At 72.7% G+C, this 84,849-nt stretch carries 72 protein-coding genes and 3 tRNA genes (1 of these 75 cut by a window edge); 39 read left to right on the plus strand and 36 right to left on the minus strand.

From position 1 onward, the window contains the following. On the minus strand, positions 1–3,228 hold the 5' portion of the coding sequence (locus ABZZ04_RS20455) for an ABC transporter ATP-binding protein (RefSeq protein WP_356933620.1). It extends 522 nt beyond the left edge of the window; only the first 3,228 of its 3,750 coding nucleotides appear in the window; the start codon lies at positions 3,226–3,228; its stop codon lies beyond the left edge, outside the window. A 201-nt stretch (positions 3,229–3,429) separates the two neighbouring features. After that, the gene (locus tag ABZZ04_RS20460) at positions 3,430–4,401 is read right to left on the minus strand and encodes a serine hydrolase (protein WP_356933621.1); all 972 of its coding nucleotides are present in this window, start codon (positions 4,399–4,401) and stop codon (positions 3,430–3,432) included. A gap of 171 nt (positions 4,402–4,572) precedes the next feature. Here ABZZ04_RS20460 and ABZZ04_RS20465 point away from each other — a divergent pair, with 171 nt between their 5' ends. Continuing rightward, a complete protein-coding gene (locus ABZZ04_RS20465; protein ID WP_356933622.1) occupies positions 4,573–4,947 on the plus strand; it encodes a hypothetical protein in 375 nt (124 codons plus the stop codon). A 156-nt stretch (positions 4,948–5,103) separates the two neighbouring features. Here ABZZ04_RS20465 and ABZZ04_RS20470 read toward each other — a convergent pair whose 3' ends face one another. Then, positions 5,104–6,795, minus strand: a complete 1,692-nt coding sequence (locus ABZZ04_RS20470; protein WP_356933623.1) for a thiamine pyrophosphate-binding protein — start codon at positions 6,793–6,795, stop codon at positions 5,104–5,106. After that, positions 6,792–7,760: an agmatinase gene (gene speB / locus ABZZ04_RS20475; RefSeq protein WP_356933624.1), complete on the minus strand. Its 969-nt coding sequence runs from the start codon at positions 7,758–7,760 to the stop codon at positions 6,792–6,794. The genes ABZZ04_RS20470 and speB overlap by 4 nt, the downstream gene beginning before the upstream one ends. A gap of 141 nt (positions 7,761–7,901) precedes the next feature. On the opposite strand from speB, the gene ABZZ04_RS20480 reads away from it, so the two are divergent. Further along, positions 7,902–9,359, plus strand: a complete 1,458-nt coding sequence (locus ABZZ04_RS20480; protein ID WP_356933625.1) for a PucR family transcriptional regulator — start codon at positions 7,902–7,904, stop codon at positions 9,357–9,359. Positions 9,360–9,414: 55 nt separating this feature from the next. On the opposite strand, the gene ABZZ04_RS20485 is transcribed toward ABZZ04_RS20480, so the two are convergent. The 4 genes from ABZZ04_RS20485 to ABZZ04_RS20500 all read right to left on the minus strand — a co-directional run bounded on the left by ABZZ04_RS20485 (position 9,415) and on the right by ABZZ04_RS20500 (position 14,498). Continuing rightward, positions 9,415–10,605: a lanthionine synthetase LanC family protein gene (locus tag ABZZ04_RS20485; protein WP_356933626.1), complete on the minus strand. Its 1,191-nt coding sequence runs from the start codon at positions 10,603–10,605 to the stop codon at positions 9,415–9,417. 89 nt (positions 10,606–10,694) lie between these two features. Then, positions 10,695–10,844, minus strand: coding sequence for a hypothetical protein (locus tag ABZZ04_RS20490; protein ID WP_356933627.1), 150 nt, complete (start codon positions 10,842–10,844; stop codon positions 10,695–10,697). Continuing rightward, positions 10,817–13,549, minus strand: coding sequence for a lantibiotic dehydratase (locus ABZZ04_RS20495; protein WP_356933628.1), 2,733 nt, complete (start codon positions 13,547–13,549; stop codon positions 10,817–10,819). The genes ABZZ04_RS20490 and ABZZ04_RS20495 overlap by 28 nt, the downstream gene beginning before the upstream one ends. A 115-nt stretch (positions 13,550–13,664) precedes the next feature. Then, positions 13,665–14,498 carry a thiopeptide-type bacteriocin biosynthesis protein gene (locus ABZZ04_RS20500; protein ID WP_356933629.1) on the minus strand — a complete coding sequence of 278 codons (834 nt, stop codon included), beginning with the start codon at positions 14,496–14,498 and terminating at the stop codon, positions 13,665–13,667. A gap of 677 nt (positions 14,499–15,175) precedes the next feature. Between ABZZ04_RS20500 and ABZZ04_RS20505 the strand changes: the two genes are divergently transcribed. The 4 genes from ABZZ04_RS20505 to ABZZ04_RS20520 all read left to right on the plus strand — a co-directional run bounded on the left by ABZZ04_RS20505 (position 15,176) and on the right by ABZZ04_RS20520 (position 19,072). Beyond that, on the plus strand, positions 15,176–15,607 hold the full coding sequence (locus tag ABZZ04_RS20505; protein ID WP_356933630.1) for a peptidase inhibitor family I36 protein: 432 nt from the start codon (positions 15,176–15,178) through the stop codon (positions 15,605–15,607). A 225-nt stretch (positions 15,608–15,832) separates the two neighbouring features. Further along, entirely contained in the window at positions 15,833–16,990 is a 1,158-nt protein-coding gene (locus ABZZ04_RS20510) for an acyl-CoA dehydrogenase family protein (protein ID WP_356933631.1), read from the plus strand. A gap of 19 nt (positions 16,991–17,009) precedes the next feature. After that, complete coding sequence (locus ABZZ04_RS20515) at positions 17,010–17,924, plus strand: acyl-CoA thioesterase II (RefSeq protein WP_356933632.1); 915 nt, start codon at positions 17,010–17,012, stop codon at positions 17,922–17,924. A gap of 155 nt (positions 17,925–18,079) precedes the next feature. Beyond that, entirely contained in the window at positions 18,080–19,072 is a 993-nt protein-coding gene (locus ABZZ04_RS20520; protein ID WP_356933687.1) for a cation diffusion facilitator family transporter, read from the plus strand. A gap of 12 nt (positions 19,073–19,084) precedes the next feature. Here ABZZ04_RS20520 and ABZZ04_RS20525 read toward each other — a convergent pair whose 3' ends face one another. From ABZZ04_RS20525 to ABZZ04_RS20555, 7 genes are all read right to left on the minus strand, one after another. Then, positions 19,085–20,716 (minus strand): NACHT domain-containing protein, encoded by a 1,632-nt coding sequence (locus ABZZ04_RS20525; RefSeq protein ID WP_356933633.1) that lies wholly within the window; start codon positions 20,714–20,716, stop codon positions 19,085–19,087. A 129-nt stretch (positions 20,717–20,845) separates the two neighbouring features. Continuing rightward, positions 20,846–21,631 (minus strand): phosphatase, encoded by a 786-nt coding sequence (locus tag ABZZ04_RS20530; protein ID WP_356933634.1) that lies wholly within the window; start codon positions 21,629–21,631, stop codon positions 20,846–20,848. Between the two features lie 92 nt (positions 21,632–21,723). Next, a complete protein-coding gene (locus ABZZ04_RS20535) occupies positions 21,724–23,277 on the minus strand; it encodes a DUF6056 family protein (RefSeq protein ID WP_356933635.1) in 1,554 nt (517 codons plus the stop codon). Further along, positions 23,274–24,320 carry a glycosyltransferase family 2 protein gene (locus tag ABZZ04_RS20540; protein WP_356933636.1) on the minus strand — a complete coding sequence of 349 codons (1,047 nt, stop codon included), beginning with the start codon at positions 24,318–24,320 and terminating at the stop codon, positions 23,274–23,276. The genes ABZZ04_RS20535 and ABZZ04_RS20540 overlap by 4 nt, the downstream gene beginning before the upstream one ends. 143 nt (positions 24,321–24,463) lie before the next feature. Continuing rightward, complete coding sequence (locus ABZZ04_RS20545; protein WP_356933637.1) at positions 24,464–25,075, minus strand: DUF4303 domain-containing protein; 612 nt, start codon at positions 25,073–25,075, stop codon at positions 24,464–24,466. 198 nt (positions 25,076–25,273) lie between these two features. Beyond that, on the minus strand, positions 25,274–25,882 hold the full coding sequence (locus tag ABZZ04_RS20550; RefSeq protein WP_356933638.1) for a TetR/AcrR family transcriptional regulator: 609 nt from the start codon (positions 25,880–25,882) through the stop codon (positions 25,274–25,276). A 99-nt stretch (positions 25,883–25,981) separates the two neighbouring features. Then, positions 25,982–27,328, minus strand: coding sequence for a DUF418 domain-containing protein (locus ABZZ04_RS20555; RefSeq protein ID WP_356933639.1), 1,347 nt, complete (start codon positions 27,326–27,328; stop codon positions 25,982–25,984). A gap of 232 nt (positions 27,329–27,560) precedes the next feature. Between ABZZ04_RS20555 and ABZZ04_RS20560 the strand changes: the two genes are divergently transcribed. From ABZZ04_RS20560 to ABZZ04_RS20575, 4 genes are read left to right on the plus strand one after another with little or no spacing between them, the layout of a single operon-like run. Continuing rightward, positions 27,561–29,168 (plus strand): carboxyl transferase domain-containing protein, encoded by a 1,608-nt coding sequence (locus ABZZ04_RS20560; protein ID WP_356933640.1) that lies wholly within the window; start codon positions 27,561–27,563, stop codon positions 29,166–29,168. A gap of 13 nt (positions 29,169–29,181) precedes the next feature. After that, the gene (locus ABZZ04_RS20565) at positions 29,182–31,281 is read left to right on the plus strand and encodes an acetyl-CoA carboxylase biotin carboxylase subunit (RefSeq protein WP_356933688.1); all 2,100 of its coding nucleotides are present in this window, start codon (positions 29,182–29,184) and stop codon (positions 31,279–31,281) included. Continuing rightward, the gene (locus ABZZ04_RS20570; RefSeq protein WP_356933641.1) at positions 31,278–32,219 is read left to right on the plus strand and encodes a hydroxymethylglutaryl-CoA lyase; all 942 of its coding nucleotides are present in this window, start codon (positions 31,278–31,280) and stop codon (positions 32,217–32,219) included. Before ABZZ04_RS20565 ends, ABZZ04_RS20570 begins: the two co-directional genes overlap by 4 nt. Before the next feature lie 30 nt (positions 32,220–32,249). After that, entirely contained in the window at positions 32,250–33,419 is a 1,170-nt protein-coding gene (locus tag ABZZ04_RS20575; RefSeq protein WP_356933642.1) for an acyl-CoA dehydrogenase family protein, read from the plus strand. A gap of 75 nt (positions 33,420–33,494) precedes the next feature. Here ABZZ04_RS20575 and ABZZ04_RS20580 read toward each other — a convergent pair whose 3' ends face one another. Further along, positions 33,495–33,695 carry a hypothetical protein gene (locus ABZZ04_RS20580; protein WP_356933643.1) on the minus strand — a complete coding sequence of 67 codons (201 nt, stop codon included), beginning with the start codon at positions 33,693–33,695 and terminating at the stop codon, positions 33,495–33,497. Between the two features lie 141 nt (positions 33,696–33,836). Further along, positions 33,837–34,616 (minus strand): GntR family transcriptional regulator, encoded by a 780-nt coding sequence (locus ABZZ04_RS20585; RefSeq protein ID WP_356933644.1) that lies wholly within the window; start codon positions 34,614–34,616, stop codon positions 33,837–33,839. A gap of 57 nt (positions 34,617–34,673) precedes the next feature. On the opposite strand from ABZZ04_RS20585, the gene ABZZ04_RS20590 reads away from it, so the two are divergent. Then, positions 34,674–35,111 (plus strand): NUDIX domain-containing protein, encoded by a 438-nt coding sequence (locus tag ABZZ04_RS20590; protein WP_356933645.1) that lies wholly within the window; start codon positions 34,674–34,676, stop codon positions 35,109–35,111. A gap of 106 nt (positions 35,112–35,217) precedes the next feature. Beyond that, positions 35,218–35,835 carry a YdcF family protein gene (locus tag ABZZ04_RS20595; RefSeq protein ID WP_356933689.1) on the plus strand — a complete coding sequence of 206 codons (618 nt, stop codon included), beginning with the start codon at positions 35,218–35,220 and terminating at the stop codon, positions 35,833–35,835. On the opposite strand, the gene ABZZ04_RS20600 is transcribed toward ABZZ04_RS20595, so the two are convergent. Further along, positions 35,829–36,614, minus strand: a complete 786-nt coding sequence (locus ABZZ04_RS20600; RefSeq protein WP_356933646.1) for a hypothetical protein — start codon at positions 36,612–36,614, stop codon at positions 35,829–35,831. The two genes, ABZZ04_RS20595 and ABZZ04_RS20600, sit on opposite strands and share 7 nt — an antisense overlap. 128 nt (positions 36,615–36,742) lie before the next feature. Further along, the gene (locus ABZZ04_RS20605) at positions 36,743–38,185 is read right to left on the minus strand and encodes an MFS transporter (RefSeq protein WP_356933647.1); all 1,443 of its coding nucleotides are present in this window, start codon (positions 38,183–38,185) and stop codon (positions 36,743–36,745) included. 157 nt (positions 38,186–38,342) lie between these two features. On the opposite strand from ABZZ04_RS20605, the gene ABZZ04_RS20610 reads away from it, so the two are divergent. The 3 genes from ABZZ04_RS20610 (at position 38,343) to ABZZ04_RS20620 (ending at position 39,894) form a co-directional block, all read left to right on the plus strand. After that, positions 38,343–38,798 carry a MarR family transcriptional regulator gene (locus ABZZ04_RS20610; protein WP_356933648.1) on the plus strand — a complete coding sequence of 152 codons (456 nt, stop codon included), beginning with the start codon at positions 38,343–38,345 and terminating at the stop codon, positions 38,796–38,798. 98 nt (positions 38,799–38,896) lie between these two features. Continuing rightward, entirely contained in the window at positions 38,897–39,538 is a 642-nt protein-coding gene (locus ABZZ04_RS20615) for a GNAT family protein (RefSeq protein WP_356933649.1), read from the plus strand. Next, a complete protein-coding gene (locus ABZZ04_RS20620; protein ID WP_356933650.1) occupies positions 39,535–39,894 on the plus strand; it encodes a hypothetical protein in 360 nt (119 codons plus the stop codon). Before ABZZ04_RS20615 ends, ABZZ04_RS20620 begins: the two co-directional genes overlap by 4 nt. Before the next feature lie 67 nt (positions 39,895–39,961). Here ABZZ04_RS20620 and ABZZ04_RS20625 read toward each other — a convergent pair whose 3' ends face one another. Further along, positions 39,962–41,593, minus strand: a complete 1,632-nt coding sequence (locus ABZZ04_RS20625; protein ID WP_356933651.1) for a beta-N-acetylhexosaminidase — start codon at positions 41,591–41,593, stop codon at positions 39,962–39,964. A gap of 145 nt (positions 41,594–41,738) precedes the next feature. On the opposite strand from ABZZ04_RS20625, the gene ABZZ04_RS20630 reads away from it, so the two are divergent. The 3 genes from ABZZ04_RS20630 (at position 41,739) to glmS (ending at position 45,132) form a co-directional block, all read left to right on the plus strand. After that, positions 41,739–42,716: a DUF4429 domain-containing protein gene (locus ABZZ04_RS20630; protein WP_356933652.1), complete on the plus strand. Its 978-nt coding sequence runs from the start codon at positions 41,739–41,741 to the stop codon at positions 42,714–42,716. A gap of 205 nt (positions 42,717–42,921) precedes the next feature. Continuing rightward, entirely contained in the window at positions 42,922–43,197 is a 276-nt protein-coding gene (locus ABZZ04_RS20635) for a hypothetical protein (RefSeq protein WP_072489218.1), read from the plus strand. A 105-nt stretch (positions 43,198–43,302) separates the two neighbouring features. Next, positions 43,303–45,132 (plus strand): glutamine--fructose-6-phosphate transaminase (isomerizing), encoded by a 1,830-nt coding sequence (gene glmS, locus ABZZ04_RS20640; RefSeq protein WP_356933653.1) that lies wholly within the window; start codon positions 43,303–43,305, stop codon positions 45,130–45,132. A 579-nt stretch (positions 45,133–45,711) separates the two neighbouring features. Here the strand turns inward: glmS and ABZZ04_RS20645 are convergent. Further along, on the minus strand, positions 45,712–46,233 hold the full coding sequence (locus ABZZ04_RS20645; protein ID WP_148835546.1) for a universal stress protein: 522 nt from the start codon (positions 46,231–46,233) through the stop codon (positions 45,712–45,714). 962 nt (positions 46,234–47,195) lie between these two features. Between ABZZ04_RS20645 and ABZZ04_RS20650 the strand changes: the two genes are divergently transcribed. The 3 genes from ABZZ04_RS20650 to ABZZ04_RS20660 all read left to right on the plus strand — a co-directional run bounded on the left by ABZZ04_RS20650 (position 47,196) and on the right by ABZZ04_RS20660 (position 49,242). After that, positions 47,196–48,431 carry a helix-turn-helix domain-containing protein gene (locus tag ABZZ04_RS20650; RefSeq protein WP_356933654.1) on the plus strand — a complete coding sequence of 412 codons (1,236 nt, stop codon included), beginning with the start codon at positions 47,196–47,198 and terminating at the stop codon, positions 48,429–48,431. 9 nt (positions 48,432–48,440) lie between these two features. Then, positions 48,441–49,043 carry an oligoribonuclease gene (orn, locus tag ABZZ04_RS20655; protein ID WP_356933655.1) on the plus strand — a complete coding sequence of 201 codons (603 nt, stop codon included), beginning with the start codon at positions 48,441–48,443 and terminating at the stop codon, positions 49,041–49,043. Between the two features lie 126 nt (positions 49,044–49,169). Beyond that, a tRNA-His gene (locus tag ABZZ04_RS20660) sits at positions 49,170–49,242 on the plus strand. A 91-nt stretch (positions 49,243–49,333) separates the two neighbouring features. Here the strand turns inward: ABZZ04_RS20660 and ABZZ04_RS20665 are convergent. The 9 genes from ABZZ04_RS20665 to ABZZ04_RS20705 form a co-directional block, all read right to left on the minus strand. Further along, entirely contained in the window at positions 49,334–50,365 is a 1,032-nt protein-coding gene (locus ABZZ04_RS20665; protein ID WP_356933656.1) for a LacI family DNA-binding transcriptional regulator, read from the minus strand. Positions 50,366–50,514: 149 nt separating this feature from the next. Next, positions 50,515–51,987, minus strand: a complete 1,473-nt coding sequence (locus tag ABZZ04_RS20670; RefSeq protein WP_356933657.1) for a GH1 family beta-glucosidase — start codon at positions 51,985–51,987, stop codon at positions 50,515–50,517. Positions 51,988–52,146: 159 nt separating this feature from the next. Then, positions 52,147–53,082, minus strand: a complete 936-nt coding sequence (locus ABZZ04_RS20675) for a carbohydrate ABC transporter permease (RefSeq protein WP_356933690.1) — start codon at positions 53,080–53,082, stop codon at positions 52,147–52,149. A 20-nt stretch (positions 53,083–53,102) separates the two neighbouring features. Continuing rightward, positions 53,103–54,101: a sugar ABC transporter permease gene (locus ABZZ04_RS20680; protein ID WP_356933658.1), complete on the minus strand. Its 999-nt coding sequence runs from the start codon at positions 54,099–54,101 to the stop codon at positions 53,103–53,105. A 175-nt stretch (positions 54,102–54,276) separates the two neighbouring features. Further along, entirely contained in the window at positions 54,277–55,608 is a 1,332-nt protein-coding gene (locus ABZZ04_RS20685; protein ID WP_356933659.1) for an extracellular solute-binding protein, read from the minus strand. 786 nt (positions 55,609–56,394) lie between these two features. Next, positions 56,395–57,912, minus strand: coding sequence for a HAMP domain-containing sensor histidine kinase (locus ABZZ04_RS20690; RefSeq protein WP_356933660.1), 1,518 nt, complete (start codon positions 57,910–57,912; stop codon positions 56,395–56,397). Beyond that, entirely contained in the window at positions 57,909–58,622 is a 714-nt protein-coding gene (locus tag ABZZ04_RS20695; protein ID WP_356933661.1) for a response regulator transcription factor, read from the minus strand. Before ABZZ04_RS20695 ends, ABZZ04_RS20690 begins: the two co-directional genes overlap by 4 nt. Positions 58,623–58,706: 84 nt before the next feature. Then, a complete protein-coding gene (locus tag ABZZ04_RS20700; protein ID WP_356933662.1) occupies positions 58,707–59,642 on the minus strand; it encodes a fused MFS/spermidine synthase in 936 nt (311 codons plus the stop codon). A gap of 153 nt (positions 59,643–59,795) precedes the next feature. After that, positions 59,796–60,239, minus strand: a complete 444-nt coding sequence (locus ABZZ04_RS20705) for a hypothetical protein (protein WP_356933663.1) — start codon at positions 60,237–60,239, stop codon at positions 59,796–59,798. 254 nt (positions 60,240–60,493) lie between these two features. Between ABZZ04_RS20705 and ABZZ04_RS20710 the strand changes: the two genes are divergently transcribed. Next, positions 60,494–61,849 carry a tetratricopeptide repeat protein gene (locus tag ABZZ04_RS20710; RefSeq protein WP_356933664.1) on the plus strand — a complete coding sequence of 452 codons (1,356 nt, stop codon included), beginning with the start codon at positions 60,494–60,496 and terminating at the stop codon, positions 61,847–61,849. A gap of 68 nt (positions 61,850–61,917) precedes the next feature. Here ABZZ04_RS20710 and ABZZ04_RS20715 read toward each other — a convergent pair whose 3' ends face one another. After that, on the minus strand, positions 61,918–62,514 hold the full coding sequence (locus ABZZ04_RS20715) for a histidine phosphatase family protein (RefSeq protein WP_356933665.1): 597 nt from the start codon (positions 62,512–62,514) through the stop codon (positions 61,918–61,920). Between the two features lie 243 nt (positions 62,515–62,757). Between ABZZ04_RS20715 and ABZZ04_RS20720 the strand changes: the two genes are divergently transcribed. The 8 genes from ABZZ04_RS20720 (at position 62,758) to ABZZ04_RS20755 (ending at position 69,963) form a co-directional block, all read left to right on the plus strand. After that, the gene (locus ABZZ04_RS20720) at positions 62,758–63,750 is read left to right on the plus strand and encodes a phosphatase PAP2 family protein (protein WP_356933666.1); all 993 of its coding nucleotides are present in this window, start codon (positions 62,758–62,760) and stop codon (positions 63,748–63,750) included. After that, positions 63,674–64,822, plus strand: coding sequence for a hypothetical protein (locus ABZZ04_RS20725; protein ID WP_356933667.1), 1,149 nt, complete (start codon positions 63,674–63,676; stop codon positions 64,820–64,822). Before ABZZ04_RS20720 ends, ABZZ04_RS20725 begins: the two co-directional genes overlap by 77 nt. Continuing rightward, entirely contained in the window at positions 64,813–66,423 is a 1,611-nt protein-coding gene (locus tag ABZZ04_RS20730; RefSeq protein ID WP_356933668.1) for a hypothetical protein, read from the plus strand. Before ABZZ04_RS20725 ends, ABZZ04_RS20730 begins: the two co-directional genes overlap by 10 nt. Next, entirely contained in the window at positions 66,420–67,754 is a 1,335-nt protein-coding gene (locus tag ABZZ04_RS20735; RefSeq protein WP_356933669.1) for an AAA domain-containing protein, read from the plus strand. The genes ABZZ04_RS20730 and ABZZ04_RS20735 overlap by 4 nt, the downstream gene beginning before the upstream one ends. Before the next feature lie 168 nt (positions 67,755–67,922). Continuing rightward, positions 67,923–68,537: a CatB-related O-acetyltransferase gene (locus ABZZ04_RS20740; RefSeq protein WP_356933691.1), complete on the plus strand. Its 615-nt coding sequence runs from the start codon at positions 67,923–67,925 to the stop codon at positions 68,535–68,537. A gap of 134 nt (positions 68,538–68,671) precedes the next feature. Further along, entirely contained in the window at positions 68,672–69,013 is a 342-nt protein-coding gene (locus ABZZ04_RS20745; protein ID WP_356933670.1) for a hypothetical protein, read from the plus strand. Between the two features lie 130 nt (positions 69,014–69,143). Beyond that, positions 69,144–69,899, plus strand: a complete 756-nt coding sequence (locus tag ABZZ04_RS20750) for a hypothetical protein (protein WP_356933671.1) — start codon at positions 69,144–69,146, stop codon at positions 69,897–69,899. Next, positions 69,890–69,963 (plus strand) — tRNA-Lys (locus ABZZ04_RS20755). The genes ABZZ04_RS20750 and ABZZ04_RS20755 overlap by 10 nt, the downstream gene beginning before the upstream one ends. Positions 69,964–70,057: 94 nt before the next feature. Here the strand turns inward: ABZZ04_RS20755 and ABZZ04_RS20760 are convergent. After that, complete coding sequence (locus tag ABZZ04_RS20760) at positions 70,058–71,272, minus strand: M6 family metalloprotease domain-containing protein (RefSeq protein WP_356933672.1); 1,215 nt, start codon at positions 71,270–71,272, stop codon at positions 70,058–70,060. A 411-nt stretch (positions 71,273–71,683) separates the two neighbouring features. Here ABZZ04_RS20760 and ABZZ04_RS20765 point away from each other — a divergent pair, with 411 nt between their 5' ends. Then, the gene (locus ABZZ04_RS20765; protein ID WP_356933673.1) at positions 71,684–73,627 is read left to right on the plus strand and encodes an EAL domain-containing protein; all 1,944 of its coding nucleotides are present in this window, start codon (positions 71,684–71,686) and stop codon (positions 73,625–73,627) included. 29 nt (positions 73,628–73,656) lie between these two features. On the opposite strand, the gene ABZZ04_RS20770 is transcribed toward ABZZ04_RS20765, so the two are convergent. Further along, entirely contained in the window at positions 73,657–74,757 is a 1,101-nt protein-coding gene (locus ABZZ04_RS20770) for an LLM class flavin-dependent oxidoreductase (RefSeq protein ID WP_356933674.1), read from the minus strand. Positions 74,758–74,980: 223 nt separating this feature from the next. Beyond that, complete coding sequence (locus tag ABZZ04_RS20775; RefSeq protein WP_356933692.1) at positions 74,981–75,718, minus strand: decarboxylase; 738 nt, start codon at positions 75,716–75,718, stop codon at positions 74,981–74,983. A gap of 280 nt (positions 75,719–75,998) precedes the next feature. Between ABZZ04_RS20775 and ABZZ04_RS20780 the strand changes: the two genes are divergently transcribed. The 8 genes from ABZZ04_RS20780 to ABZZ04_RS20815 all read left to right on the plus strand — a co-directional run bounded on the left by ABZZ04_RS20780 (position 75,999) and on the right by ABZZ04_RS20815 (position 83,079). Beyond that, entirely contained in the window at positions 75,999–76,958 is a 960-nt protein-coding gene (locus tag ABZZ04_RS20780; RefSeq protein WP_356933675.1) for a D-2-hydroxyacid dehydrogenase, read from the plus strand. Between the two features lie 254 nt (positions 76,959–77,212). After that, a complete protein-coding gene (ehuB, locus tag ABZZ04_RS20785) occupies positions 77,213–78,115 on the plus strand; it encodes an ectoine/hydroxyectoine ABC transporter substrate-binding protein EhuB (RefSeq protein ID WP_356933676.1) in 903 nt (300 codons plus the stop codon). Between the two features lie 19 nt (positions 78,116–78,134). After that, positions 78,135–78,875 carry an ectoine/hydroxyectoine ABC transporter permease subunit EhuC gene (ehuC, locus tag ABZZ04_RS20790; RefSeq protein WP_356933677.1) on the plus strand — a complete coding sequence of 247 codons (741 nt, stop codon included), beginning with the start codon at positions 78,135–78,137 and terminating at the stop codon, positions 78,873–78,875. Beyond that, on the plus strand, positions 78,872–79,513 hold the full coding sequence (gene ehuD / locus ABZZ04_RS20795) for an ectoine/hydroxyectoine ABC transporter permease subunit EhuD (RefSeq protein WP_356933678.1): 642 nt from the start codon (positions 78,872–78,874) through the stop codon (positions 79,511–79,513). Before ehuC ends, ehuD begins: the two co-directional genes overlap by 4 nt. Continuing rightward, on the plus strand, positions 79,503–80,345 hold the full coding sequence (ehuA, locus tag ABZZ04_RS20800; RefSeq protein WP_356933679.1) for an ectoine/hydroxyectoine ABC transporter ATP-binding protein EhuA: 843 nt from the start codon (positions 79,503–79,505) through the stop codon (positions 80,343–80,345). Before ehuD ends, ehuA begins: the two co-directional genes overlap by 11 nt. A 166-nt stretch (positions 80,346–80,511) precedes the next feature. After that, a complete protein-coding gene (locus tag ABZZ04_RS20805) occupies positions 80,512–81,270 on the plus strand; it encodes an IclR family transcriptional regulator C-terminal domain-containing protein (RefSeq protein WP_356933693.1) in 759 nt (252 codons plus the stop codon). Between the two features lie 87 nt (positions 81,271–81,357). Then, positions 81,358–81,431 (plus strand) — tRNA-Lys (locus tag ABZZ04_RS20810). A gap of 130 nt (positions 81,432–81,561) precedes the next feature. After that, positions 81,562–83,079, plus strand: a complete 1,518-nt coding sequence (locus tag ABZZ04_RS20815) for an MFS transporter (RefSeq protein ID WP_356933680.1) — start codon at positions 81,562–81,564, stop codon at positions 83,077–83,079. Between the two features lie 110 nt (positions 83,080–83,189). Here the strand turns inward: ABZZ04_RS20815 and ABZZ04_RS20820 are convergent, their stop codons facing one another. Both ABZZ04_RS20820 and ABZZ04_RS20825 read right to left on the minus strand, forming a co-directional pair. Next, the gene (locus tag ABZZ04_RS20820; protein WP_356933681.1) at positions 83,190–83,780 is read right to left on the minus strand and encodes a lytic polysaccharide monooxygenase auxiliary activity family 9 protein; all 591 of its coding nucleotides are present in this window, start codon (positions 83,778–83,780) and stop codon (positions 83,190–83,192) included. Between the two features lie 159 nt (positions 83,781–83,939). Next, on the minus strand, positions 83,940–84,849 hold a 910-nt coding region (locus tag ABZZ04_RS20825; protein ID WP_356933682.1), incomplete at its 5' end, for an SPFH domain-containing protein.

The following is an 84,849-nucleotide window of genomic DNA, read 5'->3' on the forward strand; positions in this document are numbered from 1 at the left end:
CCCGGTGAGGTCGAGGCGGCGCAGATCGGTGCCGTCCGCGGTGACCCGGCCGCCCGTGGGGTCGTAGAACCGGGCGACGAGCTTGACGAGGGTGGACTTGCCCGCGCCGGTCTCGCCCACGAACGCGACCGTCTGCCCGGCCGGTATCCGCAGGTCGACGCCGGTGAGCGCCTCCTCGGCACCGTCGCCGCCCCCGTATCCGAAGGACACGTTCTCGAAGACGATCTCGCCGCGCAGCGACGGCACCTCCAGCGGTTCGTCGGCGGTGTCGGTGGAGGTCGGCTCCCGCAGCAGTTCCTGGATGCGGCCCAGCGAGACGGTGGCCTGCTGGTAGCCGTCGAAGACCTGGGACAGCTGCTGCACGGGGGCGAAGAACAGGTCGATGTAAAGCAGGTACGCGACCAGCGCGCCGGTGGTGAGGGTGCCGTTGTCGACCCGGCCCGCGCCGACGATCAGGACGGCCGCGGCGGCCACCGAGGACAGCAGCTGCACGAACGGGAAGTAGACCGAGATCAGCCACTGGCCGCGGACCCGGGCCTCGCGGTAGTGGTCGCTGCGCTCCGCGAACCGCTCCGCGCCGTCGTGCTCGCGGCGGAACGCCTGCACGATCCGCAGACCGGAGACGGACTCCTGGAGGTCGGCGTTGACCACACTGATGCGTTCCCGGGCCAGCTCGTACGCCTTGACGCTCCTGCGGCGGAAGAAGAACGTGCCGACGATCAGCACCGGCAGCGTCGCGAAGACCACGAGGGCCAGCTGCACGTCCAGGACCAGCAGCGCGACCATGATGCCGAAGAAGGTGACGACGGAGACGAAGGCCGTGACCAGGCCGGTCTGCAGGAACGTGGACAGCGCGTCCACGTCCGTCGTCATCCGGGTCATGATCCGGCCGGTCAGCTCGCGCTCGTAGTAGTCCAGGCCGAGCCGCTGGAGCTGCGCGAAGATCTTCAGCCGCAGCGAGTACAGCACCCGCTCGCCGGTGCGGCCGGTCATCCGGGTCTCGCCGATCTGAGCGGCCCACTGCACGAGGACGACCACCAGGGCCAGCGCGGACGCCGCCCAGACCGCTCCGAGCGCGAGCTGCGAGACGCCCTGGTCGATGCCGTGCCGGATCAGCACCGGCAGCAGCAGCCCGGCGCCCGCGTCGGCCGCGACCAGCAGCAGGCTCACCAGCAGCGGCAGCCCGAAGCCGCGCAGCAGCCTGCGCAGCCCGTAGGAGTCCTCGGGGCGCACGGCCCGCGCCTCGTCGATGTCGGGCGTGTCCGTGGCGGGCGGCAGCGCCTCGACCTGGGCGAGCAGCTCGGGGGTGGCGGGCATGCCGGCGGCGTCGGTGTCGCGCGGCTCCTCCTTGCGGACCCACAGGCGGGGGCTGATGCCGCGCTCGGCGTCGAACTCGGCGTCCAGCTCCTCCTGGAGTGCGCGGTCGTCCTCGGGGGCGGCCTCGACGGCCCGCGGCTGGTGTCCGGGCGAGGTGCCGCCCAGCTCGTCCGGGTCGGTGAGCAGTCGCCGGTAGAGCGCGGAGCGGCGCTCCAGCTCCTCGTGCGTGCCGATGTCGGCGAGCCGGCCGTGTTCCAGGACGGCGATCCGGTCGGCGAGGCCCAGGGTGGAGCGGCGGTGGGCGATCAGCAGCGTGGTCCGCCCGGCCATCACCTGGCGCAGCGCCTCGTGGATCTCGTGCTCGACGCGGGCGTCGACGGCGGAGGTGGCGTCGTCGAGGAGGAGCAGCCGGGGGTCGGCGAGGATGGCGCGGGCGAGCGCGACGCGCTGGCGCTGGCCGCCGGAGAGGGTGAGCCCGTGCTCGCCGACCTTGGTGTCGTAGCCCTCGGGGAGCTCCGCGATGAACCGGTCGGCCTGGGCGGCGCGGGCCGCCTCCTCGATCTGTTCCTGAGTGGCGTCCGGGAAGCCGTAGGCGATGTTGGCGCGGACGGTGTCGGAGAACAGGAAGCTGTCCTCCGGTACGAGGCCGATGGCGGCGCGCAGCGAGGACTGGGTCAGCTCGCGGACGTCGTGACCGCCGACCAGGACGGCGCCGTGCGTCACGTCGTAGAAGCGGGGCAGCAGCAGCGAGACGGTGGACTTCCCGCTGCCGGACGCGCCGACGACGGCGACGGTCTCGCCGGGCTCGATGGTCAGCGAGAACCCGTCGAGGACGGGGCGCTCGTGGTCGTAGCCGAACCGTACGTCGTCGAATTCGACGCTCGCGGGGGCGTCGGCCGGGAGCTCCTTGGTGCCGTCCTTCATGGTCGGCTCGGTGTCGATCAGCTCCAGGACGCGTTCGACGCCGGCCCGGGCCTGCTGTCCGACGGTGAGCACCATGGCGAGCATCCGGACCGGGCCGACGAGCTGGGCGAGGTAGGTGGAGAACGCGACGAACGTGCCGAGGGTGATCTCGCCCCGGGTGGCGAGCCAGCCGCCGAGGGCCAGCATCGCGACCTGGCCGAGCGCGGGGACGGCCTGGAGGGCTGGGGTGTAGCGGGAATTCAGCCGGATCGTCCGCAGGCGTCCGGCGAACAGCTTCCGGCCGACCTCGCGCAGCTTGCCGGTCTCCTGCTCCTCCTGCCCGAACCCCTTGACGACCCGGACCCCGGAGACGGCCCCGTCGACCACTCCGGCGACGGCCGCGGCCTGCCCCTGGGCGTACCAGGTGGCGGGGAAGAGCCGGTTGCGGGAGCGGCGGGCTATGTACCAGAGGGCGGGGGCGACGGCTATCGCCACCAGGGTCAGCAGCGGGGAGAGCCACGCCATGACGACCAGGGATATGAGGAAGAGCAGGATGTTCCCGATGGTCATCGGGAGCATGAACAGGAGTCCCTGGATCAGCTGGAGGTCGCTGGTGGCGCGCCCGACGACCTGCCCGGTGGACAGCTCGTCCTGCCGTTTCCCGTCGAGCCGGGTGATCGTTCCGTACATCTCGGTGCGCAGGTCGTGCTGCACGTCGAGGGCGAGCCGGCCGCCGTAGTAGCGGCGGATGTACGTGAGGACGTACACGACCACGGCGGAGGCGATGAGGAGGCCGGTCCAGAGGGCGAGGGAGCGGGTGCTGTCGACGACGACGTCGTCGATGATCACCTTGGTGATCAGCGGGACGAGGGCCATCACCGCCATGCCGGCGAGCGACGAGCCGAGCGCCAGCAGCACATTGAGCCGGTAGCGCCACGCGTAGCCGCACAGCCGCCGGGCCCAGCCCGGGGCCCGGGCCACGCCCTCCGTGTCCGCTGCGTCCGTCACCGGTACCTCCCCGTTCGGCCTGCTCTACCGGAAGGCACCAACGCGGTGGGCTGTGGATTTCATCCCGCTGTTACAAACCCGGGGCCAGAGATGCAGAAGGGTCGTACGACGGTCCTGGGACCGTCGTACGACCCTTCCACGGACGGTGCGGTTCCGCATCCGGGCCGTATTCGGACCGGACACGGGGCCGCGCCGTTGCCGCTACGGCTGCGGCGTCGCGGTGAGCATGCGCACCGCCGGGGCCTCCGGCACCGCGGGCACGGCTTCCTGCGGGGCCGCGGGCGGGGCGACGGTCGTGGTCGTCCTCGCGGCGACGGCCGGGTTGAGGTCCTTGTGCACGGCGCGGGCGACGGCCTGGATGGTGTTGATGCCGTCGTTCATCGTCTTGTTGTCCTGGGTGAGGACGGTGATCGCGTAGTCGTGCCCCTTGCCGGTGAAGGCGCCGATGCTGTGCACCCGCCAGCCGTGGGTGGCGCGCGGCAGCCAGCCGTTCTTGACCTGGACGGTCGCCCCGGACGGCGCCCCGGCGGGGGTGCCCCAGCGCTGCGAGGAGACGACCTTCTTCATCAGCCCCAGCTCGTAGGCCCGCGAGTTGTCGCTCAGCACCGAGTTCTTCACGGTCAGCAGGTGCAGCAGCCGCAGCTCGTCCTGGGCGGTGATCTGGGTGAGTCCCCAGTAGCCGCCGGAGCCGGGCACGGTGTTCTTCATCCCGGCGGCCTTGAGGAACGCCTTGATCTTGGTCACGCCGAGCTGCTTCCACAGGCTGGTGGTCGCATTGTTGTCGGACTTGGTGATCATGGCGGTGGCGAGGCCGGCCTCGCGCTGGGTGAGGTAGCGGTTGTGCTTCTTGTTGTCCCAGAGCAACGTCGCCAGCACGGTCGCCTTCACGACGCTGGCCGAGTCGTACTTCGTCGTCGCCCGCAGGGTGCAGTCGGTCTTGGTCTTCCGGTCGTAGAGCGCCACCGCCGTGGTCGACTTCCGCCCCTTGAGGGCGTCGGTGATGTCCTTCGACAGCTTGGCGGCGAGCCCGGCCTTGCCGGACGTGCAGCTCACGGCCGGTGTCGCGGCCGAGGCCGGTGCCGCGCCGAGCGCCACCGGCACGAGCACGCCCGTGGCGAGCGCGACGCAGAGCGTGGCCCTGGCGCGACGGGATATGCAGGGCTGTTCTTTCATGCGGCTGGTCCCCCATGAGTGGATCGGTACCGGTGCGCCCCCGGCGCACCCGTGAGTAACGACTCACGACGGACCGGAAAGTTGCGCACCGCGGGCTGTGGGGTTCGTCGCCCGCCGCGCGGGTATCGGTCACCGGGTACGACCCGTCGCCCTGATCGAATCGAGGGAACCTTGACGAGCGCCCAGCCGGTCCGGCACGCCGAGGCATACCGCTGCGGCCGGCTCTTCGCGGCGGTCGCGGCCCTGCAACGGCTCGCGCAGAACGAACACCATGCGCTGGGGCAGCAGGGGGCCGCGGAGAGGGCCGCCGCACGGCCGGAACCCGTTCTGCGCGAGCCCCTGCGGGAGGTCGTCCAGTACCTGGTGCAGGCCCGGATCCGTGGCCGGGGAGCGGCGGCGGACCCGGTCTTCCGGTCGCTGGCCGACTTCCTGCCGCCGGCGAGGGCCGTGCCCACCAGCCTCCGTCCCGACGAGCGGGAGGACTTCCACCGCGGCCGCGAGGAGCAGGCGGCGCTCATCGCGAAGGAGCACCTGTCCGTGAAGTGAGCCCGGGAAGCGGGCCCGTGAGGTGAGCCCGGGAACGGCCCCGCCCGCGCCCCGGGAACGGGTGCGCGGGCGGGACACGGGCCCTCCACGGGTACGTCACTGCGTCACAGGGGCGCCACGGCGTCGCGCAGGGGCGTCACCGGACACGTCACGGCGTCACAGGTGCGTCGGCTCGAACATCCTCAGCAGGGCCGGGAGCACCACCACCGACGGGCCGGGCTCCGCGAGGGCCTTCGCCAGGTCGGCGGTGAGCCCCTCGGGCGTCGTGCGAACCGCAGGCACGCCGAACGACTCGGCGAGGGCGACGAAGTCGGGGCGGGTGAGCTCCGTGGCCCCGGCCGCGGTCGCGCCGAAGGCGTCCGTCATGTACTCGCGCAGGATGCCGTAGCCGCCGTCGTCCACGATCAGCCAGGTCACCGGGAGGTCGTACTGGCGGGCCGTGGCGAGTTCCGCGATCGAGTACATCGCGCCGCCGTCGCCGGAGACGGCGAGGACCGGCCTCGTGCGGTCGGCGACCGCGGCGCCGAGTGCGGCCGGGAAGCCGTAGCCGAGCCCGCCCGCGCCCTGGGCCGAGTGCATCGTGTTCGGGTGGCGGGCGTCGAAGGCGGACCAGGCCCAGTAGGCGAGGATCGTCATGTCCCAGAAGCTGGGGGACGTGTCGGGCAGCGCCTCGCGGACCGAGGCGACGAGCCGCTGTTCCAGGGTGAGTTCCTGGGCGGCGATCCTGTCCCGCACCGCGTCGAGCACCGCCCGTACCCGCTCCGGTGCCGACGGGTCCGTGCGGCGGCCGACCGCTTCGAGGAGGTCGGCCAGGGCCCCGCGGGCGTCGGCGTGGATGCCGAGCGCGGGGTGGTTGGACTCCAGCTTCCCGGCGTCCGCCTCGATCTGGATCATCCGGCCGCGCGGGCGGAACGTGTGGTAGTTCGAGGAGAGTTCGCCCAGTCCCGAGCCGACGACCAGCAGGACGTCGGCGGACTCCAGGAAGTCCGTCGTGTAACGGTCCTCCAGCCAGGACTGGAGCGAGAGCGGGTGCTCCCACGGGAAGGCGCCCTTGCCGCCGAAGGTGGTGACGACGGGGGCGTCGATCCGCTCGGCGAGCGCCAGCAGCTTGCCGGACGCGTCGGACCGCACGACTCCGCCGCCCGCGATGATCGCCGGGCGCTCGGCGCGCGACAGCAGGTCGGCGGCCACGGCGATCAGTTCGGGGCGGGCCTGCGGTTCGCGCGGGGTGGCGTCCATCGCCGTGACGACGGGCAGGGAGGTCCCGGCCAGGAGCACGTCCTGCGGGATCTCCACCCAGACCGGTCCGTGCGGGGCGGTCAGCGCGGACTCCCAGGCGGCGGCGATCGCCGACGGGATCTGGGAGGCCGCCCGGACGGTGTGCACCGACTTCACGACGTCGCGGAACGACGCCTTCTGGTCCCGCAGTTCGTGCAGGTAGCCGTGGCGTCCGCCGCCCAGGCCCGCGACCGGGACCTGGCTGGAGATCGCCAGTACCGGGGCGGAGGCGGCGGCCGCCTCCTGGAGCGCGGCGAGCGAGGTGAGGGCGCCGGGCCCGGTGGAGAGCAGCAGCGGTGCGACCTCCCCGGTGATCCGGCCGTACGCGTCGGCGGCGAAGCCCGCGTTGTTCTCGACGCGCAGCCCGACGTACGTCAGGGACGAGCGGCGCAGTGCGTCGAACACGCCGAGCGCGTGCTGGCCGGGCAGACCGAAGACGGTGGTCGCGCCGAGGCCCTGGAGGGTCTCGACGACGAGGTCGCCGCCGTTGCGCCCGGCCGGGGGGTTCAGCGCGGCCGCGAGCTGCCCCGGGGTGAGCCGGGGCCGCTCGTCGTGGTGGTCGTGACTCACTTGGCGCGGGTTTCCGCGATCTGCCGGGACATGATCGTGGTCAGCTCGTACGCGGTGTGGGAGGCGGCGACGGAGGTGATCTCCGCGTGGTCGTACGCGGGGGCGACCTCGACCAGGTCGGCGGAGACCAGGTTGCAGGAGGACAGGCCGCGGACGATCTCCAGGAGCTCGCGGGAGGTCAGGCCGCCGGCCTCGGGGGTGCCGGTGCCGGGCGCGTGCGCCGGGTCAAGCACGTCGATGTCGATGGAGATGTACAGCGGCCGGTCGCCGATGCGCTGGCGCAGCTGGTCGGCGACCTCGTCGACGCCGCGTCGCATGACGTCGGCGGAGGTGACGATGCCGAAGCCCATCTTCGCGTCGTCGTCCAGGTCCTGCTTGCCGTAGAGCGGGCCGCGGGTGCCGACGTGGGAGAGCGCGGAGGTGTCGAGGATGCCCTCCTCGACGGCCCGGCGGAACGGGGTGCCGTGGGTGTACTCGGCGCCGAAGTAGGTGTCCCAGGTGTCGAGGTGGGCGTCGAAGTGGAGCAGCGCGACCGGGCCGTGCTTCTTGGCGACGGAACGCAGCAGCGGCAGCGCGATGGTGTGGTCGCCGCCGAGCGTCATCAGGCGGGCGCCGGTGGCCAGGAGGTCGTCGGCGGCGGCCTCGACCGTCTCGACGGCCTCGTTGATGTTGAACGGGTTCGCGGCGATGTCCCCGGCGTCGGCGACCTGCGCGAGCGCGAACGGGGAGGCGTCCTGCGCCGGGTTGTACGGGCGCAGGAGGCGCGAGGCCTCACGGATCGCGTTGCCGCCGAAGCGGGCGCCGGGGCGGTAGGAGACACCGGTGTCGAAGGGCACGCCGACGACGGCGACGTCGGCGGCGGGGACCTCGTCGAGGCGGGGCAGCCGGGCGAACGTCGCGGGTCCGGCGTACCGCGGGACGCGGGAGGAGTCGATGGGGCCGCGCGGCGTTTCGCTGCTGCTCATGTGGGTGCCTTTCCCGTGGTGGTGCGTGCCTCGTGGTGGTGCGTGGTGACGCGGTGCGTACTGAAGACGGTAGGTGGCCCGCACACGGCACTGAAGTGTACTTTTCATCCATACCCGAAGCCGTCGATGGATGGATCGTCCATGGAAGCCCCGGTCGCGCTGCCCCCGCCGCCCACTCCCCCGGTGTCGCTCACCGCGCTGCTAGCCCGCGAGGAGCTGGGGCTGCGCCGCATCGCGGGGCCCGACGAGGCCGAGCTGCTGTGGGTGCACACCTCGGAGATGGCCGACCCGTACCCGTATCTGCTCGGCGGTGAGCTGGTGCTGAGCGCCGGGGTGCTGCTCGGGGACCCGGACGGGTACGTGGCCCGGCTGGTGGAGGCGGGGGCGGCGGCGCTCGGTTTCGGGGTGACGCCGGTGTACGACACGGTGCCGGGGGCGCTGGTCGAGGCGTGCGACCGGCACGGTCTGCCGCTGGTGGAGGTGCCGCCCGGGACACCGTTCACGGCGATCGCACGGGCGGTGTGGCGGCTGATGGCCGAGGCCCGGCACCGGGAGCTGCGCCGGGTGACGCACGCCCAGCAGGCCCTGGCGACGGCGGCGGCCCGGCCCGACCCGGTCCCCGCGGTGCTGCACCAGCTGACGGTGCGGCTGGGCGGCCGGGCGGTGCTGCTCGCCGCGGACGGCGAGGAGCTGCACGCCTCGGGCCGCCGCCCCGCCCCGGACGTCGGTGCGGCGCTGGCCAGGCTGGCCCGGGTGGTCTCCGCCGGGTCGCGCCCCGCCCCGTCGTCCGCCACCGACACGCTGCGCGACACCCATCTGTCCGCGTACGCGCTGGGCGGCGGTCAGGGTCTGGTCCTGGAGTTGGCGACGGACCGGCGGGAGCCTGGCGACCACACGATCGCCGGGGTCGCGGTCGTGCTGCTCTCGTTGCTGGCCGCCCCGCACCAGGGCGCCGACGCGGCGGGCCGGTCGGCCGCCCTCGTACGGCTGCTGCTGGGCGCGGACCCGCAGGACGTCGGCCCGCTGCTCGGCGGCGCGGAGCAGTGGACGGTGGTGCACGCTCGGCGCAGCGGGGACGGCCCGGTCGACCCGCTCACCGCCGGTGCGCTGGGCGCCGCCCTGGGCTCGGCCCTGGTCGACGCGGGCCGGGGCGGGGACGCGGTGCGGGTGCTGGTGCCCGGCGACGACCGGATCGTGCCGCAGCCCGGCTGGACCCTCGGCGCCTCCGCCCCCGCCCCCGTCACCGCCCTGGGCCTCGCCGACGGCCAGGCGGCCCGCGCCCTGGGCCGCGCCGTGGCCACCCGCACCCCGCTGGCCCACCACCACAGCGGCGCCGGTACGGGCCTGGCCGCCCTGATCCCTCCCGACCGGGCCGAGGCCCACGCCCGCGTCCTCCTGGCCCCGCTCACCGAGCCCCTGGCCGAGACCCTGCGCTGCTGGCTGAGCCTCCACGGCAACTGGGACCGCACGGCCACGGCCCTGCGGATCCACCGCAACACGGTCCGCCAGCGCATCACCCGCTGCGCGGCCCTGCTGGACATGGACCTGGACGACATGGACGTACGGACGGAGCTGTGGTTCGCGCTGCGACAGCGCTGACCCGGCCACCGGGTGCCGGTGGCCGGGGGCGGGGTGCGGGCGGACCGGGCGGGCCTCAGCGCAGGCCGAGGCAGGGCAGCCAGTCGCGCGAGGTGCCGTGGGTGGCGGTGAGCAGGGCGGCGAGTGCGCCGGGGGCGCCGTCGAGGAGGGCGGTCGGGGGGCGGGTGGCGGCGAGGGCGTCCGGCAGTCGGGCGTTCAGGTGCTCGGTGAGGCGGGCGGCGAGCGGGGCGGCGGCCGGCAGCCGGGCCCGGTGGTGGAAGGCGTCCGCCACGGCCAGTACGCCCGCCGCGCCGTGGCAGAGCCCGAGCCGGTCGGTCAGCGGGGCGCCGTAGAGGTGGAAGTCCATGTCGTACTGCTCGGCGAGGGTGGTGAAGGCGGCCGCCGCCCAGTCGGCCGTCGTCCGGTCGCCCAGTGCGTCGGCCGCGTCCCAGAGCGCCCAGGTGATGCCGGGGGCGCCGTAGCACCATGCCTGGCGGGGCTGGGGTCCGGTGGGCGGCGGGCCGTCGAGGCCGGCCCCGTCCCAGCTGCGGACGGACCTGGCGTCGTCGAAGGACTGCCGGACCAGCCAGTGGGTGGTGCGGCGCAGGGCGTCCGTCAGCCGGGGGTGCGGCCCGGTGCGGCGGATCGCGGCGGTGAGCGCGGTGGCGAGTCCGGCCACGCCGTGCCCCATCCCGGTGTTGATCCGGCCCTGGAGCCAGCCCAGGTGGGGATGGCCGGCGTACTGGCCGATGCGCAGCCGGCGCAGCTCGTCGTGGTCGCACAGCATCGCCAAGTGGGCTGCGAACGGCATGAGTCGGCGGTTCGCCGGCTCGGGTTCCCCGACGCAGAGGGCAAGCAGGGTGCCGGACGGCCCGCCGATGAGGTCGTAGTCGGGCAGGCCGACGTCCACCGTGCGCCAGGGGCGCGCGGCGGCCCCGTCCAGGAGGTGGTCGCGCAGCCGGTCGGCGGCGCGGTGCAGCGGCGGGTGGACGCGGGCGGCCATCCGCAGGCCGACGAGCGTGCCGGCCAGGCCGCCGTCGTACAGGCCGTTGTGGGAGGGGCCTCGGCCGACGGTCCGGGCCCAGGCCGCCACCGCGCGCCGGGCGCTCGCAGCGGCACCCGCCTCGTGGGTCTCCTGGACCAGTGCGGCCAGTACGGGAATGCCGGGGTCGGACGTCGTGTGCGGGCCCCGGGCGAAGTCGTCGAGGAACCGGACGGCGATGTCGAGGGCGGCTCGGCGGGGCGGGGCCTGGTTACCTGGATGCATCGGAGCTCCTCGTCGGGGAGCCGCCCGGACCGGTCCGGGCGGCTCCGTTCATCTCAACGACGGACACGGGGTGTCCGGGTGGGGGGCCGTCAGCAGTTGATGGCGGATCCGCAGAGGGTCGAGGCACAGATGATGATGGTGCACGCCAGGCTGTCGGCAGCCTCCACGGCGGGCAGGTCGGTGCCGGTGATCCGCTCGTCCAGCTCGTCGATCAGGGTGTCGAGGTCGGTGAGTTCCATGATGGGCATGGTGCTTCCTCCTGTTTCCTTTGTGATCCCTGTTGGGTGTTGGCCGCCCCGGCAGCCGCCGCACCGGGTGCGGACGGGCCGGGGACGTCATGGGCGAGGGCGGCGGCCGGGGCCGCCAGCTCCTGCGGGGTCCGGTCGAAGGGGAGCCTGAGCAGCAGACCGGCGGCCACCGGTTCGCCCCGGTGCAGCGCGTCGCGCAGCACCGGGCCCCGCGGTCCGGCCTCCGGGCCGGGCAGCATCTCCTCCAGGACCAGTTCGTCACCGGGTGCGGCGCAGATCCGCTCGATGACGTTGAGCGCGGTCAGCGCGTCGAGGTCGGCCGGTACCGGCTTGTCCCCGAACGCCGGCCGTACGAAGACGAAGCGCGGCAGACCGGCGGTGCGCCGGAGCGAGGCGAGGGCCCGCACCCGGTCGAATCCGTCGTCCTCCCGCCGCCACAGCAGGGCCCGCGGCACCCGCCAGGTGGCCGGGCAGACCACCAGGTCCCGGCCGGCCGTCACTCTCGGCGCGCGGGTGACGGCGGCACCGGCGGGGAAGGCCGCGGCGAGCCCGTCCAGGCAGAGCACGGTGCCCGCCCAGGGGTGCCCGGCGGCGAGCAGCAGCCGCGCCAGCCGGTCGTAGGGCGGCATCGGGTTGCGGGTGGCGTGGTAGACGGGCACCACGCGCACACCGTCCGCCTCGGCGACGATCCGGCGGCCCGAGCGCCGCAGGGTGATGCGGTCCAGCGGCAGGTAGCGCTGTTCGGGCCCGCCGGGCGCGAAGTACGCGGCCGGGTTGGGGTCGCCCGTCCACCAGCGGGTGAGGACGGGCCGCCGGACGGTGTTCGCGGCGTGGCCGGTGACCGACGGCACCAGCAGTTCGACGAACCGCACCCCCGATCGCCGCTCCACCCCGGCCAGGAAGTCCCGGTAGGCGTCGACGGTGTCGTGGCCGCCGTGCAGGGCCCGCAGCGCCTCGGCGAACCGGGCGTCGATGATCCCGGCGGGCGAGGCCGTCTCCAGCACCGCGAGCGGCCCCGGCCCGGACATCGGGCGCAGCAGACAGTCCAGCGGCCAGGGCGGCACCGCGTCCTCGGCCGACGGCGCCCCGAGGGCGTCCAGCAGCGCGTCGTCCACGTCCACCTGCGGTGCGTCGGAGCGGGCGGCGAGGTGGGCGAGGAGCCGGGCGTATCCGGATGCCGGGTCGTGCGCCGGGTGCCAGCCCGGGTGGCGGCGCCGGCCGGGTCCGGGGGACGGCCGCTCGTCCGGCGCCAGGACCTCGGCCAGGAGTTCGCCGACCGGGCGCGGGCGCCCGTCCAGCCGCTCGGTGCCCGGCACGGGGGGTGGTGCGTCGGAGCCGGTCTCCCGGTCGGCCAGGCGCAGCGCGGCCAGGCGGTGGGCGGTCCGCAGGGCGCGCTGGACCCGGGCGGCGGCCGGGCCCGGCACGTGGGCGCTCAGACCGCGGTGCGAGTCGAGGAACCAGCTGCCCGGCCCGTGCTCCGCGGGCCGGTCCGATCCGGCAGACCCGTACTCCGTCTCCGTACATCGGTCCGCGTCGCCGGGTCCGTGCTCGGGCTCCTCGGGATGGTGCTCGGGGCGGTCCTCGGGGCGGGGCAGTTCGCCTGTCTCGGCGACCCGGGCGGCCGGGGACCAGGGGGTGTGGTGGCGGCGCGGGGCCTCGCAGAGCTGGAGCACGCCCAGCCCCATGAGGTGGGTGAGGAAGCCGCGCAGTACGGCGGGGTCGGCGGCCGGCAGTTCGCTCTCCAGTTCCGCGAGGGTGCGCGGTCCGTCGGCGAACAGCGTGAGGAGCCGGTCGAGCAGTGCGGTGCGCCGGAGGGCGGTCTGCCGCAGCCGTCCGGGGTGGTCCGGGTCGATCGCGTAGCAGCGCAGCGTGCCGCCCGCTCCGTCGCCGCCGCCCTCGGTGAGGTGCAGCGGGGCGGGGGCGAGTGCGGTCGCCGGGTCGGCGGTGCGCAGGTCCCGGCCGCCGGTCCGGGTACGTACCGTGTGGACGTTCTCCACGACGGCGGCGGCCAGTCCGGCGAGCTCGGCGCCCGGGGTGAGGAGCCGGTCGCCCGCCCCGTCCGCCGTCGGGCCGCCGACCGGGACCGGGGCGACCTGCCCCACCCAGCCGCGCGGTGTGGTCTTCACGGCCGCCCGTCCCAGCGCCCGCCACAGGTAGGCGGAACGCTTGCGCAGCCGTTTCCCGCTCCACGACTCCCCCGCGGCCAGCCGGGCGGTCACCTCCGCCACCAGCCCGGGGCTCGCGGTGTCCAGGAACTCCCGCAGGACCGGGCCCTCGGACACCAGCGACCAGCCGAGCGCAGCCACCCGCTCGTGCTCCTCGGCGATCTCCCGTTCCAGCGCCGCCCGGGCCCCGCGGACCGGACCGGCGGCATCGCACAGCTCCGTCGCCTCGCGGACCAGTTCCCCGGGTGCGGCGGTCAGCGCCGTCAGCAGGTCGCGGTCCGCCGGGGTCGGCGCCGAGCCCGCGTGCAGCCTTCGCCGCAGGGCGAGTACGGCGCGGCGCTCGGTGTCCGTCAGGCGCGGGTCGGGAACGACACCGCTCAGCTCCTCGGCCAGCCGCCGGGCGCGCCCGGCCTGCCGCTCGACGGCGTCGGCGTGCTCGACGACCCGGCCGAACAGCCCGGACCCGCCCGCGGCCGTCCACATCGAGCAGGGGATTCCGGACGCGCGTACCAGCGCGGTGGCGCCCAGCAACGTTCCTTCGGCCGCGTCGGGACGGGCGGGGGCCGGGACAGGGGCGGGTCGGGGGGTGGAGCCGGAAGCGGATCCGGAAGTGGGTCCGGGAGTGACGGCGCGGAGTCCGGTCATGTCAGTCCACCGCCCCGTCGTCGAACAGGGCCTCGGTGAGCAGGCTCTGGCGGGCGAGCGACAGCCGGCCCCGGTTCCAGTGGAAGATCACGGCGTGGGCGGCGGCGCGGCGCGGTCCGCGTACCGCTTCGCCGGACTCGAAGTAGCCGGTGCGCCAGTGGTCCGCCGCTCGGCGCACCGCCGCCCCGTGCTGCTCCTGCCATGCGCGCCAGGCGTCGGGCAGCCCGTCGGACCACTGCGCCCGGGGCCGCTCCCAGTGGGCGCGGATGCCGTGGGCGGCCCGGCGGAGCGCGTCGTCCCGGAGACCGCCGGGGAAGCTGCGCCCGGTGTCCGTGCGCACCGCCTCCCAGACGCCCCGGTGTTCCCAGCCCACGATGTGCAGGCCGTCGAAGAGTTCGCGGAGCAGGACGAGGGAGAGCCTCCAGTCGGCCACGGTGTGTCCCTCGCCGTCCGCGCGCCGGGCGTGCCGGTCGAGCCAGGCCAGCGAGTCCGCCGTGAACACCTCGTGCACCCCCGGCATGGCGGCGGGGCCGCCGAAGAGGTAGGACTCCGGCTCGTACACCGCACACACCGGCGGGGCCGCCAGCACGTCGAACTCCCTGATCCGGTCGAGGAGTTCGGCCCTCAGCGGGACGACACCGGCCGATCCGGGCGCCTGGAACCGAACGCGCAGGCCCGGCGGCTTGTGCATGAAGAAGAACGCCTGCGCGAGGCCCGCGTCGAGGAGTCCGCGCGCCGTGCCGGCGAGCCGCTCGTACAGGCGCGGCCACGAGCGCGGCTGCGGGGTCAGGTTCACCTGTACCCAGCTCGCCTCCGGGTGTTCCACCCCCAGCATGAGACCTCCGTGTGTCGTGGTTCCGGGCGTCACGGCCCCGGATGTTGCGGTTCCGGGCGTCGTGATCCCGGGCGTCGTGGTTCTGGATGGCGCTGTTCCGGCCCTGCGGGGTGTCTCGGGGGTCGCCGGACGGGTTCGCGGAGTCGGTGCCGCGACCTCGTTCGGGTGTCGGGAGAAGCCCTGTTTCGTCCTGTGTCGTCCGCGGGTCCACGGGGTGTGTCGCAACGCCCGGGACCCGAGCCGTTCGTCGGCCGGACCTGATGCGCCGGGACCGCCCGGCCGGAACCGGATGCCTTCCCCGCCGTTCCCGTCCGTTCCCCTCTGCTCCGGACCGATCAGGTCCGTCGACAAGTCAATTCCCGCGTCAACACCGGCCGAAAGATATATCGCAATTAGTCGGATTATGGACGGGTGTGCGCTTGGCGTGACCCATGTGCCGGGAGCGCGGAAACCCGCGCCGTCGCACAGCCCGCAGGGCGAGCGGGAGCGAAGGGAACGAGCCACGCCCGCCCCTCCCCCGCAGCAAGCGTTCACGCCGGTGCGCGAAGGAGTGCCGCGATCTTCGCGGAGGGCTTCGAGCGCCCCCGTTTCCGCCTGTCTGTGCAGGTCAAGGGCGTGCCACGCTGACCGGGACCAGGGCGCGGGACCCTGACCGCCGTCAGAAGGAGAGCTCCGTCATGAACCGCTTCACCACGCTCGCCGCCGCCTCCCTCGCCCTGGCCCTGGGGCTGGCCACCGGGCCCGCCGCGGCCGGGGCCGGGGCCACCGGCGACGCCGCCGCGGTGCGCGGCACCGTGGCGAGCGACACCGCCCGAAGCGCCGAGGCCAGGGCTTCCTTCAGCTGCAGCCCCGGGTACTTCTGCATCTACAGCGACTGGAACGGGGGCGGCACCCGCTGCCAGTGGTCGGACAAGCAGCGGGCGAACACCGCCGACGACTGCTCGTTCATCCAGCGGGGCCAGAACGTCCGCTCCGTGTGGAACGCGACCGGGCACCGCGTGCAGTACTACACCCGGACCAACTACAACTCCCGGGTCGGCTCCACCCCCGCCGGCAGCGGCGGCAACCTCCAGGGCAACTACCAGATCCGCTCCTTCAAACCCCAGTAGCACCGAGGAACGGGAGGGGGCGAGGGTCCTTCCCGGCCGGCGGCCGGGGAGGACTTCCGCACGTCCGGGGCCGGGCGTGCCGCGCATCACCCTGGACAGCCTCCGTGACTGCCGGGTAACTTTTGAACGTATCTGAGCAAGCGCTTAGCCAGGCCGGTCGAGGCGGACCGCACCCGACCCCGGCCGAAGGCGGCCGCCGACCGAAGCTGATCAAGGAGGCACCCCGTGCGCCGTACGGTATTCGACGAGGACCACGAGGCGTTCCGGGAGACCATACGCGCCTTCATCGAGGCGGAGGTCGTCCCTCACTACGACGAGTGGTTCCAGCAGGGCATCGTGCCGCGCGAGTTCTACTCCAAGCTCGCCGACCTCGGTCTGTTCGGCATCAACGTCCCCGAGGAGTTCGGCGGCGCCGGCCTGGACACCCACAAGTTCGAGGCCATCCAGTACGAGGAGACCGCCCGCGCGGGCATCAACTTCGGCGGCTCCGGCGTGCACGTCCTGCTCGCCCTGCCGTACATCAAGATGCTCGCCGACGAGGAGCAGAAGAAGCGCTACCTGCCGAAGTTCGTCTCCGGCGAGGAGATGTGGGCCCTCGCGATGACCGAGCCGGGCACCGGCTCGGACCTCGCGGGCATGAAGACCACCGCCAAGCTCTCCGACGACGGCACGCACTACGTGCTCAACGGTTCCAAGACCTTCATCACGGGCGGCGTCCACGCCGACCGCGTCATCGTCTGCGCCCGCACCTCGGCGCCGACCGCCGAGGACCGTCGTTTCGGCATCTCCCTGTTCGCCGTGGACACCAAGTCCGAGGGCTACTCCCTGGGCCGCAAGCTCGACAAGCTCGGCCTGCGCACGTCCGACACCGCAGAGCTGGCGTTCGTCGACGTGAAGGTGCCCGCCGCGGACCTGCTCGGCGAGGAGAACAAGGGCTTCCACTACCTCGGCCAGAACCTGCCGTCCGAGCGCTGGGGCATCGCCTACGGCGCGTACGCGCAGGCCAAGGCCGCGATCCGGTTCGCCCAGGAGTACGTCCAGGAGCGCACCGTCTTCGGCAAGACCGTCGCGTCCTTCCAGAACACCAAGTTCGAGCTGGCCGCCTGCCAGGCCGAGGTGGACGCCGCCGAGGCCGTCGCCGACCGCGCCCTGGAGGCCCTGGACGCGGGCGAGCTGACCGCGGCCGAGGCCGCGTCCGCGAAGCTGTTCTGCACCGAGGTCGCGCACCGTGTCATCGACCGCTGCCTCCAGCTGCACGGCGGCTACGGCTACATGAACGAGTACCCGATCGCCCGCCTCTACGCGGACAACCGGGTCAACCGCATCTACGGCGGCACCAACGAAGTCATGAAGTCGATCATCGCCAAGTCCATGGGCCTGTGAGAACGGCTGCGTTCCTCCCATGAGCTCAGCACTGGATTCCCTGCTCGATCTGCTCGACCTGGAGCAGATCGAGCGGGACATCTTCCGGGGCACGAGCCGTTCGGCGCTCGTCCCCCGGGTCTTCGGCGGCCAGGTCGCGGCCCAGGCCCTGGTCGCCGCGGGCCGCACCGTCCCCGCCCGGACCCCGGGGGCGCCCGGCGCCGCCCCGGCCGGGGAGGTCCCGTCCGCCCACTCCCTGCATTCGTACTTCCTGCGGGCCGGTGATCCGGGCGCGCCGATCGTCTACAGCGTCGACCGCATCCGCGACGGCCGCTCCTTCACCACCCGCCGGGTCGTCGCCGTCCAGCACGGGCAGCCGATCTTCCACCTCTCGGCGTCCTTCCAGACGTACGAGGAGGGTCTGGAGCACCAGGCGGACATGCCGTCCGCACCGGACCCGGAGACGCTGCCCACGACGGCGCAGCTGCTGCCCCGGTACGCGGACCGCTTCAGCGACCCGACGGTCGTGGACCGGCTGATCGAGGCGCGGGCCGCGGTCGATCTGCGGTACGTGGACGCCCCGCCCTTCGGCACGGTCGGCGAACCGCGCGAGCCGCGCTCCCAGGTGTGGTTCCGCACCAACGGCAAGCTCGCGGACGATCCGCTGCTGCACGTCTGCATGGCGACGTACGTCTCCGACATGACGCTGCTCGACTCGGTGCTCCTCGCACACGGGCGCGGGGGCTGGGCGGTCGGCGACGTGGTCGGGGCGAGCCTGGACCACGCGATGTGGTTCCACCGGCCCTTCCGGGCCGACGAATGGCTGCTGTACGACCAGGAGTCGCCGTCCGCGTACGGCGGGCGCGGGCTCGGCCAGGCCCGGATCTACACACAGGACGGCCGGCTGGCGATCACCGTCATCCAGGAGGGCGTGGTCCGCGTCCCCCGGGTCTGACCCGGCTCCGTCCCCGGGTCGGGTCCGGTCCGGTTCGCTTCCCCGTGCCCAGCGGCCGTGCCCAGCGGCCGTGCCCGGCGGCCGTGCCGGGCGGGCCCGACAGGCCGGGAACCGCCAATTCGGACATACTCCCCACCATGAGTGAGGAGCCCCGGATGGACCCGAAGACCGCCGACGGCGCCACGAAGTCCGGTGGCGGGGAGTCCGCGTTCACGGTCGTCGTCGCGGCGGTCGCCAACCTCGGCATCGCCGTGGCGAAGGCCGTCGCCGGGCTGATCAGCGGATCGAGCGCGATGCTCTCCGAGGCGGCGCACTCGGTCGCCGACACGGTCACCGAACTGATGCTGCTCACCGCGCTGAGGCGCAGCGGGAAACCCGCCGACGAGGAGCACCCGCTGGGCTACGGCCCCGAGCGCTACATCTGGGCGATGCTCGCCTCCGTCGCCACGTTCGTCGGCGGTGCGGTCTTCTCCGTCTACGACGGCGTCCACACCCTGGTGAGGGGCGAGGAGCTCGGCGATCCGCTCGTCTCGTACATCGTGCTCGGCGTCGCCTTCCTGCTGGAGGGCTACTCGCTGCGCACCGGGCTGCGGCAGGTGCGGGGCGAGGCGGCGCGGCTGGGGGCGCCCGTCGGCCGCTACCTCCGCCGCACCCCCGACACCGCCGTCAAGGCCGTGGTGATGGAGGACTCGGCCGCACTGGTGGGTCTGCTGCTCGCCGCGGGCGGCCTGCTCGGCGGGCAGCTGACCGGCTCCGGGGTCTGGGACGGCATCGCGTCCGTCCTGATCGGCCTGCTGCTGGTGTACGTCGCCTGGGTGCTGGGCCGGTCCAACGCCCAGCTGCTGATCGGCCGTCCCGTGACGCGGGCGATGCGCGCGGGCATCCGCGAGGAGCTGCTCTCCGTCCCGCACATCATCGACGTGCTGGAACTCACCACGCTCATCCAGGGCCCGGCCGAGATCCTGATCGCCGCGAAGATCGACTTCCGGGACGCGTCGACCGCGGAGCAGATCGAGTGGGCCTGCGAGGAGGCGGAGGAGCAGCTCCGGGAACGCTATCCGTCGGTGCGCCGGGTCTACCTGGACCCGACGCCGGGTCTGAGACAGCGGGGACGCGGGCCGGGCGGGGCGGGCGGGACCGGCGCCTGATCAGGATCGGGATCAGGCCGGCGACTGCTCCAGGGCCCGCAGTTCCTCGGCGGACATGTTCTCCCCCCGTGCCGCGAGGTGGTCCTGGATGGTCTTGTGCAGGAAGGCGTAGCCGTCCCCCGCCCTGCGCATGATCGCCCGGTCGGTCGCGTAGTCGAGGAAGTCCCGCCGGAGGTGGCTCGCCAGCACCGACTTCATGAACGGGAGGGACGTTCCGAAACTCACCCAGGCCGAGTAGAGCCGGTTCGGCCTGCTGGCGGGGTTCCCGGCCTCGTACCCGCTCAGCCCCCGCATGAACCGGAACATCGGGTACATCCCCGACGGCGCCAGCTGTCTGAGCACGTCGTCCGGGGCCTGGAGGAGCATGCTGGAGAAGTCGTCCGCGTAGTACACCGTCGAGTGGACCTGGTTCAGGTCCCGGGCGAGCCGCAGCAGGTCGGCCCGCACCCGGCCGGCGGGGCGTTCGGAGGCGACCGGACGGCCCTGGAGGGTCCGGTCGCGGTGGATCATGCGCTCGATGTAGGCGTCGAAGATGCGGCCCCTGCGCTCCTCCGTGTCGCCGGGTGCCGTTACCTCGTCCTCCGCCACGCCCTCGTAGGCGAAGACGGCGACGCCCAGCATGAGCGGTGTGGTCAGCAGCCGGGCCAGCACCGGATCGGCGGCCGCGGCGGCCGCCAGTCCGCGCAGCCGTTCGCCCCCGCCGTTGAGCAGGGCGTGCACGGCCGCGACCTCCAGGGGCCGCACCCGGACCGCGCCGCTGACGGTGAGCCGCTCTCCCAGTTCGTCGTAGTCGGTCGAGCGGCACGAGACGGCGATCGGGCAGTGCGGGTACTGCTCGGCGGAGAGCAGTCCGTTGATCGCCCGGACGCAGTCGACGCGCAGCCGCGGGGCGACCTCGTCGAGCCCGTCCAGGACCAGGGCGATGCCGTTGTCCCGCAGCAGCGCGAGGCCGGCCTTCCGGGGGAGGCGGTACCGGCTGTGCAGTTCGTCCAGGATCCAGCTCACGAACGGTTCGCCGTGCCAGTCCGTCAGCAGCAGGACGGCCGGGACGGGGGCGTCGTCGTCCCGTTCGGCCGCCTCGGCCAGCTTCTCGGCCAGTTCGAGCATCCGCGAGGTCTTGCCCGCGCCCGGGGCGCCCAGGACGAGGAGCTGCGCCTGGTGGCGGTCGAAGACCTCGCCGATCCGGGTGCCCGCGGCCAGCGGCACCCCGCCCTCCGGGCCGCCGGTGGTGAGCCGGGGCGGACCCCAGGGGTCGTGCACGGCCTCCCGGTGCTCGGCGAGACCCAGCTCGATCCGTACGGAGCGTTCCCAGGCCCGGTCCGCGTCGTCCGTCCAGCGCCTGCGCACGACGTGCAGCAGGGCGGCGCGCGCCCTGGCCCGCTCGTCGGCACCGAGTTCGGGTTCCGCGTCCTTCTGCACGCGGCCCTGCAGATGCACGATGTAGAGGAGCAGGCCCACCAGGACGAAGGCGACGGACGCGCCCACGACGAGCGTCTTGCGGTCGTCGCCCGCGAAGCCCTTGTAGATGTCGGGCAGCAGCCCGGCCCCGAGCTCCTGGAGGATGAAGAGGGCCAGCAGGATGAGCAGCCCGACGAGAACCGACCTCGGCCCGTCCCCGCGGGACCGCTGCCCCGGTGTGAACATGCGCCCCCCACGACACTGGACATTCGTGGCGCAGATTAGCAATTGCGCGGGCGGGACGTGGAGTTGTGGCCCCCGGGCCGCGGAACCGGCCCGGAGCGGACGCGGGCCGGCGCCCCGGACCGATCGGGATCAGCCCGGGAGCAGCCCCGCCGCGCCCAGCAGGTAGTCCGTCATCGGGTCGTAGAACCGCGGGTCCATCACGTGGTCGTCCAGCGGGACGACGACCTGGAGCGTGCCTTCCGCCTCGCCGAGGAACAGTGCCGGGTCGTTGCAGTCCGCGTACCCCACCGCGTCCAGGCCGCGCTGTCCCGCGCAGCCCGCCCAGCCGTGGTCGGCGACCACCAGGTCCGGCAGCGGGCGGCCCTCCCGCTCCATGCCGTCCAGGATGGCGGCCATCGGGGCGGGCGAGTGCGTGTGCCAGAGCGTCGCACCGCGCTCCTGCACGGCGACGTCCGCGAACTGGAAGACCATGCCCTCGTCGGCGATCAGCCCCGACGGGATCCGTACGATCTCGCATCCGGCGGCCCGCAGCGCCGCCGCGGTCTGCCGGTGCACGTCGAGGAGCCCGCCCGGGTGCCCGGTCGCGAACAGCACCCGCTCCGAGTCCGCCGCCGCCTTCCGCAGCCGTGCCGCCATCCGCTCCAGGGCGTCCACCGTCAGCTCCGGGTCGATGGTGTCCTGCCCGAACCGGTGCTCCGGGTCGTCGTTGACCCCGCAGCGCTCGGCCATCACCGCCAGCACGTCCTGCTCGTCGCGCCACCGGTCCCCGAGCTCCAGACCCAGCCAGTAGTGGCGGTCGCCGTTGGCGAGCTTGCGGTAGTGGGAGAGGTTGTTGTCGCGCGGGGTGGCGACGTCTCCGGCGATACGCGTACGGACGAGGTGTTCGACGAGGGCGGCACGGCTGGGTATCGGCATGAACCCATTGTGCCGTCAGGTGTGCGCAGTGTGCCGGATGTCTTGCACGACGGAGGTACCGGAACGGTCACGCAGGTCGCGCCGGGTCCGTTTCAGGGAAGCCGCGTGGTGTACGTGACCTCGTCCAGGTGGTAGTACCGGGCGACGCACCGGGCCGGCCACACCCGTCGGCCGTGCCCGCCGAACGGCTCCAGCATCCCGCCCACCGGCACCGGCGCGTACGGCAGCACCCGGGCGCCCCGCGCCGCCCGGTCCCTCAGCCACCGGTCCTGGTGGTCCCAGTCGCGGGCGCGCACCGACATCTCCGTCTCCAGCCGGAGCAGCGGACCGGCCAGGCCCGCGCAGGCCAGGACGCACACGGCGGCGGCGACGGCCGCCACGACCGTACGGAGCACCGGGCGGCGGGCCCGTGGCGCCACCGGTACCGCCGGCGGTCCCACCGCCCGGCCCAGCAGGACGCCGACACCGGTCAGCAGCAGCACGTACAGCAGGAGGAAGTCGCCCCAGACGCGCGAGGCGGTCACCACGTCCGCGCCGAAGACGGGGCGGGTCACGACGACGCAGAGGTAACCGGAGACCAGGAACGCGAGGAGGCCGGCCGGCGCCAGGAGGAAGGGGCGCCGACGGGACGACCGGCCCGCCGGCTCGGACGTCGTCCCGTCCACCGGCCGGTCTCCCCCGCGCGCCGACAGGCCGAGCAGTACGCCGACGGCGACCGCTCCCAGGTACGGCCAGGTCGTGAGGACCGTGCCCAGGATCTCCCCGAAGGCCCGCAGCGCCGCACCCAGCGCCTCCGGGTCGAGCATGGAGCCGGTGTCGGCGCCGAAGCGTGCGCGCCGGGCGCGTGCGCCGGGTGAGAGGTACAGGACGGCCGTCCCGGTCGCGAGCCCGGCGAGGGCGACCGCGCACCAGGACCGGACACGGGTCCGGCCGGGGCCGGGAGGCGTCCGCAGCCCGGTCAGCAGGACGGTGCCGAGCACGACGCACGCGACGACCGTCGTCTCCTCCGACAGCGTGCCGATGAACACCCCCGCCACGAGGGCGGTGGCCGACGCGAGGGCGTGCCCCCGGCGGGTGCGGGCGCGCAGCAGGGGAATCACGGCGGCGCAGGCCAGCACCGGTGCGAGGGTGTGCGAGACGGAGTTGGCGGGCCAGTAGAACGTCTTGTACGTGTCCGGCGTGGCGAGCAGGAAGGCCGCCGTCGCCGTCGCGGCCACGAGCGGCACGGTCCCGCGCGGTGCGGTCAGCCCCGCCCGGCCGAGCGCGGCGGCGGTCAGCGCCCACAGGACGCCGAGCACGACCGCCCCGCTGACCAGGGGGAACCACTGATGCCCCGGGACGCCGAACGCGCCGTACCCGACGACCAGCAGCGCGTTGGCGACGCGTCCGTTGTCGTGCAGGTAGAACTTGGCGAGCATCCCGAGGGCGCCCTCGTCCCGCACGACCGGGAGGAAGCACCAGTCGTCGGCGCCCGGCCGGACCAGCCTCCCGAACCAGAAGGCGGCGCCGAGCAGCGCGAACGGGAACAGGGCGAGGACCGCCGCCCCCGGCACCGCCCGCCGCCGCGCGGGACGCGGACGGCCGCCCGCGCCGCCCCCGCCCGTCCCCTCTTCCGCGTACGGGCCCGCGTCGGTGTCCGTGCTCATGCGCGTCGGCGCCCTTCGTACACCGGGACGGCGGGCAGCGCGCCGGGCGGGGCACCGGGCAGCGCGCCGGGCGGGGCATCGGGCAGGCCGCCGGGCGGGCGCACGGCCCGGTCCGGGCTTTCGCTCGTCTCCCGCACCACGTAATGCGGCCGGCGTTTCGCCTCGGAATAGATGCGTCCCACGTATTCGCCGATGACGCCCAGTGTGGCGAGCTGAATTCCGCCGAGCGCGACGACGGCGGTCAGCAGGGTCGTGTAGCCGGGGACGGCGACACCGTGCAGGGCGACGTCCGTGATGATCCACAGCGCGTATCCCAGGGCCGCCAGCGCGAGGGCGAGACCGGCGTGGATGGCCAGGCGCAGGGGACGGCTGTTGAAGGAGACCAGCCCGTCGATCCCGTAATTGAGCAGATGCCTGCCGGCCCATTTCGAACTCCCCGCCGCTCGGCGGACGTTCCGGTAGGTGAAGGACGCGGTGTCGAATCCGATCCAGGAGAAGATCCCCTTGGAGAACCGGTCGGTCTCGGGCAGGGCGAGCACCGCGTCCACGGCCTTGCGCGACAGCAGCCTGAAGTCGCCCTCGCCGTCGACGACTTCGACGTCCATGCAGCGGCCCATGACCCGATAGCAGACGGCACCGAGGAATGTGCGCAGGGCGCCCTCGCCGGCACGGTCCCGGCGCGCGACGACCTGGTCGTATCCGCGTTTCCGCAACTCCAGCATGCGGGGCAGCAGTTCGGGCGGGTGCTGGAGGTCGGCGTCCATCAGGACGACGGCCTCGCCCCGGGACATCCGCAGTCCGGCGAGCATGGCGGCCTCCTTGCCGAAGTTGCGGCTGAAGGAGACGTAGCGGACCCGCCGGTCCTCGGCGGCGAACGAATTGATCCGGGCCCCGGTCCGGTCGCCGCTGCCGTCGTCGACGTAACAGATCTCGAAGGTGCGCCGTATCGGTTCGAGCACGGCGAGCAGCGCACGGTGGAACGCCTCGATCACCTCGTCCTCGTCGAAACAGGGGACGACGACCGAAACCTGACATGTTTTCATGTGAATTCCCCATCAGGCGTGGGCGAGACAACTCGAACCATATGCCCGTGGATCTTCGCGACACCCCGACCGGAGGGGGCACGGCGGAGAAAAGGGGAAGGAATTCAGCCGACCTCTTCGGATTTCCTTACTAATTCATGCTTTCAAGGCGTGGCCGACGGTGTTCCCCCGCCTCGGACAGGGTCGATCTGCAGGAACTCGCGGAACTCCGCCGTGCCGGCCCGATCGTTCAGCGCGGCGTTCCACTGCGCGATGTCGCCTTCCGGGACGTCGGCGTCGAGGGGGAGGAAGACCCGGACGGCGTTCGGCCACTGCTCGAAGAACCCACGGGCGACCGAGTCCGTCAACGCCTGTGAGATCGAGTCCCACACCGTCCTCCGGAATTCGCGGAGGTCCGGCACCGCGACGGGGCCGGTGCCCGAACCGGTGAGGCGTCGCTTTGCCCGTTCCGCCTCGGCGCGGATCGGCTCCAGCGGGTCGTCGATCCCCTCGACCCCGACGATGCCCATGTCCCACTCGCCGAGGTGCCATTTCGCGTCGATGGCGAACTCCGGTTCCCCGGCGGTCATTTCGTCGAGATGCTGCCGCGAGTGCGCGAAGGCGACGATCGACGTGGCGTCGGCGTCGGTCGCGATGCCGACGCCGACCACGTCGTCCGCCGGCAACTGTCCCGCGACCGCCGCGACGGCCCGTTCGAGCGCCGGTCCGAGGCGATCGGACCAGTCGCGCGCCCACGCGCAGAACTCAAGATCCATGCTCCATTGTCGACACTCTCCGCGCGGATGTCACCGACGTCGACGACCGTTCACGGGTTCTCGGCCGCGTTGCCGGAACACCGGAGCATCCGAATGCGTCCAGCATGCGAATGCCCTCCGCCTTGCGATGCGCCACCGTCTCGCGGTGCACCGCATCTGACGCCGCGCGCCGATCCACCGGGGATCACGGCACAGCCGTCAGGCGCGTACCGCCGCCGCCTCGAAGGCGCCGCGCGCCAGCCGGTGCAGCAGTGCCGCCGTGTCCGCGCGGTCCGGCCGGGCGTCGGGGCGGCCCAGGTGCGGGGTCGAGTTCAGCAGGCCGAAGACGGCGTGGACGGCGGCGCGGGCCTCGTGCTCGGGCAGGTCCGGGTAGAGGTCGCGGACCACTTCCACCCACACCTCGACGTACTGGCGCTGGAGCTGGCGGACCCGCTTGCGGTCGGCGTCCCGCAGCCGGTCCAGCTCCCGGTCGTGGAGGGTGATCAGGGGACGGTCGTCGAGGGCGAAGTCGATGTGGCCCGCGATGAGCGCGTCGAGCAGGGCCCGCGGGGAGCCGTCCCCGCCGGCCGCGTCCTCCGACACCCGCAGCCGCCCACCGGCCAGCAGCCGTTCGCTGATGCCGACCAGCAGCTCGGCGAGCATCGCGTCCTTGCCGGGGAAGTGGCGGTAGAGACCGGGGCCGCTGATGCCGACGGCCGCGCCTATCTCGTCGACACCGACGCCGTGGAAGCCGCGCTCGGCAAAGAGGCGGGCCGCCTCCTTGAGGATCTGCTCGCGGCGGGTGGGGGCGTCCGTCCTGGTGGTCATGGATTCGATTCTAGACAGTCGGGTTAGCGAACGTTAACCGGAGCGCGACGCATCCGCCTCCGCGCTCCGGCCCACGCTCCGGCCCGGCCCTCGCCCCACTCAGCGCCCCTCGGTCACCCCCGGCGCCCCAGGTGTCCCAGACACCTCTGGCACCTCTGGCACCTCTGACATCCCCGGCCCCCCAGCCGCCCCGGTCGCTCCCGCCGCCTTCGCGGGCCGCCCCCACAGCGTCACCGCGCGCAGCAGCCACTCCACGGGCCCGAGCCGGTGCCGGCGCATCAGCCACCGGCTCAGCACGAGCTGGCAGGCGTACAGCACGAGCCCGCCGCCGACCGCCGCCGCCGCGCCCGTGCGGCCGTACAGCCCGAGCCCGTACCCGGAGAAGACCAGGGCCATGACGAGGGACTGGGTCAGGTAGTTGGTCAGCGCCATCCGCCCGGCGGGCGCGAGGACCCGGGCCACCGCGGTGCCGCCCGGCGTGCCGAACCACAGCAGCAGCCCGGTGGCGTACGCGGCCGAGAGCGCCGGGGCCGTGACGACGCCGACCGCCAGCCCCAGCACCGTCCAGCGCTCGGGCAGCGGCCCCACCACGCACGCCGCGGAGAGGGCCGCCCCGGGAAGCCCGACGACGAGGCCGACGAGGCAGATGCGGCGCAGCCTCGCCCGGTCGGCGAGCACCGCCGCGCCGAGCCACTGCCGCCGCCCGGCCACGAACCCCAGGAGGAAGGCCGCGACGACGAACCCGCCCATCAGCAGGGCCGCCGCCAGGGTGTCGGGCAGGGCCTTGAGATTGGCGCCGACGACCTCGGTGAAGCCGCCCCGGTAGGCGGCGGTCAGCTCGGCCTGCTCCGCGGCGGCCCCGTCCGGGCCCTCCGGGCCGAGCAGGGCGGCCACCAGCCCGAGCAGCAGCAGGAACCCGCCTGCGACGCCGTACACACACAGCGCCGCGCGCCGGACACCGTCGAGCCCGGCGTTCCGGGCGGCCAGCAGGATCGGGCCGAGCAGGGCGTACGTCATCAGGATGTCGCCGATGTACAGCAGCACCGCGTGCGCGAGGCCGAGCACGAACAGCCCGGCCAGCCGCCGCGACATCCGGGGCACGAAGCGGGCGTCGGCGCGGGCGGCCGAGTCCATCTGGAGCGTGAAGCTGTACCCGAAGAGGAAGGAGAAGAGCAGATAGAACTTCGACTGGGCGAGCAGGACGACCAGCCATTGCACCGCCCCGTCGGCCGCGTGCACGTTCACGAGTCCTCTGGAGTCCGGCGGCCCGGCGGTGGTCAGGAGGTTCACGACCAGGATTCCCGCGAGCGCGAACCCGCGCAGGGCGTCCACTTCGAGGATGCGCGACCTCCCGGCCGGGCCCTGCCCCGGAACGGCCCCCGCCCACCGCGCCTGCACCCGTATCCCCGCCTGTGCCTGATGTGGCTGCTGCGACTGCTGCGTCATCCGTCGTTTCCCCCACCCGATCGGCCGCGGGCCGTCGCGTCGTTCCCCCGTCCCCGGCCGCACCGGCCGGGCCCGCTCCGGGTCGGGGAGCGGCGCGGCCATTATCGCGGCCCCGCCGCGGGCGCCGGGCGGCCGGGCGGGAGCCCTGGACAAGGCTGTTAGCGCTCGTTAACCTTGGAACGGACGTTAACGGTCACTAACTACTGCGGTACGGGCAAGGGGGCTCGACACGATGCAGCAGGCACCGGTGCTGACGAGCGCGGCCGATCCCGCCTCCGAGGCCTGGCAGGCCAACGAGGCGGCACATCACGCGCTCGCCGACGAGCTGCGGTCGCGGCTCGCCGCGGCCAGGCTGGGCGGGGGTGAGAGGTCCCGCGCCCGGCACGTGGCGCGCGGCAAGCTGCTGCCCAGGGACCGGGTGGACACCCTGCTCGACCCGGGTTCCCCGTTCCTGGAGCTGGCCCCGCTGGCCGCCGAGGGGCTGTACGGGGGCGCCGCGCCGGCGGCCGGGGTGATCGCGGGCATCGGCCGGGTCAGCGGCCGGGAGTGCGTGATCGTCGCCAACGACGCGACCGTCAAGGGCGGCACGTACTACCCGATGACGGTGAAGAAGCACCTGCGCGCCCAGGAAGTGGCGCTGGAGAATCGTCTCCCCTGCCTGTACCTCGTGGACTCGGGCGGCGCGTTCCTGCCGATGCAGGACGAGGTCTTCCCCGACCGGGAGCACTTCGGCCGGATCTTCTACAACCAGGCCCGGATGTCGGGGGCCGGCATCCCTCAGATCGCCGCGGTCATGGGCTCGTGCACGGCCGGCGGGGCGTACGTCCCCGCGATGAGCGACGAGGCCGTGATCGTCCGGAACCAGGGCACGATCTTCCTGGGCGGGCCGCCGCTGGTGAAGGCCGCGACCGGCGAGGTCGTGACGGCCGAGGAACTGGGCGGCGGCGAGGTCCACTCCCGTACGTCGGGGGTGACCGACCACCTCGCGGAGGACGACGCGCACGCGCTGCGCATCGTGCGGAACATCGTGGCGACCCTGCCGGACCGGGGCGCGCTGCCGTGGTCCGTGCGGCCCGTCGAGGAGCCGAAGGTCGATCCCGCGGGGCTGTACGGCGCCGTCCCGGTCGACTCGCGCACCCCGTACGACGTGCGCGAGGTGATCGCCCGGGTCGTGGACGGCTCGCGGTTCGCCGAGTTCAAGGCCGAGTACGGGACGACGCTGATCACCGGCTTCGCCCACATCCACGGCCACCCGGTGGGGATCGTCGCCAACAACGGCATCCTGTTCGCCGAGTCCGCCCAGAAGGGCGCCCACTTCATCGAGCTGTGCGACCAGCGCGGCATCCCGCTGGTCTTCCTGCAGAACATCTCCGGCTTCATGGTGGGCCGGGACTACGAGGCGGGCGGCATCGCCAAGCACGGCGCCAAGATGGTCACGGCGGTCGCCTGCACCCGCGTGCCGAAGCTGACCGTCGTGGTCGGCGGTTCGTACGGCGCGGGCAACTACTCCATGTGCGGCCGGGCCTACTCCCCCCGCTTCCTGTGGATGTGGCCCAACGCGAAGATCTCCGTCATGGGCGGCGAGCAGGCCGCGTCCGTCCTCGCGACGGTCAAGCGCGACCAGTTGGGCGACGACTGGAGCGCGGCGGACGAGGAGGCGTTCAAGGCCCCGATCCGCGAGCAGTACGAGACCCAGGGCAACGCGTACTACGCCACGGCCCGGCTCTGGGACGACGGTGTGATCGACCCGATGGAGACCCGGCAGGTGCTGGGACTCGCCCTGACCGCGTGTGCCAACGCCCCGCTGGGTGAACCCGGCTTCGGCGTCTTCCGGATGTGAGGAACAGATGACGATGTTCGACACCGTTCTCGTCGCCAACCGCGGCGAGATCGCGGTACGTGTCATCCGCACGCTGCGGGAGCTCGGCATCCGTTCGGTCGCCGTCTTCAGCGACGCGGACGCGGACGCCCGGCACGTCCGGGAGGCCGACACGGCGGTACGGATCGGGCCCGCGCCCGCCGCCATGAGCTATCTGAGCGTGCCCGCGCTCCTGGACGCGGCCCGCCGCACCGGCGCGCAGGCGATCCACCCCGGTTACGGATTCCTCGCCGAGAACGCCGACTTCGCGCGGTCGTGCGCCGAGGCGGGGCTGGTCTTCATCGGCCCGTCCGCCGACGCCATCTCGCTGATGGGCGACAAGATCCGGGCCAAGGAGACGGTCTCGGCGGCCGGGGTCCCGGTCGTGCCCGGCTCCTCCGGGAGCGGGCTCACCGACGGGCAACTGGGCGCGGCGGCCCGGGAGATCGGGATGCCGGTGCTGCTGAAGCCCTCGGCGGGCGGCGGCGGCAAGGGCATGCGGCTGGTGCGCGACGAGGCGCTGATCGCGGACGAGATCGCGGCGGCCCGGCGCGAGGCACGGGCCTCGTTCGGCGACGACACACTGCTCGTGGAGCGGTGGATCGACGGGCCCCGGCACATCGAGATCCAGGTGCTGGCCGACACCCACGGCAACGTGATCCACCTCGGCGAGCGCGAGTGCTCGCTCCAGCGCCGCCACCAGAAGATCATCGAGGAGGCGCCGTCCGTCCTGCTCGACGAGGAGACCCGGGCGGCGATGGGCGAGGCGGCCGTCCAGGCTGCCCGCAGCTGCGGCTACGTCGGCGCGGGCACGGTGGAGTTCATCGTCCCGGGCGACGACCCCGCCTCGTACTGCTTCATGGAGATGAACACCCGCCTCCAGGTCGAGCACCCGGTCACCGAGCTGATCACCGGCCTGGACCTGGTGGAGTGGCAGCTGCGGGTCGCGGCGGGCGAGCCGCTGCCCTTCACCCAGCGGGACATCGCGCTCACCGGTCACGCGGTCGAGGCCCGGATCTGCGCGGAGGACCCGTCCCGCGGCTTCCTGCCCTCCGGCGGCGCGGTGCTCGCGCTGCACGAGCCGCAGGGCGACGGCGTGCGGACGGACTCCGGGCTCGGCGCGGGCGGCGAGGTCGGCAGCCTGTACGACCCGATGCTGTCGAAGGTCATCGCGTACGGCCCCGACCGGGCCGCCGCGCTGCGACGGCTGCGGGCGGCGCTCGCGGACACGGTGATCCTCGGCGTCCCGACGAACGCCGGGTTCCTGCGCCGGCTGCTCGCCCACCCGGCGGTGGCGGCGGGCGAACTGGACACCGGCCTGGTGGAGCGCGAGGTGGCCGGCCTGGTGCCGGAGGGCGTGCCCGAGGAGGTGTACGCGGCGGCGGCGCTGCTGCACCGGTCCGCGGCGGCGCCCGGCGCCTCCCCCGCAGGTGACACCACCGGCTGGGTCGACCCGTTCTCGGTGGCGAGCGGCTGGCGGCTGGGCGGCACCCCGGCCCGTACGGTGCTCGACTTCCGCATCCCGGGCCACGACCCGGTGCAGGTCTCGCTGCGCGGCTGCCCGGCGGGCACGGAGCTGACGTTCGGCCATGTCGGCGAGAGCGCGCCGCCGGAGCCCGCGACTGGTGCCTGCGGGCCGCTGGCCCCGATGCCCGGCGGCCGGGAGACGGCCAGGGTCGTCGAGCTGTCCCCGCACCGCCTCGTCATCGAACTCGCCGGTGTCACCCACGCGTTCACCCATGCCGCGTCCCCGGACGGGGTCTGGCTGGGCCGCGACGGCGACAGCTGGCACGTGCAGGACCACGACCCGGTGGCGGCGTCGCTGGCCGGTGCCGCCCGCTCCGGCGCGGACACCCTCGCCGCGCCCATGCCGGGCACCGTGACCGTCGTGAAGGTGGCGGTCGGGGACGAGGTCGTGGCCGGTCAGAGCCTGCTCGTGGTGGAGGCGATGAAGATGGAGCACGTCATCTCCGCCCCGCACGCCGGGACCGTGACCGAACTGGACGTCACCGCGGGCACCACGGTCGCCATGGACCAGGTCCTGGCCGTGGTGACCCCCGCCGAGTCCGCCGAAGCCCCCGAGGAGCAGGCATGACGACGCCCCGCACCCTGCCCATGACCGTGCCGGCCCCGGATCTGCCCGCCCGGGTCCGCATCCACGAGGTCGGCGCCCGCGACGGGCTGCAGAACGAGAAGTCCGTCGTACCGACCGAGGTGAAGGCGGAGTTCATCCACCGCCTGGCCGCGTCGGGGCTGACCACCGTCGAGGCGACCAGCTTCGTGCACCCCAAGTGGGTGCCCCAACTGGCCGACGCCGAGGACCTGTTCCCCCGCCTGGCGGACCTCGACGGCGTGGCCCTGCCGGTCCTCGTGCCGAACGAGCGCGGGCTGGACCGGGCGCTGGCGCTCGGCGCCCGCCGGATCGCCGTGTTCGGTTCGGCGACCGAGACCTTCGCGGCCCGCAACCTCAACCGCACGGTCGACGAGTCGCTGGCGATGTTCGAGCCGGTCGTCGCCCGCGCCAAGGCCGACGACGTGCACGTCCGCGGCTATCTGTCGATGTGCTTCGGCGACCCGTGGGAGGGCCCCGTCCCGGTCCCCCAGGTCGTGCGGGTCGCCAGGGCGCTGATGGACCTCGGCTGCGACGAGCTCTCCCTCGGCGACACCATCGGCGTCGCCACGCCCGGCCACGTACAGGCCCTGCTCACCGCGCTGAACGAGGAGGGCGTGCCCACCGACACCATCGGCGTGCACTTCCACGACACGTACGGGCAGGCCCTCTCCAACACCCTCGCCGCGCTCCGGCACGGGGTGACCACCGTGGACGCCTCCGCGGGCGGTCTCGGCGGCTGCCCGTACGCGAAGAGCGCGACCGGGAACCTCGCCACCGAGGACCTCGTGTGGATGCTCCAGGGCCTCGGCATCGAAACCGGGGTCGATCTCGACTCGCTCACCGCCACCAGCGTGTGGCTCGCCGACCAACTGGGCCGACCCAGCCCGTCCCGTACCGTCCGCGCGCTCTCGGTGCGATAGACACCCGTCCCACAAGGAGTGACCCCTGCCATGTCCCTGGACCACCGGCTGACCGCCGAACACGAGGAACTGCGGCGCACCGTCGAGGAGTTCGCGCACGACGTCGTCGCCCCGAAGATCGGCGACTTCTACGAGCGGCACGAGTTCCCGTACGAGATCGTGCGGGAGATGGGGCGGATGGGCCTGTTCGGGCTGCCGTTCCCCGAGGAGTACGGCGGCATGGGCGGCGACTACCTCGCCCTCGGGATCGCCCTGGAGGAGCTGGCCCGGGTCGACTCGTCCGTGGCGATCACCCTGGAGGCCGGGGTCTCGCTCGGCGCGATGCCGGTCTACCGCTTCGGCACCGAGGAGCAGAAGCAGCGGTGGCTGCCGAAGCTCTGCTCCGGCGAGGCGCTCGGCGCGTTCGGCCTGACCGAGCCGGACGGCGGCTCGGACGCGGGCGGCAGCCGGACGACGGCGGTGCGCGACGAGGCCACCGGCGAGTGGGTGATCAACGGCTCCAAGTGCTTCATCACCAACTCCGGCACGGACATCACGGAGCTGGTCACGGTCACGGCGGTGACCGGCCGCAAGGAGAACGGCGCGCCGCTCATCTCCTCCATCATCGTGCCGTCCGGCACCCCCGGCTTCACCGTCGCGGCCCCCTACTCCAAGGTCGGCTGGAACGCCTCGGACACCCGCGAACTGTCCTTCACCGACGTCCGCGTCCCGCTGGAGAACCTGCTCGGCGAGGAGGGCCGCGGCTACGCCCAGTTCCTGCGCATCCTGGACGAGGGCCGGATCGCCATCTCCGCCCTGTCCACGGGCCTGGCCCAGGGCTGTGTCGACGAGTCGGTGAAGTACGCCGCCGAGCGCCACGCGTTCGGCAGGCCGATCGGCTCCAACCAGGCGATCCAGTTCAAGATCGCGGACATGGAGATGCGCGCCCACATGGCCCGCATCGGCTGGCGCGACGCGGCGTCGCGCATGCTGGCGGGCGAGCCCTTCAAGAAGGAGGCCGCGATCGCCAAGCTGTACTCCTCGACGGTGGCGGTGGACAACGCCCGCGAGGCGACCCAGATCCACGGCGGCTACGGCTTCATGAACGAGTACCCGGTGGCCAGGATGTGGCGCGACTCCAAGATCCTGGAGATCGGCGAGGGCACGAGCGAGGTCCAGCGCATGCTGATCGCCCGCGAACTGGGCCTTCCTCCGGCCTGACGCACGACAGCACGAAGGGGCGGGTCTCTCCGGAGGCCCGCCCCTTCCGTATGCCCGCACCTTCCGCCACGGGCCTCACGCCCCGTCCTCCGGAGCCACGTAGTCCGGGCACAGCGAGTGCCCGCACTCGCACGGCGGCCACCGGAGCGCGGCCCCGGGCACGAGATCCGCACCGTCCGCGCCGGGATCGCCCTTCGGGACGATGAGAACGCCGTCGACGCCGGATACTCCCGTCAGCCGGGACAGGTTCTGCCGTGCCTTGCTGTTGCCTGTCATTCCGCGACCCCTTTCGATTCGCCCCACCGGAAGACCAACTCATTCACTCATGTACATGAGTTGACTCACCAGGATGCCCAACTCCTATAAATGAGTCAACCCGCATCCCCTCCCCCGCTGCAGCGTCCGTCCGTGTGGTCGTCAGTCCTCAGCCGAGATGCGGTAGTCGAGTACGAACTGATCAGCGGCCATGACCGTGTCGCACACCTCGACGACGCGTCCCGACTCCACCCGGGCGCTGCGTGTGAGGTGCAGGACCGGCGCCCCCGGACTGAGGCTCAGCGCCACGGCCTCCTGCTTGGTGGCCAGGCGTGCGCGGACCGTCTCCGTGAACTCCGCCAGCACGTGCCCGTGTTCCTCCAGCCGCGCGTAGATTCCGCCACCGCCCGGATTCTCCGCGAACAGTTCCGGAATGTCCTTCGCGACGTCCCACGGCAGATAGGAAGTCGCCTCTTCCGTGGGTGTGCCATCACTGAAGTACAGTCGGCGGCGCGCGAGAACCTGGCTGCCCGGAGCCGTACCCAGCCGTTCCGCGATGTCGCCGGGCACCTCGGTCGGTCCGACGTAGAGGACCCGCACGGTCGGAGCCTTCCCCGCGTGCTCGGCCTCCGCGAGGTACGCCGCCTTCCCCGCCCTGCGATGCGAACGACGGAACCGGTCCGAGGACTTGCGAAGCACCGGAGGCCGGCTCTTCACGAAAGAGCCCTTGCCGTGATGCGTGTCGATCAGGCCCATCGGCCTCAGCTCCGCGACCGCCCTGCGGACCGTTCCCTGCGAGACCGCGTAGCGGGCCATCAGCACCGATTCACTGGGCACCTTCTCCCCCGGCCTCAGCACACCCGCCCTGATCTGTTGCGCCAGATCTTCGGCGATCTGCAGATACCGAGGCTTGCCGGAGTCCCCGGGAACCATGGTCGCCATGTCGTTCTGCCCCTCCTATGCTCCTGTACATAAGCACGCCTCCCCGGAAGGTTACGCATGTCGCTCCACTCGGTCTCCGTGGCCGGTATCACCGTCCGCGAGGACGGCCGCGTCCTGGTCATCCGCCGGGCGGACAACGGAGCCTGGGAAGCACCGGGCGGGGTGCTGGAACTCGACGAACGGCCGGAGGACGGCGTCTGCCGTGAAGTGCTGGAGGAGACCGGCGTCAAGGTTCGCCCCGTGCGGCTGAGCGGTGTCTACAAGAACATGGACCGCGGCATCATCGCCCTGGTGTTCCTGTGCCGTCCGATCGGAGGCGAGGAGCAGACCTCGCCCGAGTCGGCCGAGGTGCGTTGGTTCACCCGCGAAGAGGTCCGGGCCCGGATGCTGGAGGCGTACTCGGTACGGGTTCTCGACGCTCTCGAATCCGGCTCCGATTCCGTCGACTCCGATTCCGTACCTGTACGCGCACACGACGGACACCGATTGGTGTAGGTCACCAAAGAACGGACGCGAGGCTACGTTGAGGCGACAGCAGCCGGCCCCCGCAGCATCCACCCAGGCATGGGCCGACGCCCGGCTCCTCTGGAACCACCACCTCATGCACCACACCCCCCGCCCCTGCTCCGTCGCGATCGGGCTCGGGAGCCATGACCTCGGCGTGGCCGACGCGGCGGTGGACCTGTACCGGCGAGGCATGACACCGCTCATCGTCTTCACCGGTGCGACGAGCCGGACGACACGCGACCGGATGCCCCGCGGCGAGGCCGTGCACTACCGCGAGCGGGCACTCGAACTCGGTGTCCCGGACAGCGCCGTGCTCGTGGAGCCACACGCCCGCAACACCGGCGAGAACATCCGCTTCTCGCGCGCACTGCTCGAAGAGAACGGCGTCGACGTCTCGTCCGTACTCCTGGTCAGCAAGCCGTACGAGGAACGCCGCGCCAATGCCACGGCCCGCAAGCTCTGGCCCGGTGTCGAGTTCGTCAGCGCGTCGAGCCCGATGACCTTCGAGGAGTACGTGGCCTCCATCCGGGACGATCGCCTGGTGATCGACATGCTCGTCGGTGCGCTGCAACGCCTGATGATCTATCCGGACCGGGGCTTCATGGTCGCCGACCCCGTCCCCGGCGAGGTGACGGCGGCGTACGAGCGGTTGTGCCGGGCGGGGTTCACGAGTCGGCTGGTGACCGACGGGCGCGGCGTGGTCGGTCAGTAGCGGTGGTTGGGCCAGTGCGGGTCCTCCCAGCGGGCCGGGCCGGTGAGGCCGAGCAGGCGTATGCGGTGGAGCAGTTCGTCGGGGGCGCCGTGGGCGATGAGGCGGGGGCGGGCGTGGTTCAGCAGCCAGGCCGTCAGCTCGGCGCGTCTCTCGCCTCCGTCGTCCTCGCTGCCCCAGGCGTCCCAGGGGTCCCAGGGGAGTTCGTCACCGAGGAGGTGGTACTCCCAGTGGGCGGCGGCCTCGGCGAGGTGCCGGGTGGCCGGGGTGCCGGTCTGCGTCTCCCAGTGGGCGAGCCACGGGGTGAGCGCGCCGGATGCCTCGACGAGCAGGGCGAGGAGTTCGTGGGCCGGGACGGCGGGGGCCGGGTCGGTGAGGGTGTGGGTCCACCAGGCGTGGAGGAACTCCCGTACTGCCGCAGCCTGTTCGGCGGGCCACTGCTGCCAGTGGCCCCGGTCGAACGAGCGGCCGATCTCCTCCGGGCCGAGGAAGGGTTCGACGCGGCCCGCGACGAGGGATCGGGCGAACTGGGGGAGGATCCGGCGCAGCACCGCCGCGTGGTCGCTCCAGTCGGAGGCCCGCCAGGTGCGTTGCAGGAGATCGTGGTCCAGCTCGATGTCCGGCGTCTTGAGCCGGGCGAGCTCCTCCGCACTGCCCCAGTGGCACTCGCAGTTGTGCTCGTCGGGGCGGGCGGTCATGCCGCGGAAGGTGACCGCGAGGCCGTCCAGCGCGGCGTCGAGACGGCGGGCGGGGGGCGCGGCGGAGGGATGCGAGGAGGTCATGGGCGTGATCGCCTTCAGGGCTCCGGGGGCTGACGCCGTCCGAAGAGCGCAACGTTACCGGAACCGCCGCCGCCCGCCCCCGCGAACGCGGAGAACGGGCGGCGGCGGAGCAGTACGCGAGTCGCGGATCAGACCTTGGCCGGGGCCGGTTTTGGCACGGCGTCGGCGCCGTCCCCCGTGCGGCGCATGGCCGGGATGGCGGCGGCGACCAGGGCCGCGACCAGGGCGACGCCGCAGCCGACCATGAGCCCGGTGCGGAAGCCGTCCTCGGACGTGAGGGTGTGGCCGCCCATGGTGACGGTCATCTGGGAGAGGACCACACCGACCACCGCGGCACCGATCGACGTGCCCAGCGAGCGCATGAGCGTGTTGAAGCCGTTGGCGGCCGCGGTCTCGGACAGCGGGACCGAGCCCATGATCAGCGCGGGCATCGCACCGTACGCCAGGCCGACGCCGCTGCTGGTCACCATGCCGACCACCATCAGGCCCCACGCCGAACCCATCAGCACCAGCGCCAGGCCGTAGCCGGCCGCGATGACCAGGATGCCGCAGACCAGGGTGAACTTCGGGCCCCGGGCGTCGATCAGCTTTCCGCCGAGCGGGGAGACGATCATCATCATGATGCCGCCGGGCGCCAGCCACAGGCCCGCCGCGAGCATCGACTGCCCCAGGCCGTAGCCGGTGGCGGACGGCAGCTGAAGGAGCTGCGGCGCGATCAGCATGCTGGCGTACATGCCGAAGCCGACGAAGACGGAGGCGAGGTTGGTCATCAGCACCCGGGGGCGGGCGGTGGTGCGCAGGTCGACCAGCGGGTCGCGGGTGCGCAGCTCCCACACGCCCCAGGCGACCAGCACCACGACGGCGGCGGCGAACAGGCCGAGCGTGGTGCCCGAACCCCAGCCCCAGTCGGCGCCCTTGGAGACCGCGAGCAGCAGGCAGACCAGGCCCGCCCCGAGGCCGAGCGCGCCGAGCACGTCGAACCGCTGCCCCTTCGCCCCGGCCGGCACGTCGGGGATCAGGAACCAGATCAGCGCCGCGACCGCGGTGGCCAGACCGGCCGAACCCCAGAACAGCACCCGCCAGTTCGTGTACTGGGCGACCGCCGCGGCGATCGGCAGGCCGAGCGCGCCGCCGATGCCCATGGAGGCGCTGACCAGCGCGATGGAGGAGCTCAGCTTCTCCGCCGGGACCACGTCGCGCAGCAGCGCGATGCCGAGCGGCAGCACGCCCATGCCCATGCCCTGCAGTCCGCGACCGACGATCATGGGGACGACGGACGACGAGAGCGCGCACACCACCGAGCCGGCTATCAGCGGCACGGAGCAGACGAGGAGCATCCGGCGCTTGCCGACCATGTCGCCCAGCCGGCCGGAGACGGGCACGCAGACGGCGGAGACCAGCAGGGTGACGGTGATCACCCATGCCGCGTTCGAGGGGGTGGTGCTCAGGATCTGCGGCAGCTCCGCGATGAGCGGGGTGACCAGGGTCTGCATGATCGCCGCCGTGACTCCGGCGATGGCCAGCGTGGCGACGACGCCACCGGTGCGGGTTGATGGCTGGGGCGCGCCCATCCAGGACTCCTCGGGTGTGTATCGGAAGAAGGCTATGCATCGTACACACTCAATGCATCATGCACGTTATATGTACGCTACATAGGGCTGTGGGAGAATGGTGGCCGACGCCCGGAACACGCCGGGTGCCCGGACGACAACGGGAGACGGCAGGAGCATGACCAGGCCCACCCACGAGGTCGAGTACGAGCAGATGCTCCTCAGCCGCCACAGCCTGCTGCGGAACAAGGGCGGGCGGCGCAAGGGCGGCCTGCTGGACCACAGCGCCTACGTCCTGCTCAGCCGCATCCGCGTCCAGGGGCCGATGTCGATCGGCGAGCTCAGCGACGCGTTCGGGCTCGACGCGTCCACCCTCAACCGGCAGACCGCGGCGGCCATGCGCGCCGGACTCGTGGAACGCATCCCGGACCCCGCGGGCGGCATGGCCCGCAAGTTCCGGATCACCGACGAGGGCGCCCGCACGCTCGACGCGGAACGCGAGGGCATCACCGACTCCCTGGAGCGGGTCATGGCCAACTGGTCGGACGAGGACATCTCCGGCTTCGCCGCCTACCTGCGCCGCTTCAACACCGACATCGAGCGCCTGGGCGGCCGCCCCTGGCCGCGCCCCTGACCCTTCCGTACGGGGCGGCCCGTCGAGGAGGCGACCGCGGCGCGGCCGACCGGGAAATCCGCTCGACGCCTCGGCGCGGCATGCTGCACAGTCCACGCATGAGTCCCCGCCACTGGCCCCTGTACGGGCTCCGCCTCCGCACGCCACGCCTGGAACTGCGCCTGCCGGACCTGGAGTTGCTCGACGAGCTGTCCGCAGTCGGGGCCGGGGGCGTTCACCCGCCGGACCGGATGCCGTTCACGGTGCCCTGGACCGACGTGCCGCCCGAAGAGCGCGGCAGGGCGGTGTTCCGGCACGTGCTGCACACCGTCGCCAACTGGTCGGTACGGGACTGGACGTTGAGCCTCGCTGTGCTGTGCGAGGGCGAGGTGGTCGGACGGCAGGACCTGACGGCGACGGACTTCGCGGTGACCGGCGAGGTCGCCACCGGGTCATGGCTGGGCCTCGCCCACCAGGGCCGGGGCATCGGCACCGAGATGCGCGCCGCCGCCCTGCACCTGGCCTTCGCGGGCCTCGGGGCCCGGAGCGCGGTGTCGGCAGCGATGACCGACAACCCCCGCTCGCTGGGCGTCTCGCGGCGGCTGGGATACCTGCCGGACGGCCTCTCGGTCGCCGCCGTACGGGGAACCCCCGTCACCCTGCAACGACTGCGGCTGGACCGCGCGCGCTGGGAGGAGTGCCGGAGCATCGAGGTCGAGATCGAGGGGCTCGACGGCTGTCGGAAGGAGTTCGGCGCATGACACTGCTGGTGCACACCTTCGTGTACGACGAGAAGGGGGACTGGCGGCTGCTCGACGACCCCGACGACGGAAGCGACATGGCCGGCTTCGAGAGCAGCCGGACCAAGCTCTGGGGGTCGGAGTGCGCCCGTGCGCTCGGGGCCCGGTTCCTGCCCCGGCTGGCAGGCGACGCCATGTTCGTGGAGCCGGAGGAGGTCGAGCACTTCCTGGCCGAGTGCGCGCTGCTGCGCGGGAACACGGCCGCCCTGGGCGCGCACAGCGGGTACGGGGAGGACTACGTGGTCGCGCGGCTCGGCAACATCGAGCGTGCCGCCCTGCGGGCGCGGTCGGTGGGCGGCGGGGTCCTGGTCTGGTGAACGTGCAGGTGAGCGGGGCGCAGGGGCGGGGGCGGCCCGGCATGGGCCGGGCCGCCCCGCTCTCACCTCACTCCGTCGCCCAGGGGACCTGCGGCGCCCGGTAGTAGTCGACGCCGAGCGCCGAGAGCCTCGGGCCCTGCGTGCCCAGGCGCACCCGGTACGCCTCCCAGTCGTGCGTGGCGGCGGGCGACCAGCCGAGTTCCGCGATGCCGGGCAGCCGGGGGAACGCCATCTGCTCGATCTCACCGCTGTCGGTCAGGGTCTCCGACCAGAGCGGCGCCTCGACACCGAGCACCGCCTCCTGCGGCACGCCGTCCAGGTACGCCGCCGGGTTCCAGTCGTACGAGCGCTCGACGGAGACGTAACCCGCCCAGGACAGGCCCAACTCGGTGTCCTTGTCGTACTTCATGTCGAGGTAGCCGCGGTCCGCCGGGGACAGCACCAGTTTCGTGCCGTTCGCGGCGGCACGGGCCACTTGCTCGCGTTCGGCCGCGCCCGTGCGGTCGTAGCCCCAGTACTGGGCGATCGCGCCCTTCACCGGTGTGGCGCCGGTGAGCTGGTGCCAGCCGATCACGGTCTTGCCGTACTTGCCGACGACGGCCTGCGCCCGGTCCATGAAGGCCACGTAGTCCTCGTGGCTGGTGGAGTGCGCCTCGTCCCCGCCGATGTGGAAGTACTCGCCGGGGGTCAGTTCGGCCACTTCGCGGACCACGTCGTCCACGAAGTCGTACGTGACGGCCTTCGGCACGCAGAGCGAGCTGAAACCGACCTGGGTGCCGGTGTACAGCGGTGGCGCGACGCCGTCGCAGTTCAGCTCCGCGTACGAGGCGAGCGCCGCGTTGGTGTGGCCGGGCAGGTCGATCTCCGGCACGACCTCCAGGTAGCGGGAGGCCGCGTACCGCACGATCTCCCGGTAGTCGCTCTTCGTGTAGTGGCCGCCGGGGCCGCCGCCGACCTCCGTCTGCCCCCCGTACGTGGCGAGCCGCGGCCAGGAGTCGATGGCGATCCGCCAGCCCTGGTCGTCGGAGAGGTGCAGATGGAGCTTGTTCATCTTGTAGAGGGCGAGCTGGTCGATGTAGCGCTTGACCTCGGCGACGGAGAAGAAGTGCCGGGACACGTCGAGCATCGCGCTCCGGTACGCGTAGCGCGGCGCGTCCGTGACCGTGCCGCCCGCGACCTTCCACGGCCCCTTCTGCGGGCTCTTCCGCTCCACGGCCGCCGGGAGCAGCTGACGGAGCGTCTGGACGCCGTGGAAGAGTCCCGCGGGGCCGCGCGCGGTGATGGTGACGGAGCCGCTGCCGGACTTCAACCGGTAGCCCTCGGCGCCCAGTTCGGGGTTGCCCTCGTCCAGGCGGAGCCGGATGCCGTCCCCGCCGTCGCCGGTGACCGGCAGCGCGTAGCCGGTGGACGGGCGCAGCACACCCGCCAGGTAGTCGCCGATCCGCCGGACCTCCCCCGAGTCGCCGCCGACACGGATCCTGGTGGCCGGGGTGATGGTGTACGGGGAGCCACCGGGCTCCGCCCGCACGGGCGCGGGCACGATCTGCCCGAGCGGACGGGGCGGGGCGGCGGCCGGTCCGTCGTCCGCCGCCGGTCTCTCCGGGGCCGCGCCGATGCCGGAGATGCCGGCCGCGGTGACGAGCAGCAGCGAGCCGAGCAGACGGGGAAGCGCGACGCGTCGTGTCCTGTGCAGTCTCACAAGCCGGTCCCTTTCGACGGGTTCACACCTGTGGATCATCCGTGGATCACCTGAGCAACCGAACCATCACCATGCGTATCGCCCGCCTCACGTATGGTCAAGGCTCGGACCGCTCCCTCATGGGCCGGCTGGCAGAATCTGCCGCATGGCGGAAATAACCCAGCGCGACGGCACCTGGACCTTCGACGGCGAGACGGTGCGGATCGCACCGGGCCGGGGCAAGGGCATCCACCCGCTCCGGCAGGAGCTGGGAGAACGCGCCGTCCCTCTGCAGGCACTGGCGGGCATCTCCTTCGAACCGGACCGCAAGGGCGGCCGGCTGCGACTGCGGCTGCGCGACGGCGCGTGCCCGGTCCTGCGCGCGGCCGACGGCCGGCTCAAGGACGCGGCGGACCCCTACCAGCTCGTCGTGGAGAAGGACCGCAGCGGGGTGGCCGAGTACTTCGCCGACGAGGTGCGCAACGCCCTGCTGATCGAGCAGGTGCCCGCCGGCCCGGTGGACGGCTTCCTGCTGCCGGGCCCCGCGGTGCCGGTCGCCGGTGGCGGCGGGGACGGCACCGCCTCGTTCGACGGGCAGACGATCCGCCTCACCTGGAACTGGAAGGCCAAAGACTCCAAGCTCTCGGGCGGCCCGGTCTCGTTCCCGTTGTCGGACGTGGCCGCCGTGCACTGGGTGCCCTCCATCGGCCTGGAGAACGGGCATCTGCGCTTCGTGCTGAACGGGGCCCCGGCGGCGGCCCGGGCGGCCGAGCACGACCCGTACGCGCTGGACCTGTGGGGGCTGTCCAAGAAGGAGTACACGGCGGCCCTGGTCGCGGCGGCGGTCCTGGTGCGACTGCCCGACGCGACGGGGAGGACGGCGGGCGCGGGCGCCACCCCCGCGGGCACCGCCCCCGCGGAGATCGAGGCCCCGACCGCGCCCGCACCTCCCGCACTGTCCGCACCTCCTGCACCTCCCGCACCTCCCGCACCGTCCGCACCTCCCGCACCTCCTGCACCGTCCGGCGACGATCACGACGCGCTGCTGCGCCGGCTGCGCGAGCTCGGCGAGCTGCACCGGTCCGGGGTGCTCACCGACGACGAGTTCGCCGCCGCCAAGCAGGCCGTGCTCAAGCGCCTGTAGCCGCTCCGGGTCACCGCGGGCGCGCCCCGGCCGGCGCGCCCGTCCCCGTACCGGCTCCGCGACCGCTCCGGCGCCACTTCCGCACCGGCTCCGCGATCGTTCCCGTACCGGTTCCCCGACCTTCCGAGAGCACAATCACACCCACTCCTGCCCGATATCGGGCAGAATTGTTGCGGAAGCGCTCCGTCCACCGCAATATCAACGAGTGCTCGAACGCCGCCCGTCGCATGACGACCTCATTGACCACCTGGTCCGCAGCACCGCGCTCCAGCGCGGCGAAGCCGCCCGGGTGATCCTCGACGTGCTGGCGTACTTCGACGAGACGACCGACGACTTCGTCCGCCGCCGCCATCGCGAACTGCAGTCCGGCGGTCTGGTCAACGCGGAGATCTTCGAACGGATCGCGGCCGAGCTGCCGCACCGCGCGGTCGCGCCTCCGGAGCTCTCGCTCCGCCAGCTGCGCCGCATCGTCTACGGCTGAAGGACCCCGGCCGGACCGTCCGCGACCGGACCGTCCACGACCGGACGAGTCGGCCCGACCGGGCCGCGAGCACCACAGGTACATCGATGGAGGGGCAGAGAATCCATGTGCGGAATCGTCGGATACATCGGGAAGCGTGACGTGGCCCCGCTGCTGCTGGAAGGGCTGCAGCGACTGGAGTACCGGGGTTACGACTCCGCGGGACTCGTCATCACCGGCAAGGCGTCGGCCGGGAAGCCCGCCGCCCTGAAGATGGTCAAGGCGAAGGGCCGGGTCCGCGAGCTGGAGGCCCGCGTCCCCAAGCGCTTCACCGGCACCACCGGTATCGCCCACACCCGTTGGGCCACCCACGGCGCCCCGAGCGACGAGAACGCGCACCCTCACATGGACGCCGACAACAAGGTCGCCGTCGTCCACAACGGCATCATCGACAACGCCTCCGAGCTCCGTGCGAAGCTCGTCGCCGACGGTGTCGTCTTCCTCTCCGAGACCGACACCGAGGTGCTGGTCCACCTGATCGCCCGCGCCCGGGCGGACACCCTGGAGGAGAAGGTCCGCGAGGCGCTGCGCTCGGTCGAGGGCACGTACGGCATCGCCGTCATGCACGCCGACTTCAACGACCGCATCGTGGTCGCCCGCAATGGCTCCCCGGTCGTCCTCGGCATCGGCGAGAAGGAGATGTTCGTCGCCTCGGACGTCGCCGCGCTGGTCGCCCACACCCGCCAGGTCGTCACCCTGGACGACGGCGAGATGGCCACCCTCAAGGCCGACGACTTCCGTACGTACACCACGGAGGGCTCGTCCACGACGGCCACGCCGACCACCGTGGAGTGGGAGGCCGAGTCGTACGACATGGGCGGCCACGACACGTACATGCACAAGGAGATCTCCGAGCAGGCCGACGCCGTCGACCGGGTGCTGCGCGGCCGGATCGACGACCGCTTCGCCACCGTGCACCTGGGCGGCCTCAACCTGGACGCCCGCGAGGCCCGCGGGGTCCGCCGGATCAAGATCCTGGGTTGCGGCACCTCGTACCACGCGGGCCAGATCGGCGCGCAGCTGATCGAGGAGCTGGCCCGCATCCCCGCGGACGCCGAGCCCGCCTCCGAGTTCCGCTACCGCAACCCGGTCGTCGACCCGGACACGCTGTACGTCGCGGTCTCCCAGTCCGGTGAGACGTACGACGTGCTGGCCGCCGTCCAGGAGCTCAAGCGCAAGGGCGCGCGGGTGCTCGGCGTGGTCAACGTGGTCGGTTCCGCCATCGCCCGGGAGGCCGACGGCGGTACGTACGTCCACGCCGGCCCCGAGGTCTGCGTCGTCTCCACCAAGTGCTTCACCAACACGGTCGTCGCGTTCGCGCTGCTCGCCCTGCACCTGGGCCGGATCCGGGACCTGTCGGTCGCCGACGGCAAGCGGATCATCGAGGGGCTGCGCAGGCTCCCCGCCCAGATCAGCGAGATCCTCGCGAACGAGGACGAGATCAAGCGGCTGGCGGCCGAGTACGCGGACGCCAAGTCGATGATGTTCATCGGCCGGGTGCGCGGCTACCCCGTCGCCCGCGAGGCCTCGCTGAAGCTCAAGGAGGTCTCGTACATCCACGCCGAGGCGTACCCGGCGTCCGAGCTGAAGCACGGGCCCCTCGCCCTGATCGAGCCCGCGATGCCGACGGTCGCGATCGTGCCGGACGACGACCTGCTGGAGAAGAACCGCGCCGCGATGGAGGAGATCAAGGCCCGCAGCGGCCGCATCCTCGCCGTGGCCCACCAGGTGCAGGAGAAGGCCGACCACACCATCGTCGTGCCGAAGAACGAGAACGAGCTGGACCCGATCCTGATGGGCATCCCGCTCCAGCTCTTCGCGTACCACACGGCGCTGGCCATGGGCCGTGACATCGACAAGCCGCGCAACCTGGCGAAGTCCGTCACCGTCGAGTAGGACCCGAACCGCCCCGGCTCCGGACCGGGCGCCCCGCCGCACCACGGTGCCGCGGGGCGCCACGGGGCGAGCCGTCGGACGAAGGGCGTCTCCCGGCCGCGCGTCCCGGGAAGAGATGGCCGAAGGCAACGGGGTCGGAACCACCCGTACCGGTGCCGCCGCCCCCGGCGGACGCTCCGCGGCGTGCCGCGACATGCCGCGCCCCGCTCCCCGACACCCCCCGCCCGTCCGCCGCGAGGCCGCGATCCGTCTCCGTACCCCGACGAACTGTCGGTTTCTGCAGACGATTTGACGCCACGTCGACGCCCGGAACGGCACACCGGTTCGCGGGAGGGCCGCCAGGCGCTCAAGAAGCGCTCGCGACCGGGCGGAGGACGGTCGAGAAAAGCTCGCACCCGGGCGGAAGACGCCCGGGTGACGCTCCCGACCGGACGACGGAGCGATCGAGGAACGATCACGTCCGGACAGAGGAATGCTTGCGGAACGGCCGCGTCCGAGCAGCGGAACGGTTGAGGGACGACCGCGGCCGAACAGCGCTCGGCGCTCGGGAAACAGTCCCGGTCCGGTGGCGCGTGACGCTCAGGGAATGACCACGACCGGGCGCTGCGCGCGGCGGGCCAGGCGTCCGGCGACCGAGCCGAAGATGCGGCCGACGACGCCGTGCGTGGAGCCGACGACGATGGCGTCGGCCGAGTACTCCCGGCCGACCTCCTCCAGTTCGTGGCAGATGTCGCCGCCCCGCTCGACGAGCACCCACGGCACCTCGGAGAGGTAGTCGGCGCAGGCCAGCTCCAGGCCGAGCACCTCGGTGCGGTGGTCCGGCACGTCCACGAAGACAGGCGGTTCGCAGCCCGCCCAGACCGTGGTCGGCAGCCGGTTGGCGACATGGACGATGATCAGTCCGGAGCCCGATCTCCTGGCCATCCCGATGGCATACGCGAGGGCGCGCTCGCTGGAGGTGGAGCCGTCGAAGCCGACCACGACCCCGTGGCGGAACGCGGGGTCGCAGGAATGACGTGTTTCTTCGACCGTCTGCGGGTCCGACATGGGGTCGGCCACCTGCTTGCGGTCGGCGGGTTCGGGGATTTCGTGACCGGCCATCGGTGTCTCGGCGAAGAGAGTCCTCGTGAGGAGAGCGACTTGGGGAAGGTGCGTCAGCGGGCGGCGTTGCGGTGTCCGGGAATCATCTTCCCAACCCCTTACCCCCAAGGGTACGGCTCCACTCCTCCACTGCCCAGACCCGCGCAAAGCGCGCGCGACGTTTCACGGAGCATGCCCGAGGCGGCCCCGGATCGCAACGCCGGTTGTGCCCTACACCGACGACGAGGGGCCCGGACGGCTCCTCTCGGTGACCGGACGGAACCATATCCGTCACCCCCTTCGCGGCGACATGGGGCCCCGCACCCCGGACGGGGGCCGGCCCGACGCCGGACGGACCGTCCGGACCGACACCGGCCATCGACGGCCGAATGCGTGTTCCCCCATGCCCCGCCGCCCGTATCGCGCCCCACCGGCCCCGTCCGCGACGGACCGCCCGGTCGGGAAACGGCATCGGCCCGCCGGGCGGGAACCGATCGCGTCCGGTCGTCGCCCCGCCGTTCCGTACGATCAACCGTCCGACCTGCCGAGGGGCGCAAAGAAGCGCCTGCCCATTCGGGTTGTGCGCCGGTCCAATGACCGAATCACGTATGCACAACCATCTATTTTCAGCCAACTTCACGCCTGTTCCGATTCCTTGCCGAATTGGCCGATCAACCCCCTTGTCACCAGGCAGGAAGAGACCGCGCGGTACGCTTCCACCCAACGGGGACGGGCCACGAGCGCGAGGCGCACTTCCCTGCGCGGCCGACGAATGAAACGCTTCGTGATCGAATGCTTCCCGCCAAGTTGCCTTGTCGACATAACGCCGGTTGGTGAACTTGTCACGACGGCACCACGGGACGCAGTAGATTCGATCTTGGGTACCGAAGACTGGGGACTCGTGCAGGACCGAGGGGAAAAGTGCAGGAGCGACAGGCCCGTAAGGACCAGGAAGACGCGAACACCGAGGGGGGCTTAGCGTCATGAGCCAGGACTCCGCCGCCGCAACGGAGGCTGTACGGAAGCTCAGTGGCCGTCGACGACGGGAAGTCGTCGCCGTGCTGCTGTTCAGCGGCGGCCCCATCTTCGAGAGTTCCATCCCGCTCTCCGTGTTCGGAATCGACCGCCAGGACGCGGGTGTTCCGCGCTACCGACTCCTCGTCTGCGGCGGGGAAGAGGGACCGCTGCGGACCACCGGGGGACTCGAACTCACCGCACCCTACGGGCTGGAGGCGATCAGCAGGGCCGGCACCGTCGTGGTGCCCGCCTGGCGCTCGATCACCTCGCCGCCGCCCGCCGAGGCGCTGGAGGCGCTGCGCCGCGCCCACGAGGAGGGTGCCCGCATCGTCGGTCTGTGCACCGGCGCGTTCGTGCTCGCCGCCGCCGGCCTGCTGGACGGCCGCCCGGCGACCACACACTGGATGTACGCACCGACGCTGGCCAAGCGCTATCCGTCGGTGCACGTCGACCCGCGTGAGCTCTTCGTCGACGACGGCGACGTGCTCACCTCCGCCGGGACGGCGGCAGGCATCGATCTCTGCCTGCACATAGTCCGCACGGACCACGGCACGGAGGCCGCCGGGGCACTGGCCCGCCGGCTCGTCGTGCCGCCGCGGCGCAGTGGCGGTCAGGAGCGCTACCTCGACAGGTCTTTACCTGAAGAGATCGGCTCCGACCCGCTCGCCGAGGTCGTGGCCTGGGCGCTGGAGCACCTCCACGAGCAGTTCGACGTGGAGACGCTGGCCGCGCGCGCCTACATGAGCAGGCGGACCTTCGACCGGAGGTTCCGTTCACTCACCGGCAGCGCACCGCTCCAGTGGCTCATCACCCAGCGGGTGCTGCAGGCGCAGCGGCTGCTGGAGACGTCCGAGTACTCGGTCGACGAGGTGGCGGGCCGCTGCGGCTTCCGCTCGCCGGTCGCGCTGCGCGGACACTTCCGGCGTCAGCTGGGCTCCTCCCCCGCCGCGTACCGGGCCGCCTACCGGGCCCGTCGTCCGCAGGGCGGTGGCGGGGAACCCGTCGTCGCGGCGTCCGAGCCGATCGTGCCCCCGCAGGGCAGCTCGCCGGTCCGGCGCGCCACGGCTCCGGCCGCCCCGCCGGGTCCCCACCCCGTCATCGCACCGACGGCGGGCGCGGGACAGCAGGAGCACGGGAAACCGGGCCTCGACGCGTACGCGGCCGGACGCCCGACCCTGCCGGGGCAACGGAGTGCCCCGTAGGGTGGGGCCATGAACGACCGCATGGTGTGGATCGACTGCGAGATGACCGGGCTCTCGCTGGCGGAAGACGCACTCATCGAGGTGGCCGCGCTGGTCACCGACTCGGAGCTGAACGTGCTCGGCGAAGGGGTGGACATCGTGATCCGCCCGCCGGACGCGGCCCTGGAGACCATGCCCGAGGTGGTGCGGCAGATGCACACCGCCTCGGGCCTCCTCGACGAGCTGGCCGGTGGCACCACCCTGGCCGACGCCGAGGCCCAGGTGCTGAACTACGTCCGCGAGCACGTGAAGGAACCCGGCAAGGCCCCGCTCTGCGGAAACTCGGTCTCCACCGACCGCGGTTTCCTGGCGCGGGACATGTCGGCCCTGGAGGGCTACCTCCACTACCGGATCGTCGACGTCTCCTCCATCAAGGAGCTGGCGCGCCGGTGGTACCCGAGGGCGTATTTCAACAGCCCGGCGAAGAACGGCAACCACCGGGCGCTCGCGGACATCCGCGACTCCATCACGGAGCTGCGGTACTACCGCGAGGCGGTCTTCGTGCCGCAGCCCGGCCCGGACTCGGAGCGCGCCAGGGCCATCGCGGCCCGCGTCGCACCACCCGCACCGTAGGTCCTCGTGAAGCCGCTGGTCATAGCCCTTTCGGGGGTTGGGACCGGCGGCTGAACAACTGGGGCGCGAGCACCCTCTCGGACCCTGTACACTTTTTCTCGGCCGGTCAGAAAAAGACCGGGCATGGTGGGTATAGCTCAGATGGTAGAGCACCTGGTTGTGGTCCAGGATGTCGCGGGTTCGAGTCCCGTTACTCACCCTGATGGGAAGGGCCCCGGTCGATGACCGGGGCCCTTCTCGTATCTCCTGAAACGGTGAGGCACCCTCACCGGGCGGTGGTGTGACGGCCGTCACGAGGAGTCGCGGACGACCAGTTCCGTGGGAAGCACAATCTGCGGGCGTTCCTGGGTCTCGCGGGCGATTTCCTGGAGCAGGACGCGGGCCATCGTGCGGCCCATCTCCTCGATGGGCTGGCGCACGCTGGTGAGGGGCGGGTCCATGTGGCGGGCCACGGCCGAGTCGTCGAAGCCGATGAGGGCCACGTCGTCGGGGATGCGCCGGCCGGCCTCGCGCAGGACCTGGCGGGCGCCCGCGGCGGTGACGTCGGAGGCGGCGAAGACCGCGTCGATGTCGGGGCGGCGGGCCAGCAGCTCTCGCATGGCGCGGGCGCCGCCCTCCTCGGTGAAGTCGGCGCGGGCGATCAACTGCTCGTCCGGTTCGAGGCCGGTCCCGGCGATCGCCTCGCGGTAGCCGTCGAGGCGGCGCTGCGCACCGTAGACGTCCAGGCGCCCGGTGATCGTGGCGATGGTGCGGCGGCCCCGGGAGAAGAGGTGGTCGACCGCGGCGCGGGCGCCGCCGAAGTTGTCGGAGTCGACGGAGGCGAGCGGATCGGAGGCGGATCTGCGGCCGCTCGTCACGGCCGGCATGCCGAGCTGCTCCAGCAGGTCCGGCAGCGGGTCGTCGGCGTGGACGGAGACCAGCAGCACGCCGTCGACACGGTGCGCGGTCAGGTACTGAGTGAGCCGGCGGCGCTCGCGGTCGCTGCCGACGAGGGTGAGCAGCAGCTGCATGTCGGTGTCGGCGAGCGCCGCGCCGACACCGCGGACGATGTCGGAGAAGTACGGCTCGGCGAAGAAGCGGGTCTCCGGTTCGGGCACGACCAGGGCGATGGCGTCCGTGCGGTTGCCGGCGAGCGCGCGGGCCGCCCGGTTGGGCACGTAGCCCAGTTCGGCCACGGCCGCCTCCACCGCTTCACGGGTCTGGGCGCTGACCTTCGGCGAACCGTTGATGACCCGCGAGGCCGTGCCGCGCCCCACCCCCGCCCGCGCCGCGACCTCTTCGAGCGTGGGCCGCCCACCGCTCCGTACTCGCGCTGCCGCCATGGCTGCCTCCCGTTCGCGGTCAATTTCTCACAGCCGGATGGCCAAACCAAGTCCTGGTGCCGGGCCCCGGGCCGGGCGGGGAACGACGGAGACCCGGCGCGGCGGCCGGGTCCCGGACGGGGCGTGCAGGGCGTGCAGGACGTGCGGGGTCAGTCGTGGCCGGGGGTCGGGGGCAGGGCGTGGCGGCGGATGACGTCGGCGTACCAGAGGGCGCTCGCCTTGGGGATGCGGCGCTGGGTGGCGTAGTCGACGTAGACGGCACCGAAGCGCTTGGAGTACCCGTACGCCCACTCGAAGTTGTCCATCAGGGACCAGAGGAAGTAGCCGCGGACGTCGGCTCCGTCGGCGACCGCCCGGCGGATGGCGTCGAGGTGGCCGTGCAGGTAGTCGATCCGCTCGGGGTCCTCCACCCGGCCCTCGGGCGAGACGTAGTCGTCGAAGGCCGCACCGTTCTCGGTGACCATCAGCGGCAGGCCGGGGTGGTCGCGGGAGACGTCCATGAGCAGGTCGTACAGCCCGTCGGGGTCGATCGCCCAGTTCATCGCGGTGCGCTTGCGGCCCTCGGCGAGGTGGAAGGCGACGTGCTCGGAGCCGGGCCACGGGGAGTGGTCGCTGTTGCCGTGGCCGTCGTCGCGCGCGTCCCCGACGCCGTCCGCGGGCGTGGAGACCAGCGTCGGCGTGTAGTAGTTCACGCCCAGGACGTCGATCGGGGCGGAGATCGTGGCCAGGTCGCCGTCCCGGACCAGCTCCGACCAGTCCACCAGGTGCGAGGTGTCGGCGATCAGGTCCGCCGGGTACTCGCCGCGCAGCATCGGGCCGGTGAAGATCCGGTTGCCCACGGCGTCGATGCGGCGGGCGGCGTCCGCGTCGGCCTCACTGCCGGTCAGCGGGCGGACCTGATGGAGGTTGAGGGTGACCGAGGTCCGCGCGGCAGCGGGGAGTCGGTTGCGCAGGACCTCGGTCGCCCGGCCGTGGGCGAGGTTGAGATGGTGGGCGGCGCGCAGTGCGCCGGCGGGTTCGGTGCGGCCGGGGGCGTGCACGCCGGAGCCGTAGCCGAGGAAGGCCGAGCACCACGGCTCGTTGAGAGTGGTCCAGGTGCCGACGCGGTCGCCGAGGGCACCGGCCACGATGTCGGCGTAGTCGGCGAAGCGCTCGGCGGTCACCCGCTGGGGCCAGCCGCCCGCGTCCTCCAGCTCCTGCGGCAGGTCCCAGTGGTAGAGGGTGGCGACGGGTTCGATCCCGGCTTCGAGGAGTTCGTCGACGAGCCCGCGGTAGAAGTCCAGGCCGCGTTCGACGGCGGGGCCGCGGCCGGTGGGCTGCACCCGGGACCAGGAGACGGAGAAGCGGTAGGCCCGCAGCCCGAGCCGCTTCATCAGCGCCACGTCGTCGCGGTAGCGGTGGTAGTGGTCGGCGGCGATGTCCCCGGTGTCGCCGTTGCGGACCTTGCCCGGGGTACGGCTGAAGGTGTCCCAGACGGACGGGGTGCGGCCGTCCTCGGCCGCGGCGCCCTCGACCTGGTAGGCGGCGGTGGCCGCCCCCCAGACGAAACCGGTCGGGAAGTCCGCCGCCCCGGGTGCCTCGGGCGTCCGCTTCGGGGCGATGTCGGGTCGTACAGCAGTCATGCGGGAGCGCTCCCAGAGGTGGAGGAGGGGATGGAGTCGAGGGGTCGGGAGGTGAGGTGGAGAAGGGGTGGGGCTCGGTGGGGCGGTGACCGTACGGCACCCCGTCCATCGCGGGGCGGGGGCCGTACGGGCGTCCGGAGGAAGGATGGTGACGTGGCGTCAGCCCTTGACCGCGCCGGACATGATCCCCCCGACGATCTGCTTGCCGAAGATCACGAACACCACGAGCAGCGGCAGGGTGCTGATCAGCGCGCCCGCCATCACGATGCTCTGGTCGGGGGTGTACGAGGCGCTCAGCTGGCCCAGGGCCACCTGGAGCGTGGGGTTCTGCTGGTTGAGGGCGAGGTAGGGCCAGAAGAAGTCGTTCCACGCCTGTACGAAGGTGAGCATCCCCAACACCGTCATCGCGGGGCGGGCCACCGGCAGGACCACGCTGCGCACGATGCGGAAGTTGTTCGCGCCGTCGACCTTGGCGGCCTCGACGAGTTCGTAGGGCAGCGCCTCGCTCAGGTACTGGCGCATGAAGAACACCCCGAACGCGCTCACCAGCGTCGGGAAGATCACCGACTCCAGCTTTCCGCCCCAGCCGATGTCGGACATCATCATGAACAGCGGGACGACGCTGAGCTGCGGCGGGATCGTGAGCGTGGCGATGACGCCGGTCATCAGCGCGCCGCGGCCCCGGAAGCGCATCTTGGCGAAGGCGTAGCCGGCCAGGGTGCAGAAGAAGAGCGTCGCCACCGTGATGCAGCCGGCGACGACGACGCTGTTGAGGATCGCCTTGCCGAGGTGGGCCTGGGTCCAGGCCGCTTCGAGGTTGTGCAGCAGCTGCCCGCCGGGCAGGAACGGCGGTGTGGTGGCGAGTACTTCGTCCTGGGTGCGGGACGCGGCCACCAGCGTCCAGTAGAGCGGCAGCAGCGAGCCGATGCCGACGACGGTCAGGGCGAGGTAGGCGAACGGGCCGCCCTTCAGCTGCTGTCCCGCGCCGGGCCTGAAGCGGCCGGGGCGTCCTGCGTCCCGTCGGCGGGCGGGCGGCGCGTCGGGGCCCGAAGCCTTGACGTCGCCGGTACTGGTGCTGGTGCTGGTACGGGTCATGGTCATGGAATCGCTCCCGGTCAGGCCGCGGATGTGCGTACGAAGCGGCCGACGAGCCAGTTGACCGCGGCGATGATCAGCAGCAGGGCGAGCATCGCCCAGGCCACCGCGGCGGCCGGGCCGAGATGGCCCAGGTTCCAGCCGTAGTTGTAGAGGTAGACGCTGAGCGTCTCGTACTGGTGCTCGTTGCCGCCGGACGCGCCGAGGGTGCCGCCCTCCAGCAGCAGGGGCTCGCCGAACAGCTGCATGGAACCGATGGTCGAGACGACGATCGTGAAGAGGATCGTCGGCCGCAGCGCGGGGATCGTCACCTTGCGGAACTGCTGCCAGCGCGAGGCGCCGTCCAGCGACGCGGCCTCGTACAGATCGGTCGGCACGGCCTGCATCGCGGCCAGGTAGATCAGGGTGTTGTAGCCCGTCCAGCGCCAGATCACGATGACGGAGATCGCGATCTTCGACGTCCAGTGGCCGTTGGCCCAGTTGGTGTCGCCGAGTCCGACGAAGTGCAGCACCCAGTTCAGCAGGCCGCCGTCGGCCCGGAAGACCAGGGCGAAGACGAGGGCCGCGGAGGCCACCGAGGTGGCGTACGGGGTGAGGACGACCGTCCGCCAGAAGGTGCTGGCCCGCAGGCGGTAGTTGAGCAGATGGGCCAGGCCGAGCGCGACCAGCAGTTGCGGGACGGTCGACATGACCCCGATCAGGAAGGTGTTGCCGACGGCCGTCCAGAACTCGGAGTCGTGGAGGATCCTGTCGAAGTTCTCCCAGCCGACCCACTCCATCCGGTCCATCCCGGTCATCTCCACCCGGTGCAGGGCGATCCAGCCGGTGTAGAGCAGCGGGTAGAGCCCGAAGGCGCCGAAGACGAGGAAGAACGGGGCTATGTAGGCGTACGGCGACGCCTTGTCGTCGAACCTCCACAGCCGGCTCCGCCAGGTCCGCCCGCGGGATCGGGCCGACGCGTGCGGGGAACCGCCGGGGGGCGGGGCGTATGCGTCCCGGGTGGGAGTCGAGGTGGCCACGGGCGGGAGTCCTTCCCTGGGGTACGTGCCGGCGCGAGGGAGCGTGCGGGGGTGCTGCGTGCGGGGCGTGTGCGGAGGTGCTGCGTGCGGGGGGTTACGGGGCGAGGGGGTTACGGAGATGCGGGGCGCGGGCCGGTGCGGGCGTCCCGGAGGAGGGCGCCCGCACCGGCGGCGGTCAGCCGATCGCCTTGTCGATCGCCTCGGTCGCGGCCTTCCACGCCTTGTCGGGGTCGGTGCCCCGCTGCTCCATGTTGGTGATCTGGGTGGAGATGGTGTCCTTGATGACGGCGTCCTTCGGGCCGAGCACCGCCTCGGGGATGGACTTGGCCTCGTCGGCGTAGAGCTGCCCGATCGGGGCGTCGTTGAAGTACGGGAGCTTCGCGTTCTTCACGTCGGGCAGTTCGTAGGCGCCCTTGTTGGACGGGAAGACGCCGATCGCCTTGAACACGGCGGCCTGCTGCTCGGGGGCGGTCAGCCACTTCACGAGCTTGCCGGCCTCCTCGACGTTCTTGCCCGACTTGGGCACGGCGAGGAAGGAGCCGCCCCAGTTGGCGGCGGTGGCGCCGGGCGCGGTGGTGATGTTCCACTTGCCCTTGTTGCCCTCACCGGCGTTGACCGAGATCTGTCCGGCCATCCACGCGGGGCAGACCACGGTGGCGACGGTGCCCTTGCGCAGCGCGGGGACCCAGGTGTTGGTGTCGAACTGGGCCAGCCCCTGGGAGAGCTTCTTGGCCGCGACCTCGGCCGCCAGGCTCCAGCCCTGCTGGACGCTGGTGCTCTCCTTGTAGATCGGCTTGCCGCCCCCGTCGTAGTACTGCTGGGCGTTCGAGCTCACGACGGCGTTGAACATCGCGCTGGCCGAGTCCATGAAGTACGTGCCCGCCGGGGCCTTCTTCTTGTACTCCTCACCGAGCTCTATGTAGTCCTCCCAGCCGCCCGCGACCCGCTTCGCGACCTCCTCGCGGTCGGTGGGCAGACCGGCCTTCTCGAACAGGTCGGTGTTGTAGCAGAGGGACATCGGGCCGATGTCGGTGCCCGCGCCGATCACCGCACCGTCGGCGGTGGTCGCCTGCTTCGCCTTCCAGGGCACCCACTCACCGACGTCGATCACCTTGCTCAGGTCGGCGAAGGAGTCCGCCTTGGTGTCGACGATCTCCTTGATCCGGCCGACCTCGATGCCCTGGATGTCGGAGAGGCCGCTGCCCGAGTTCAACTGCTGGAGCAGCTTGGGGTAGTAGACCTTCTCGTCGGCGGTGACGTCCTCCTTGATCGTGATGTTCGGGTGCAGCTCGTGGTACTTCTCGAAGAGCCCGGCCTCCTTGTAGCCGAACTGCCCGAAGTCGGCGATGGTCAGCGTGACGTTCCCGTTCGCGTCGGGGCCCGTGCTGCCCGACGCGTCCGAGTCTCCGCTGCAGCCGGTCAGCAACAGGGCCGAGACCGTCAGGCCCGTGGTGGCCAGGACCGCGGTTCTGCGGCTCCGGCCTGCGACGGTGCGGGTGATGCGCATTCCACTGCTCCTTGTTCCGGGGGTGGGACGTTTCGGGGCCCGGGGGCGGGACGCTCCGGGTTCCGGGTTCCGGGGTTCTGGGTTCCGGATTCCGGGGTTCCGGGTTCCGGGGTTCCGGGTTCCGGGGTTCCGGGATGAGGCGTTCCGGAGGTCCGGGGTGGGGCGTCCGGGTGGGGCCGGTGTTCTGACTGCGTGACACCCGTGCCGGTGGGGCTCGGGTGCCGGAGGTTCGGGGAAGGGGCACGGGCAGTGCCGTTCGGGTGGAGGACCCATCCGATGTGGGAGCGCTCCCATGCGTCGATGCCGGAAGGTTCCTGCCTGGAGGGGGCGGGTGTCAAGACTTGAAGACGCTTCCGTTGCCCGAGCGTGTCCTGCAAGTCACGGGACCGTGTCCCGCCGAGGTCTTGCCACAACGCGTGCAGAACGTGGCGGAGTTCGGCCCGAAGTCCGTTCCGCCGAGGAAAGCGGCAGGTCAGCGGCGTACCGGCGACAGCGTACGGGGGCGGCCTCGCCGGACCGTACGGACCGGGGCACGTTTCCGCCCGCCGACGGGGGCGGACGCCGTCATCCCCCGTTCATCCCCGGACGCCCGCCGGAAGATGAACGGGGTACCGCTCGACCGGGGTGGCTGCGGCGACACCCGCGTTCTTTCCCCGAACCCGGCGGTCCGGGGGAGGGAAGGGGATGGACTGCCGGAGGGATCGTCAGAACCTGTCGGGGAGACGGGCGGAGGGTCGAGGGCGGAGGGCGGGAGCAGGGGGCCGGACGGGGCCGTGTGGGGACCGGTCAGTGGTCCGGGGTCCTTCCCCGGTGGAGTCGGGGTGCCGTGTTCCCGCGCGTCGCCCCGCGCCGGCCCCGGCTCCGGCCCACCCGGTGTGCGCGTCGGCCGTGTTCCCGCCGGTGTCCGTCGAGGCCGATCCGGACGCTCACCTCCGTACCGCCGAGCACCGAGCGTCCGATCCGCACGTCCCCGCCGGTGGATTCCGCGGCCCGGCGGACGATGTCGAGGCCGAGCCCGGTCGAGCCCACCGCGCCTTCGGCGCCCCGCGCCCCGTCCCGGCCGACGCCGCCCCGGGCGAGGGCCGCCGCCGGATCGGCGATCCCGCCCCCCGCGTCCGAGACCAGCACGATCACCGCGTCGTCGCTGTGGTGCACGTCGACGGCGAAGGCGGCGCCCTCCGGGGTGTGCCGGAACACGTTGCCGAGCAACGCGTCCAGCACGGCGACCAGTTCGGGCCTGGCGACCGGGATGCGGACCGTGCGCTCCACTCCCGCCAGGCTCACCTCGCGGCCCTCGTCCTCGGCGAGCGCCGACCAGAAGGACATCCGTTCCCGGATCACCTCGGAGAGGTCGCAGCCCGCCCCCGGCCCGCCGTTCAGCCCCTGGGTCTGCGGGCGCTGTTCGCGGGCCGTCCTGATGATGATGTCCACCTCGTGCTCCAGCTGCCGGACCGCGGCCCGGGTCTGCTCGGCGGCCGTGCTCTCCCCCAGGGAGGCGGCGTTGAGGCGGAGCACGGTGAGCGGGGTGCGCAGCCGGTGCGACAGGTCGGCGGCCAGTTCCCGTTCGTTGGCGAGGAGCTGGATGACCTGGTCGGCCATGGAGTTGAACGCGGCGGCGGCCGAGCGCAGCTCCGTCGGGCCCTCCTCCGCGACCCGGGTGCCCAGCCGCCCCTCCCCCAGGTCGTGGGCGGCGCCCGCGAGTCGGCGGGCGGGCTCCACCATCCGTACGCCGAGCCGGTCGGCGACCGCGACGGAGCCGACGATCAGCGCGACGCCGACGCCCGCCAGCACCAGCCAGGCGGTGCCGACCCCCTTGGACACCTCGTCCTGCGGCACGAACACCTCGACGACGGCGATCTCGTCGGGGCCCAGCGCGGTCGGCTGGAGCAGCGCGAAACCGCCCCTGACCTCGCTGATCGAGGCACGCCCCGAGTTGCGCACGGTCTCCAGGTCCTCGGGGGCCGCGCGCCGGGTGCCGATCTCCAGCGGCTCTCCGCCCGGTCCGCCATCCGGTTCTCCGTCCGGTCCGCCGTTCGGTTCTCCGTCCGGTCCTCCGGCGGCGGCGGGGACGTGCACGGCCATCCGTCCCGCGACACCCGGTTCGGTGGCGAGCACGGCCGTTTCGAGTTCGATGCGGTCGGTGGTGATGGAGAGCGTGGGGCCGATGGCGGCGGCCTGCCGTTCGGCGTCGGAGAAGGCGCGGTCCCGGGCCATCTCCGCGACCACGATGCCGAGCGGTACGGCGAAGGCCACCACGACCATCGCGGTGACGGCCAGACAGACCTTGACCAGCGCCCATCTCATGCGGGCCGCTCCGGGGAGCCCGGGGCGGGCGGCTGGAGCTTCACCCCGACACCGCGCAGGGTGTGCAGATAGCGCGGCCGGGCGGCCGTCTCGCCCAGCTTCCGGCGCAGCCAGGACAGGTGGACGTCGATGGTCTGGTCGTCGCCGTAGGACTGCTGCCAGACCTCGGCCAGGAGTTCCTTGCGCGGGACGACGACGCCGGGCCGCCCGGCGAGGAAGGCCAGCAGGTCGAACTCGCGGCGGGTCAGGTCGAGCGCGGCCCCGTCCAGTTCGGCCTGGCGGCGCAGCGGGTCGATGGCGAGCCCGCCGACCCGGATGACGCTCGGCGGCTGTGCCTCTCCCCCGGCGGCGCGCGAGCGGCGCAGCACAGCGGCCATCCGCGCGGACAGGTGCTCCACCGAGAACGGCTTGGTCAGGTAGTCGTCCGCGCCGTCGTTGAGCAGCCGGACGATCTCGCTCTCGTCGTCCCGTGCGGTGGCGATGATCACCGGCACGTCGGTGATGCCCCGGAGCATCTTGAGCGCCTCGGCCCCGTCGAGATCGGGCAGGCCGAGATCGAGGATGACCACGTCGAAGCGGAAGTGCGCGACCTCGCGCAGGGCTTCGAGCGCGGTGCCGACGCTCCGCACCGTATGGGCGGCCTCGGTCAGGTGCCGGATGAGGGCGGAACGTACGAACTGGTCGTCCTCGACCACGAGCACACTTGCCATGGGCGGCACCGTACGCCATCCGGAGGGGGCGGGTCCTGTCCGCGTCCCGTCGCAAGGCCCGCCGGGGCGGGTCCGGTCCGCGTCCTACCGGAAGGCCGACGGCGGCGGGGCCGGGGACGGGGTCGCGGTCGCGTCGTGCACCGCCGCCGCGCCGCCGGTGAAGTCGGCGAGCGCCCGCCCGTGTTCGACCCGGCCCGGGTGCGGGTCGGTCGCGACCCGGCGGGTCAGTTCGGCGACCTTCGGCGGCAGGTCCGACGCGAGCAGCACCGCGTTGCCGAAGCGCCGGCCGCGCCACACGGTCGGGTCGGCGGCGAGCGCCAGCTCGGGGAAGACCGCGGCCGCGGTGGCGACCTGGCCGCGCAGGTGGGTCAGCGGCGGCCCGTCGGCCAGATTGGCCACGTAGCTCCCGCCGGGCTTCAGCACCCGCCGGACCTCGGTGAGGAATTCGGTGCTGGTGAGGTGGGCGGGGGTGCGGGCCCCGCTGAAGACGTCGGCGATGACGAGGTCCGCCCAGCCGTCCTGGACCTTCCCGAGCCCGGCGCGGGCGTCGGTGGCCCGGACCCTGATCCTGGCCTGCGGGTCCAGCGGCAGTTCCCGGCGCACGAAGCCGACGAGCGCGGCGTCCACCTCGACGATCTGCTGGGTGGAGCGGGGCCGGGTCGCGGCGATGTAGCGGGCCAGGGTGAAGGCGCCGCCGCCCAGGTGCACCACGTGCAGCGGCTGCCCGGCGGGGGCGACGAGGTCGGCGATGTGCCCGATGCGGCGCTGGTACTCGAAGGACAGGAAGGTGGGGTCGTCGAGGTCCACGTGGGACTGCGGGGCGCCGTCCAGCGTCAGCGTCCAGGCGTGCGGGCGCTCCCGGTCGGGCACCAGCTCGGCGAGGCCGCCGTCCACCGGTTCGGCGAGGGGCTCCGCCCGGCGCCCGGCGCGTCCCGCACCGCGTTCGGTCCTGCCGTCGGCCCTGCGGTCCGGGCGCCCGCGACCGCCCGCACCCCCGCTCGACGCTCCTCGACGTGCCACTGCTGCTCGCGCCCGCTCACTGCTCTTCGCTCCGGACCGGTACGCGACCGGCCGGGCCGGGGAAACCCGCCCACCGGCCATTATGGGCGCGGACCGGACCCGGCGGGGCCGCCCCCGGACCTGCGGCGCGACCCCGGGAGGACCCTCGTGCGGTCAGCGGCAGTTGTCGGCCGCCTCGATGAGCCGGGCGGCCTGGTCGAGGGCGGCCCGCAGCACCGCGGGGTCGGTGACCGGGGCGTCGTCCTCCGGCGGCAGCAGCCAGCCGCTCCCGGTGACCGGCGGCTCGGCGGGGATGCGCAGCCCGCGGCCGGCGGTCCGCGTACAGGCGCTGCCGGGTACGTCCCACGCATCGGCGGTGCCCGGCGGCACGAGGAAGCCGAGGGTGTCGCAGGCGCCGTCGTGCAGGACCGGGCCGATGTCCTGCTCGGCGTCCCGGCGCAGGATGTCCACGGCCTCCAGTCCCTGGCGGGCCGGGACGGTCACCAGGTCGCAGGGGGCGGCCCCGTGGTCCTCCGTGGACGCGGGTGCCGGGGCACCCGTCGCGGCCGGGGTCGTCGCAGTCGTCCGTGCGTCGGTCTCCGTGCCGAGATGCAACAAGGGACCTCTCCTCTCATCGCCGGGCGGAGCCGGTTTCCGTCTCCGCATGGACCAACGCGCCGACTGCGTCAAGGGCTACGGTGCCACGCCGCCGCAAAGGGTGGCAGTTCATGGCAAATCGCGGGCGAGATGCCTGGTTTGAGGGCAAACGCTCCATGTGGGGCTTGTCACAGCAGGTACGTTCTTGCTCCGCCGGGACATCCGCCGGGACACCGGAAGCGGGAACCCCGGCTGCAGAAGAGAGGTTCCGGTCCATGGTGTCGACAGGGGCAGTTCCCAACCTCGCCTTCCGGCGGCTGCGCGGACAGCGCTCCGCCGGGGAGTTCGCCGCCGCGGTACGCAGGGCCGCCCGTGAGATCGGCGAACAGGTCGCGTGCGACGCCCGGTACATCGGACGCGTGGAGTCCGGGGAGATCCGCTGCCCCAACTACGCGTACGAGCGGGTCTTCCTGCACATGTTCCCCGGCACCACCCTGGTGGATCTGGGCTTCTCGTCGCGTGAGACCGTACGCGGCAGGGGGGCGCGGGCCACCGTCGACACCCCACCGCCCACCGCGCCCCACCGCGACACCGACGAGGAGAGCGACGTGCTGCGTCGCGTGTTCATGACGAGCGGCACCGCCACGATGGCGACCGCGACCCTCGGCCTCGGCGGCACCTCCGCCGCCGCTGCCACCGGCCCCGTGCCGGCCCCGCGCCGGGTCGGCGAGGCCGAGGTGAGCGCCGTCGAGAAGGCCGTACGGCAGATCCGGCTGCTCGACGACCGGCAGGGCGGCGACAACCTGTACCGCAAGGCCTCGCACCCGCTGCGGATCGCGTACGCGCTGCTCGACTCCGGCGTCGCAGCCAAGCGCTCCACGGCCGGCCGGCTGCACGCAGGGGCGGGCGAACTGGCCATCTCGGTGGGCTGGCTGGCCCATGACTCGGGCCGCTTCGAGGACGCCCGCTCGCACTACGCGGAGGCGCTGGCCACGGCCCGGGTCGCGGGCGACGCGGCGCTGGAGGCGCACGCGTTCTGCAACGCCTCGTTCCTGGCCCGGGACACCGGGCGGCCCCGGGAGTCGGTCCGCGCGGCGGAGGCCGGGCAGCGGGCGGCACAGCCCCTGGGCTCGCCCCGGCTGCTGGCGCTGCTCGCGCTGCGGGAGGCCGGTGGCCGGGCGGGGCTCGGGGACCGCACCGGCTGCGAGCGGGCGATCGGCCGGGCACACACCGCGTTCGGGCGCGGCCGGTCCGACGCCGACCCGGAGTGGATGAGCTTCTTCCGGGAGGCGGAGCTGGAGTTCCTGGAGGCGCAGTGCTGGTCGGTGCTGGGCGAGTGGTCGCGGGCGGCCCACCACGCGCGGCGTGCGGTGCGGCTCCAGGACCCGCACTTCACCCGGAACCTGGCGCTGTACCGGGCCGAGCTGACCTGGGACCTGGCCCGCGCGGGCCGGGCCGCGGAGGCGGCGGCGGAGGGGCACCGGGTGCTCGACCTGCTGGGCCGCGTCCGGTCGACCCGCATCCGGGCCATGCTGGCCGAGTCGGTGACGGCGCTGAGGCCGCAGCGGGGCACCCCGGAGGTACGGGAGTTCCTGGAGCGGTACGCCGACGTGAGCGGTACGCCGACGTGAGCGGTACGCGGGAGTGAGCGGCGCACCGCGGTGACGGTGCCCGCCCGCAGGACCGACGGCCGGGCGGGCTACCGCTCCAGGTGGCCCGTGTCGTTCCAGCGTTCCATCGCGGGGGCCCCGTACGCCCACCCCAGTACCGACAGGGACGTCGGGTCGAGCCGGATGCGGGCGGCGAACGCCACGTCCTCGCCGAGCCACCGGGCGCCCAGTGCCCGCAGGATGTGCCCGTGGGCGAAGACCAGCACGTCGCGGTCGGCGGACCGGGCCCACTCGACGATCTCGTCGGCGCGGGCGGACAGCTCGGCCGGGGTCTCGCCCTCCGGGACCCCGTCGCGCCAGATCAGCCAGTCGGGCCGGATCGCCTTGATCTCGGCCGGGGTCATCCCCTCGTACGCGCCGTAGTCCCACTCCAGCAGCGCGTCCCAGGGCTCGGCCCGGTCCCCGAACCCGGCGAGGGCGCAGGTCTCGCTGGCCCGCTGCAGCGGGCTGGTGCGGACCTCCAGATCCGGGATCTCCGCCCATGGGCCGCGGTGCAGCCGCTCGCCGAGGAGCTTGGCGCCGGCGCGGCCGGTGTCGAGGAGCGGGATGTCCGTCCTGCCGGTGTGATTGCCCTTGACGGACCACTCCGTCTGGCCGTGCCGGGCGAGCAGGATACGCGGTGCCATGACGGCTCTCCCTGAAACCGAGATCTTGGGCCGGGGACCACGACAGAATGATCGTCCGGTTCTCCCATCATCGCGCACGTGTGCGCGAGGCAACCTCCGGGGCCGAACCGGCGTCCCACGGGACGCGGAGAAAGCCGTGCGCACGAGACCCCGCCGGGACCCCCGGAGGAGTCGCGACCGACTCGCACCGTACGGTTGAACGCCCGCCGTCGGTCGCATGAACACATGATGGAGAGCTTCCGGATGCAGCATGCCAGCACCTCGCCCGAGGCGCGCCCGAGGCCCCGCTGGTGGACCGAGCTGTCACTGCTGGTCCTGATGTACGCGGCCTATTCGGGGGGCCGACTGGTGGCCCGCGGCGACGTGTCCACGGCCGTCGACAACGGCCTGGCCATCCTGCGCCTGGAGAAGGCCTTCCACCTCAACGCCGAGCACCCGCTCAACCGGCTGCTCACCGCCCACCCCTCCATAGGCATACCCTCCGACTTCGCGTACGCGTCCCTGCACTACCTGGTCACCCCGATCGTCCTGGTCTGGCTGTTCCGCCGCCGCCAGGAGGTGTACCGCAGGGCCCGCACCTGGCTGATGACCTCCACGATGCTCGGCCTGATCGGCTTCACGCTGATGCCGACCTGCCCGCCCCGGCTGCTGGAGGCGAAGTACGGCTTCGTCGACACCATGGCCCAGTACAGCTCCTACGGCTGGTGGGGCGCCGAGGCGAGCGCCCCGCGCGGCATGGGCGGGATGACCAACCAGTACGCGGCGATGCCGAGCCTGCACGTCGGCTGGTCGCTCTGGTGCGGGATCCTGCTGTGGCGCCACTGCCGGAACCCGTACCTGCGGGCCCTGGGCATCGCCTACCCCCTGATCACCACGTTCGTGGTGATGGGCACGGCCAACCACTATCTGCTCGACGCGGTCGCGGGCGCCGCCGTGATGGGTGTCGGGGCCCTGCTCGCCCGGCCCTTGATGCGTCTCGCGGACCGGGTCAAGGACCGCGTCGGAACCCGGTTCCCGCAGATCGCCCCGCCGGCCAAGTCCCCGGTTGTCAGTGCCGGATGCAACACTTCCGCGGGTGAGCGAATCCCCGGCCAGCGGACCTCCTCCGCAGACTCCACCGACGCCGCGTCACCGGCCGACGCAGACCTCCCGGCCGGTCGTGCGTCCCGGGCCGCCCCCGGCGCCCCCGCAGGAGCCGGAGCGGCGGGCGGCGACACTCCGGCGGCGGCTCGCTGAGCTGCGGGGCCCCGATGTGGCCCCGCGCCCGCTGGACGCCCGCGCGCTGGCCGCCCTCGCCGCCAATCCCGGTTGCCGCCGCCGCGCCCTGCTGGACGGTGCCGGGGTGGACAAGGGCGCGCTGGCCGAGGCGCTCGGCTCACCGGCGCCCTTCGGCCAGTCGCAGTTCGCCTTCGTCCGGGGCAACGCCTTCGAGGCCAAGGTCAAGGGCGACGGCGGCGCGGAGCTGATGCGTCTGCTGTACGAACGGCTGGGCGGCGGCGCCGGGGAGCCGCGCGAGGTCCTGGTGCCCGATCTGACGGCGGCCGGTCCCGAGGGCCGTGCCGCGCGTACGGCCCTGGCGCTGCGCGAGGCGACCGGGGCGGGCGGCTGGGCGCTGCTGGACCACCCGATGCTGGCCCTGGACGTGGCGGGTTCCCCCGCCTATCTGGAGCCGGACGCCGTGGCGGTGCATCCGGACGGCACCTGGACGGTCATCGAGATCAAGTCCTTCCCCATGCTCGACGGTTCCGCCGACGCGGCGAAGGTCGGCGCCGCGGCCCGGCAGTCCGCCGTCTACGTCCTGGCGCTGGAGCGGATCGCGGAGCTGACCGAGGGGGCCGGGGTCGGCCACCGGGTGCTGCTGGTCTGCCCGAAGGACTTCTCCAACCTGCCCACCGCCTCGGTCGTCGACGTGCGCAAGCAGCGCGCGGTCACCCGGCGTCAGCTGACCCGGCTGACCCGGCTGGAGGACATCGCGGCGGCCCTGCCCGAGGGCACCACCTTCGATCCGGGGTGCCCCCGGCAGCAGCTGGACGCCGCGGTCGCGTCGGTCGACGCGGCGTACGCCCCGGAGTGCCTGGCCGCCTGCGAGCTGGCCTTCCACTGCCGGGAGAGGGCCAAGGAGGCCGGTGCGGTGGAGGCGTTGGGGCGGAGCGTGCGCGGCGAGCTGGGCGGGCTGACCACGGTGGGCGAGGTGCTGGCCGCCGCCGCGGGCAAGGAGGGCGATCCGGCGGACCCGACGGTCGCGGCCCTGCGACGGGCGGCGGCCCTGCGCGCCGAGGCGCTGGAGGGCGGTGCGGCATGTCGTTGATCAGCACCCTGGCCCGGATGGAGGCCGTGGAGAGCGACCGGGCGCAGCCGTTGGCGACGGTCCTGCACCGCCGGCTGACCGACCGGCCGCTCGTCCTGGTCCCGCTGACCACGGCCGGTGAGGCCGGTGCCCCGCTGGGCGCGCTCGTCGGGACGGACCGGGAGGCGCCCCGGCTGCTGGCGGTCCCGCAGCCGCGCGACCGGGACCTGCGGTTCGCGTTCCTCGCCGAGCTGGCCGAGGCGGTGCTGCCGCACATCGAGGCGTACGAGGACGTCGTCGAGCCGGCCGAGCGCAACGAGACCGATCCGGCGACCGGGAAGAAGGCCAGGGTCGAGGTCGAGCTGTGCACGGACGCGCCGCAGTTGATCGTGCCGAGCCGGGCGGGCGTCGAGTTCGTCCGGCTGCTGGGCCGTTCCATGCGGTTCCGGCGCACGGCCGAGGACGACCCCGACGCGCTGTACCCCGCGCCCGCCCGCGTTCCGCTGCTGGGCCGCTGGCTGACGCATTACGGGGAGCGGGCCCGGGTGCCCGGCTCCTCCCTGCTGCTCGCCGCGACGGATCTGCTGAACCGGCACTGGGCGACCGGGCAGAGCAGCCTGGAGGATCAGCACCTGGGCGCGCTGCTCGCCTGGATCGACGTCCCGGCGGGCGGGTCGGGTGCGTCGGCGGCGCTGCGCGCGGAGCTGGAGCGGGACGACGAGGGCCAGTTGTGGTGGCCGCCGGCCGGTCCGGCCACGGACCCGGCGTTCGACAACCGGCTGCTGGCACCCGCCATCGAGCGGTACGACCGGGCCCGCACCGCGCTCGCGGCGGCGGAGGACGGTCTCGCGGCCGATGCCCTGCTCGCCGGGGTGACCGCCGCCGAGCGGGAGATCAGGGCGTTGCTGGCCGGGGTGATGCGGCCGACGTGGGATGCGGTGTGGCGGGGGCTCGACCTGCTGCGGGGGCTGCCCGAGGGGTCCCGGGTCGAGGACCGCTGGACCAGGGACCGCTGGTCGTTCACCGGTCACCGGGACCGGGTGCGTTCCGGCGAGCCGCCGCAGCCGCGCCGGGACGACGCGGTGACGGCGGCGCAGAAGCTGGCCTCGCGGGAGACGGCGCAGGCCCAGTTGGAGGCCCAGGAGGCGTTGGACGATCCGCTGGTGCTGGCCGGCCGGAGGCTGGCCGGGGAGGCGTTCGTGGGTGAGGTGACGGAGGTGGTGATGGCGTACAGCGAGTCCAGGCGCCCGTCCCCGCGCCCGCTGGTCACGGTCCGTACGGACGAGCGTCCGCACCTGGGCGAGCGCACCAAGGTGTACCGCTCGCTGGACGGCAGGCCGCAGACCGTCGAGTTCGTGGCGTACGCCGAACCGGAGGACGGGGGCGCGCCGTCGCTGGTGCTGCGGGTCCTCGACCGGATGGGCCGGAGCAAGGAGCCGGCCCCGGGTTCGGTGCCCGAGCCGGGCGACCGGATCGCCTGGACCCTGTTCGAGCACGACCAGCGCGGCGGCCCGAAGCTGCCGGACCCGGAGGAGACGCCCTGGACGCACGGCGGTCCGCCGGGCGCGGCGGCCGGGCATGCCGAGCACCCCGACCCGGTGACCGCGGAGGACCTGCTGTGACGGACGTTCTCGACCCGGGCGCGCGGGCCGCGCGGGCGACCGACGCGATCCTCGCCGACACCCTCGGCGGTACGTCGCGCGGCATCGTGGTGGACTCCCCGCCGGGCGCGGGCAAGTCGACGCTCGTGGTGCGCGCCGCGCTCGAACTCGCGGCGGCCGGGCATCCGCTGATGGTGGTCGCGCAGACCAACGCCCAGGTCGACGACCTGGTGGTGCGGCTGGCGGAGAAGGACCCGGGGCTGCCGGTGGGCCGGCTGCACAGCAACGACTCCGACCCGTACGACAAGGTGCTGGACGGCCTGGCCAACGTACGGAAGTCGGCGAAGGCGGCCGACCTGGCCGGGCTGGACGTCGTCATCTCGACGGCCGCCAAGTGGGCGCACGTGAAGAACGTGGAGCCGTGGGGGCATGCGATCGTCGACGAGGCGTACCAGATGCGTTCGGACGCGCTGCTGGCCGTCGCGGGGCTCTTCGAGCGGGCGTTGTTCGTCGGCGACCCGGGGCAGTTGGACCCGTTCTCGATCGTGGGCGCGGACCAGTGGGCGGGGCTCTCGTACGATCCGTCCGCGAGCGCGGTCTCCACCCTGCTGGCGCACAATCCCCAACTGCCGCAGCACCGGCTGCCGGTGTCCTGGCGGCTGCCCGCGTCCGCCGCGCCGCTGGTCTCGGACGCGTTCTACCCGTACACCCCGTTCCGCAGCGGGACGGACCACGGCGACCGGCGGCTGTCGTTCGGCGTCGTGTCGGACGGCTCGGCCCCGGACCGGGTGCTGGACGAGGCCGCGGAGTCCGGCTGGGGTCTGCTCGAACTCCCGGCCAGGCACACGCCGCGCACCGATCCGGAGGCGGTGCGGGCGGTGGCCCTGGTGGTCCGCCGGCTGCTGGACCGGGGCGGCGCGGCGACCAGCGAGCGCTCGCCGGACCCGGTGCCGGTGACGGCGGACCGGATCGCGGTCGGCACCGCCCATCGCGACCAGGCCGCGGCGGTCCGGGCGGCGCTCGCGGAGCTGGGCGTGAGCGGCGTCGCGGTGGACACGGCGAACCGGCTCCAGGGCCGCGAGTTCGACGTCACGGTGGTCCTGCACCCGTTGTCCGGCCGCCCCGACGCCACGGCCTTCCACCTGGAGACGGGCCGGCTCTGCGTACTGGCCTCGCGCCACCGGCACGCCTGCGTCGTGGTGTGCCGGGCGGGCGTCACGGAGCTGCTGGACGAGCATCCGTCCACGGAGCCGGTGCAGTTGGGCGTCACGGTGAAGTTCCCCGACGGCTGGGAGGCGAACCACGCGGTGCTGGCGCATCTGGCGGAGCACCGGGTGGTCTGGCGTCCGTGATCCGGCCCGGACGACTCCGGCCGCCCCGCGACCTGATACCCCGACGACGAACCGGTTGTACGCTCCACGGACCGACCGACAGCCAATAGCCGACAGCCGACAAGGAACCGCCCCGTGCCCGAATCCGCCGTCCCCGCCGTCCCCGCCGACCCGACCGTCCTGCACCCGATGCCCGGGCAGCCCCGGGTGGTGCTGCTGAAGCCCCTGGTGAAGTCCGAACTGATCGAGGTCGGGGACTTCTCGTACTACGACGACCCGGACGACCCGACCGCGTTCGAGACCCGCAACGTGCTGTACCACTACGGCCCGGAGAAGCTCGTCATCGGGAAGTACTGCGCGCTGGGGACCGGTGTGCGGTTCATCATGAACGGGGCCAACCACCGGATGGACGGCCCGTCCACCTTCCCGTTCCCCTCCATGGGCGGTTCCTGGAGCGAGCACTTCGACCTGCTGACCGGGCTGCCGAACCGGGGCGACACCGTCGTGGGCAACGACGTCTGGTTCGGCCACGGCTCCACGGTGATGCCGGGCGTGCGCATCGGGCACGGCGCGATCGTCGCCGCCGGTTCCGTCGTCACCTCCGACGTGCCCGACTACGGCATCGTCGGCGGCAATCCCGCCCGCCTGATCCGCACCCGTCACGACGAGGGGACCGTCGCCCGGCTCCTCGCCGTCGCCTGGTGGGACTGGCCGGTCGAGCACATCACCGAGCACGTCCGCACCATCATGTCCGGCAGCGTCGACGACCTGGAGGAGGCGGCGTCCGCGCTCCCCCGCCGATGACCCGGCCGGGACCGGCGATCCGGTCCCGGTGGTCCGGTCCCGGCCGGAGGCGTCGCGGCCGGGATCCGGGCCCACTTGCGGGACGTTGGACAATGGAGGGTGGCCGTCCGGCCCGTCCGAGGAGGTAACACCACATGCCACAGCCCGAGCGGAACGAACGGCAGCGGATGCGTCCGGCGCCCCTGCTCTTCGAGCCGTCGGCGGCCGTCGCCGATCCCGAGCACTTCTTCGACCTGGAGTCGATGGACGACCCGAAGGAGCTGCTGTCCCGTGCCACCGAGCTGACCCTGGCGTTCCGGGCCGCGACCGACCGCGCGGTCGAGTTCCAGGCGATCGCCGCCGCCCGGCTCGCCGATCCGCGCCGGTTCGACCGGCTGACGACGGCGGACATCGCGGAGCGTGCGGAGTGGACCGAGGACTACGCCAGGAAGATGGTCGAGTTCGGCCGGAGTCTGCTGGGCCGGACGCCCTCCTGACGTCGGACAACGGCTCCGGTTACGACCTCTGGCATATGCCCGCGCGCAAGATACTCCTTGCCACCCCGCCCTGTCCCGGTTTCCGGCAACTCTCGGAATCCGCCCGATCACTCCCGGTAGACATGGGCGCATGACCGCATGGCTGCCAGACGACACCATCCCCCATCACGGCGAGACCCCGCACCACGGCGTCGGCGTCCTCCCCGCCCCGCACCACCGGGCCTCGGCGCATCAGACGTCCCAGGTCACGGCGGCCGGGGCCGCCTGGCTCGCCGGGGCCGCCGCGTACCCGCGCAGCACACTGGCCCAGTGGGAGGCCCATCCCTCCTCGCCCGGGGTGCTGCCGTGCGGATCGGCCTTCGACGTGGTGAACGTGCCCACCCTCTTCGGGCGCCGGATGCTGGAGCACCTGTGGTCCGACGGTCCGGGGTCCGGCCCCGTGGCCACGCACCGCGGCCGGATGCTGCTGTTCGCCTCCCCCGGCACCGCCCAGCGGCTGCCGTCGCTGCTCGACTGGGAGGAGTGGGGCGGCGGCCCCGAGCCCCGGGCGGCCATGGACCCGCAGCTGCGGGACGACGAGGGCGCCGCGGGCCCGGGGGGAGCCGACGGCGACGGTGACGGAAGCGACGGAAAGGTTCCGCCGCTGCTCTGTCACGGCACCGGGGACGCGGTCACCGTTCCGCCCCTGACCTGCGCGCCCGCCGCTTCCGGCCCCCGCTGGGTGGTCGCCCCCGACACCCGCACCCCCTGGCTGCCGGGGCCCGACGTACTGCTCTGGGCCTGCGTGCGGGTGACCAGATCGACACCCCCGGCGGCGGCTCGTGAACCGATTTTTCCTCCCGCCGATCAGAGTGCTAAGGTCTACGACGTCAGCAGGCGCCGCTAGCTCAGTTGGTTAGAGCAGCTGACTCTTAATCAGCGGGTCCGGGGTTCGAGTCCCTGGCGGCGCACAGACGGGAGAAGCCCCCTCGCGGAAGCGAGGGGGCTTCTTCGTGCGCCGGAAGGCAGGGGGGCGGGGCGCGGGAGTCGCGTGGCGAAGGGCCTCTACGTGCCGGTGGTGATCCGGACGGTCCAGGCGCCCGACGGGGTCCGGTCCGCAACCTCGATCCTGGTGTGCCCGCCGGGGATGCTGTACGTCTCGCCGACCCGCAGCGGGGCGTCCGCGAGCGGGGCGTAGACCGACCGGTCCCAGCAGCCGTCGGTCTCGGGGTGGGTGTCGATGACCTCGACCGGGCCGCCGCCGGACGGGGTCTTGCTGCGCACCCGGTAGAGCAGGACGCCCTCGGCGCAGGTCGCGCTGTCGTTCCCGGTGGAGCTGCGCGCCTCGATGGCGACGGCGCTGTCCTCGCCGGTCCTGATCACCGCGAGCCGGGTGCCGATGGAGGCACCGGGCGCGGGAACGGCCGCCATCGGCTCCAGGGTGATGTCCCGGCTGCTCTGGACGCAGACCACCTGCCTGCGGTCCAGCCAGCCCAGCTTCCACTTGTGCCAGCCGAAGAGGTCCGGCGCGAGTCCGAACTGGCTGCCCATCACGTCCCAGTCGCCGACGTAGGTGTCCCAGTCGCCCTTGCCGTCGGCCGGCCGGTGGTAGAGGTCCGGCAGGTCGAAGACGTGGCCGGTCTCGTGCGCCAGCACGTTGCGGTCCGGCGGGTGGTGTTCGAAGACGGTGACGACGCGCCGGATGTCCGTGTCGTCGGCGCGCAGCGGCTCGTCGAAGTTGACGACCTTGGTGGCGTCGGAGTCGACGCCCGGGGCGTCCGGGTCGGCGACCAGGTAGACGACGGCGTACCGGGAGAAGTCGACCTGCGGATCGGCCGCGGCCACGGCGTCGCGCAGATAGGCGGCGCGCCGGCCGTTGTCCCAGTCGCGCCGTATGCCGTACCGGTCGGACGTCTCGGGCATCCGGATCCACTGCTGCAACGGGTGCGGGCGCAGGGTGAACTTCCCGTACGAGGCACGCCGGAAGAACTCGGTGGTGGCGGGGAAGTGGTCGGCGGCGAGTTCGCCGGGGGTGACGGCGGGGCGGTGGTCCGGGAAGGACAGGAAGATCATGACCGCGTCGAGGGGGCGGTCGGGGCGGGGGTAGGCGTCGTTCCAGTCGCTCACGCCGAGCGAGTGGTGCGCCTCGGTGCGCGGCAGGGCGCACGGGCCCGCCTCGCCGGTGGCGGCCGCGGCGGGTCCGGCGACGAGGGAGGTGGCGGCGAGCGCCAGAAGAGAGGTCAGGGCCGCGCCCACACCGCGCAGACTCGGCCTCTCCACTCCCCCGGTTCTGCGCTGACGCGGCACGTCTACCTCCGGGTGCGAGATGTGATCACGCACCCACCCTGTGATGATTCAGGGCTTTCGTCCTGTTGTGCTGCCCCAGTCGAGTCAGCACCCGACCGAACCCCTGACCTTTACGGACAGTCACAATCGATCATCGAGGTACCACCTCGACACAGAAGCGCTCAGAAACAATCGGTTGCGGGCAAATCGGATCGGCGCGCAAATGACCCATGCGAGGCGTACGCAAGGCGTGGAAGGGTCGGGGCGCTGGAACGGCCCAGGCCCCTGCCTCTATGCTTCACCAGGCTTTCCCACGCGGTTTCCGCCTGTGCTTCGAGGCGATCCGTGCGGCGGGCCAGTCCGGCCACACCTGTTCAAAACCGAACTGCACGGCAGGAGCGAACGGTGAGCGGAACGTCCGAAGGGCCGAGGCCCCCGACGGGCACGTCCCCCTGTTCCGCGGGGCCCTCGACCACGGAACGTGACCGGCCGTGGCCCCTTGCCGGGGGCTGCGGCTCCGAGCCGCACGGCTACCGGGCGGCGTTCCGGGCCGCCGCGCTCCCGATGGCCGTGGTCGACCACGAGGGCCTGGTCGTCACCGCCAACGACGCCCTCGGCAGTCTCCTCGGCCGCCCCGCCACGGCGCTGGCCAACCAGTCCGCGGCCGATCTGCTCGACCTGGCGGCGGACGGCCGCACCTGGCACGCGTACCGCGAGGTGCTGCACGGGCGGCGCTCCCGGTTCCGCCGCACCCATCAGCTCAAGCACCCCGACGGCCGCTCGCTGTGGGCCGAGGTCACCGTCGTACCGATGCCCGGCCCGGAGCACGGGGCGGTCCCGGGCACGGGCGCGGACACGGGGGCCGGCGCGGGTACGACCACGGACGCGGGGACGGGCGCGGGCGGCGCGCAAGGCGCTGGGCAGGTGCTGCTCTCCGTCTCGGACATCAGCGACCGGCGCGAGCTGCAGAAACGACTGCGCCACCTCCAGATGCACGACCCGGTGACCCGGCTGCCCAACCGGACGCTGTTCTTCGAGCGGCTCACCGCCGTCCTGGAGAACCCCGCCCACCGGGGCGACGACGGCGCCGGGGCCGGGAGCGGCCGGGTCGGGGTCTGCTACCTGGACCTGGACGGCTTCAAGGCCGTCAACGACACGATGGGCCACCGGGTCGGCGACCGGCTGCTCGCCGCCGTCGCCGCACGGCTCACCGACTGCGCGGAGCAGGACGGCCCGCGCCGCCCCGGTTCGCACCTCGTGGCCCGGCTGGGCGGCGACGAGTTCGCGATCCTGGTCGAGGACTCCACCGGCACGCGGCAGCTCACCGACCTGGCCCGCGCGGTGCTCCTCGCGCTCCAGCAGCCCTTCGACCTGGCCGGGCAGCGGCTCTCGGTGTCCGCGTCGATCGGGGTGGTGGAGCGCCCGGTGGCCGGGACCTCGGCCACCGGGCTGATGCAGGCCGCCGACACCACGCTGTACTGGGCGAAGGCGGACGGCAAGGCCCGCTGGACGGTCTTCGACCCGGAGCGCAACGCCCACCGGATGACCCGGCAGACGCTCTCCTCGAACCTGCGGCCCGCCGTGGAGCGCGGCGAGTTCACCATCGAGTACCAGCCGCTGGTCGGCATGGCCGACGGGGTGGTGCACGGGGTGGAGGCGCTGGTGCGCTGGAACCACCCGCAATTCGGCATGCTCTCGCCGAATCGGTTCGTCGCGATCGCCGAGGAGGACGGCTCGATCGTCCAGCTCGGCCGGTGGGTGCTCCGGTCCGCCTGCCGCCAGGCCCGGCGCTGGCAGCTCGACCACCCGGCCGAGCCGCCGTTGTTCATCAGCGTCAATGTCGCCGTGCGCCAGGTCTGGGACTCCGACCTGGTCACCGATGTCGCGGAGATCCTCGCCGAGACCGGTCTCGATCCGGCGCTGCTGCAACTGGAGCTGACCGAGTCCGCGGTGATGGGTTCGGCGGGCCGGCCGCTCCAGGCCCTCCAGTCGCTCAGCGGCATGGGGGTGCGCATCGCCATCGACGACTTCGGCACCGGCTACTCGAACCTCGCCTATCTGAGCCGGCTCCCGGTCTCCGTGCTGAAGCTGGACGGCTCGTTCGTCCGCGGCTTCCGCTACGACGACGGCGCCCACCCGAGTCCGGCCGACGAGACGATCGTCGAGGCGATGGTGCAGCTGGCGCACCGCCTGGGCCTGACCGTCACCGCGGAGTGCGTGGAGACGGCCGGGCAGGCGGAGCGGCTGCGCAGGATCGGCTGCGACACCGGGCAGGGCTGGCTGTACTCGCGCGCGGTGGCCCCGGAGCGGATCGCCGAGCTGATCGGCAGCGGGAAACTGCCCGCCTGATCCGGTCCGGGTTCCCGGGGCGCGGTGGGTCAGGCCGTCGTGGGCAGTCCGTACGCGTCGGCGATCAGCTCGTAGCTGCGCAGCCGGGCCTCCCCGCCGTGGGCGTTGGCGGTGATCATCAGTTCGTCGGCGCCGGTGCGCTCGGCCAGGGCGTCGAGACCGGTGCGGACCTCGTCCGGGGTGCCGTGGACGATGTCGGCGAGCCAGCCGTCGACGAACTCGCGCTCCATCGGGGTGAAGGCGTACGCCTCCGCCTCCTCGGGCGTCGGGACCAGGCCGGGGCGACCGGTGCGCAGCCGGACCATGGACAGGGCCCCGGTGAGCACCTGGCGGCGGGCCTCGCGCTCGTCGTCGGCGGCCAGGGCCGCGACGCCGATCAGGGCGTACGGGGCGTCGAGCACCGCGGACGGCCGGAACGACTCCCGGTACAGGTCGAGGGCCGGCACCGTGTTCCGCGCCGAGAAGTGGTGGGCGAAGGCGAAGGGCAGGCCGAGCACACCGGCCAGCCGGGCGCTGAAGCCGGAGGAGCCGAGCAGCCAGATCGGCGGCCGGGCCATGGACTGCACGCCGCCGTCGGCCGTGCCCTGGACCGGGCCGGGGACCGCGTGGATACGGGCGTAGGGGTGGCCGTCGGGAAAGTCGTCGTCCAGGAACCGGGTCAGCTCCGCGAGCTGCTGCGGAAAATCATCGGCCCCCTCGTTCAGCCGGTCGCTGCGGCGCAGGGCGGCGGCGGTGGCCCCGTCGGTGCCGGGGGCCCGGCCGAGGCCGAGGTCGATGCGGCCGGGGGCCATGGCCTCCAGGGTGCCGAACTGCTCGGCGATGACGAGCGGCGCGTGGTTGGGCAGCATCACACCGCCGGAGCCGAGCCGGATGCGCTCGGTGCGGGCCGCGAGGTGGGCCAGGATCACGGCGGGCGAGGAGGAGGCGACGCCGGGCATGGAGTGGTGTTCGGCGACCCAGTAGCGGTGGAACCCGCGGCGCTCGGCGAGCTGTGCGATGTCCACGGAGGTGCGCAGCGCCTGGGTGGCGGTGCGGCCCTGCCCCACGGTCACCAGGTCGAGCACGGAGAGCGGCACGGGGGCCGTTCCCTTCGTCCTGCCACGGATCTCGTCGCCTCGAATCTCGTCCACGTCCTGGCCTCTCCGGTGATGCGCCCGCGCCTTGCTCGTACGTCCGGGAGAACAGAACAGGAGGGAGTCTCCGCTTATTCCCGCGCGGGGTGCGGGGTGCTCCCGCGCGGGGTGCGGAGTACGGGACGCAGGGCCGGGACCGCACGCCCGCCGACAGGCCGGGCCGCACGCCCCGTGCGCGCCGGATCACCTCCCCGACGGCCGATCGGCCCCCGGCGCCGGATCACCTCCCCCGGTGCCCGTGCTTCCCGCTGTGCGCCCAGGCACGGCCCTCGCCCCAGGTCGGCACCGGGGCCGGGGGCGCCTCCCGGCCGGCGAAGAGCCTGCCCAGCCTCGGGGACCAGGCGCGGCGGCCGGCCAGCCGCAGCCCCTCCCGGACCGTCACCTGGTTCCCGGTGAGGACCGGCTTGCCGAGGACCTCCTCCAGCTCCGCCTCGTGACCGGCGGTGTGCAGTGCCGTGTCGGGCAGCAGCACCACGTCCGCCTCCGGCCGGTCGGCGGCGACGGCGAACTCCCGCACCCGGTCCGGGCCCCAGGCCGCGGCCTCGGCGGCCGAGCCGAGACCGGCGGAGCGCGCGGCGACCGCCTCGACGCCCGCGGCGCGCAGGAAGTCGAGCAGCAGGGCGGTGATGTGCTCGGGGTAGGTGGAGGCGACGGCTACCCGTTCGGCGCCCAGCTCCCGTACCGCGTGGGCGAAGCCGAGCGAGGTGCTGGAGGCGGACACGCCCACCGCCCTGGCCAGGGCCGCGGTCTGCTCGTGGGCACCCTCCCAGCCGTGGAGGAAGCTGCCGCCCGCGCTCGCCCACACGACGGCCTCGACGCCGGAGCGCTGGAGCTCCTCCGCCCCGGCGGCCAGGCGCTCGGGCGACCCGGTCCGCACCAGCGCGTCGACCCCGTAGGAGTCCTCGTCGACGTCGGTGCGGTACACGACGAGCCGGACCGCGTCGAGCAGGATCTCCATCCGCGGGAAGTCGTCCACCGCGAAGCGTCCGGGGTGGAGAAAGCCAAGGGTCGTCCTGTCCACGCTTCCCGCCTTCCCGCGCCTGCCCGCCCGGACCGGAACCGGCCGGACGGTCCGGGCGCACGGCGCCGCTCACCCTCCCCCTTTTATCTGTTTCATCCAAGTATTCCCCCATCTGCCCCACCTCCACCACGACCTGTTGACGGAGCGGGGCGCGGCTGCGAGCGTGGTCCATCCGCCCTTCCCGGACGCAGCGCAGCGGAACGGAGCGACCGTCCCCATGTCAGAGCCCACCCTGCTCGTCCTGGACACCGCCCCGTCCCCGCGCCTGGGCCGGCTGACCGGCCGGGCCCGCATCCGGTACACCGACGGGGCCGGGCTCGCCGCCCGGCTCCCGGAGGCCGACGTGCTGCTGGTGTGGGACTTCGCCTCCGACGCGGTACGGGCCGCCTGGCCCGGCGAGGGGCCCCGCCCGGCGTGGGTGCACACGGCGAGCGCGGGCGTGGACCGGCTGCTGTGCCCGGAGCTGATCGCCTCCGACACGGTACTGACCAACGCCCGGGGCATCTTCGAGCGGCCGGTGGCCGAGTACGTGACGGCCCTGATGCTGGCGTTCGCGAAGGACCTCCCGGGCACGCTGGACCTCCAGCAACGGCGGCAGTGGCGCCACCGGGAGAGCGGGACGCTCGCGAACAGCCGCGCGGTGGTCGTCGGCGCGGGCCCGATCGGGCGGGAGATCGCCAGGCTGCTGATGCCCCTCGGGGTCAAGGTGGCGCTGGTGGGGCGTACCGCGCGGCGCACCGTCCACGGCCCCGAGGACCTGGACCGGCTGGCGGCCCTGGCCGACTGGGTGATCTGTGCGGCGCCGCTGACCGAGGCGACCCGGGGCCTGTTCGACGCCCGGTTCTTCGGGCTGATGCAGCCGTCGGCCCGTTTCGTCAACGTGGGGCGCGGGCCGGTGGTCGTCGAGGAGGACCTGGCCGACGCGTTGCGCAAGCGCTGGATCGCGGGGGCGGCGCTGGACGTGTTCGAGCAGGAGCCGCTGGGGCCGACGAGCCCGCTCTGGGACGTACCGGACCTGATCGTTTCGCCGCACATGAGCGGTGACACGGTGGGCTGGCGGGACCGGCTGGGCGAGCAGTTCGTGGCGATGTACGAACTGTGGCTGGCCGGCTCCCCGTTGCCGAACGTGGTGGACAAGCGGCGCGGGTACGCGCCCTTCCCCGGACCGGGCGAGTGAATCCGCCGGGCCCGTACCGCGCCCCCACCACCGGACGGTGACGGACGGACGGATCCAACGATCCGTCATTTCCCTTTACCTGCAAGGCACTTCACGCCACTCCTCAGCCACTCGACCCGACCGGAGGGGGACACGGGAAGGTCACGCTCCGGCCACCGTTCGATCACATGAGGTCGCTTTCTGCATAGACGTGCGGGATCGGGCAGGCGCTCCCCCTGTCCGGACTGTTCGATCCCTCCAGGAGATTGCGAACCATGGCTGACTTCCCGAACCTGTCCCGCCGGGGCTTCTTGAACCGATCGGCGGCCGTGGGCGGACTGCTCGTCGTCCCCGGACTGCTCTCCGCGTGCAGCAGGACCGACGCCGGCTCCGCGGACGGTGAGGGTGCGCTCCACAAGCTCCGCGAGCAGGGCTTCGTCCGGGTCGCGTACGCCAACGAGGCCCCGTACGGCTACCTGGAGGGCAAGGAGCTCAAGGGCGAGGCGCCGACCCTGCACCGGGAGATCTTCAAGGCGCTCGGCGTCGACGAGCTCAGGCCGACGCTCTCCGAGTGGGACGGACTGATCCCCGGGCTCCAGGCGGGCAAGTACGACGTGGTCAGCGCCGGCATGGCGATCACCCCGGAGCGCTGCGCCAACGCCATCTTCTCCGAGCCCGAGTTCATCTCGCCCACCGCCCTGATGGTGAAGAAGGGCAACCCGAAGAAGGTCACCGACCTGGCGTCCGCGAAGGAGGCCGGGATCACCGTCGGTGTGATGTCGGGCGCCGTGGAGGGCAGGTACGCCGAGGGGGCGGGCATCCCCGAGGACCGGATCAAGACGCTGCAGAAGCCGCAGGACGGCGCCGACGCGGTCAAGGGCGGCCGGGTCGACGCGTTCCTGCTCACCGGGATCTCGCTGCGCTGGCTGGCGAGGACCAACCCGGAGACCGAGGTCACCGGGGCGTTCCTGCCGGAGCTCGACGGCACGAAGCAGTACAGCCCCGGCGGCGCCGTCTTCCGCAAGGGCAACGAGGAGCTGCGGGACGGCTTCAACCGCGAGCTGAAGAAGATCGTCTCGGACCGGTCCCGCTACGTGGAGCTGCTCCGGGAGTACGGCTTCTCGGCGACCGAGCTCCCGCCGGCCACGCTGAAGACGGCCGATCTGTGCAAGGGCTGACGGGGACGGGCCGCGCCGCATGAATGATTTCCTCTCCGCCTTCCTCGACGAACTCCCACAGGTGCGCTCGGGGTTGTGGGTGACCCTCGAAGCCACCGTGCTCGGCGCGCTGGCCGCGCTCCTGCTGTCGTTCGCCCTCGGTCTGATGTCGATCAGCCGGCTGCCGGTGCTGCGCGGCGTGTCCCGCGTGGTCGTGGAGTTCTTCCGCGGCACCTCGCTCTACATCCAGCTGTTCTGGCTCTACTACGCGATGCCGACGCTGACGGGGTACGAGCTGGAGCCGCTGCTCTGCGGCGTCGTCGCCTTCGGCCTCAACTACGGCGCGTACGGCGCCGAGGTGGTGCGCGGGGCGATCGGTTCCGTGCCGCGCGGCCAGTACGAGGCGGCCGTCGCGCTGAACATGTCGCCGCTGCACCGGATGCGGAAGGTGATCCTTCCGCAGGCCTGGGTGCAGATGATCCCGTCGTTCACCAATCTGCTGATCCAGCTGCTGAAGTGCACCCCGCTGCTGTGGCTGATCTCCGCGGCCGACCTGATGACCGTGGTCCAGCAGCTGCGCGACCGCACCGGTGAGACGCTCACCGCGTACATGACCCTGCTGGCCGTCTACTTCGTGCTGGCGTACGCCCTGACCCTGCTGATGAACCTGCTGGAGCGGCGCGCCAAGCGGCGGCTCGGGCTGCCCACCGGGGCGGGTTCGCTGCTGCGCAGCCGCAGCGCCACCGAGGCCGTCGCCTCCGTCCCGGGGGGTGTCCGGTGAACGGTTTCGACTGGAACGCGGCCCGGGACGCCCTGCCGCTGCTGATCGAGGGCTTCCGGGTCACCCTGCTCGCCACGGTGCTCGGCACGCTCGTCGCCGCGGTCCTCGGGCTGGCCGTCGCGGTCGCGGGCCGGGCCCCGAGCAGGTTCGTGACGGTGCCGGTGCGGGCCGTGACGGAGTTCGTCAGGTCCACCCCGCTGCTCGTCCAACTGGTCGGCGCGGCGGCCCTGTTCACCTCGGTGGAGCCGCTGACGGTCGGCATCGCGGTGCTGGGTGTGCACTACGCCGCGTACACCTCGGAGGTGTACCGCGCCGGGATCGACAGCGTGCCCAGGGGCCAGTGGGAGGCGTGCCGGGCGCTGTCGCTCGGCCCCCGGCGGACCTGGCAGGCCGTGATCCTTCCGCAGGCGGTGCGCAACGTGCTGCCCGCCCTCGGCAACTACGCGATCTCGATGTTCAAGGAGACCCCGTTCCTCGCCGTGATCACGGTGCAGGAAATGGTCTTCGAGGCCCGCAAGTACGGCGCCGACCACTTCGCGTACACCGAGGCGTTCACGCTCGCCGGCCTGGCCTTCCTGGTCGCGAGCTACCCCACATCGCTGCTGATGAGAAAGCTGGAGAAGCGTCTTGGCCACTGAACCCCTCCCCCTGCGCAGGACGGCGGCCCCCGGGGACGCCGAGCCGGCCGCCGGGCCCTCCACCGGCAGTCCGCTGGTCCGTTTCGACGACGTCGTGAAGCGGTACGGCGACCACACCGTCCTCGACCGGCTGAACTTCTCGGTGGAGCGCGGCGAGCACGTCACCCTGATCGGCCCCAGCGGTTCGGGCAAGACCACCATCCTGCGGCTGCTGATGACGCTGGAGAAGGTCAGCGACGGCGTGATCTGGGTGGACGGCTCCCCGCTGTCCCACGTCAAGACGCCCGGCGGGACGCTGAGACCGGCACCCGAGAAGCATCTGCGCGAGGCCCGGAAGAAGATCGGCATGGTCTTCCAGCAGTTCAACCTCTTCCCCAACATGAAGGTGCTGCAGAACATCACCGAGGCCCCGGTCAGCGTGCTGGGCATGGACCGCGACGAGGCGGAGGGCCGGGCCCGGGAGCTGCTGGACCTGGTGGGGCTGTCGGGGAAGGTCGACGCGCACCCCTCCCAGCTCTCCGGCGGCCAGCAGCAGCGGGTGGCGATCGCGCGCGCCCTGGCGATGCGGCCGGAGATCCTGCTGCTGGACGAGGTGACGTCGGCGCTCGACCCGGAGCTGGTGGCCGGGGTGCTGGAGCTGCTGGGCGACATCGCCAGGAACACCGACATCACGATGCTCTGCGTGACCCACGAGATGAACTTCGCCCGGGACGTGTCGAAGACGGTGCTGATGTTTGATTCCGGACGGGTGATCGAATCCGGTCCACCGGAAAAAATCTTCTCCGACCCGGAGCACGAACGCACGCGCGAGTTCCTCGACGCGGTGCTGTGACCTCGCCACTTGTTGGACGCCAATGACTCTGGCATATGCCGGGCGAATGCGCCCCAGCTCATCGAGCCGGGGCGCTCCCGTCGGGTCGCCGACAGCCGCCCCGAAAAGGGCTCTTGACGGCTATCGTGTGGACAGAGCTTGCGGTCACAACCTGCTGGGGGAAACCGTGGCGCTGATGCCCGAACCGACCACCCCGTTCCATTCGGTGCAGTACGCCTTCCGCGTCCTCGAAACGATCTCCGCCCACGACGACGGCGTACCGGCCGCCCGGATCTCGCGCGATACGGGACTGCCAGCCGAACACCTCTCCTCCCTGCTGCTGACCCTGCGCCGCGAGGGCTACGTCGAGCAGATCGCCGACGGCGCGTACGTCATCGGCTCCTCGCTGCTGCGCCTCGGCTCCGGCCAGGCCCGTCGGCAGGCCCTGGAGGCCAGGCTCCAGCGGACGCTGATGCAGCTGCGCGACTCGGTCGGCGCGGCGGTCTACATCAGCCGGTACGTCGACGGCGAGATCCGGGTCACGCAGTACGCCGACGGCCCGCTCACCCCCGCGGTCAACGAGTGGGTGGACTTCCGGTCCGCCGCGCACGCCTCGGCGGTCGGCAAGTGCCTGCTCGCACAGCTCGACCAGGACGGCCGCCGCGACCACATCTCCCGCCACCGGACGCCCCGGCTCACCTCGCGGACGATCACCAACGAGAAGGTCCTGTTCTCCAAGCTGGACAGCCAGCCGGCGACGGTTCCGGTACTCGACCTCCAGGAGTACGCGATCGGCACGGTGTGCGCCGCGGTGCCGCTGACGGCCGGGGCGTCGGCGGGCTGTCTGGCGCTGTCCCTCCCGGTCCAGGACGCGCACCGGCTGCGCGCGGCGGCACACACGCTGAACCGGCGGGCGGCGCCGGTGATGCTGTCGATGGCACTCTGATCCGTACCGTTTCATCACCCATCGCCCCGGTTTGCGGCCGGTGTCATCGACACCCCTCCGGAGCAGGTATTATTTTCGAGTCAGCAGGCGCCGCTAGCTCAGTTGGTTAGAGCAGCTGACTCTTAATCAGCGGGTCCGGGGTTCGAGTCCCTGGCGGCGCACGACAACGCACCGGGCGGTTCACGTACACACGTGGACCGCCCGGTGCGCTTTTTGCTGCCCATCGATCCATACAATCGTTTTACACAGCCGTACTAGACAAGCGTTTTAAACGCTCGTACATTTCTCGGCATGACGAACGCCACGAGCACCACCGCCGATCGCGGCCTCCTCGCCGGCCGCCGGGAATGGACCGCCTTCGTGGTCCTCCTGCTGCCCCTCCTCCTCGTCTCGATGGACATCTCCGTCCTCTTCTTCGCGATCCCGGCCATCGACCGGGACCTCGCCCCCAGCGCCACCCAGCAGCTGTGGATCTTCGACGGGTACGCCTTCGCCCTGTCCGGGCTGCTCATCACAATGGGCTCGCTCGGCGACCGGATCGGCCGTCGCAGGCTGCTGCTGCTCGGCGCGGTCGCGTTCGGCGCCGCGTCCGTGACCGCGGCGTACGCCACCAGCCCCGGGATGCTGATCGCGGCCCGCGCCCTGCTCGGGATCGGCGGGGCGACGCTGATGCCGTCGACCATGGGGCTCGTGCGGAGCATGTTCCGCGACGAACGGCAGCGCGGCCGGGCCATCGGGATCTGGTCGGGGGCCATGGCCGGCGGGGTCGCGCTCGGCTCGGTGCTCAGCGGGGTCATGCTCCAGCACTTCTGGTGGGGCTCGGTGTTCCTGATCAACGTGCCCGCGATGGTGCTGCTGCTGATCCTGGTGCCGCTGCTGGTGCCGGAGCACAAGGACCCCGCCCCGGGCCGGTTCGACCTCCTGAGCGTGCCGCTGTCGATGGGGGCCGTGCTGCCCGTCGTCCACGGGATCAAGGAGACCGCCGCCCACGGGATCGATCCGAAGAGCACCCTGTTCGTCGCCGTCGGGCTGCTCGTCGGCTGGGTCTTCGTCCGCCGTCAGCGCACCCGCGGCGACGCGATGATCGGCCGGGAGCTCTTCCGGGACGGCCGCTTCGCGGCCGGGATCGGGCTCAACGCGCTGGCCGCCTTCGCGATGATGGGTTCCTCGTTCTTCACCACGCAGTACCTGCAGTCGGTGCTCGGCATGGGCACGCTGGAGGCCGCGCTGTGGAGCCTGGCCCCGTCCCTGGCGGTGGGCGCCGCGGCCCCGGCCGCCACGGCGATCGCCCAGCGGACCGACCGCGGGCGGGTCGTCTGCGCCGGGTTCGTCATCGCCGCCGCCGGTTTCGCCGTCCTCGCCCTGACCGGTACGGACTCGTTGTGGCTGCTGCTCGTCGGCTGCTCCGTGATGAGCTGCGGCATCGTGACCGTGATGGCGCTCGTCTCGGACCTGGCGCTGTCCACCGCCCCGTCCCGGAAGGCGAGTTCGGCGGCCTCGCTGCTGGAGACCGGCCAGGAGTTCGGCGGCGCGACGGGAATGGCCCTGCTGGGCGCGCTGGCCACCGCCGTCTACACCGCCGACATGCCCGCCTCCGCACCGGAGAACGCCCGCAAGACGCTGGCGGGCGCGGTGGCCACCGGCGACGGCTCGCTCGTCTCGATCGGCAGGGACGCCTTCGTGCACAGCATGCAGTACGCCTCGGTGGTGGGGGCGGCGCTGCTGCTGGCGGGCGCGGTGCTGGCGGCGGTCCTGCTGCGCCGGGGCACCGCGACGACGGAGCGTACCGAGCCTCTCGCGGCGGCCTGACGGCCGCTCGCGGAGTGCGGCCGGTGCGGACCCGTGGTTCGGGTCCGCACCGGCCGCTTCGGCGTGACGTCCGTCGTGCGGCGGTCACCGTTCGGGACGGGGCGCCGGGGTCAGAACTGGACGTCGGAGCACGCGTAGAACGCGTTCGCCGTGTCGGCGACGTTCCAGACGCTCAGGATGATGTGCTTCCCGGACTTCTGGGTGGGGATGGTGCCCTGCTGGGTCAGGGTCGCGGGCGGCTGCTTGCCGCCGTACGGCACCGTCATGAAGGGCTGCGACTCCAGGTCCGCCCTGGTGAGCGGCTTGGTGGGGTCCCAGCCGTCCTTGGTGATGTAGTAGCGGAAGTCGCTCGTGGCGTGGCGCGCGGTGAACTGCCAGCGGAAGCTGAAGCCCTGACCGGCCGTCACCTTCGTGGCGGGCCAGTTGCCGCCGCGCGGGTCGTCGAGCTGGGCGAACTCGCCGTGGCCGCCGGAGCAGATCCGGCCGTCGGCCGGGCCCGCCGCCGGGAAGCCCTTGGGCCCCTCGACGCTCTGCGGTTCCCACTGGATGTTGCCGCAGCCGGTCACCGTGCCGTTGGCACAGAGCTTCTGACGGCTGATGGGGTTGTCGGTGTAGCCGTGGCTTCCGGCACTGCTCGTGGCGAGCATCGAGGCGCCCGCCACCACCAGACCGATCACGGCCGCACTAGCCCTTTTACGCATTGCTGTCGCTCCTCGAGAACGTGGGGGAAGTTCCATGAGCCCTGCTGCACGCGTGTTCTGCGGTCTAGACCAAGACTTAGATTATTGACGGGATATGAACATGTCCAGACCAATGAGAGTCCGATTCCGCTTGACCGCCCCAGGGGACCCCCGGTCCCCTCAGGCCCCCTCCCCACCGCTGCGTCCGGTGTAGAAGGCCACCGTCAAGTCCTTGACCAGGGACTTCCGTTCGTAGTCGTCCAGCTCCACGATCCCCCGCGCGGTCAGCCGGTTGACCGTGTCGTCGACGGCGTCGACGACCGAAGTGAGCACGCTGTCGCGGTGCTTGGCGTCGATGGCGGCAATTCGCCGTCGCTGCATGGCCGCGGCGACCTCCGGCGCGTACTCGATCCCGGTCGGCTGCGCCGAGTACACCTCGATGCCGACGGGTTCGCAGTCCGCCTTCAGCAACCGGGTCAGCGCGTCGCCGACCGCCTCCGCGTTGCGCAGGGTGTGCGCGTCCTCGTGGAAGGCGTCGGCGGGCAGCTGCGAGAGGACCCGGGCCATCGCCGCCTCGACCTGCTCGCGCAGGTACGCCTCGTGGTCGGCGACCCCGAGCACCGCCCGGACGGTGTCCTTGATCCGCCACACCACGAGGACGACGACGCGCAGCGCCGTGCCGTTGGCGTCCACGGCGGGCAGCGGTTCGCTGCGCCAGTGCCGCAGGCGCACGTCGACCCGGCGGCGCAGCAGCAGCGGGCTGATCCACATCAGCCCGGTGCGCCGCACGCTGCCCCGGTACTCGCCGAAGAGCGTCAGCACCCAGGCGTGGCCGACCCGTCCGCGGCTCAGCCCGCCGAGTGCGAAGAGCACCGCCGAGAGGAGCGCGGTGAGCGCCGCCCAGGCGCCCGGTCCGAGTCCGTCGTACGGGCGCGGGCCGATCCCGAACCGGGCGAGCGCGGCGGCGGGCAGGGCGCCGACCCACCAGAGGACGGCCCCGCCGGCCGCGGCACCGGCCAGGGCGGCGAGCACCGCCACCCAGCCGGGCAGCGCGGGCCCCGGCCGTTCGGTGAGCCGCGGGTCGCCGAGC

Origin of the sequence: Streptomyces sp. NPDC006435, assembly GCF_040612315.1 — a bacterium.
GTDB lineage: Bacteria > Actinomycetota > Actinomycetes > Streptomycetales > Streptomycetaceae > Streptomyces.

Coding starts and splice junctions, on each gene's coding strand:
- ABZZ04_RS20565 (WP_356933688.1), top strand. CDS start 29,182: ATGTTCGACACCGTTCTCGTCGCCAACCGCGGCGAGATCGCGGTACGT.
- ABZZ04_RS20570 (WP_356933641.1), top strand. CDS start 31,278: ATGACGACGCCCCGCACCCTGCCCATGACCGTGCCGGCCCCGGATCTG.
- glmS (WP_356933653.1), top strand. CDS start 43,303: ATGTGCGGAATCGTCGGATACATCGGGAAGCGTGACGTGGCCCCGCTG.
- ABZZ04_RS20620 (WP_356933650.1), top strand. CDS start 39,535: ATGACACTGCTGGTGCACACCTTCGTGTACGACGAGAAGGGGGACTGG.
- ABZZ04_RS20555 (WP_356933639.1), bottom strand. CDS start 27,328: ATGACGCAGCAGTCGCAGCAGCCACATCAGGCACAGGCGGGGATACGG.
- ABZZ04_RS20775 (WP_356933692.1), bottom strand. CDS start 75,718: ATGGAGATCCTGCTCGACGCGGTCCGGCTCGTCGTGTACCGCACCGAC.
- ehuB (WP_356933676.1), top strand. CDS start 77,213: ATGGCTGACTTCCCGAACCTGTCCCGCCGGGGCTTCTTGAACCGATCG.
- ABZZ04_RS20505 (WP_356933630.1), top strand. CDS start 15,176: ATGAACCGCTTCACCACGCTCGCCGCCGCCTCCCTCGCCCTGGCCCTG.
- ABZZ04_RS20715 (WP_356933665.1), bottom strand. CDS start 62,514: ATGGCACCGCGTATCCTGCTCGCCCGGCACGGCCAGACGGAGTGGTCC.
- ABZZ04_RS20540 (WP_356933636.1), bottom strand. CDS start 24,320: ATGAAAACATGTCAGGTTTCGGTCGTCGTCCCCTGTTTCGACGAGGAC.
- ABZZ04_RS20650 (WP_356933654.1), top strand. CDS start 47,196: ATGAGCCAGGACTCCGCCGCCGCAACGGAGGCTGTACGGAAGCTCAGT.
- ABZZ04_RS20515 (WP_356933632.1), top strand. CDS start 17,010: ATGAGCTCAGCACTGGATTCCCTGCTCGATCTGCTCGACCTGGAGCAG.
- ABZZ04_RS20585 (WP_356933644.1), bottom strand. CDS start 34,616: ATGGCGACCATGGTTCCCGGGGACTCCGGCAAGCCTCGGTATCTGCAG.
- ABZZ04_RS20780 (WP_356933675.1), top strand. CDS start 75,999: ATGTCAGAGCCCACCCTGCTCGTCCTGGACACCGCCCCGTCCCCGCGC.
- ABZZ04_RS20525 (WP_356933633.1), bottom strand. CDS start 20,716: ATGTTCACACCGGGGCAGCGGTCCCGCGGGGACGGGCCGAGGTCGGTT.
- ABZZ04_RS20485 (WP_356933626.1), bottom strand. CDS start 10,605: ATGCATCCAGGTAACCAGGCCCCGCCCCGCCGAGCCGCCCTCGACATC.
- ABZZ04_RS20630 (WP_356933652.1), top strand. CDS start 41,739: ATGGCGGAAATAACCCAGCGCGACGGCACCTGGACCTTCGACGGCGAG.
- ABZZ04_RS20820 (WP_356933681.1), bottom strand. CDS start 83,780: ATGCGTAAAAGGGCTAGTGCGGCCGTGATCGGTCTGGTGGTGGCGGGC.
- ABZZ04_RS20500 (WP_356933629.1), bottom strand. CDS start 14,498: ATGCTGGGGGTGGAACACCCGGAGGCGAGCTGGGTACAGGTGAACCTG.
- ABZZ04_RS20695 (WP_356933661.1), bottom strand. CDS start 58,622: ATGGCAAGTGTGCTCGTGGTCGAGGACGACCAGTTCGTACGTTCCGCC.
- ABZZ04_RS20720 (WP_356933666.1), top strand. CDS start 62,758: ATGCAGCATGCCAGCACCTCGCCCGAGGCGCGCCCGAGGCCCCGCTGG.
- ABZZ04_RS20560 (WP_356933640.1), top strand. CDS start 27,561: ATGCAGCAGGCACCGGTGCTGACGAGCGCGGCCGATCCCGCCTCCGAG.
- speB (WP_356933624.1), bottom strand. CDS start 7,760: ATGAGCAGCAGCGAAACGCCGCGCGGCCCCATCGACTCCTCCCGCGTC.
- ABZZ04_RS20550 (WP_356933638.1), bottom strand. CDS start 25,882: ATGACCACCAGGACGGACGCCCCCACCCGCCGCGAGCAGATCCTCAAG.
- ABZZ04_RS20690 (WP_356933660.1), bottom strand. CDS start 57,912: ATGAGATGGGCGCTGGTCAAGGTCTGTCTGGCCGTCACCGCGATGGTC.
- ABZZ04_RS20600 (WP_356933646.1), bottom strand. CDS start 36,614: ATGACCTCCTCGCATCCCTCCGCCGCGCCCCCCGCCCGCCGTCTCGAC.
- ABZZ04_RS20685 (WP_356933659.1), bottom strand. CDS start 55,608: ATGCGCATCACCCGCACCGTCGCAGGCCGGAGCCGCAGAACCGCGGTC.
- ABZZ04_RS20530 (WP_356933634.1), bottom strand. CDS start 21,631: ATGCCGATACCCAGCCGTGCCGCCCTCGTCGAACACCTCGTCCGTACG.
- ABZZ04_RS20545 (WP_356933637.1), bottom strand. CDS start 25,075: ATGGATCTTGAGTTCTGCGCGTGGGCGCGCGACTGGTCCGATCGCCTC.
- ABZZ04_RS20615 (WP_356933649.1), top strand. CDS start 38,897: ATGAGTCCCCGCCACTGGCCCCTGTACGGGCTCCGCCTCCGCACGCCA.
- ABZZ04_RS20665 (WP_356933656.1), bottom strand. CDS start 50,365: ATGGCGGCAGCGCGAGTACGGAGCGGTGGGCGGCCCACGCTCGAAGAG.
- ABZZ04_RS20610 (WP_356933648.1), top strand. CDS start 38,343: ATGACCAGGCCCACCCACGAGGTCGAGTACGAGCAGATGCTCCTCAGC.
- ABZZ04_RS20480 (WP_356933625.1), top strand. CDS start 7,902: ATGGAAGCCCCGGTCGCGCTGCCCCCGCCGCCCACTCCCCCGGTGTCG.
- ABZZ04_RS20815 (WP_356933680.1), top strand. CDS start 81,562: ATGACGAACGCCACGAGCACCACCGCCGATCGCGGCCTCCTCGCCGGC.
- ABZZ04_RS20740 (WP_356933691.1), top strand. CDS start 67,923: ATGCCCGGGCAGCCCCGGGTGGTGCTGCTGAAGCCCCTGGTGAAGTCC.
- ABZZ04_RS20750 (WP_356933671.1), top strand. CDS start 69,144: ATGACCGCATGGCTGCCAGACGACACCATCCCCCATCACGGCGAGACC.
- ABZZ04_RS20595 (WP_356933689.1), top strand. CDS start 35,218: ATGCACCACACCCCCCGCCCCTGCTCCGTCGCGATCGGGCTCGGGAGC.
- ABZZ04_RS20535 (WP_356933635.1), bottom strand. CDS start 23,277: ATGAGCACGGACACCGACGCGGGCCCGTACGCGGAAGAGGGGACGGGC.
- ABZZ04_RS20460 (WP_356933621.1), bottom strand. CDS start 4,401: ATGAAAGAACAGCCCTGCATATCCCGTCGCGCCAGGGCCACGCTCTGC.
- ABZZ04_RS20520 (WP_356933687.1), top strand. CDS start 18,080: ATGGACCCGAAGACCGCCGACGGCGCCACGAAGTCCGGTGGCGGGGAG.
- ABZZ04_RS20590 (WP_356933645.1), top strand. CDS start 34,674: ATGTCGCTCCACTCGGTCTCCGTGGCCGGTATCACCGTCCGCGAGGAC.
- orn (WP_356933655.1), top strand. CDS start 48,441: ATGAACGACCGCATGGTGTGGATCGACTGCGAGATGACCGGGCTCTCG.
- ABZZ04_RS20675 (WP_356933690.1), bottom strand. CDS start 53,082: ATGACCCGTACCAGCACCAGCACCAGTACCGGCGACGTCAAGGCTTCG.
- ABZZ04_RS20745 (WP_356933670.1), top strand. CDS start 68,672: ATGCCACAGCCCGAGCGGAACGAACGGCAGCGGATGCGTCCGGCGCCC.
- ABZZ04_RS20645 (WP_148835546.1), bottom strand. CDS start 46,233: ATGGCCGGTCACGAAATCCCCGAACCCGCCGACCGCAAGCAGGTGGCC.
- ABZZ04_RS20730 (WP_356933668.1), top strand. CDS start 64,813: ATGTCGTTGATCAGCACCCTGGCCCGGATGGAGGCCGTGGAGAGCGAC.
- ABZZ04_RS20490 (WP_356933627.1), bottom strand. CDS start 10,844: ATGGAACTCACCGACCTCGACACCCTGATCGACGAGCTGGACGAGCGG.
- ABZZ04_RS20575 (WP_356933642.1), top strand. CDS start 32,250: ATGTCCCTGGACCACCGGCTGACCGCCGAACACGAGGAACTGCGGCGC.
- ABZZ04_RS20710 (WP_356933664.1), top strand. CDS start 60,494: ATGGTGTCGACAGGGGCAGTTCCCAACCTCGCCTTCCGGCGGCTGCGC.
- ABZZ04_RS20580 (WP_356933643.1), bottom strand. CDS start 33,695: ATGACAGGCAACAGCAAGGCACGGCAGAACCTGTCCCGGCTGACGGGA.
- ABZZ04_RS20605 (WP_356933647.1), bottom strand. CDS start 38,185: ATGGGCGCGCCCCAGCCATCAACCCGCACCGGTGGCGTCGTCGCCACG.
- ABZZ04_RS20670 (WP_356933657.1), bottom strand. CDS start 51,987: ATGACTGCTGTACGACCCGACATCGCCCCGAAGCGGACGCCCGAGGCA.
- ehuC (WP_356933677.1), top strand. CDS start 78,135: ATGAATGATTTCCTCTCCGCCTTCCTCGACGAACTCCCACAGGTGCGC.